The organism is Paenisporosarcina sp. TG-14 (assembly GCF_000297555.1).
GTDB classification, from domain to species: domain Bacteria; phylum Bacillota; class Bacilli; order Bacillales_A; family Planococcaceae; genus Paenisporosarcina; species Paenisporosarcina antarctica.
In genome coordinates this window covers 1-115,343 of the sequence record NZ_AMGD01000039.1, presented here as the reverse complement: position 1 = coordinate 115,343, position 115,343 = coordinate 1, and the positions used below count along the sequence as shown (strand labels likewise).

The following is a 115,343-nucleotide window of genomic DNA, read 5'->3' as shown; positions in this document are numbered from 1 at the left end:
AATTTAAAAGCAAAATTTACAGTTTTAAATTGATCAGTTGGACGAATATGTAAATGAATGCCTGGTTGTAACTTTATAGATTGAAACATTGAAATCCCTCCTATATCTCTTTAATATGCCGATTCCTTTCTTTTACTATACATGGAGCTCATAAATGATTGCAATTAAACACTATAAAAAAAGACTAAGCAAATGCTTAGTCCATAAAAAACATGATTATCTTTTGCCTTTAATATACGAAGTACCTAAAGCTTTTGGCGCATGTGCTTTCCCTATGAACCCAGCTAAAGCAAGAATTGTTAAGACATACGGCAAAATCAATAAGAATACGTTAGGCACATCTTCAATAATCGGTATTGAACCCCCGACAATACTTAGCGCCTGTGCAAATCCGAAGAATAATGCCGCCCCCATCGCTCCTAGTGGATGCCATTTCCCGAAAATCAAAGCAGCAAGAGCCATGAATCCTTGTCCATTAATAGTTGAGTGACTAAAGTCTAGTGAAATTGATTGAGAATAAATTGCACCACCAATACCTGCTAAACCACCTGAAATCATCACGGCAATATAGCGCATACGTGTGACATTTATCCCCATCGTATCTGCTGCCATTGGGTGTTCACCCACTGCACGCAGACGTAATCCGAAAGGCGTGAAATATAGTACTACCCATGCAAGAATGGCAATTGCAATTGCTAAAACCGAAGTCGCATAGACATTTTGGAAAAACATCGGTCCTAAAATTGGAATGTTCTTTAAAAATGGAATGTCGTCACGTAAGAAACGTTCTTGTATAAAATCCGTTTGTCCTTTTCCATAAATCATTTTAACAAGGTACAAGCAAAGAGCTATAGCTAATAAGTTAATGGCTACACCCGAAACAACATGATCTGCTCTAAACGTTATAGAAGCAACTGCATGTAATAAAGAAAATAATGCAGCAACTATCATGGCAGCTAAGAGTGCCATCCATGGTGTACCTGCACCAAAAATATGAACAAATGATAAGTTAAACAAGATTCCAATAAAAGCCCCCATTACCATGAGTCCTTCTAAGCCGATGTTAACAACACCCGAACGTTCAGAAAACACACCACCAATGGCGGTTACAATTAGAGGCGCCGCATAAAAGATTGCAGCAGGAACAAGGAAATATAATACTTCTAATAAACTCATTACTTCGCCTCCTTATTCTTACTGAAGCGTTGTACAAGTAATCGGATAACATAACCTGATGCTACGAAGAAAATGATAATCGCTATTACTATCGATACGATTTCCTCTGGAATACCTGCTTCATTTGGCATATTGGTTGCTCCATATTTTAATGACCCAAACAATGTTGCACCAAATATAATACCAAGAGGTGTATTCGCACCAAGTAATGCTACAGCGATACCGTCAAATCCAATCCCTGTAAAACCACCTTTAACTGAAGCAAACCCAAATGTACCTAGTGCTTCCATTGCCCCACCTAAACCAGCAAATGCGCCTGAAATGACCATTGCTAGAATAATATTTTTATTGACATTCATCCCCGCATATTCGGATGCATGTTGATTTAATCCAACTGCTTTTAATTCAAATCCAAGTGTTGTTTTCTCTAAAATAATATACATTACCAAAACCATTACAAGTGCAATAATTATCCCATAATGTAAACGAGAGAAATCTGTCATATTTGCTAAAAAATCTGAGCGAAGTGAAGCATTCGGATTAATTGGACCGGTATTGTCTCCCCCATCTGAGATAGCACGTACTAATGCGTTTGTCGTGTGAAGAGCAACGTAGTTCATCATGATGGTGACAATTACTTCATGAACCTTAAAACGAGCTTTTAAAAGGCCTGGGATGAATCCCCATAATGCACCTGCTGCTGCGGCTGCGAGAATTGCGAGTGGCAAGTGAATCATTTTCGGTAAATCAAAAGCTACTCCAACATAAGCGGCTGCAAACCAACCCACAATTAATTGACCTTCAACACCAATGTTAAATAGCCCAGTACGGAAAGCAAATGCTACAGCTAAACCAGCTAGAATATAAGGCGTAATTTGGCGTATCGTTTCACCCATTGTGTAGACGTCTCCAAAAATTCCGTTCCATAAGGCGGAATACCCTGCAACTGGATCGTATCCACTAACTAGCATGACGATAGCTCCTACAAGTAAACCTAAAATAACAGAGATTACAGGAACTAGAATGTTAACAATACGATTAGACATGCGAGTCGCCCCCCTCTTTTACTTGATGAGAATGAGCTACCTTGTTTGTTTGACCTGCCATTAATAAACCAAGTTCCTGTTCATTCGTTTCAAGAGGATCTAACGTATCTACAATTTGACCTTCATAGATAACAGCAATACGGTCAGAGACGTTCATTACTTCATCTAATTCAAATGAAATTAATAACACAGCTTTCCCTTTATCTCGTTGTTCAATTAAACTGTGATGAATAAACTCAATTGCACCTACGTCTAAACCACGTGTAGGAAGTGCAGCAATGAGTAAATCAGGATTTCGATCAATTTCTCGACCGATGATAGCTTTTTGTTGATTACCACCTGATAAAGCTCGCGCAGGCTCATGATCGCCTTGTGTTCGAACATCATATTTCTGAATGATTTCATTTGCTTTTTTCGAAATGAATGAATAATTTATAAACCCGCTTTTAGAAATAGGTTCTGTATAATACGTTTGCAATGCAATATTGTGTCCGATTGAAAAATCGAGAATTAGACCATGTTTATGACGATCTTGAGGGATATGTCCAACACCAGATTCAGTTATTTTACGTGGGCTCTTCCCAGTAATTTCCTTACCTTTTATAAAGACATGGCCACTTTTCACTTTACGCAATCCTGTAATTGCTTCAATTAGTTCCGATTGTCCATTGCCATCAATTCCTGCAATTCCTACGATTTCACCTTTTCGAACATTTAAGTTAAGACCTCTTACCTTTTCAATTCCACGGTAATCAGTGACAAACAAATCTTTAATATTTAATACATCCGTTGTTGGGTTCGCCAAACCTTTTATCGTTTTAAATTCTACTTGACGTCCAACCATTAGGGAGGCGAGTTCATTTGGGTTCGTCTCTGCAGTTACTACAGTACCAATGCCTTTACCCTTACGAATAATGGTCACACGATCAGAAACTTCCATAATTTCTTTTAGCTTATGAGTTATTAAAATAATAGATTTTCCTTCTTCAATCAAACGACGCATAATCTGAATTAACTCCGTAATTTCTTGAGGAGTTAGAGATGAAGTTGGTTCATCAAAGATTAATATCTCCGCTCCTCGATAGAGCGTTTTCAAAATCTCTACACGTTGCTGCATACCTACTGAAATATCCTTAATTTTTGCATATGGGTCTACATCTAGACCATACAGCTCTGACAATTCTTGCACCTTTTTAGCGGCAGATTTTGCGTTAATCATTCCCATTTTCGTAGGTTCACTACCGAGAATTATATTTTCTGTAACTGAAAACTCTTCAACTAACATGAAATGCTGATGAACCATCCCTATGCCAAGACTATTGGCGACATTTGGATCCGTAATCTTTACAACATTTCCATGAACACGGATTTCTCCACCTTCAGGTTGATATAGACCAAAGAGTACATTCATCAAAGTTGATTTTCCTGCACCATTCTCGCCAAGTAGTGCATGAATTTCACCTTTATTAAGTTGAAGGGTTATATTGTCATTAGCTACGAAATTCCCGAATTCTTTACGGATATTTAGCATTTCAATAACGGGTTCCACTATATTCACTCCTTCGGTACTGTCAAAATAAAATAAATTAATACAGGAAAGGTTTCCAATGTAAAACCTTTCCTGTATTAATTTAGAAAGGGTAACAAAAACATCATAAAGACTGAATAAACAGTCTTTATGATGACATATTTAAGTTAATTATTACTTTACAGTATCAGAAACTTCGATTTCGCCATCTGCAATTTTCTTCGAATACTCATCAATTTGTGCTAATACATCATCAGGAATTGCTCCACGAGAATCTGCTAGACCAACGCCTTCTTCAGTTAAACCATAAACAGTTGTTTCCCCACCTGGGAATTCGCCATCCATAGCCATTTTAGAAAGGTTTTTAACAGCCACGTCAACACGTTTTAACATCGATGTTAACGTAATGTTCGTGTCGCCAACAGTACCTTCTTCATATTGGTCAGAGTCTACACCGATTACCCAAACATAAGCATCTGGATTTTTCGTTTTTAATTCTTTTGCTTCAGCGAATACCCCGTTACCAGTACCACCTGCAGCGTGGAAAATTATATCTACACCCGAAGAATACATACGGTTAGCTGTTGTTTTACCAAGCTCAGCTTTGTCAAATGCTCCAGTGTACTGAACATCAACTTCGATGTCAGGGTCTACTGCAGCAACGCCTTCTAAGAAACCAGCTTCAAAACGCTCGATTACAGGAATTTCCATACCTCCAACAAAACCGATTTTTTTCGATTTAGTCATCAACGCAGCAGCAACCCCAGCGAGGTAAGAACCTTCTTGCTCTTTAAATAATACGGATGCCACATTTGGCTGATCTACTACTGCATCAATAATCGCAAGATGTGCATCTGGTTGTTGACCAGCGATTTCATTTACAGCAGCTTCCATTAAGAATCCAATGCCGAAAACTAAGTCAAAATCACGACGTACTAATTTGTTTAAGTTTGTGTTGTAGTCAGCATCAGAAGTTGATTGTAGATAATCAAAGCCACCATCGCCTTTTTCAAGACCATTTTCTTCGCCAAATTCTTTGATTCCTGTCCAAGCTGATTGGTTGAATGATTTGTCGTCTACTCCACCGATGTCAGTAACCATTGCTACAGAGAAATCAGAAGTTTTTGATTCTGTCTCTCCGCCCTTTGTTTCCGTACTCTCATCTTTAGCAGTACCACAAGCACCTAAAATCGTACTAGCAGCTAATACCATCGATAAAGCCAAACCAAATTTACGCTTTGTCAATTTGAGACCCCCCAAAAATTGTTTTTTCATATTAGCAGGAAATTTACTGTTTTACACCCTTTTACGCACTACATGGAAACTGAATTTGTCAGCCCTAAAATAGTTTTTTGAATATAATACAACTTGCTCTTTGTCATTAAAATGTGATTGTTTAAGAACTAGTAACGCCGTTTCAGAATCACACTCCAAAATCGGTGACGCTACTTCGTGGAAACCTGTTGGATCAATAATAGCAACGGCATGAGTAACACGGATATGCCCGGACTCCTCAATTGCTGCAAAAATCGAACCTTCCTGCCTTTTAAAAAAATCAGCCGGCAAATATTTTGTAGGTACTTTGTCTACACAATAAACAACAGGTACACCATTTGCTGTTCTTACACGTTCAATTGTAATGACAGTCTCGTCTTTATTGCAATGTAAGCGTTTTATATCTTCATCAGACGGAAGTGACTCCGTTGAACTTAAATAAATAGTTCCGGGTTCCATTCCCGCAGTACGAATCATAGAAGATATACTTGTTAAATGTTCAATACCTGACGTAAAAACAGGTTTTGGATTAACAAATGTACCTACACCATGACGTCTAACGATGATATTTTCTTCTTCCAACAGTCTAAGCGCTTCACGAAGTGTTGCCCGACTGACTCCAAGTAATTTGGCCAGTTCAAATTCTGAAGGAAGTTTTTCCTTCTCTTTAAACACACCTTTTTCAATATCGCCTTTTAGGCGATCGATCACTTGGAGATACAAATGACGACTATCTGCTTTTATTGTCATACGAAACACCACCAAGAGTAGAGATCAGACATCTGATGTAAAACTTTCCTACTAATCAGACATACTATACCACTTTTATTTGTGTAAATAAATAGATTTTTGAGTAATTCTGAAAAGTTTCGTAAAAATTTTAATTTAATTGTAATCCTACTGTCATATTAATTTATTTCATCTTGCTTGGCTTGTAGTACTTGACGTGGTTTGCTACCTTCATAGCCACCGACTACGCCGCGCATTTCCATTTGATCAATAATACGTGCTGCTCTCGAATATCCAATACGGAATCTTCTTTGCAAAAGAGATACAGAAGCAGTTTGCATATCGGTCACTAGTTGAACAGCTTCATCATATATATCATCTGTTTGTTCATCTAATGGAACTTCTACGATTTCTGTTGGAATCATTTCTTCTTGATATTGAGCTTTTTGCTGTTCAATCGCAAAATCAACAATCTTTTCTACTTCTTGATCAGATAAATAAGCCCCTTGTACACGAACAGGTTTTGAAGCACCTGCTGCTAAAAACAGCATATCACCTCTACCAAGCAACTTCTCTGCTCCCCCCATATCTAATATGGTCCGTGAGTCAATGGATGAAGATACCGCAAATGCAATTCGAGAAGGTATATTGGCTTTAATTACACCCGTTATGACATCAACACTTGGTCGTTGTGTAGCAATAATTAAATGAATACCTGCTGCACGAGCCATTTGTGCTAAACGAGTAATAGAATCTTCCACATCATTAGATGCTACCATCATCAAGTCAGCTAATTCATCCACAATAACAACGATATATGGCAACTTCGGATGTTTCTCCTCATTCTCTTCATTCCATTTTAAAATATGATCATTGTATCCTTCAATATTTCGCATCCCTGTATGTGAAAATAAATCATAACGGCGTTCCATTTCTGAAACCACTTTTTTGAGTGCCTGAGAAGCTTTTCTCGGATCAGTCACGACAGGTGCTAATAAATGAGGAATGCCATTATAGACATTCAATTCGACCATTTTAGGATCAATCATCATCATTTTAACTTCGTGAGGTTTCGCTCGCATGATAATACTGACGATAATCCCATTGATACATACACTCTTCCCACTACCAGTTGACCCAGCAACAAGTAAATGAGGCATTTTATTTAATTCAGCAAGAACCGCTTGTCCCGTGATATCACGGCCAAGACCAATCAATAATTTTGCTTCAGCATTGTTGTTTTCTTTTGCTTCTAATACTTCACGTAAACTAACGATAGCCACTTCTTTATTTGGTACTTCAATACCAATCGCAGATTTCCCGGGAATCGGTGCTTCAATTCGAATATCACGTGCAGCAAGTGCTAAAGCTAGATCATCACTAAGACTAACAATTCTACTTACTTTAACTCCTGCATCAGGCAACACTTCGTATTTAGTAACCGCTGGTCCTAGATGCACTTGTGTCACACGTGCTTTAACACCAAAGCTATGAAAAGTCTTTTCTAATTTTTTTGCGTTTGCTTGAATTAGTGAATATTCCCCACTTTGATCACTATACGGTGGAGCATTTAATAAAGTGATAGACGGTAATTGATAGTCTTTATTTTCTAAAACTGTTTCAGATACAGTATCAAAAGCTTTTTCATTCAATTCTTCTGTTTTCTTAATTTCAGGCTGAGGTTTAATTTCTACTGTTCTTTCTGCACGTTCTGTGAATGCGGAAATAATGGGCGAAGCATGTTCAATTTCGGTTTCTTGATGAATTGTTGCCACTTCTTCCTTTTGTTGTGCAGAAGAAGGTACGTTTTGTAATTTTTTATTCTTGTCACTTCTTGTTTGTATTTTGGGTGAAGCAAGTGCTTTATCTTTTTTCTTTTGCGCTCTCATTGCCATCCAATTGTTTTTCCATTGTGGAATTTTACTTACTAAATATGGCACGAGTGCTATTCCTGAAAGTAAAATAAAACCAATTATTAATAATAACCAAGCCGCTATTGTGGCGCCTCCTGCATCAAATAATACGTGGAATGTGGCGAATAGAAACGCTCCTATCATACCCCCACCTAAAGACTGTTCACGACTTACAATACCATCACTTTCAATTAAGATTCTCCACGTTTCACGAAGAACGGAGTCGCTTACTAATGCGCCACCTTGAAATAGTTGTTCAAACAATACCAAGTGACTAAAAATTGTCATACTAGCTAATATACTTAAAAAGCCTGTAACGATTCGGTTATTCAATCCAGGTACCGCCTGTTTAATCATCATGATAAGTGCAACTACAATACATAAAAATGGTACTGCAATATGCCAATTCCCAAAGAAAAATCGGGCGATAGACGACAAACCAAATCCAACATAACCTAATTCAAAAAATGTAATAATACCAAGTCCAATTAACAATAAGCCTATAATTTCAAAAACAAGTGGAAATTTAGTGGTTGTGGGTTTCTTTTTTGTCATCACTTTCTTCTTTTTTACTGTGATACCTTTCACCTTCTTTCATTAGTAAAGAAAAAGGATTTCCTGCCGATATAAATGGCGAGGAAATCCTTCCGCTTTTTCACCTTAATATTCCATAATAATCGGGATGATCATAGGACGTCTTTTCGTTTGTTTATATAGATACGAATTTAAGGTGTCACGAATTTCTTGTTTGATATTTGTCCACTCAAATGTTTCTTTAATTACATATTTCTCAACAATTTTCTTCACGAGTTGTGCTGACTCATCCATCAATTGTTCTGACTCACGAACATATACAAATCCGCGTGATAAGATTTCCGGACCAGAGGCAATTTTCTTTTGTGCACGGTTTAAAGTGACTACAACGATCAAGATACCATCTTGTGATAGTAGTTTACGATCGCGCAACACGATGTTCCCTACATCCCCGATACCAATTCCATCGATTAAGATGTTACCAGCTTGTACACGTCCACTCATACGCATTTTCCCGCTCTTATACTCAACTACATCACCTTTATCAGCAATAAAGATTTGATTTTTCTCTAATCCAGTAGCTTGCGCAAGTTTCGAGTGAGCCATCAGCATGCGGTATTCACCTTGAATAGGGATAAAGAATTTTGGTTTCATTAAGTTTAACATCATTTTTAAATCTTCTTGACTACCATGCCCAGAAACATGAACTTTTTCACTAGCAGTCAACACTTTTGCACCTGCTTTAGCTATGTGGTTCATCGTTTTAAACATCGCTACTTCCATACCTGGAGATGGCGTGAATGTAATTAATACCGTATCTGTATCTTTTAATTTAACATCTTTATGATGTTTTCTAACCATTTTATCAAGAGCTTCTAATGGTTCCCCTTGATTACCTGAAACAATAATTATTACTTCATCGTCTGCGTAATTCCCAATATCTTTAATCGGAATAAGTGTTTCTTCATTTATCTCTAAGTACTCTAATCGCTTACCTACTTCAAATACGCTTTCCAACGTTTTACCCACTAATGCAACTTTACGACGGGATTCAATTGCATTGTCAAACACTTGTTGAATACGAATAAAGTTTGAAGAATATACAGAAACAATTATACGGCCTTTTGAACTATGGAAATTCTCAGATAAATGTTCTTCAATGACAGATTCAGAAGTTGTGTAGCCAGGTCGTTCTGCTTCAGTTGAGTCTGACATTAAAATAAATACGCCTTCTTCTCCAAGACCTGCCATTTTGGCGATGTCTGGACGATAGCTTCCTTTTGCAGATTGGTCGAATTTGAATTCACCAGTATGCACAATTGCTCCTTCAGAAGTGTGGAAGACAATTCCTAAAGAATCTGGAATACTATGCGTTGTATGGAAAAATGTTACGTGTGTTGATTTAAAGTTCATACGGCTTTTATTTGTTACTTCAAAGAATTTGACAGGTTGAGCTGCTGGTAATTCTTTCAAATGCTCTTTTGCTAAGGCGATAGTTAGACGAGAGCCGTATACTGGTGCTTGAATCTTATTTAGCAAATACGAAATGGAGCCAATTGCATCTTCATGTCCGTGCGTTAAAAAGATTCCTTTTATTCGCGCTTTATTTTCTTCTAAATACGTCACGTCTGGAATAACTATATCAATTCCAAGCATTTCATCTTCAGGAAACATTAGTCCACTATCTACTACAAATATTTCTTCATCAATCTCTACTACATACATAGCTTTTCCGATTTCCCCAACTCCACCGAGAGGGATAATTCGAATGTTTTCATTTATTGTTTTTGTCACGTGCTTTCCTCCTAAAAATTAACCCGATCAACTTCCACTAGTATTCATTATACGGGACGCATGACAACAGTACAAACAAAAAAAGGTCAGTGCATCACTGACCTTTTAAAATTTATCTAAAGCTCTGCTGTTTTTCCTTATATTGTGACCAAACTTGATCGAAATTTTGTTGTTCTTCGTCTATCATATCAACCAGTGGTAATCGAACTGAACCTACATCTAAACCCAATTTTCCCAATGCATATTTAACTGGAACTGGATTTGGTTTTGCAAAGAGCGCTCGAATTAGCGGTAATAATGCATGGTGAATTATAGCAGCATCTTGATGTCTTCCCTCTTCAAACGCACGTATTAATTTTTGCATATCTGCTCCAACCACGTGGGAAGCAACGGACACAACACCTGCACCTCCAATGGATAGTACAGGTAACGTTAACCCATCATCTCCACTGTAGACTGCAAAATCAGCATGACTACCAGCAATAATATCTGACATTTGTTCTAAGTTGCCACCAGCCTCTTTAATAGCTTGAATATTTGAGATTTTACTAAGCTTCAATACTGTCTCTGGTAACATATTGACAACAGAACGACCTGGAATATTATAAAGTAAAACGGGCAATTTAGTTTCATTTGCTATCGTTTTAAAATGTTCATACATACCACGTTGATCAGGTTTATTATAATACGGGGTAACAAGCATAATACCATTTACACCCGCTTCATCTGCTATTTTCGTCAAGTCAATCGAAGCTTTCGTGCTGTTACTTCCAGTACCCGCAATTACAGGAATACGATTATTTACCGAATCCACCGTAAAACGAATTAAGTCCGCTTTTTCATTATCAGTTAATGTAGGTGATTCCCCAGTCGTTCCACAAACCACAACCGAATCAGTCCCAGTAGCAATTAAATGTTCAATCAGTTTTGCGACCATTTCAAAATGAATGGACCCATCCGGTAAAAAGGGTGTGATCATCGCTGTAGAAACGCGACCTATATGCATAAGCAACTCTCCTTTTAAATAATACCGTCTTCAATCAATACTTCTGCAATTTGTATTGAGTTAAGTGCTGCACCTTTCAATAAATTGTCTGCGACAATCCATATATGAAATCCTTTATCATTTGATAAATCTTTTCGAATACGACCAACAAATACCTCGTCTTGCCCTTCCGCAAATAACGGCATTGGATATTCTTGTTTTGCAGGATTATCGAGAACTTTAATCCCTTTTGCTGATTCCAATACGGAACGGATATCAGATACACTGACTCCTGCTTTCTCTACCTCAATAAAAACAGATTCAGAGTGTCCTGAAACGACAGGTAGACGAACACATGTAGCAGCAACTGAAAGATTTGGCATATGCATTATTTTCTTTGTTTCATTGATCATTTTCATTTCTTCTAACGTATATCCATTGTCGTCAAAAGTATCGATTTGTGGAATGACATTAAACGCAATCGGATAATGTATTTCTGCGCCTTTAACTGGTAAAACTTGAGCTTCTGAAATTTTCGTTTTCCCAAACGTTAAACTCTGTGCTTCTAACTCATTTATTGCAACTACTCCAGCACCTGATACTGCTTGATAAGTAGATACGATGACATTGTTCAAACCAAATGCTTCTTTTATAGGTTGCAAGGCACACACCATCTGAATCGTTGAACAATTCGGGTTGGCAATAATACCAGTGTGTAATTTAAGATCTTGTCGATTCACTTCTGGAACAACAAGCACAATTTCTTTATCCATACGAAATGCACTCGTATTATCAATGACCACTGCACCGCGCTTTACAGCTTCTGGTGCAAGTTCTTTAGAAACTGAACCACCTGCACTAAATAGAGCAATATCAACACCATTAAAGGCTTCAGGCGTAGCTTCTTCAATGGTGTATGACTGCCCTTTGAATACAATAGATTTTCCTGCTGAACGTTTGGATGCTAAAAATTTTATATGTTCAATTGGGAACTTTCGTTTCTCTAGTTGTTCCATCATTTTTTCGCCTACTGCACCGGTTGCACCGACAACAGCGACTGTGTAACTTTTAGACATGACACTCACTCCCTCTAGCCAACTAATTGGTTATATTGTCGGTTATTGTATCATAATCTTGCGGTAATGTGCATGAAAATTAATCCGATTGTTTGTGTTGGATTAATAGGGGTTGAAGTTGTTGGTGTGCAATAGCTTGAACAATCGTAGGTACAATCAAGTTAAAGTCGGAGATAAGAGAGTTTGGTTTTTTATAGGGATCATCTTGACCAAATGGTATGAAATAAATGTGTTTAGCATTTAATAACCGCATCACGTTGACCCCGTTTAATCCAAGTGCATCGTTGGTTGAAATGCCAATGACGACGGGTCGCCCATTTCTAATCGTTGCTTTCGCGGCCATCAAAACAGGTGAATCCGTTGCTGCATTGGCAAAACGACTAATAGAATTCCCAGTCATCGGCGCTATCACCATGCAATCAACTGGCGCTTTTGGTCCCAGAGGCTCTGCTTCTGCAATTGTTGATATTACTTTTGCGCCAGCAGCTTCTTCGATTTTCCGTACCCATTCTTCTCCAGTGCCAAATCTTGTAGCAGCTACCAAAACTGAATGTGACACAATTGGCACAACTACTGCTCCTTGTTCTCTTAACACAGTGATTTTTGGCACCACTTCTTCATACGTACAATGTGATGCAGTTATTCCAAGTCCAATTCGTTTACCTTGTAACACACCGTTCCTCCTTCTAGATTTTTTGCTGACTCAGTCACACACTTAAAAAGTAACTTTGCAGCGTCCTCTTTTAAAAACTGCCCTGGCAAAGATGTATAAAGTTTATATTTATGTGAATAGTCCCCCTCCAAAGCTAAACAGCCTGGTGAGGACGCAATATCATAAAATCGTTGGCATGTTGTTAATAATGAATGATAGCCTTGCGTTAACCATTTAGCAGGTATTGTATTAATGAAAATTGACTGATCACATGTGATACCATGCTCTAATTTTCTCGTTTCATATCCCATCGCCTGTGCTTCTGCTAATTGAACCGAAGATCGGACAACAATTTGCGGATGAGCATCCATTCGCTTTAGCTGTGTTGCAAGCAATTTTGCGACGCGTCCGAAACCTGAAATCATAAATTGTTTACCAGCAACCATTTCATGTTCTTCTAAATAATATGCTGCAATAAAACCTTCTGCAGTTAGCTTTGCATTTAACCAAATAAATTGTTCATTCTCAAGATATGCTTCAACATCGAGCTCGCTCGCTTCAAAAAAGCGTGTCCATTCTGGTGATAGTTTTCCTATAAAACATTTTTTTACAGTTTTAAAAAATTCTAATCCAACCGAATCCGTTACAATTTCAAGTGGTTGAATGGGAAGCACCAAGATATCTGGTTGAAATGATAATAAATCTCGCTCTACTTGGTAACTCCAAGCTTTTGTTTTTAGAAATAACACATGAACATTTAATTGTTCCAATAAAATTGAGAGCTTCTCCATGCGAGGATCAGTTCCAATAATGCACCACTTAAGCACCGTCATAGTGATTTTTCCGAATGCAAGTGAGATGTTTTTGTAAAGAGAATACGATCTTCACCAATAAGTGTGATATCCTCCCAAGCGATATACATGTTTTGGTTTACTGATTTTGTTTTAAATGGTCTGTTTCCTAGTTCTTTTAGTATTAGAAATCCAATGATTTTACCGCTGATTGGTTCAAAAAGTAATTCAGTATCTGCAAGTAACCCAAATCGCTTGCCATCTTCAATTTGAATTAATTCTTTCACTGCTAATTCTGAAAGCAACATATGACTCCTCCTCCATGTTCATCTCCTTAAATATATGCAAAGAAAGAATCACATGTTCACAAGAAAAGTGAAGAAGAATAATTTAGATCAACTCCGATGTAAATAGAAAACTTATTTTTAAAATGAAGGGGGTGAGAAGGGGGTGCGTTCATCCCGTCAGTATTCCTGTTAAGAGTCCCCGTATTACGGATGCAAGAGATTCTACAGCCGGTACAGATATAAATAGTCAAGCTGATTTCAAATTAGCTTCTCTAAATTTTAATGGTATTGGTTTATTAATATAGGAGAATCTTATGAGATAGTTGAAAAGAAAAAGCTTTTATAAAATATAGTACACATGAACTGGCTGCTGGTATTGAAATTAATTTTTAATAGATTATCTGAAGGTATGCATCTGAATAAGTTCAAAAAAAGCAGCATATCAATCTTAGTCGATTGATATGCTGCTTTTTGAATTTCTTCTTTTCCCAACTTATCCCTTACAACTTTCTGTTTTTTTTAGTCTTGAATCGTTTGTTTTAGAGGAGCGACGATTGTAGTAACTATAATAACGTAGATAAGATTTAGCGACTACAGTATTCAAATCAAAAAAAAGACAATCACAGTGGATTGTCTTTTTTTGGCGTAATGATTGAAACTGCAGGTTTATTAGCAAATATTTCTGTCACTAACTTTTGTACTTGATGAATGTGCACTTCATCAATTGACTGCAACACTTCATCGTACGTTTTATGTTTTTTGAAAATTAATTCATTTTTGCCATTGCGACTCATTCGGGCATTTGTGCTTTCTAATCCGAGCATTAGATTGCCTTTTAATTGCTCTTTCGCATTGTTTACTTCTGTATCTGTTACACCTTCGTCCACCACTTTTTGAATGGTTTCAAAAATGGTATCTTGCAGTTTCTGTAATTGATTGTTCGATGTACCCCCATAAATTTCAACTGATCCAGAATCTTCAGAAGAAGAATGATACGAATATATTGAATAGGCTAATGCCTTTTCTTCACGTACTTCTTGGAATAAACGAGACGACATATTGCCGCCTAATATATTATTCATTACTACTAAATCATATATATGCTTATCTTTAACACTCAACCCTGGATAACCAAGACAAATATGACCTTGTTCTGTTTCACGTGACTTAAGTGATTCACCTGGACTGAAAATCGGAATAGACATAGAATCTCTCTCAGCTAGTTTAGAGCTTGATTTAAATTGTCCGAATAATGAATCAATGTAATCAATATAGCCTTCTTGAATATTTCCTGCAACAGAGATAACTATATGGTCAGGTCGATAGTGGTGATCCATAAATTGATGAATTGAATCTTTGTCAAACGTTTCAAGCGATGATTTTGTCCCTAAAATAGATGCACCTATTGATTGGTTAGGATACATTACATTCCATAATTGCTCATGGACATCATCGTCTGGCGTATCCTCAACCATTAATATTTCCTCTACCACGACTTGACGTTCTTTATCGATTTCAAGTTCATCAAACTCCGAGTGGAAAAACATATCTGCTAATACCGATATCGCATGCTTAGCGTGATGATCTAATACTTTTGCGTAATAACATGTTTGTTCTTTTGAGGTAAATGCGTTCACATAACCGCCAATGCGATCAAATTCTTCAGCAATTTGACGAGCTGTACGAGTCGCTGTACCTTTAAAAAGCATATGTTCAATAAAATGAGTTAAGCCATTTTCTTCAGGTTTTTCGTGTCTCGATCCAACGTCAACCCATACACCCACAGCGACTGATCGAACATGTGGAATATGTTCAAATACTATACGCACACCATTTTGACTTGTTCTTTTTTGTAGCACAGTAACTTAATCCCCCATACTCTCGAAAAAAAAGATTGCCATACATCAGTTGGCAACCTCTTTTCTTTATTTATAATTTATTACTTATTATTTCTATTTATTAGGCTTGTTCTAATTCAGCTGCTTCTTTTTCTTCTTTAACAACGATTTTACGTGATAAGTTCACTCTGCCTTGATTATCAATTTCGATAACCTTAACTTTTAATTCGTCATCAAGTTTCAGAACATCTTCAACTGATTTTGTACGTTCTTCTTGAATTTCAGAAATATGAAGAAGGCCATCTTTACCAGTGAAAATTTCTACAAAAGCACCAAATTTCTCAATGCGTTTCACTTTACCCATAAAGTATTCTCCAACTACAGCAACACGTACAATATTTTCAATAATTTCTTTTGCACGTGCAATCATCGCTTCATCAATTGAAGAAATATAAATTGATCCATCTTGCTCTGTATCAATTTTAACGCCTGTTTCATCAATAATTTTATTGATTTGTTTTCCGCCTGGTCCAATTACATCGCGAATCTTATCAGGATTGATTTTCACTTTGACAATCTTAGGAGCGTATTTAGATAGTTTCTCGCGTGGTTCGGAAATAGTTGCGATCATACTTTCTAGTATATGCATTCTACCAATTTTAGCTTGTGTTAATGCTTCTTCTAATATGCTACGTGATAATCCGTCGATTTTAATATCCATTTGAAGTGCAGTTACACCTTTTGCAGTTCCTGCTACTTTAAAGTCCATATCTCCTAAGTGATCTTCCATTCCTTGGATGTCTGAAAGAACTGAATAATCATTACCGCGTTTAATAAGACCCATAGCAATACCAGCTACTGGCGCTTTTATTGGTACACCTGCATCCATCATCGCTAGAGTTGATGCACAAATACTTGCTTGAGACGTAGAACCGTTAGATTCAAGAACTTCTGAAACTAAACGTATTGTATATGGAAATTCTTTTTCGTCAGGAAGTACTGCTTTTAACGCACGTTCTCCTAAAGCACCATGACCGATTTCACGACGGCCAGGTCCACGCATTGGACCTGTCTCCCCAACACTAAATTGTGGGAAGTTGTAATGATGCATAAAACGTTTTGACTCTTCAATTCCTAAACCATCAATAATTTGAACATCGCCTAATGCACCTAAAGTTGCAATACTTAGAGCTTGAGTTTGTCCACGTGTAAACAAACCAGATCCATGTGTGCGAGGTAAAATACCTGTTTCAGATGACAGTGGACGAATTTCGTCTAATTTACGACCATCTGGACGGATTTTATCTTCAGTTATTAAACGACGAACTTCTTCTTTTACCATTTTATCAAGAATTTCTCGAACTTGTTTAAGTTCTGCATTATCTACTTCACGTTCTACAAATATTGCGATTACTTCATCTTTAACTTCGTTGATTGCTTTTTCACGTGCATGTTTTTCTTGCACTTGAATTGCGTTAATCAGTTTTGATTCGCACATTGAGCTAATTTCAGCAGAAAGTTCAGCATCAAGTTCGTACAATTTAATATCTAATTTTTCTTTGCCTAAAAGAGCTGCAATTTCTTCTTGTAATTCAACCAATTTAATAACTTCTGCGTGACCGAACATAATGGCTTCTAACATAACTTCTTCTGGAATTTCTAAAGCACCAGCTTCCACCATGTTGACTGCATCTTTTGTTCCCGATACGATTAAATCAATTGTACTTTGTTCCATTTGAGCTTGAGTTGGATTAATCACGAATTTATCGTCAATTAAACCGACTTGAACACCAGCAATTGGTCCTCCAAAAGGAATATCAGAAATCATTAAAGCTAAAGATGAACCGAACATTGCAGCCATTTCTGATGTGCAATCTTGGTCAACTGACATGACAATTGAAATAACTTGGACTTCGTTACGGAAACCATCTGGGAATAATGGGCGTAGAGTTCTGTCAATCAAGCGACTTGTTAAGATCGCATTTTCTGATGGACGGCCTTCTCGTTTAATAAATCCACCTGGAATTTTTCCTGCAGCGTAAAGACGCTCTTCATAATTGCAAGTAAGTGGGAAGAAGTCAAGTGGTTTTGGATGTTTAGAAGCTGTTGCTGTTGCAAGAACGGTGGAATCACCATAACGTACCATCACAGCACCATTTGCTTGTTTAGCAAACTTGCCTATTTCTACTTGTAATGGACGACCTGCCCATTCGAAATTAAAAATTTGTTCTTTGTTCATTGATTGAACTCCTCCCACACTAAAAATATTGTAAAATTTAGTTGTATGTATCATTAGTAGTGTATCAAAAAAGCAATTATTATGCGAAATCTTTTATAGTAACAGTATGAGTGGCTATTTAATAGGGAGAATTTTTTAGAACATAAAGAAAAAGCGGGACGTATCCCGCTTTCAGTAAAGTACATTTTATCGACGTATACCAAGTTTAGCGATCAATGCGCGGTAACGTGATACTTCGTTTTCACGTAAGTATTTTAACAAGTTACGACGACGTCCAACCATTTTGAATAGACCGCGACGTGAGTGGTGGTCTTTCTTGTGTGTACGTAAATGACCATTCAAATTGTTAATGTCTTCTGTTAATACTGCGATCTGAATGTCTGCGGAACCAGTGTCGCTTTCATGAGTACGATACTCAGCGATTAGTTCATTTTTGCGTTCTTGTGTAACTGCCATTCTGGTTCACCTCCAATTCTCATAATATCCCCAATTACCGAGCAAACGTTGGTGATTCGTATTGCCGAGCAACGGTTTAGCATATCTCTATGCACCTATGAATATTATCACATTTCATGCAATTCTGCAACTCTTAGTTTAACTTTTGAAGAAACGAAATAGCCGTTTTTTTATCTTTATTAATTTGTTGTTTTAACGAATCAATTCCATCAAATTTACGTTCATTTCGAATATGATGATACCAATCAACATAGACCTCTTCGCCATAAATATTTCTATCAAAATTAAACAAATGTACTTCAATCGTTAATTTCTTTTCGTCAGGTGATTTAAAAGTAGGTTTATACCCCACATTGCAAACGCCATCAAACCATTCATCCTGCACTAGCATCCTAACAGAATATACCCCAGTTGCTGGAATGAAAGATCCTTCTTTTGCTTGAATATTCGCTGTTGGAAAACCTATTTGGCGACCTCTCTTGTCTCCATGAACGACTATACCTGGAATTTGAAAAGGTCTACCGAGCAATTCATGAACTTTTTCCATGTCCCCTGCAGTTAATGCATGTCGGATACGTGTTGAGCTGATTTTTATACTGTCATCTGACTTTTTCTCAACGACTGAAACATTAAATTGCTTTTTGGCTAATTGTTTCATCACGTTCATATCCCCACTTCCAAAAGCACCAAAAGTGAAATCAAATCCCGCCGTTACATGGGTAACATTCAATTGATGAATGAACGTTTCAACGAATTGTTCAGGCGTTAATTGCGCGAAATCAGACGTAAAGCGAACAACAAATGTTGTATCTACTCCCATGGATTCAAGCAATTCTAATTTTTGATCAAGTGGAGTAATATAAAACACTTTTTCGTTGCGTTTGCCAAGAACAATCGAAGGGTGTGGATCAAATGTCATGACTGCTAATTTCAATCCTTTTTCTAGAGCTTCTTTATTAGCATGATCAATAACTTCTCGATGACCTAAGTGAACTCCGTCAAAAAAGCCGATTGCTAAAGAAAAAGGACCAGAAATTATGGAATCACTTATATGATGTGGGTATGATAAGTGTACAATGTTCATTTGGCATCTCCTTCTTTATCTAATCGATTAAACATTTTTTCAGGCTTCATCCTTCCTTCTTTTGAAGGATGCTTAATATACACAGCAACTGCTTGAGAATCTTTCGTATAAACGATTCGCTGATGATCATTAAGTGCCTCAATCGCATCTAATACTTGTCCATTTTTTATGGCTTTTTCTAAATCACTAGGCACTTCAAATTTCGGCATATCTTGCAGTGCATAATCTAAATCATATAATTTATCAGTTAATAATTCGTTGTCAACGAGATCTTGAACTTGTTTTAATGTCAGACAATCGGTGGCTGTAAATGTTCCAGAATTCGTTCGCACTAAATTCGACATATGAGCAGGATACCCTAGTTTTTCACCAATCTGAACAGCAAGTGTTCGAATATATGTTCCTTTGCTACACGAGACGCGAATTCTAAAGGAAACATGTTTGCCTGAATATGAGGCTTCTTCACTTAAAAGTGTTAGTTCATAAATTTTCACTTGCCTTGTTGGTCTTTCAACCGAAACTCCAGCTCGTGCATATTCATAAAGTTTCTTCCCATTTACTTTAACAGCTGAGTACATAGGAGGAGTTTGTTCTATTGTTCCAGTCAAGGCTGTTAAAGCAGATAGAATATCCTGTGGAGTGAAATGTTTGTGCGAATCATTTGATTCTACTACATCTCCATCTGCATCTTCAGTTGTAGTAGATGCACCAATCGTCACTTCAGCTTCATAAATTTTACCTGCATTTGTAAGATACTCCGCTACTTTTGTAGATTCTCCTAAACAAATAGGTAGAACCCCTTCCACACTTGGATCAAGAGTTCCTGTATGGCCGATGCGTTTCATTTTTAAAATTTTACGTAGTTTAAAGACGCAATCGTGGGATGTCATCCCTTTTTCTTTCCATAGCGGAAGAATGCCATTTTGCATTCGTTCCAACTCCTTTAATGAGTATTATGTAGGTTGTAAATAGTAAAGAAGCCTGCTAAAACTAAGTTTCGCAGACTTCTTTTGGTTATTTAATTTCTTCAGTTTTGATTTCTTCAATCTCCACTAAATCAGTTTCGGTTTCTTCAACCTCAACTTCTTCAGTTTTGATTTGTTTAAGAAGGTTATCGATCTTATTTCCGTAATCGAAAGACTTGTCAAGTTCAAACATAAGTTCTGGTGTCTTACGTAATCTAATTCTTTGACCGATTTCGGTACGGATAAATCCTTTAGCTTGCACTAAACCTTTTAACGTTTCGCGACGTTTTTTATCGTCACCGAGAACGGTAATAAAGACAGTTGCTTGTTGTAAATCACCAGTAACTTCTACATCTGTTACTGTGACAAACCCAATACGGGGGTCTTTTAGTTTACGAGCGATTATTTCGCCTAATTCTTTTTTCATTTGTTCTGCTACTCGATTTGAGCGATTCGCCATGATGGCTTCACCTCTGTTCTATCTATAAATGTTCACGGATAGTTTCCGTTCTTTCCCACTCTGGATTAGACTCCAAGTAATTAATTGCGTGGGTGAGTTCACGGTCGCTTGCATCGCTTGAAGAAGCTACACAGACAATCGCAATACGCGTCCTTTGCCATTTATCTTGATGGTCTATTTCAGAAATCGATATGTTAAACTTTTGCTTCGTTCGAGTAAGCATGCGCTGCAGGACAGCGCGCTTCTCTTTTAACGAATGGGACGTCGGAATGATGAATTCACACTCCGCATACGAAATCATTTGCGTTTGATCTCTTCCATTACGAACGATTCAATAATGTCGCCTTCTTTGACATCATGATAGTTTTTCACAGTTATCCCACATTCATACCCTTTTGCAACTTCTTTTGCATCATCTTTGAAACGTTTAAGTGAATCTAATTCACCTTCAAATACGACAATGCTGTCACGAATGACACGTACGCCACTATCTCGGGCAATTTTACCTTCAATTACATAACTTCCAGCAATTGTTCCGATTTTCGTAACTTTAAATGTTTCACGTACTTCAGCTTGACCAATGATTTTTTCTCGGAACTCAGGATCAAGTAAGCCAGTCATTGCAGCTTCAATTTCTTCAATTACTTTATATATAATGCGGTGTAAACGAATGTCTACTCCTTCAGCTTCTGCTGCACGTTTTGCATTGATATCTGGTCGCACATTAAATCCAATAACAATTGCATTTGAAGCAGCTGCAAGTGAGATATCAGATTCTGTAATCGCACCAGCACCAGTGTGAATAATTCGTACATTTACGCCTTCAACTTCAAGTTTCATTAGAGAAGCAGCCATAGCTTCTACAGCACCTTGAACGTCAGCTTTAACAATAAGGTTTAACTCTTTCATTTCACCTTGTTTCATTTGGTCAAATAAGTTTTCAAGAGTTACACGAGTTTTTTCTGAACGTTGTGCTTGTATTGCGGTAGATGCACGTGATTCCCCTACTTGACGAGCCGTTTTCTCATCTGCAAAGACTACAAAACGATCTCCAGCTTGTGGTACATCATTTAAACCAGTAATTTCAACAGGTGTACTTGGACCTGCTTCTTTAACGCGACGTCCTAAATCGTTGACCATCGCACGTACTCGACCATAAGTATGACCAACTACAATTGGATCTCCAACTTTAAGTGTTCCGTCTTGTATTAGAAGTGTAGCAACTGAGCCACGTCCTTTATCAAGTTGAGCTTCAATCACTGTCCCTATTGCACGACGACTAGAGTCTGCTTTTAGCTCAGCTACTTCTGAAACTAATAGAATCATTTCTAACAAGTTATCAATACCGTCACCTTTTAGTGCTGAGATAGGAGCGAAAATTGTTTCTCCTCCCCATTCTTCAGAAACTAATCCGTGTTCAGTTAATTCCTGCATTACGCGTTCAGGATTAGCACCTTGCTTATCCATTTTATTCACTGCTACAATAATTGGCACTTCTGCGGCTTTTGCATGGTTAATCGCTTCAACTGTTTGAGGCATAACACCATCATCTGCTGCGACTACCAAAATCGTAATATCAGTTACTTTTGCTCCACGTGCACGCATTGTTGTAAATGCTGCGTGACCAGGTGTATCTAAGAACGTGATTTTCTTACCGTTTTCCACAACTTGGTAAGCTCCAATATGTTGTGTAATCCCGCCAGCTTCGCCAGCAGTTACTTTCGTATGACGAATAGAGTCTAGAAGAGTTGTTTTACCATGGTCAACGTGACCCATAATGGTTACAACAGGTGGACGTTCTTTTTGAACACCTTGTACTTCTTGTTCAGATTCGAAATATCCTTCTAAATCCGAAATATCAACACGAATTTCTTCTTCAACTTCAACACCATAGTCTGTACAAATTAATTCAATTGCATCTTTATCTAATTCTTGGTTAATTGTTGCCATAACACCAAGCAAGAATAATTTTTTAATAATTTCAGACGGTTCTCTACCTAATTTTTTCGCTAGTTCGCCAACTGATAATGATTCATAGAAAGTGATTTTCTCTGGTAATTCTTTTTCTTTTTTCGGTACTGGCGGTGCAACTGGTTGACGATTTTGTTTCCCTTTGTTTCTTCCACCAGCACGGTTACCAGTTCCTGGACGGTGATTTCCTCCACCACCTGGACGGAATGATGAACCCGGAGCACGATTTGGACCAAAGTTCTTTTCTTTCGTCTGTGCTCCTTGTTCTTGCTTGCGACCTTCACCAGAAGTTGTTGTCACAGGTTTTTGCTTATCACGTGATGGAGTACTAGTACTCGTTACACCACGACTTTGACCTACTGGTGGTTTTGGACCAGTTGTTTGCGGACGGTTGGCTTGAGAACTGCTACCTTGAGTACGGTTACCTTGATACCCACCGCCTTGTGGACGATCTCCTTGCGGCTTGTTACCTTGATACCCACTGCCTTGTGGACGATCTCCTTGTGGCTTGTTACCTTGGTAGCCACTGCCTTGCGGACGATCTCCTTGTGGTTTGTTACCTTGATAGCCAGTACCTTGCCCTTGAGGACGATTCCCCTGATACCCACTACCCTGTGGACGATCTCCTTGTGGCTTGTTACCTTGGTACCCAGGACGATCTCCTTGCGGTTTATTACCTTGATAGCCACTCCCTTGTGGACGAGTACCTTGTGGTTTGTTACCTTGATACCCAGTACTTTGCGGACGAGTACCTTGTGTAACATTGTTACCCTGAGTTGCCGGTTTTGGAGTTGAAGTCGTTGTTGTTTTTTTATAGACAGAGTCTAATTTAGAAACAGCGTCTCCTTCTAATGTCGACATATGATTTGTTACATTTACTTCTAGTTTAGTTAATTGATCAATAACTTCTTTACTTGTTTTATTAATTTGTTTTGCATATTCATGAACCCGTAATTTGGTCATTAGGTCACCCCCGGTTAAATTCGTTGAGAAGTTCAATCAGTTTTTTTGCGAAACCTTGGTCATTAATTGCGAGTACCACTCGTTCCGCTTTTCCTGTTGCATGTCCGAGATCTGAACGATCACCGAATACATGTAGCTCAACGTTGTAAGAATTGCATTTATCTTGAATTTTTTTCATTGTGTTATCTGAAGCATCTGTTGATATAATAACTAGTTTTGCACGGTTATTACGAATATCTTTGACCACTAGTTCTTCACCAGAAATCAACATTCTTGCACGCACAGCTAGTCCGAGAAGTTGTAAAATTTGTTGCTTTTGTTTCATTTCATTTTCTCTCTTTCAATCACAGTTAACAATTCATCAAAAATGCTCTCTGGTATTTTTGTTTCTAATTGGTTATCTAGGACTTTGCGTTTTTTCGCGATTTCAACAGCTTGTTTAGTTTTAGAAACATATGCACCACGACCAGACTTTTTACCAGATAAGTCGACCGAAACTTCGCCTTCTTTTGACCGCACAATTCGAATCATTTCTTTTTTAGGAAACATTTCACCTGTTGCAACGCATTTTCTTAAAGGTATTTTCTTTTGACTAGACATCAAAATTCACCTCTTCGTTTATTCTTCGTTTTTGTATAAATCAAAGTTATCTTCACTATTTTCTTCGTACTCTTCATCTATGTTATCTTCGTTTTCAGAGGAATAAGTTGAAGGATAAATACCAAGTTCACGAGCATCTGTTTCACTCTTAATATCAATTTTCCATCCAGTCAATTTAGCAGCTAAACGTGCATTTTGACCACGTTTACCAATTGCTAACGATAATTGATAATCTGGTACTACTACAGTCGTCGATTTTCCTTCTTCATTTACTTGCACATCCAACACTTTAGATGGGCTAAGCGCATTTGCAACAAAAATCGCAGGATCTTCAGACCACTCTACTATATCAATTTTTTCTCCATTTAACTCGTTTACGATTGTTTGCACACGTGAGCCTTTTGCACCTACACATGAACCTACTGGATCTACATCTTCATTATGAGCAACAACTGAAATCTTAGATCGATCGCCAGCTTCACGAGCTATTGATTTAATTTCCACGATGCCATCATAAATTTCAGGAACTTCCATTTCAAACAAACGACGAAGTAATCCTGGATGCGTGCGTGAAACAAATACTTGCGGCCCTCTTGTTGAGCGTTCTACTTTGGTAATAAACACTTTAATGCGTTCATGAGGATGGTATGTTTCAGTTAGAATTTGTTCATTGACGGGTAGCACCGCTTCAACTTTTCCAAGTCCCACATAAATATTACGAGCATCTAAACGTTCAACAATACCATTTACAATGTCTTCTTCACGGTCAACATATTCTTCATAAATCATACCCCGCTCTGCTTCGCGGACACGTTGTGTCACAACTTGTTTAGCAGTTTGTGCAGCGATACGGCCAAAGTTTCTAGGCGTTACTTCCTCCTCCACAATGTCACCAAGTTCAAACGCTGGATTTATTATTTTTGCTGCTTCCAATGAAATATGTAGACGTTCGTCTAATACATCTTCCACTACATCTTTGCGTGAAAATACTAGCATTGTTCCTTTGTCCATATTCAGATCCACACGGACATTTTGTGCTTGGTTAAAATTACGTTTATACGCTGTAACAAGCGCCGCTTCAATCGCTTCAATTAAGACATCTCGTGAAATTCCTTTTTGTTTTTCAAGAGCTATTAAAGCATCTAGCAACTCATTTGCATTTGCCTTTGACTTTGACTTAGCCTTTGCCTTTGCCATTTCATTTCACTCCTACATTCACATTATGCTGAGAAATTGATCGCTAAACGAGCGAAGGCAACTTTCTCTTTTGCAAGTTGAACTTTGATTTTTCTCGTTTTTATCCGAACATCTATTTCTAAACCTTGTTCGTTATAAGCAGTTAAGATTCCTTCAAATTCTTTTAAACCATTTACAGCCTCGTAAGTTTTCACATGAATATATTGACCAATTGCTCGTTGGTAATCACTCTCTTTTTTCAATGGGCGTTCAGCCCCTGGTGAGGAAACTTCTAAAAAGTAGTTTTGTTCGATTGGATCTTCTGCATCTAACATTTCACTTAGTCGTTCACTTACAAGTGCACAATGTTCAATGTCAATGCCACCTTGTTGTGTATCTACATAAATACGTAAAAACCAATTACGACCTTCTTTTACGAACTCTGTATCTACTAGTTCTAGATTTAGTTCTTCAACAATGGGCGTTACAAGCTTTTCAATTTCTTTTAATATAATGCTCATACATGCCTCCCGCCACAACTTATTTTCGACATAACAAACAGAAAAGAGTGGGAAATCCCACTCTTTGGCCATAAATCTATCAACAACTTGTTATAGAAATCATACCATACGAACACTCACAGTGCAAATTACATCTAGAACAGTGACAATTGATTTGCATCTGGCATTCCATCTAAACAACCGAGTAAATTCATGTACTCAAGTAACGTCTTAGAAACACGTCCTCGCTGTCCTAAATCTTCTTTAGAAAGAAACTCACCATTTTTACGAGCTTCAACAATTGTTTTCGCCACATTTGTTCCTAAGCCAGGAATAGCATTGAAAGGAGGTATTAATCCCTTACCTTCTATTACAAATTCCGTTGCTTTTGATTCATATAAGTCGACTTTTTTAAAGTGGTATCCGCGTTCACACATTTCAAGAGCAATTTCCATTACTGTAAGTAAGCTTTTTTCTTTTGGCGCGGCATCCAAACCTTTGGCATTAATTTCGTCTATTTTTGCACGAATTGATGCAGAACCTTTTGTCATAGCGTGCAAGTCAAAGTCCGCTGCGCGAACAGTAAAGTACGCTGCATAATACAGGATTGGAAAGTGAACTTTGAAGTATGCAATACGAACGGCCATTAATACATATGCTGCCGCATGGGCCTTTGGAAACATATATTTAATCTTTTTACATGCATCTATATACCATTCAGGTACTTCGTTTAAACGCATATCGGCTTCAAACTCAGGAGTTAAGCCTTTCCCTTTACGCACGGATTCCATGATTTTAAATGCGAGTGACGGTTCTAGACCTTGATAAATTAAATAGACCATAATATCATCTCGACAACCAATTACATCGGATAATTGACATGTACCATTTTGAATAAGTTCTTGTGCATTTCCTAGCCATACATCTGTCCCATGAGATAAACCTGAAATTTGAACAAGCTCAGAGAATGTTGACGGTTTCGTTTCTTCTAACATTTGACGAACGAAACGTGTACCAAACTCTGGAATCCCTAAAGTACCTGTCTTGCATCCAATCTGTTCTTGTGTGACCCCAAGTGATTCAGTTCCGCTATAAATTTTCATGACTTCAACATCATCTGTTGGAATCGTTTTTGGATCGATACCTGATAAATCTTGTAACATCCGAATGACTGTTGGATCATCATGTCCAAGAATATCTAGTTTCAATAAATTATCGTGAATAGAATGGAAATCAAAGTGTGTCGTTTTCCACTCAGAGTCTTGCGCATCCGCAGGGTATTGAATTGGCGAGAAATCGAAAATATCCATATAGTCTGGTACAACGATTATTCCACCCGGATGTTGACCAGTAGAGCGTTTGACCCCAGAACATCCTTGAACGAGCCGATCAATTTCTGCACCACGCATCGTTAAGTTATGATCGTCCGCGTAACCTCGAACATAACCATAAGCTGTCTTCTCAGCAACAGTACCAATCGTACCTGCCCTGTATACATTATCTTCACCAAAAAGAACTTTCGTATAGTTATGCGCAATAGACTGATATTCTCCACTAAAATTTAAATCAATATCGGGAACTTTGTCTCCTTTAAAACCAAGGAACGTCTCAAACGGAATATCCTGTCCATCTTTTTTGTATGGCGTTTCACATTTTGTACAGATTTTATTTGGTAGATCAAATCCCGAACTCACGGATCCATCATCAAAGAATTCAGCATGTTGACAAGATGGACAAATATAATGTGGAGGCAATGGGTTTACTTCTGTAATTTCCATAAGCGTTGCCACAAGTGAAGAACCTACAGAACCACGTGACCCTACTAAATATCCATCATTTAAAGATTTTTTAACTAATTTGTGAGAAATCAAATATATAACTGCAAATCCGTGCCCAATAATTGATGTTAGTTCTTTTTCAATTCGCGCTTCAACAATTTCAGGAAGAGTTTCTCCATAAATTTGTTTGGCCATATCATAGCTCATCAAGCGAACTTCTTCATCAGATCCTTCAATCTTAGGTGTATATAAATCGTCTTTAATCGGTTTTATTTCTTCAATTCTCTCTGATATTTTATGACTATTTTCCACTACGATTTGCTTCGCTGTTTCTTCTCCTAAAAAGGCAAATGCATCTAACATCTCATTCGTGGTTCGGAAATGGACTTTCGGTAACTTATGACGGTTTAGCGGATTGGCTCCACCTTGACCCCCAATTAAAATTTGTCTGAAAATCGCATCATTTTCATTTACATAATGAACGTTTCCAGTAGCCACAACAGGAAGTGCTAATTTTTTTCCGAGTTTAATCATTTTCCGAATAATATCTTCAAGATTCCATTCATCGCGCACAAGTTCGAGTTCAATTAAATGTGCATAAACTTCTTTTGGCTGAACTTCTAAATAATCATAGAACTTCGCAATTTCTTCAACTTCTTCTGGAGATTTTTGCATTAATCCCTGAAATACTTCTCCTTTTTCGCAACCAGATCCAATTAATAGCCCTTTACGGTGTTTAACTAAAACGGAACGGGGGATGCGTGGAATACGGAAAAATGTATTCATATGAGAAGAAGACACAAGTTTAAATAAGTTTTTTAAACCCGTCAAATCTGTCGCCAATAGCGTGCAGTGTATTGGACGAGCTCTCTTGTATGAATCTACATTGCCTGTTTGGTGATTAAATTCATCATGATAGTGAATGTTTTTTTCTTCGGCTTGTTTTAATAAATTTAAAAGTAAATACCCTGTTGCTTCAGCATCATAAATCGCTCGGTGATGCTGAGTAAGATCAATATTGAATTTTTTTGCCATCGTGTTTAAGCGGTGGTTTTTCATTTCTGGATGCAAAAAGCGAGACAATTCCAGTGTATCAATGACTGGGTGAATCGTTTTTTCTAGTCCACATTTTTTATATCCGACATACAAGAATCCCATATCAAATGAAGCATTGTGGGCGACCAAAATGCTGTCTCCAATCCAGTCATGGAATTGTTTAATCACTTCTTCAATGTCTGGTGCATTTCTTACCATATCATCCGTAATACCTGTTAAATTTATGGTTGTTGCAGATAACGCATGGTGTGGATTTACAAATCTTTCAAATCTGTCTATTTCTTGGCCATCTTTTATTTTCACAGCAGCTAGCTCGATGATGGTGTCATATACGGCAGACAGTCCTGTCGTTTCAACGTCAAAAACGACATAAGTTGCATCTGCTAATGCACGATGCTCTTCCTCATAAGCAATAGGTACACCATCATTCACCATATATATTTCTAAACCATAAATAATTTTAATTCCATACTTTTTCCCAGCTGCATATGCATCTGGAAAAGATTGTACAACTGCATGATCCGTAATGGCTACTGCAGGGTGCCCCCACTTTGCCGCTTGACTTACTAATGCATCAACTGAAGATACTGCATCCATTTGGCTCATCGGAGTATGTAAATGCAATTCAATTCGCTTTTCATCCTTTGGAGCTGTATCTTTTCTAGAATCCACTTTAATTTCCATGATATCTTGTGCCATGACAATCAAGTCACGTACAAACGTGTCATTTTGAACAGAACCGCGAACTTTTAACCATGTCCCTTTTTTAAGTAAGCCCATGAGCTCAGCATCCTCTTTATCTCGCGAGAACATTTTAACAAGAATCGAGTCAGTGTAATCTGTAACTTTGACCGTTAATAAAGAACGACCACTACGTAGTTCTCTGACTTCAACATCGAATACATAACCTTCAATAGTAATACGACGCTCTTCATCCTGGATTTGCTGAATTTCAATAACTGGTTCGTTTGCTTTAATTGGAGTTCCAAGTTGGAATGGTCCATTCAATGTTGCACCTGGATTTGCTTGACGCTCTTTTTCACGTTTTTGCATATCTGCTAACGCTTTTCTTCCAAGCTCATCTTCTTCTTTTTTCCGTTGCTCCATAAAAGCTTGTTGCTCTTCTACAAGCTCAGCCTTTTCCTCGATTAATTTAAAATCAATTGGAAAAACAGGAAACCCATATGAAGAGTAAACATCTGAAATTTTAGTAGCATATTTATTTTTTAATGTTTGGAATTCAATTTCATGTTCACATGTAAAGAGGATAGTTTGTCCATTAAATGATGGCATTTGTGATTGCAATCGATTTCTTAGTGGTGGTGACATGTCGGCAATTTCTTGTAAAATAAATGGCCAATAGGCTGCGATTGTTTCTGCATGGACTTGTGGATGGGCGCATGTAAGTGTTAATTTAATATCCGCAATGCCCGCGAATTTTTCTCGTAAGCGCATGTTAAACAACTGAAACATATTAAAGGGCAGGATTTTCTCAACTTGAATTGTAAAACGCCATACACGTTCTTTCTTATGTACAGTCAAACGATTTAAAGAAGCTTCTTCAAAATGAAGTTGCTGTTCATCAGTAGTAAGTTCTAACTGCTGTAACAATAATTGTAATCTGCTTTTGGCATCTTGCTCGTTACTCATAAGCTATGTCTCCTTTCAGAATTAAGAAAAAGAAAGGAAGACCCAATTTCAAGGTCTTCCTTTTGATTCAATTGTTTAGAGACGAAAAGAAAGTTTGTAGATGGTCAAGTATCTCTTCATTTTTCCATTCAAATGTTTCACCAGTTTTTCTGATTTTCACTTCGACTAAACCTTCTACTGCCTTTTTACCAACCGTAATTCGAATTGGTAATCCAATCAAATCTGAATCAGCAAATTTAACCCCCGCACGTTCGGGACGGTCATCATATAACACATCGAAGCGATTTGATTTTAATACTTTATATAAATCATCTGAAAGAGCTACTTGAGCATCATCTTTCATATTAACGGGTACTAAATGTACATCATAAGGCGCGACTACACTTGGCCAAATGAAACCTTTATCATCTTGGAACTGCTCTGCGACTGCAGCCATTACACGAGAAATACCAATACCATAACATCCCATAATATATGGCTGCGAGCGACCATTATTATCTAAGAACTTACCGTTCATTGGCTCTGAGTAAGTAGTCCCAAGTTTAAAGACGTGCCCCACTTCAATTCCTTTAGCAAAAAGAATTGTTCCTTTTCCGTCTGGAGAAGGATCCCCCTCCATGATAAAACGTAAGTCTTCATATTGATTTACCACAAAGTCACGTTCAGGATTAACATTCATTAAATGGAAACCAGCAACATTTGCTCCACATACTCCGTTACGAATTGCAGCAACTGCATGATCCGCAATTACTTTTACACCATCCGGAAGATTAACAGGTCCAAGTGAACCAACTTCGCATTTTAGTAAGGTTTGAATCTCTTCTTCAGTTGCAAACTCCACTACTTTTGCTTGTAATGCATTTTTCACTTTAATGTCATTGACTTCGTGATCACCACGTGACAATACCAACACTAATTCTTCATCTACTTTAAAGACTAGTGTTTTTATACATTGTTGTGCTTCAACATTTAAGAATGTAGCTACTTGCTCAATCGTTTTTTGATCTGGAGTCTCTACTTTTTGGACTTCTTTAACTTCTTCAGTTGGCGTTTCATAGGATACTTTCACTTCAGCCATTTCAATGTTAGCAGCATATTCGGATGCATCCGAATATGCAATGGTATCTTCACCTATCTCAGAAAGCACCATAAATTCATGAGTATCTTTCCCACCGATAGCTCCGGAATCTGCAATTACCGCACGGAAGTTTAAACCTAGACGCGAGAAAATATTTGTATATGCTCGAACCATATCTTCATATGTTTGATCTAAACTTTCTCGAGTTGCATGGAAAGAATAGGCATCTTTCATAAGAAATTCGCGGCCACGAAGTAAGCCAAAACGAGGTCGTTTTTCATCACGGAATTTTGTTTGAATTTGATACAAAGTTAAAGGTAGTTTTTTATAAGACTTGATTTCATCACGCAATAATGAAGTGATAACTTCTTCATGTGTTGCACCTAAAGCAAATTCACGATTATGTCTATCTCTTAATCGCATTAATTCAGGTCCGTAAGAATACCATCGTCCAGTTTCTTGCCACAGCTCTGCTTGTTGCATCGCAGGCATTAATACCTCGACACCGTTTATGGCATCCATCTCTTCTCTAACAATGGTTTCTACTTTATGTAGCACACGTTTTCCAAGAGGTAAAAATGAATAAATGCCGCTTGTATTTTGACGAATAAACCCTGCTCGAAGGAGCAGCTGATGAGACTTTACGTCTGCATCAGCAGGAGTTTCACGAAGTGTAGGGATGAATGTAAGACTTTGTTTCATAAGTAAGTATGCTCCTCAAACAAATACGTATTTTAGTTAAAAGAAAAACCGTTGTATATCATTCCAAGTAACTACGACCATTAGAACCATTAGTAACATAATTCCTACGAAATGGACCATACCTTCTTTTTGACGATCGATTGGTCTCCCTCTTATTGCTTCAAACAAGAAGAATAACAAGCGACCACCATCAAGAGCTGGTAATGGAAGTAAATTCATAATTCCTAAGTTAATACTTAAAATTGCTGCCCAATTCATTAAGTTAAAAATCCCATATTGAGCAACTTCTTCAGTTGCTTTATAAATCCCTACTGGTCCAGACAATGCATCTATCGTAAATTGACCAGTTATTAACATTCCAAGTAGTTCAAAAATCTTAACCATCCAAGTTACAGTTTGTTCTGCACCATAAGCAACTGCTTTCAATGGGTTTTTTTCTACTGGACTTTCATATGAAACACCAATCTGTCCAAAAGTCTCTCCATTTTGTTCGATGGCTTTTGGTGTGATAGATGACTGAATCACTTCACCATCTCGAACGAATTCAAATGTTAAAGGTTGCCCTGCACTTGCTTGTATTTTTGAAGCAAGATCTTGCCATGTAGCGATTTTTTCTTCACCGATTTTTGTTACTAAATCACCTTTTTGCATTCCTGCTTCAAGGGCAGGACTATCTTCATTCACGCCTGTAATAATAGGTTCATAAGTTGGAATTCCTTGTATTAAACCAATCGTTAAAAAGATGAAAAACGCTAATATAAAGTTAAACAATGGACCGGCAAAAATTGTCATTGCACGTTTTATAAGTGATTTCGAATTAAACTGACGATCATACGGAGCAATTAGTGTATCTTTGCCATTCTCAGTAATAACCGCTTTTCGAGAAACACTGTATCTTACTAATCGTTCTTCTTCATCATAGCCTTCAATCCAAAGTCCTTTTTCCAAATCAGCGCGTTCTGTTTCCAAAAACAACATATCTTGTTGTTGTTTATTTTGATTTAAAACGATTTTGATAACTTGTTCCTTTGAGTTTAAAACTAATCCTACTCGGAATCCGGGTTGCAATTCAACCGAATCCATATCTTCACCAGCCATTCGCACATAACCACCCAGTGGTAGTAAACGAAGCGTATAAAGAGTTTCGCCTTTTGTAATCGCTACTATTTTCGGTCCAAAGCCTACTGCAAATTCTCGAACCATAATTCCTGCTCTTTTGGCAAAAATAAAGTGACCAAGTTCATGAAAAAATACAAGTGAACCAAATATCAAGATAAAAGCAATGGTTGTATCCATATAGTCCCACCTTTTTTACAGCATATTGCTGTCATCAATCTTTTAATATTTTACCATGTTTTGAACAGCTTTTCTCGTATTAGCATCAACGTGTAAAATCATTTCTAAATCAGGCATGTTTATAACCGTATGTTTGTCCATTACACGCTCAATACAGTCTTCTATTTTCAAGAATGTTATATCCCCATTTAAAAATAAAGCAACCGCTGCTTCATTTGCAGCATTTAATACCGTTGTCATCGAACCACCTGCTCGACCTGCATCATAAGCAAGTTGCAATGCATGAAAACGTTTGAAGTCCATCTCTTCAAAATGAAGTTTGCCTATTTCAACAAGATTTAAACGTTTTGCCTGTTTTCTAGGCAGTCTATCAGGATAAGATAATGCATATTGAATGGGCACTCGCATATCGGGTGTTCCTAGTTGTGCCATTACACTCGTATCTTGGAATTCAACCATTGAGTGAATGATACTTTCTCTATGTAGCACTACATCAATATCATCGTAAGGCATATCAAATAATACTTGTGCTTCGATTACTTCTAATCCTTTGTTCATCATCGTTGCTGAGTCAATTGTAATTTTAGCTCCCATCGACCAGTTGGGATGGTTTAGAGCGTCTTGAATCGTTACGTTTTTAAGCTCACTTCTTGTACGATCTCGGAAGCTTCCACCAGAGGCAGTTAATATTAATCGACTAACTTGGCTTCTTTTTTCCCCATTCATTGATTGAAATAGTGCTGAATGCTCACTATCAACCGGCAAAATTATTGCATTGTATTTCTCCGCTGCAGCCATGACAAGATGTCCAGCAGTTACGAGTGTTTCTTTATTCGCTAGTGCAATCGTTTTTTGTTGTTTAATCGCCTCTAAAGTTGATTCTAATCCAATACTACCCAATACAGCATTGACTAGTACGGAAGCATCGGGGTGTGTAGCGACGTCAATCAACCCTTTGCTACCATATGCAAGTTCAATACTCGGAAATTCCTTTTTTAGGAGAATTGCATCATTTTCTTCTTGAACTGATACAAGTGTAGGTGCAAATTCCAGAATAATTTCCCTTGCTTTTTCTACATTGCGTCCCGCAGAAAAGGCCACTAGTTTAAATTCTTGTGGATGTTCTCTTATGATGTCAATTGTTTGAATACCAATCGACCCTGTTGCTCCTAATAAACTAATATTCTTTGTCATAATTAATAAAACCCCTTAACCAACAAAATGCAAGAAATGTAGAAGTGGTAACACAAATAATAAGCTATCAAATCTGTCTAAAACCCCACCATGTCCAGGCAACAAATTACCTGAGTCTTTTACATTGTAATGACGTTTAAGTGCTGACTCAACTAAATCACCAACTTGCCCAAAGACTGAAGCTAAAATCGTCACTACAATAAGAACGGTATACGATGAACTAATTGGTGAAATCCATTGGAAAATGACTGCAAAAATAATAGCTACAGCAATTCCTCCATAAAATCCTTCAATGGTTTTATTAGGAGAAATTTCAGGCCATAATTTATTTTTACCGAATTTTTTACCTGTAAAATATGCTCCTGAATCCGTCGTCCATATGATTAATAACGCAAAAATAACAAATTGAAGGCCATTTTCCACTAAACGAGTCTCTATGAAATAGAAAAATCCTATTCCAACATACAATGCCGCTAAAATGGAAAATGCAGCATCTTCAAATGTAAAACGGTTTTTTACAACTACAGTATACGTCAGTAATAAAAGTACAGCCATAAGTGCGAAATCTATTTTGGTATACCCCGTAGTTTCTACTAATAGAATGGACCATTTGCTTGGTATTAAAAAGATAAATAAGGCGAATAACGAGATAAATCCATGAACTGAAAAAATCGAAAGACCTTTCATTCGTAAGATTTCAAATAGTCCTACTGCTGCCATAGCATAAACGAGCAGTGTAAATGGAAGACCGCCTAGTACAACTATTGGAATGAATAGTCCGGCGGCGATCACTCCTGTAATCATACGTTGTTTCAATTTGTGTCTTCTCCCTTCAATCCTCCGTAACGACGATTTCGGTTTTGATAACTATCTATTGCATCTAGTAAGCAACTTTCATCAAAATCTGGCCATAAAGTTTCAGTAAACCAAAACTCTGTATACGCCAGTTGCCACAACATAAAGTTGCTAAGGCGGACTTCTCCACTGGTACGAATGAGTAAGTCCGGTTCTGGTAAATCACAAGTCATTAAATGTTGCGAGATTAATTCTTCATTTACATCACTATATGTAAGTGTTCCTTCTTGTACTTGTTGCGCAATTTGCTGCATGGCTTGCGTTATCTCTGCACGGCTTCCATAGTTTAAAGCAAAATTTAGTACTAATCCTGTGTTTTCTTTTGTTGCTTCCATTGCTTTGCGTATAGCATTTTGCGTGTATCGAGGCAGGGTATCATTTTCACCCATCATGATCACTTTGACATTTTGCTCAATTAGCTCTGGAAGATACGTACCTAAAAACTCCTCAGGTAAGCGCATAATGAAGTCCACTTCAAGCTTTGGCCGTTTCCAATTCTCAGTAGAAAATGCATACACAGTTAGGGCACGTACACCTAAGTCATTAGCAAGTCGTGTAATTTTACGAACCGTTTTCATCCCCTCATGATGACCAGCAACTCGAGGAAGAGCACGTTTTTTAGCCCATCTCCCGTTGCCATCCATGATAATGGCAATGTGAGATGGAATACACTCTTTTTTGGAACGCGAAATTCGTTCCACCAGTGATTGATTTTGTCGTTCGGCTTTTCTCCGAATGAGTTTATGTAACATGTTAAGTCCTCCACTTTACGCACTTATCGGAATGTTGTCTCTCTCATCATATCAAAAAATGACGAGATTTTCTTCATTCAAGTAAAAAAAGACGTTCCTATTGTATAGGAACGTCTTTATAGAAAAAAAGTTCAAACGTTTACACTTCTAAAATTTCTTTTTCTTTGTCTTTCGCAACTTGATCAATTAGTACAATATGATCATCTGTTAACTTTTGCACATTTTCAGAGAATCCACGTAAACCATCTTCTGTGATTTCATTTTTTTTCTCTAATTTTTTTAATTCATCATTTGCATCACGACGAATATTACGAATACCAACTTTTGCTTCTTCTGCTTCTTTTTTAACCAGTTTCACCAAGTCTTTACGACGTTCTTCTGTCAATGCAGGTATGGCAATACGTATAAGCGTACCATCATTCGTTGGTGAAATTCCAAGGTCTGATTTTTGTATCGCTTTTTCAATATCACCAAGAGCTGTCTTGTCATAAGGTTGAATCGTTAACATACGCGCTTCAGGTGTTGCAATCCCAGCAATTTGATTAATGGGCGTAGGTGAGCCATAATAATCGACAAATATTTTATCTAATAACGATGAACTTGCACGACCAGCACGAATCGTCGACAGTTCACGACTTAACGCTTGAATCGCTTTTGACATTCTTTCTTTTGTGTGATCAATTACTTGTTTTGACATTACTTATTCCTCCTAACAATTGTGCCAATTTTTTCACCTAATACAACACGTTTTATATTTCCTTTTTCCATAAGCGAGAATACTATGAGGGGAATATCATTGTCCATACATAGAGTCGATGCAGTAGAATCCATTACTTGTAAACCTTGTTGAATTACTTCCAAGAAGGATAATGTATCGTATTTTACAGCTTTACTATTTGTTTTAGGGTCGTCTGAATAAATACCATCCACATTATTTTTACCCATTAAAATAATATCTGCTTCAATCTCTGCTGCACGAAGAGCCGCTGTTGTATCTGTAGAAAAGTATGGATTTCCAGTACCAGCCGCAAAAATAACAACTCTTTTTTTCTCCAAATGTCGAATCGCTTTTCTACGAATATATGGTTCTGCCACTTGTCTCATCTCAATTGATGACTGAACGCGGGTTTGAACGCCAGACTTTTCAAGCGAATCTTGTAACGCTAAAGAATTCATAACAGTAGCTAGCATGCCCATATAGTCCGCAGTAGCTCGGTCCATACCCATTTCACTACCTACTTTACCACGCCAGATGTTTCCGCCGCCAACGACAACAGCAACTTCTACACCTAACTCGACAACTTCTTTAACTTGTTCAGCAACAGATTTAATAATTTCTGGGGAAAGACCAAATCCTTGTTCTCCAGCTAAAGCTTCTCCACTTAATTTTAAAACGACTCTTTTGTATTGTGGTGCACTCATAGGTAGCCTCCATTACACTTTTTTCTTGAAAAATAGAGAACACGAGTTCGTGCTCCCTAGAGTTAATCAGTTATTTAATTCAGTTTCATTAGTTGCCTTTGTTAACTTGGCTCATTACTTCTTCTGCAAAGTTATCTTGGCGTTTTTCAATTCCTTCACCAACACTATAACGTTCAAAATCAGTAACTGTTCCACCCGTTGATTTCACAAAATCTTTAACTTTTTGATCTGAATTCTTAACGAATGATTGATCAAGTAAACAAATGTCTTCGAAATATTTACCAAGACGGCCTTCTACCATTTTAGCTACGATATTTTCTGGTTTACCTTCGTTTAAAGCTTGCTCAGTTAACACTTTACGTTCGCGGTCAACTTCATCTTCAGAAACTTCGGCACGAGAAATATATTTTGGATTTAAAGCTGCAATGTGCATTGCTACATCTTTAGCTGCTTGAGCATCAGTAGAACCTTCAAGTGTTACAAGAACACCAATACGCCCACCCATATGTAGATATGGACCAAAAGCATCGTTGTCTGTTTTTGTATGAACTACAAAACGACGTAATGTGATTTTTTCACCGATTTTTGCAATTGCATTTGAAATGTAATCAGCAACATTTAAACCGTTAGACATTGTAGAAGCAGTAGCCTCTTCAACTGACGCAGGTTTAGTAGCTAATAAATGTTCAGATAATTCTTTTACTAATGTTTGGAATCCTTGGTTTTTTGATACGAAATCCGTTTCAGCATTCACTTCAAGTAAAACAGCTTCATTGCCATTTACTAAAATTGAAGTTGTACCTTCTGCTGCAATACGGTCAGCTTTTTTAGCTGCGCTAGAAAGACCTTTTTCTCTTAGGAAATCAATTGCCGCTTCGATATCACCGTTTGTTTCAACTAACGCTTTTTTACAATCCATCATACCTACGCCTGTTTTTTGACGTAATTCTTTTACCATTTGTGCTGTAACTGCCATTTTTATTTCCTCCTATCAAATTTCAATTAATATCTTTTTCTCGAAAAAAGGCGATAAGGGGTTTAGCCGCTTATCACCTTTTAAATACGTGAAATTACTCAGCAGCTTCAGCTGGAGAATCTTCTTCACCTTGTCTAGACTCAAGTAACGCATCAGCCATTTTACCAGTTAATAATTTAACGGCACGGATAGCATCGTCGTTTGCAGGAATAATATAGTCAATTTCATCTGGATCACAGTTAGTATCAACAATTCCAACTATTGGAATGTTTAATTTAATAGCTTCAGCAACAGCAATACGCTCTTTACGTGGGTCTACGATGAACATTACGTCCGGTACACCTTTCATATCGCGAATACCGCCTAAGAATTTAACTAGACGTTCGTGTTGTTTTTTAAGTTTAACAACTTCTTTTTTAGGAAGTACTTCGAAAGTACCGTCTGCTTCCATTTTTTCGATAGCTTTTAAACGATTAACACGTTTTTGAATTGTACCAAAGTTAGTTAACGTACCACCCAACCAACGTTGGTTAACATAGTACATACCTGAGCGTTCTGCTTCGTCTTTGATTGCTTCTTGTGCTTGTTTTTTCGTACCAACGAAAAGAACTTTACCACCATCAGCACCAACTTGACGCATGAATGCATAAGCTTCTTCTAACTTTTTAACCGTTTTTTGAAGATCGATAATGTAGATTCCGTTACGTTCAACAAAAATGAATTTTTTCATTTTCGGGTTCCAACGGCGTGTTTGGTGACCGAAATGGACACCTGCTTCGAGTAATTGTTTCATAGATATTACTGACATGTTTTGTTTCCTCCTGATATGGTTTTTTTCCTCCGCATTCTTCAACTAGCGCTCAAGACCAAAATACTATTAAGGACCACTTGTCGCTATCCAAATGCGTGTGTGATGACACCATTCGATAATATACCATAATTAAATTAACCTCGCAAGTGTTTACTCGAAAATTTTATTAATTATATAAACTCATAGCTTTATTAGAAGAAAAGGTTCGAATTATAAGCTGATGCTGAGTCAAATCCTGTGTGCATTCGCTGACGCAACAAAGTTCCAAACTTATTCATACGCATCCTTTGATGCACCTTGATTTAGAGAATAAAGAAGGTTGCGCTTTGTGACTTCGCCCAACCCTCTTTTCTTAGATCATCCTGTAGCTGGTGTGCATCCTTCGCTACCTTATTACCTGGACGTACAGAAGAATGATGGTTTGGTCAACTAAAGAATCGATGGTCCCTTTAAGTAGATATTCGAACGAAGATGCAATTTCGGCCTCTTTATGCTTTTTTATTTTCACCAAAAGTGACATATACTATACATAAAAATATACGCGGCAGACGCAACCATAAATGTTCTCCCATTTAATGACTGCGCCTAAAACTAGAGCGTAAGATGTGATGAGCGAAAATGCTTCAGATTGAGCGATAACCCCCTCAGTTTGAGTCATAAGTTTTGTACAATCGATAGATAGGGACTCTTTAAATTCTTCTCATTAGCCAAGTTGACTAGCAGATACTAGCACTCTCAACCTAGTAATCAAAACATGCATTTGTACTAAATCCCTGAACACCCTGCCATTAGTAGTTCTAATACAAAAAACAACCACAAAGACCAAGGTCTTTGTGGTTGTTTTAGCTTGTACTTATTTAAGTTTAAGTTGAGCTAATTCGTTTAAGAATTTATTGTTTAATACTTTGATGTATGTTCCCTTCATTCCTAAAGAACGAGATTCAATAACACCAGCACTTTCTAATTTACGTAAAGCGTTAACGATTACTGACCGTGTAATTCCAACGCGGTCAGCAATTTTAGAAGCTACAAGCAAGCCTTCGTTACCGTCAAGTTCTTCGAAAATGTGTTCAATTGCTTCAAGTTCACTGTAAGACAATGAGTTAATAGCCATTTGAACAATAGCTTTGGTACGAGCTTCAACTTCAATTTGTTCTGATTTCTCACGTAAAATTTCCATACCAACAACAGTACCGCCATATTCACCAAGGATTAGATCATCGTCATGGAATTCATTTTTTAAACGTCCAAGAATTAAAGTTCCTAAACGATCCCCACCACCAATAATTGGAACAATCGTTGTTAAACCGTCTTCGAATAATTCGCGATTTTCTACTGGAAATACAGAGTGTTGATTGAAAACATCTAAGTTAGAAGATGTTTCATTTACGTTGAAAAGGTTTTTTGTATATTCTTCAGGGAATTGACGTTCTTCCATCATTTTAATCATACGTTCGTTTTCAATTTGTTGATTGATTTCAAATCCTAATAATTTACCTTTACGGCTAAGGATAAACACGTTACATTCGATAACACTGCTAAGTGTTGTTGCCATTTCTTTAAAGTTAACTTGCTTACCTGCTGATGCTTGAAGCATCGAATTAATCTTTCTTGTTTTTCCTAATAAATTCATGAATGTTTCCTCCTAATAATGTTCGAAGCTATTTATTAAATATTCTAAAGGTTTTTAATTGTTTTGCATATAGATAAAATTCAATTTATAAGATAAATTGTGACAAATCTTTGTTTTTTACGATATTTAAGAGTTTTTTGTCGACATATGTCGAAGTAATGTCAATATGCGCGGGTGAAATTTCAGAAGCTTCAAAAGAAAGCTCTTCTAATAATTTCTCTAAAATCGTATGCAGACGTCGTGCGCCAATGTTATCGGTTTCTTGATTTACTTCCGTTGCAATTTCAGCAATTCGCTCAATTGCTCCATCGGTAAAATCGAGTGTAACTCCTTCGGTTTCAAGTAAAGCTTTATACTGACGAATTAATGAATGATCTGGTTCTTTTAAAATACGAACAAAATCATGCCTCGTTAATTTTTCAAGTTCCACACGAACAGGGAAACGTCCTTGTAGTTCAGGAATTAAATCAGACGGTTTTGCAGAGTGGAATGCTCCTGCAGCAACAAAAAGCATATAATCTGTCTTCACAGCACCATATTTCGTTTGCACTGTAGATCCTTCTACAATCGGTAATATATCACGTTGCACACCTTCACGCGAGACATCTGCAGAAGAACCACTTCCACCTTTACTTGCAATCTTATCTATTTCATCAATAAATATAATGCCTGTTTGTTCTGCACGTTCAACTGATTTTAGAGCCACTTCATCTGAGTCAATCAATTTATTCGCTTCTTCTATCGTTAAGATTCGACGAGCGTCTTTGACTTGTAAGCGACGTTTCTTCTTTTTCTTTGGCATTAAGTTTGCTAATGCATCTTGCATATTTTGCCCCATATTCTCCATACCTGAACCTTGGAATGCATCAAACATAGATGGGGACTGTTCAGTAACTTCGACATTTACCCATTCGTCTTCTAACTTTCCATCTCTTAAATCTTCAGTTATTTGAGAGCGTTTTAAACGAATATCCGTGTCATCAGTTGCTGGTTCATCTTGTTCTGCCTTTTGTCCAAATAGCATTTCAAATGGGTTTTGATTATTATTATGTTTCTTTTTTAGGGAAGGAACCAGTAGTCGAACGATTGCATCATTTGCTAAACGCTCCGCTTGACCTTTTACTCCTTCAGTCATTTCTTCCTTAACAATTCGCACGGCAGCTTCTGTTAAGTCGCGAACCATGGATTCCACGTCACGACCTACATACCCTACTTCTGTAAACTTAGTTGCTTCTACTTTAATAAATGGTGCGTTAGTTAACTTAGCAATTCTTCTCGCAATTTCCGTTTTTCCCACACCAGTAGGACCAATCATAAGAATGTTTTTAGGTATAACTTCATCTTTCATCTCTGCAGATAATAAACTTCTACGGTAGCGATTACGTAAAGCTACAGCGACAGATTTTTTAGCTTCTTTTTGCCCGACGATAAAACGATCTAAATGTTCAGTTATTTGTTTTGGTGTCAATTGTTGTTTAGTCATTCGTTTAACGCCTCCACAATAATTTGATGATTTGTAAATACACAAATATCTGCTGCAGTAGTAAGTGCTGCTTTTGCAATTTCTTTTGCATTCATTGTTTCACCAGCATATTGTTTTAACGCACGTCCAGCTGCTAAAGCAAAATTCCCACCTGATCCAATAGCTAAAATGCCATCGTCAGGTTCAATCACTTCACCTGTACCAGAAACTAATAAAAGTGCCTCTTCATTCATAACTAGCAACATCGCTTCAAGTCTACGTAACATTTTGTCACCTCGCCATTGTTGGGCAAGTTCGACAGCAGCTCTTTGTAAGTTGCCATCATACTCCATCAATTTCGCTTCAAACATTTCAAATAGAGTAAAAGCATCAGCAACGGAACCTGCAAATCCTGCAAGTACCTGACCGTTGTAAATACGTCTCACTTTTTTTGCTGTATGTTTCATGACGACTTGATTGCCTAACGTAACTTGACCATCTCCAGCCATCGCAGATTTCCCTTTATGCTGAACTGCAAATATCGTGGTTGCATGTATTTCTCCCAAGATGTTCACCCCTCTTTAACTCATCCCTTTATTATGCTCTAGGATGGGCATTCATATAAGTTTTTCGTAAATGTTCTTTCGTTACATGTGTATAAACTTGAGTTGAAGATAAATGACTGTGCCCGAGCAACTCTTGCACTGTTCGCAAGTCTGCTCCATTGTTTAGCAAATGTGTAGCAAATGTATGTCTCAACATATGCGGATAGATTTTTGTATGCAATGACGCTTTCTTTACCAAGTCGCTCAGTATATATCTTACACCGCGCGGCGTCAATGGTTGACCACGCATATTCGTAAAAACAAAGTTGTGTTTAGATTGTTTCATTAACTTAGGACGTGCCTCGTCCATAAAGTGTTCCAATGCATCTTGAGCAAATTGACCAAACGGTATATATCTCTCTTTACGACCTTTGCCCATCACACGTAATATGCCAAGACGCTTATCAATATCGAATTCTTCTAACGACGTTAGTTCACTCACTCGAATCCCCGTTGCATACAACAGTTCCAGAATCGCTCGGTTTCGAAGTGACATATGATCTTCGCCTTCGGTTGCCTGAAATATTTGTTGTAATTCTTCTTCATAAAAAAAATGAGGAAGTCGTTCCTCTTTTTTTGGATGATATAACGAACGAAAGGCTTCTTCTTTTAAACCGAATTCTCGGTTACCAAACTTAAAGAAAGAGCGAATAGCAGAAATTTTTCTTGAAATAGACGTACGCGAAAGAGATTCATCGTACAGCTTTGTGACATAAAGTCTTGCGTGGATGTATTCGACGTCATGTAGATTATTTATTCCTTCAGATTGTAAAAAACTGAAAAAGTAGAGAAGATCTGATTCATATTCACGAACAGTGTGTTCTGAATAATTTTTTTCAAGTTGGATGTAGCTTTTAAATTGTGCTAATGCTTCTGACGGAGACATTTGTGTTTTCACTCCCCTGTATTTAAGTGTAAAGCACCATTCAGCCTATTATATGACACTAAAAAGCGTAGAAGTCATAGATATACTGATTCAGACGTTGGAATATCTGTTATCAACGGTTTCTATAGCAGAGCTGGATACTGACTTAAACAGCTTGTTAGGAAAACACTATAAAAAATGAATCGTGTAAATTTAAATTAGAGACAAAATAAAAAGCCTCTAAATTATAACAACAATTAGAGGCTTTCAGCAATTATATCGAATGTGAATTCATAAAATTCCGAATTGTCGCGAGTGCTCGATCACTTTGTTTTTGCCCTCGCTTTTCTTTCGTTTTATAGCGATGTGGTAAATTAGGAAATAAACCAAAGTTGACATTCATTGGTTGAAAGTTCCTTGGATCTGCTTCAGTAATGTATCTAGCCATACTACCTAGTGCTGTTTCTTCTGGGAACACTAATAACTCTTCCCCAAGTGCTAATTTCGCAGCGTTAATGCCTGCTAGCAAGCCACTTCCAGCTGATTCAACATATCCTTCTACACCTGTCATTTGTCCCGCAAAGAACACTTGATCATTATTTTTTAATTGATACGTTGATTTTAATACTCTTGGTGAATTAATAAATGTGTTGCGATGCATTACACCGTATCGGACAATTTCCACATTTTCTAAACCAGGAATTAACTGCACTACTTCCTTTTGAGGACCCCATTTTAAATGTGTCTGAAAACCAACAATGTTATACAACGTACCCGCAGCATCATCTTGACGAAGCTGTACTACGGCATATGGGATTTTCCCAGTCTTTGGATCTTCAAGACCTACTGGCTTCATTGGTCCAAATAATAACGTCTTTTTCCCACGTTCAGCCATTACTTCAAATGGCATACATCCTTCGAAATAAATTTCTTTTTCAAACTCTTTTAACGGCACGACTTCGGCAGAAATAAGAGCATCATAGAAACGGTCAAATTGCTGTTCTGTCATTGGACAATTAATGTAAGCTGCTTCTCCTTTATCATAGCGAGATTTCACATACACTTTATCCATATCGATGCTGTCTTTTTCAACGATTGGAGCTGCAGCATCATAAAAGTATAAATATTCTTGACCTGTAAGTTGTTGAATTTTCTCTGCTAAAGATGGAGTAGTTAATGGTCCCGTGGCAATAATTGTGATGCCTTCAGGAATTTCAGTAACTTCTTCATTAAACACTTCAACCAGCGGATGATTTTTTACATGTTCAGTTACATAGCCCGCAAACTCGTGACGGTCAACAGCGAGAGCTCCTCCTGCTGGAACAGCACATTGATCCGCTGCTTTCATAATTACTGAATCTAACATTCTCATTTCTTCTTTAATTACGCCGACTGCATTAGTTAATGTGTTCGCACGTAAAGAATTTGAGCAAACAAGCTCAGCGAACTTGTCCGTATGGTGAGCTGGTGTTTGTTTGATTGGTCTCATTTCGAATAATCGAACTCGAACACCTTTTTTTGCGATTTGCCACGCGGCTTCACTTCCAGCAAGGCCTGCTCCAATTACATTGACGACTGTCAATTTTTACACCAACCTTCTATTTATCAAACCTGTGTATCTTCTTTATAATCACATTTTGTACATTGAATCTGAATGCCTTTTTTCAATTTCTTTTCTACTAATAATTCGCTACATTTTGGACAAGGTCGACTAATTGGTTTGTCCCATGACACGAATTCACATGTAGGATAGCGGTCACAACCATAAAAAATACGTTTTGTTTTACTCTTCCGTTCTACAACTTCGCCTTCTTTACATGTTTGACACTTCACGCCTATATTTTTCACAATTGCTTTTGTGTTCCGACATTCTGGGAAGTTGCTACATGCCATGAATTTTCCGTAACGTCCTAATTTAAAGACCATTGGAGAATTACATTTTTCGCAATCTTCTCCAGCTGGTTCATCTTTAATAATGACTTTTTCCATTTCTTTGTCTGCATATGTCACATTTTTTTCAAAGTCCAGATAGAATTTATCGATAATATGAACCCATTTTTCTTGACCTTCTTCAACACTATCTAGGTCTTTTTCCATCTGGGCAGTAAACTCAATGTCTATAATTTTAGGGAAAAATTCTAAAACAAGCTGGTGTACAATTCCACCAAGTTCTGTTGGAATAAAGCGTTTCGCTTCCATTGTTACATAACCACGTTTTTGAATTGTATCAAGTGTTGGCGCATAAGTTGACGGTCGACCTATACCTAACTCTTCCAATATTTTAACGAGTCTGGCCTCGGAAAAACGTGGAGGTGGTTGGGTAAAGTGTTGTTTTGGATCGATATCAAGCTTCTTGACGAAATCGCCTTTTTCCATTTCAGGTAAAATGCGATCTTTCTCTTCGGTTTGATCATCATTACCTTCAACATATAATTTCATGAAACCAGGAAATTTTACTTGAGAACCATTTGCACGGAAAACTACATTTTCATTTGTTAAATCAACTGTGACTGTGTCGAGTATAGCAGAAGACATTTGACTTGCTAAGAAACGTTCCCAAATCAGCTTATATAAACGTAATAAGTCTTTTGAAAGAATCGTTTTAAGTTGATTAGGTGATCGTAATGCACTTGTAGGACGAATCGCTTCATGTGCATCCTGAGATTTCTTAGACTGCTTAATTACTACTGTGGAAGTGTTTACATATTCTTTCCCGTATTCACCTTCTATATAAGACTGAGCATCTTTTTTCGCAGTATCGGATATACGAGTAGAATCCGTACGCATATACGTAATTAAACCGACAATTCCTTCTTTTCCTATATTTAATCCTTCATAGAGTTGCTGAGCGAGCATCATTGTTTTTCTGGCGCGGAAGTTTAACTTCCTTGCTGCTTCTTGTTGAAGAGACGAAGTTGTAAAGGGCAGTGCTGGATTACGTTTACGTTCTTTTTTAATAACACTTGTAACTTCAAACTTGTCTCCTTTTAGTTTTGTTAAGATTTCTTTTACTTGGTCTTCATTTGTAAGCTTTATTTTTTCAGCACCATTACCGAAATATAGAGCGTCAAAGGATTTTTTTCCTTTTTCGAAATTCCCTTCAATTGTCCAATATTCTTCGGGCTGGAAATTTTTTATTTCATTTTCACGATCAATAACTAATCGCAAGGCAACTGATTGAACTCGACCAGCTGAAAGACCTTTTTTGACTTTTTTCCATAAAATCGGGCTAATATTGTATCCAACAAGTCTGTCCAAAATTCGTCGAGCTTGTTGAGCATCAACTAGGTCCATATCTATAGGACGAGGATTTTTAAACGATTCTTTAATCGCTTCTTTAGTTATTTCATTAAAAACTACACGACAATCTGATTCGATATCAATATTCAATGAGTTCGCGAGATGCCAAGCAATTGCTTCACCTTCGCGATCTGGATCGGCTGCGAGATATATTTTCTTCGCTTTTTTAGCTGCTGATTTTAATTCCTGTAAAACTGGGCCTTTACCACGAATCGTGATGTACTTCGGTGTATAATCATTTTCAACATCTACACCCATTTGACTACGTGGTAAATCACGAACATGGCCAAGTGATGCTTTCACTTTATATTTTTTGCCAAGGTAACGTTCAATCGTTTTCGCTTTGGCTGGCGATTCCACAATCACTAAAAAATCCGACATGTATGTGCCTCCTTATAGAGGTTCCTTATATATTAATAAAAGAAATACCTGTTGCAAAATGTATAACAGTTTCTATAATATTGCAACCATTTTTCATTTCAAAGTCATTTTTGAAATAATCTACTTTGTAATTCTTCTACAATTTGAAAGCCATTCCAAACGGGTTTAGCACCTTCTAAAAGAGACTGATTGGGTCCTAGAGATAACATAGATGTAATGGGTCCTGGTACACAATAGACATCTTTCCCATTATCTAAAGCATGTTGAAGTGTAATAACTGTACCACTTTTTTCTTTCGCTTCCGTAACGACGACTGCTTGAGAGAGTCCACTTATTAGGCGATTTCTCATAGGAAAATACCACTTTTGAGAAGTAACATAAGGTGGGTATTCCGATAGAGTTAAATGATGCTTTTCCATAATATCGTAAAGTAGTAGATTTTCTTTAGGATAACGGTGAAAATGACCATGTCCTAATACTCCAATGGTTTTCCCACCGAGTTCATGAGTTAACTGATGAGCCATTGCATCTGCACCTTTTGCTAGTCCACTAACAATAACCATATCATGCTTAACTAGAGGTGGCAGTATGTATGCCATAGCATCTTTAGAGTAATCTGTTGCATCTCTTGCACCGATAACTGCAACAAAGTAATCCATTAATAAGTAATCTAAACGGCCTTTCGCATAAAGAATTGTTGGCGGATCATACAGTGTACTTAATTGTTTTGGGTAATTGGGATGATTAAATGGGAGTGGTGTAATGTTGTTCGTCTTGTACGCTTGAATAAGGGGGGTTCCAAGCGCTTTTGCATATGCCACTTTAAACTTTTGGGCACGATCATAGGTCAGTTTCAATAGCTGAGATAGTTGATGGATGTTCATACGTTCACATTTTACTAAATCAGGATCAACTTGAAGTAGGGGCTTCAAGCGATTAAGTGGAATTGGCATTACGTAATGAAGCGCCAGTAACCGTTGGTGAAATGATTGATTATCCATACCTTTCCTCCTTTATATTAGAAAAGCGCAAAATGCCACTTTAAATCGCCTCTGACTCCGATGCAGGAGAAAGGTTACTTATACAACGAGTAATACCCGTTGTGAAACGGAGGTGCGAGATGGCATTTGGAGCTAGTTGGAACCTTACAATAAGTTTCCTTAATATTATGAATTCTCATTTCTTTAAAAAAGAAGCGACACATCGGTAAATGTGCCGCTTCTTTCTATTTTAATGTGTTTTACATGCATCGTACAAGCCTTTTTCTTTAATCACTTTGATTAAAGTTTCACCAATAACAGATGGAGTAGCTGCAACTTGCATTCCTGCAGCGTTCATTGCTTTGATTTTATCAGCTGCTGTACCTTTACCGCCAGAAATAATCGCACCGGCATGGCCCATACGCTTACCTTCTGGAGCAGTTTGTCCACCAATAAATCCTACTACTGGCTTCGTCATATTAGCTTGAATCCACTCTGCAGCTTCTTCTTCAGCAGTTCCGCCGATTTCACCAATCATAACTACTGCATATGTGTCTGCATCATCATTGAATGCCATTAATACATCTATGAAATTCGTTCCGTTAACTGGGTCTCCACCGATACCTACAGCTGTACTTTGTCCAATACCTTCTTCAGAAAGTTGGTGTACCGCTTCATAAGTAAGTGTTCCAGAACGTGAAACAACGCCTACATGACCTTTTTTGTGAATGTATCCTGGCATGATACCAATTTTACATTCGTCAGGTGTAATAACACCTGGGCAGTTTGGTCCGACTAAACGCGTTTTCTTGCCCTCCATATAGCGTTTTACATTTACCATATCAAGAACAGGAATATGTTCAGTGATACAAATCGCCATATCTAAATCAGCATCTACTGCTTCAAGAATAGCATCTGCAGCGAATGGAGCTGGAACATAAATAACGGACACGTTAGCGCCAGTTGCTTTCACAGCTTCTTCTACTGTATTAAAAACGGGTACACCCTCAACTTCAGTACCGCCTTTGCCTGGTGTAACACCAGCCACGATTTTCGTGCCATACTCTAGCATTTGCTTTGTATGGAAAAGAGCAGTTGATCCCGTGATACCTTGTACAAGTACTTTTGTATCTTTATTAATATACACGCTCATCTTTTGTCCCTGCCTTTCTTAGCCTACAAGTTCAACAATTTTTTGCGCGCCATCAGCCATAGAGCCAGCCGCAATAATGTTTAAGCCAGATTCATTTAATAATTTCTTACCAAGATCAACATTTGTTCCTTCTAAACGAACAACTAAAGGTACTTGTAATCCAACTTCTTTAGCAGCAGTGATAACGCCTTCAGCAATAACATCACATTTCATAATTCCACCAAAGATGTTAACGAAAATACCTTTAACATTTTTATCTGAAAGAATAATTTTGAATGCTTCCGTTACTTTTTCAGCTGTCGCGCCGCCCCCAACGTCAAGGAAGTTAGCGGGTGAACCGCCGTAGTAGCTAATCGTATCCATTGTAGCCATAGCTAGTCCAGCACCGTTAACCATACATCCGATGTTGCCGTCTAAAGAAATATAGCTTAAATCATATTTAGACGCTTCGATTTCTTTTGCATCTTCTTCATCGTAGTCACGTAATTCTAAGATGTCTTTATGACGGTATAAAGCATTTGCATCGAAGTTAAACTTCGCGTCAAGTGCCATAACATCTCCGCCACCAGTTACAACTAGGGGATTAATCTCTACGATTGCTGCATCTTTTTCGACAAACACTTTGTATAAACCAAGCATGAATTTCACAGCTTTGTTTACTAATTTCGCAGGGATATTCATTTTGAATGCCATACGACGAGCTTGGAAGCTTGTTAATCCAACAACTGGATCAATTAGTTCTTTAAAGATTTTTTCAGGAGTTGCATCAGCAACTTCTTCGATATCTACTCCACCTTCTTCAGAACCCATAAGAGTTACACGAGAAGTTGAACTGTCAAGTACTAAACCTAAGTAGTACTCTTTCTTAATGTCGCATCCTTCTTCAACAAGAAGACGCTTAATTTCTTTTCCTTCTGGACCAGTCTGATGTGTAACCAGGACTTTGCCTAGAAGTTCTTTCGCATACGCTCGTACTTCATCTAAATTCTTAGCGATTTTAACACCGCCAGCTTTACCACGACCACCTGCGTGAATTTGAGCTTTCACCACGACAATGTCTGTGCCTAATTCTTTTGCAGCTTTTACTGCTTCTTCAGGAGAAAAAGCAACTGTTCCAGTTGACACAGAAACACCATATTGTCTGAGGAGTTGTTTACCTTGATATTCATGGATATTCATCTAAAATCCTCCAATCAAACTTCAGTCAAGTAATTTACTACCTTAACCATTGTATTAAACCTATCACCCATTGTCCACATAAGACTATCAGTTTATAATAAACAACAAATATTCGAAATTCTTATCGAATCATGGTTTTAATTGGTTCGAATGTTTTTCGATGAATAATTGTTGCTCCATATTGTTTTAAAGCAACTAAGTGGTCTGACGTCCCGTATCCAGCATTTTTCGCAAAGTTATATTCAGGATAGATTTTGTCGAATTCAATCATTATGTTATCACGTGTCGTTTTGGCTAATATCGATGCAGCAGCAATTGCTAAACTTTGTGTATCCCCCTTAATAATAGAATGTTGGGTAATTAGGAGTGGAAGTGTCATTGCATCAACTAATAGCACATTAGGTTCTAACGATAGACTTTTGACAGCTTGCGTCATTGAGGCTTTGGTCGCTTGATATATATTATGTTCATCAATCTGTTCAACTGGTTGAATATGTATTGAATAAGAGAGTGCATATTTCTTTATTATCTCTGCGTAATTATTTCTCTTTAAACGCGACAATTGTTTGGAATCATTAATTCCAGTGAGTTCAATTGGATACTCTCTAAATATGACCGCTGCTGTTACTACGGGTCCAGCAAGAGGTCCTCTCCCTGCTTCATCAATCCCTGCAACTAAATCCATTTTATTATTCTTATAACTCTCATCAAAATGGATTTTTTCTAAATGATTCAATTGAAGTTGTTTTCCCTGTTCTATTCGTTTTTCCCAAGACGTGACTAACTTTTGTACACCTGCGCGACTGTCATTTGTTAGTTTATTCGTCCATTCATTGTGATTTGAAGTTTGTTTAAGCTTTTCTCCTATTACTTTTATTGTTTCCATACTTTTCACCTCTTTTATTATTTCATGAAAAAACCTTTTTTACCCGAAGGCAAAAAAGGCTATTGTTTTAAGAGATTAGCTACTAGTCGCTTTTTCAAGTATCCATATAGATGGCACTTTGCCTTTTTTTAAGAGGTTGAAACCAGCTCTTCAACAATATCAAAAGTTAATTTCCCAAGATGTTGACCCCGGATATCACGCACTATAAGTTCAGCTACTTTTTCGTAATCGATTTCCCCGCCACCCGAAAAAACACGTCTAAGTTTTCCAATGTGATCAAAGGTTTTCACTAATTCTTCATCTACTTCAGTTATTTTATAGCGTTCTTCCAATCGTTTCGGATAGTTTTCCGCCAAAAAATGCAAGCCGTATACTGCCAAATCTTCCATGTTAATAATTGTATCTTTAATTGCACCTGTTAACGCTAATTTATAGCCTACTGATTGATCTTCAAACTTAGGCCACAATATACCAGGTGTATCTAAAAGATCAAGTTCTTTCTCTACTTTAATCCACTGTTGTGCTTTGGTTATTCCGGGAGTATTCCCTGTTTTCGCCAGATTTTTCTTAGCCAAACGATTGATTAATGTAGATTTTCCAACGTTTGGAATTCCAACGATCATCGCACGTATTGCACGAGGTTTAATTCCACGAGAACGCATACGCTCCCATTTTTCAGCTAACAGTTCTTTTGCTGCGTTTGTTACTTGCTGTAACCCTCTACCTTCAAATGAGTTAATAGCTACTGCACGATGGCCCTGGTCTTCAAAATAGCGTATCCACTTCTTCGTTTCAAAATCATCTGCCATATCAGCTTTATTTAATATTAATAACCTTGTCTTTTGCCCAATTACTTCATCAATCATTGGGTTTCTTGAGGAAAGCGGCAATCTTGCATCTATTAATTCAAAAATAATATCAACTAACTTTAATTTTTCCGTAACTTCTCTGCGGGCTTTCGCCATATGACCCGGAAACCATTGTATGGTCATGTCTTATCTCCTCCTGTGTTACTTAACAAGTCCCATTTCATTTGGTGGCCAAAAAATAAGGCTAGTACTGCCTATTATTTCCTCCATTGAAATCACACCAATAAGTCTACTGTCTTTACTATATCTTCGATTATCACCCATGACAAACACGTATCCATCAGGAATTACTGACATTTCAGTACGTTCTTCAAGTGTAAAGTCTTCTGTTAAAGTACCTTCATTAATCTTACTTTTATAAGTCTCTAAATAAGGCTCAGGTTGTGGTTTCCCATTTATATATAATTGATCATCTTCATAGGCAACATGATCTCCTGGTAATCCAATTATCCGTTTTATATAATCTTTTTGCTCGGGTGCATGAAAGACGACAATATCATAGCGATCAGGTTCTCCAACTTCATAGCCAATTTTATTTACAATCATGCGGTTTCCATTTTCAAGAGTTGGCATCATTGATTCACCATCTACTACAATTGGTGTGAATAAAAAATACCGGATGAAAAAGGCAAGTCCAAATGCGATGAGCAATGCTTTTGTCCATTCCCAAAATTCATTCTTCTCTTTTTTGGTTTGTTCCATCTTGTTGCCTCCTAGCTTCAATTACACTTATTGTACAAGCATTTTTAAAGACAAGCAAAAAGAAAGAGGGCTTGATATCCAAGCCCCCTTTCTGATTTTAAAAATATTATCTAATTTCTTTAATACGAGCTGCTTTACCACGTAGTTCACGAAGGTAATACAATTTCGCACGACGTACTTTACCACGACGAAGAACTTCTAGTTGAGCAATTTTTGGTGTGTGTACAGGGAATGTACGTTCAACACCTACTCCATAAGAAATTTTACGAACTGTGAAAGTCGAGCTAATTCCGCCTCCACGACGTTTAATAACAACACCTTCATACAATTGGACACGTTCACGAGTTCCCTCAACGACCTTTACGTGTACACGCACAGTGTCACCAGGACGGAATTCAGGAAGATCCGTACGAAGTTGATCTTTAGTAATTTCAGAAATAATGTTTTGCATAGTTTTCTCTCCTTAGACAGATGCTCTTGCCAGCGACTATGGCTGCAGCGGAACACCGTAATTCGGCACTTCACATAGAAGTACAGTGTAAATTGTATCATATTTCTCTAAATCAAGCAAGGCAATTTAGATGTTAGTTTCTTTTTCCCATTGAGCAATCAACTTTTGTTCAGTAGGCGTTAGTTCGGTATTTAGTAACAACTCGGGACGTCTACACCAGGTTCGGTATAAAGATTGTTGTCTACGCCACTGTTCAATATGCGCATGATTTCCAGAAAGCAATACACTGGGAACTTTCAGTCCTCTAAATTCTGCTGGCCTTGTATACTGAGGATGTTCAAGTAATCCTGTCGAAAATGAATCTTGCACAGGTGACTCACCGTTTCCAAGGACTCCAGGTAGTAATCTAACAACACTATCGATTACTGTCATTGCTCCTAGTTCTCCACCAGTTAAAACAAAATCGCCAATTGAAATTTCATCCGTCACCAAATGTTCTCTCACTCTTTCATCATAACCTTCGTAGTGTCCACACAAAAAAATCAGTTCTTCTTCTTGAGCTAGTTCTTCTGCTTTTGCTTGTGTATATCTCTCACCTTGTGGACACATTAGAATAATTCTAGGTTTAGTAGATGTTTTGGTTAATGCCTCTACGGCTCGGAATAAGGGCTCCGCCTTTAATAACATGCCTGCACCCCCACCATAAGGATAATCATCAACCTGATGGTGCTTATTGCCCGAATACGCACGGAAATCAGTTACTGAAAGTGAAACTGCTTGCTTTTCTTGTGCTTTTTTTAAAATCGATGATCCGAAAACACCATTAAACATCTCCGGAAACAACGACAACACATGAATGTTTATCATAACAATAAACCGTCCATTACCTCAATAACTATTTTCTTTTTATCAATATCGATTTCTTTTACTACATCTTCAATATAAGGAATGTAGTGAGCTTTTCCTTTTGCTGGAGTAACAGTCCAAACATCGTTTGCCCCAGTTTGCAAAATATCGGTCACAACACCAATTTCTTGACCAACTAGGTCATAAACAGTGCAATCCATAATTTCATGGAAATAATATTCGTCGCCTTCTAAATCAGACAATTGATATTCAGTAACCTTTAAGATTCCATTGCGAAAACCTTGTACCATTTCAATCGTCAAAAATCCTTCAAACTTCAATAGATCAAAGTTTTTGTGCTGACGATGACTTGTTACTGTTAACACAAGAGGTGTTTTAGTATCTCCTAAAAATAAAGATAGCTTGTTACCAATAGCATAGCGTTCTTCCGGGAAATCTGTAGTCGAAATGACACGAACTTCTCCAAGAATTCCGTGTGTGTTTACAATCTTACCCACATTATACCAATTCAATAAAATCACTCCTTTAATAGAAAAGCGTTAAGCAACACTCTAGTCCGACTCCGACGGTGGACGGAAGTCTAGTTACCGACATCGTGTCGGAAAGCCACTAGACTGTTCTAGTGTCCGAAGCCATTATGCCTTAATGGCTTCATGACCATCCGAGATGCTCAAAGCGGAATATCTATCTTATTTTATTGTACAAAAAAGGAAGGAACCATGAGCTCCCTCCTTTTCATCTTAATCTTGTATATCAATATACGTCTTCTTTTTTTGGTGGCTGCTTGCTGCTGAATAAACAATAGTACGAATTGCTTTCGCAACTCGTCCTTGCTTACCAATTACTTTCCCCATATCTTCAGCATTGACAGATAGTTTGTAGACAATACGGTTTGCATTTTCGTCGAGTTCAACTCGAACTTCTTCCGGATAATCAACTAATGGTTTAACAATTGTTTCAATCAGCTGCTTCATCATGCTGCCCCCGATTACTTACTGTTTTTTGCGTTATGGTATTTCTCCATAATTCCTTGTTGAGAGAACAAGTTACGCACTGTATCAGATGGTTTTGCACCATTTGACATCCATTTCAACACTAATTCTTCGTTGATTTTAACTTCTGCTGGATTTGTTAATGGGTTGTAAGTACCCACTGTTTCGATTTGACGGCCGTCACGTGGAGCACGAGCGTCAGCTACAACAATACGATAAAAAGGAGATTTATTAGCTCCCATACGTTTTAAGCGAATTTTAACTGCCATTTTAAATAGCACCTCCGAATAGTTTCACACAAGATAATATATTATCAAGGATTTAATTGTTTGTAAAGTGTTTTTTCTTAACACCTCTAAATTTAATTAGAAAATCATTTAAAAAGAGAATCCAAACCTGGCATTTTCATCTTTTTCTTACCTTTTTGCCCCTGCTGCATGTTCGTCATTTGTTTCATCATTTTCTTCATATCTTCAAATTGCTTAAGCAATCTGTTCACATCTTGAATAGATGTACCAGAGCCTTTTGAAATGCGTTTTTTACGACTTGAGTTTATGATACTAGGCGTCGTTTTCTCTTGAGGAGTCATTGCATAAATAATAGCTTCCATGCGCCCCATCTGTTTTTCATCAACTTTAGCATTTTCTAACCCTTTGATTTTACCTGCACCTGGTAGCATTTTAATAATGTCCTCTAAAGGACCCATTTTTTTCACTTGGTTCAGTTGATCAATAAAATCATCAAACGTAAAGCTTTGTGTTCTGAATTTCTCTTCAAGTTCTTTTGCTTTTTCTTCATCAACATTTTCTTGCGCTTTTTCAATCAGCGACAACATGTCACCCATCCCAAGTATTCGAGATGCCATGCGTTCTGGGTGGAATGCTTCAAGTGCATCCATTTTTTCGCCCATCCCAACAAATTTAATTGGTTTTTGAGCAACTGAACGGATGGATAAAGCGGCACCACCACGTGTATCACCATCAAGTTTTGTTAAAATAACGCCCGTAATGCCGACTGTTTCATTGAAATTTTGTGCGACATTAACAGCATCTTGTCCTGTCATTGAATCTACGACTAAAAATACTTCATCAGGCTCTTTTAATGCGCGAATATCTTTCAATTCTTGCATGAGTGCTTCATCGATGTGCAAACGCCCAGCTGTATCAATAATCACAACATCATTATGATCTTCTTTTGCCTTTTCAAGTGCTTGACGGACAATTTCCACTGGGGATACATCTGTCCCTAGCGAGAAAACAGGGAATGATAATTGTTTTCCGATAGTTTGTAGTTGTTGAATGGCAGCTGGACGATAAATATCAGCAGCCACTAATAAAGGATTCCGATTATATTTTTTGCGTAAAATATTTGCTAATTTTCCAGTAGTGGTCGTTTTACCAGCACCTTGTAAGCCGACCATCATAATAACAGTTGGTGGTTTGTTGGCAAATTGAATTGAACTTTGATCGCCACCCATTAATTCTGTTAGCTCTTCTTTTACGATTTTGATAACTTGTTGACCAGGTGTCAAACTTTTCATAACATCTGAGCCAACAGCACGTTCACTTACTTTTTTGACGAATTCTTTGACAACTTTCAAGTTAACGTCTGCTTCGATTAAAGCAAAACGAACTTCTCTCATCATTTCTTTTACGTCTGCTTCAGAAACTTTACCTTTACCTTTAATGCGTTGGATCGTTCCTTGCAGCCGCTCGGCTAATCCTTCAAATGCCATACGTGCAGCCCCCTAATCCGATTCTTTTAACATCATAATCAGTTCATATGCTCGCTCTTTAATGACTGGTTCGGCATAAATCACTTGTTGCAATTGATTCATTACAACTTGACGTTGCTGAAATTTTTCTAATAATCGTAGTTTATCTTCATACTCTTCTAACATAGCTTCAGTACGGCGAATATTATCATAGACAGCTTGTCTAGAAATGCCATATTCGTTAGCTATTTCACCAAGGGAGTGATCATCTAAATAATAAAGATGCATATAACTTCGTTGTTTATCTGTCAGTAAAGACTGATAAAAATCAAAAAGAAAATTCATACGTGTCGTTTTTTCAAGTAACATTATGATTTCTCCCACCTAAAGTTCTCTACCTGTATCATATCGAGCATTCAATAATGCGTCAAGCATTTTTACTTGTCTAGTTAAATTAATTTTCTTCTTGTTCTATTCCATCTGCGAATAATCCATATACATATTTTTCAGTATCGAAAGGTTGCAAATCATCCATTTTCTCACCTAGCCCTACAAATTTCACAGGGATATGAAGTTTGTTGCGAATCGCCAAGACGATTCCACCTTTTGCTGTACCGTCAAGCTTTGTTAAGACAATACCTGTAACATCCGTAGCCTCTTTAAATGCTTTTGCTTGAACCAATGCATTTTGACCTGTTGTTGCATCTAGTGCTAGGAGCACTTCGTGAGGCGCACCCGGTACTTCTCGTTCAATTACTCTGTGAATTTTTTGTAATTCATTCATTAAGTTTACTTTATTTTGCAAGCGACCAGCAGTATCACAGATTAATACATCTACGCCACGACTTTTTGCAGAACGTACAGCATCATACATAACGGCAGCAGGGTCAGAACCTTCAGATTGCTTAATGACTTCGACACCTACACGGTCTCCCCATACTTGCAATTGCTCAATTGCACCTGCTCGGAATGTATCACCAGCTGCTAACATCACCGTTTTCCCTTGTTGTTTTAAGCGATGTGATAATTTCCCGATAGTTGTTGTCTTCCCAACCCCATTTACTCCTACGAATAAAATAACGGTTAATCCATTTTCTTGAATAAGAAGTTCGTTCGATTCCTCATCACCAGCTTCATAAATCTCGACTAACTTCTCAGAAATGACAGATTGAATACCTGCTGTGTCTTTCATATTTTTACGTTGCACTTCAAAACGCAGTGCATCCATTAATTCCATAACAGTTTCAACACCAACATCCGCTTGAAGTAATAAATCCTCTAACTCTTCAAAGAAGTCTTCATCAACTGTACGATATTTAGCGACTAAATCATTCACTTTCGAAGTAAATTGGTTACGTGTTTTTGCTAAACCATCTTTAAATTTCTCGGTAACAGAAACTGATTCATTCGTTATTGTAAATTTCTCTTTCATTTTTTTAAAAAAACTCAAGCTCTTTCGCTCCCTTGTGTGACCAATGTCGGTTCATCCTCTTGCATTTTTACAGATACTAGCTTTGAAATTCCAGATTCTTGCATTGTAATACCATATAACACATCCGCACCTTCCATTGTTCCTTTACGGTGAGTGATGACAATAAACTGTGTATCATGGCTAAACTTTTTCAAGTACTGACTATAGCGAACGACATTCGCTTCATCTAGTGATGCTTCTACTTCATCTAATATACAAAATGGTACTGGACGTATATTTAAAATGGCAAATAACAAGGCAATCGCTGTTAGTGCACGCTCTCCGCCCGAAAGTAAGCTTAAATTTTGTCGTTTCTTTCCTGGAGGTTGAGCGATTATTTCAATACCTGTCTCGAGCATTTCAGATGGATTTGTCAATACAAGATCTGCTTGACCACCACCAAATAATTCTCTGAAGACACGGTTAAATTGCGCACGAATTGCATGGAACGTATCACTAAAACGCGCTGTCATTTCTTCATCCATTTCTTTGATTGCTCCATACAAGGTTTCTTTCGCATCTATTAAATCTTGACGTTGCTCTGTTAAAAACGAGTGGCGTTGTGAAACACGTTCAAATTCTTCAATCGACGCTACATTTACAGGACCTAATTCTTCAATTGACTGTTTGAGCAATTTCACTTTTTTACGAGACAGGTCTTCTTCAAAAGTATCCATGTTCGGAAGTTCTATCTCTTCAATTGCTAAATGATAATTTTCATCAAGTTGCATAAGTAAGGTTGTTTTGTCAATATCCGATCGATTCAACTTCATTTCTGAAGCTCGCAAGGCATCCAATTGTTGTTTGTGTAAATGTTGATTTTTTTTCAACTGAAGTTCAACTTGTTGAAGTTGTATATGAATTTGTGCGCGCTTCTCTTTGCCATTTGCAATACGGTGTACAAATATTTCCTTCTTTTTCACCCATAGATTCAATTGATTCTCAATCTCTTCAGGCGTTGGTCCGAGTTGAGTATCACCAGATTCATACCAAAGCATTTCCTTATTGGCATGATCAAGTTTTCGTGAAAGTTTTTGCATTTTTTCTTGTAACTCTGCTACGGTTTGCTCTGCAACTTTCGTTTGTTCTGTTAATACGGCTTGTCTTAATCGAAGTTCAGCCATTTGTTCGGTTAATTGGTCACGTTCACTTAAATTTTTCGATTTAAGATTGGTTAATAGATTAATTGAATCATTGATATTATTTAACTCATCTTTTAATTCTAGTAATCGCTTCTGCGATTGAATCTTTTTCGATTCTGCTTGTTGGTGACGACTTGATACGTCTTTTGTTTCTGAATTAGAGATAATCACTCTTTCATTAAGACGTTTAAAAGTGGTTTCAAGTTCGCGTAAATTAGAGCTATATTGTAATTCTTGAACTCTTCTTTCTTCGCCTTCATTTCGCATACTTTCAAGTCGCTCAGATTGATTATCAATTGCATTTTTTAAAGTAGTTACTTGATCTTCAGCTGTTTGAATTGATTGATCCATTCCCTTTAACTTCATTGAAAGTTCATCTAATTCAGCTTTTCTTGAAAATACAGAAGACTGTTGCTTTGTAAAACCACCAGTCAATGAACCGCCAGCATTGACGATATCTCCGTCTAATGTCACTACTCGGAAACGATATTGAACTGATTTCGCAATTTCTGAAGCACCTTGTAAATCCTTTGCAACAATTACATTACCGAGTAAATTGTCTACAATTGATTTTGAAGAATTATCAAAAGTAACGAGTTCATCTGCCGTTTGGATAAATGAATGATGGCTCGCTATACTACGCAAAGAATCTGATTGAATTTTTCTGGATTTCATGACCGTTTTTGGTAAAAAAGTTGCTCGTCCAGACTGCTTATTTTTTAAAAAAGCAATAGCTTTTCGCGCATCTTGATCAGTCTCTGTCACAATGTGTTGCATCGAACCACCAAGAGCAGTTTCAAGAGCTTTTGCATACGTCGGCTTCACTTGAATAAGTTCAGCGACTGCACCTGTAATACCAGTTAGTTTGCCACTTCCCCGCGCAACCAATACTTCTTTAACACCTTGGAAGAAGCCTGAAAAGTCTGCTTCAAGCGCTTCTAATGATTCTTTTCTTGCCTTTAATTGCTGCTGAAGTTGATACGCTTGATATAACATCGACTGTTTAGATTCTACTATATCTTTTTCTTTGGAAAAATTTTGCTGAAGTTCTTTATATATAAATAGCTTTTCATCTATTTGACTTCGAATTTGTACTAACTGTTGTTTTAATTGTATCTTTTGCTTTTTAACTTTTGTTAAGTCAAATGTGATTTGTTCTAATTCATTCGTCATTTTATCTTTAAATTCATCTTGCTGGAGAAGCAGTTGTTCAACATGTTTCAAGTCATTTTTGACTGTAGCTTCTTCGTTCAACAAATCGATATAAGTCGATTTATAATCTTCTATTTCTATTTCAATTTCAGCACTTGATTGTTTCAGTAAATATTCTAATTGTTTAACTTCATTTTGAACATTTCGAAAATCAGTTCTAGTTTTAGTCTTCCCCAACTGCTTTTGTTCTAACTGGATAGTTAACTGAACCTTTTCTTCTTCGAGTTCAGAAATCGTTAATCTCAACTTATCAATTTGTTGGTCCATATTTTGACGTTTTTCAGCCATCAATTGTTTGCGACCATCCCAGCGTTCTACTTCCGAACTGGCTTCAACTAACGATTCTTGTGCGTCATCAATTAAACAATCATGTTCTATCAATTGACCTCTAACTGCCTGAAGATTAAGTTCCATTTTCCCGATGACGTTTTCAAGTTCTTTTTGTTGTTGTTCGTAAATATCAACTTCTTGTTTCACATCATGTAATCGCTTTTCAACACGATTTAAATCGAATGCAATTAACCCTACATCAACTTCTTTTAATTCTTCAGACATACGTAAATAATCGGTAGCAGAGGACGCTTGTATGTGAAGCGGCTCCATACGATCATCTAGTTCATGTAGAATATCCAAAACTCGGTGAAGATTATCATCTGTTTCAAACAGTTTGTGTTCCGCTTTCTTTTTACGCAATTTGTATTTAAGGACTCCAGCTGCCTCTTCAAAGATGGACCGACGATCTTCAGGACGACTATTTAAAACCTCATCGACACGTCCTTGAGAAATAATGGAAAAGGCTTCTTTACCTAATCCAGAATCCATAAATAAATCTGTAATATCTTTCAAACGGCATGATTGTTTATTTAATAAATACTCACTATCCCCTGAACGAAACACGCGTCTCGTGACACTAATTTCGTTGTAATCTAATGGTAAGCGTTGATCTGAATTATCTAGAATGAGTGTGACTTCTGCAAAATTAAGTGGTTTTCTGGACTCACTACCTGCAAAAATCACATCTTCCATTTTAGCTCCACGCAATGATTTTGCTGACTGTTCACCGAGAACCCATCGAATAGCGTCTGTAACATTACTTTTCCCACTACCATTTGGTCCAACTACAGCAGTAACTCCCTGGACAAAATCGATGCCAATTCGATCCGCAAACGATTTAAATCCAATGACTTCAAGTCGTTTTAGGAACACAATTAGCCCTCCTGTCTACTTTCAGCTTGGTTTTCTAAATGTATAATTGCCACTTGAGCTGCTTTTTGTTCAGCCTCTTTTTTAGACTTCCCTTTTCCTTCACCTAGCTCATTGCTTCCAAGTCGAACGCTCGAAACAAAAATTCGGTTATGGGCTGGCCCTTTTTCATCTACTATTTCATAGATTAATAACCCGTTATTCATTTTCTGGACTATTTCTTGCAATTGACTCTTATAATCCATCACATGCGAAAAAGCACCGTTTTCGACTTTTGGAAAGACCACTTGTTCTAAAAACTCCACAACAGGTTGTAAGCCTTGGTCTAAATAAAGTGCGCCAACAAAAGACTCAAATACATCCGCAAGAAGTGCTGGGCGTGTTCGACCTCCTGTAATCTCTTCTCCCTTACCTAAAAGTACATATTTACCAAAGTTCAAGTCATTTGCAAATAAAACGAGTGACGGTTCACATACGATTGCCGCACGTAATTTTGTCAATTCACCTTCGCTCATGGCAGTAAACTTTTGAAATAAATACTCAGAAATAGACAATTCTAGAACAGCGTCACCTAAAAATTCAAGTCTCTCATTGTCCGTGTAAAGTTTCCGTCGATGCTCATTCACATAAGATGAATGGGTAAATGCTTGATATAGAAGATTATGATCTACAAATTGAACTCCTAATTCTTGTTGTAAGATTTCAAATGATTGTTTAACTGTTTCGGAAAATGTTCCATTTTTTTGAGGTAACCCTCTACGTTTATCCATCATCTATATAATCTGCCCTTCTAAGTTTCTATGGTCTAGTTTACCCGTTTGTTTCCCTTTGTGCAAAAAGAAATAGAGACGCAGAAGACCATTCAAATTGAATGTCTTCCACGTCTCGCAACGGAATAATTGCTTATTCTTGTTTGCTTTCAATAAAAGTAACTGCACTTCCTACAGTACTGATTTGTTCAGCATCTTCATCTGAAATCTCCATATCAAACTCATCTTCTAATTCCATAACAAGTTCTACTACATCTAGAGAATCAGCACCTAAATCATCACGGAAAGAAGCTTCCATTTTTACTTCGCTCTCGTCTACACCTAAACGATCTATAATTACTTTTGTTACGCGCTCTATTACTGTTGCCACTAAAGTCACCTCCCCTCAATGATTATACAAAAAACCACTCCAACTTCATAGTGGAAATTACATTACCATACCGCCATCTACGTGAAGTGTTTGGCCCGTGATATAGTTCGAATCTTCAGATGCAAAAAATACCACAGCTTTTGCGACGTCTTGTGGATTTCCTAGTTTACCTAAAGGGATTTGAGTCAGCATTTGCGTTATCACTTCTTCAGGTAATTTCTCGGTCATTTCCGTTGTAATAAACCCTGGTGCTATCGCATTAACATTAATGTTACGACTTGCTAATTCTTTAGCTGTGGTCTTTGTTAAACCAATGACGCCTGCTTTTGCAGCTACATAGTTGGCTTGACCTGCATTCCCAGAAACGCCGACGATAGATGAGATATTTATGATCCTACCAGCACGTTGTTTCATCATTTGACGAGTGACAGCTTTTGTACACAAAAATACGCCTTTTAAATTCGTGTTAATCACATCATCCCACTCATTTTCTTTCATACGCATCAATAGATTGTCACGTGTAATTCCGGCATTATTTACTAAAATATCAATGCTTCCGAAACGGCTCATCGTTTCAGAAACCATGAATGATACACTATCTGCGTCACTCACACTTGCTTGAACGGCAAATGCTTCGCCACCGCTTTCGATAATTTCATTTACTACTTCTTCTGCTTTTGCTTGGCTACCACTATAGTTAACAGCAACCCTAGCGCCTTCTTTAGCTAAGTACTTTGCTATTTCTGCTCCAATTCCTCGTGAAGCTCCAGTGACGATTGCTGTTTTACCATTCAATTTCCCCATTACTACCACTCCTTTGATGCTGCAATCACTTGATCTATTGACTCTAAGTCATATGCTGCATAAATAACTGCAGTACGATCTATTTTTTTTACTAATCCACTCAAAACTTTACCTGGCCCACATTCGATAAATGTATTGACACCTAATTCCATCAATGCACGAATCGACTCTTCAAAACGTACAGGAGAATATAATTGTTGAACAAGCAATTCTTTCATTTCTTCTGATGTAATTACAGGACTTGCAGTAACGTTTGAAATAACAGGCACATCTGTATTATGCATATCCAATTGATCCAAAGCGTCTTGCAACTTCGAGGCTGCTGGACGCATTAGTTCCGAATGGAAAGGTCCACTTACCACAAGCTGGATTGCACGTTTAGCGCCCGCTTCTTTGGCTTGCAAAGATGCTTTCTCTACACCTTGTTTTGTTCCAGAAATAACAATTTGTCCTGGGCAATTCAAGTTAGCTAATTGAACCACATCTCCTTGTGATGTTACAAGGTCTGTAATTTCTTTCAACACTTCGGACTGCATACCTAATATCGCGGCCATAGCACCTTCGCCAGCTGGCACAGCTTCGTTCATGTACAAACCTCGCTCATGGACAATCTTAACGCCATCTTCAAAGGACATAACACCTGAAGCTACAAGCGCCGAGTATTCTCCCAAACTGTGACCAATTGTATAGTCAGGTTTTAATCCGGCAGCTTGAAGAATTTCGGATATCATTGTACTAGTTGTTAACAGTGCAGGTTGGGCATTGTATGTATAGGTTAATTCTTCTACAGGTCCTTCAATCATGAGTTTAGATAGGGCGAAACCTAATTGTTTATCCGCTTTATCATAAAACTCTTTATTTCCTTCATTCGCGTGAACTAGTTCACTTCCCATTCCAACAGCTTGTGAGCCTTGTCCCGGAAAAATAAATGCAATCTTGGTCATTGTGTTTTGCCTCCTGCTATTGTTGAATGGATGGTTCCGCATACGTCAAATTCAACCATTGTACGGGCTTGGCGGATGGCGTTCATTACTGCAGTTGCATTTGAAGAACCATGCGCTTTTATGACTGGTGCTTTTAAACCAAATAGAGCAGCTCCACCATATTCGGTATAATCCATTTTCTTTTTGAGGCCACGTAAATCATCTTTTACAAGATACGCTGAAATTTTCGACTTCGCGGAAGACGCGTACACTTCTTTTAACATGCTAAAGAAACTAGCTGCGGTTCCTTCGATTGTTTTTAAAACCATGTTGCCTGTAAAACCGTCTGTTACTACGACATCGGCTACTCCTGAAAGCAAATCACGCGATTCCACGTTACCTACAAAGTTAATTGGTGCTTCTTTTAGCTGATTAAAAGCCGTTTTTGTCAACTCATTGCCTTTTGTTTCTTCCGTTCCAATGTTAAGTAAGCCAACACGTGGCGAGTCAATACCGCGTACTTTCGCAGCGTATATACTCCCCATAATTCCGAATTGCACTAAATGTTCGGGCTTAGCATCCGAATTAGCCCCTAAATCCAACATCACAAAACCTTGTCCATCAATCGTTGGTAATGTTGGAGCAAGGGCAGGTCGATCGATTCCTTCAATTCGTCCCACAATGAAGAGCCCCGCCGCCATAAGTGCACCCGTATTCCCTGCAGAAACACACGCTTGTGCTTCGCCATTTTTCACAGCTTCAGCCATGCGCACCATAGAGGCATCTTTTTTTCGACGAATTGCTCTTACAGGTTCATCGTCCGATTCAATTTTTTGTTCTGTATGTATAACTGTTAACCTCGCATGTGGCTTTACAAAAGGTTTTACTTTTTCCTCATGTCCAAATAATAGAATGTGAATATCATCAAATTGTTCAAGTGCTAAAAAGATTCCTTCTACGATTTCTTTAGGAGCGTGATCTCCTCCCATAGCGTCTACAGCAATTTTCATTTCGTATCACCTTTACTTGGCTCATTCGTTCGATACATTTCAAATTGTCCTTCAAAAACAATCTCGTTTTCAACAGTTGAAATGACTTCGACAAATGTGCGATTTTTTTCTTGATCTTTTAGAGTAACAATTGCTTTCGCAATGACCCGATCTCCGAGTTTAACGGGTTTTACAAAAGATAAATTGGATTTTACCGTCAATGCCAATTCATCCTTAATGACCGCAACTGCTAAGGAGTTCGCTTGTGCGAATAAATGATGGCCACGTGCAATTTGATTTCGCTTAAAGATATGTTCTAATTTTACGTCAAATATGGAAATAGCACGTTTATCGAGTTCAATGTCTACCATTTCTCCAATCACTTCATGTATAGACAAAGATTGGAGCTCATCTTCAAATGACTTTGAAGCTACATGTTTGATCCGTTCACGCAACTCAGGTATTGAAAGTTCTAAACGGTCTAAACGGATTGTTTGAACACTGACTGAAAACTGGATTGATAGTTCTTCATCTGTAATAAACGGATTATTTTTTATGGTCTCAATTAATAGTTGTTGGCGTTCTTTTTTTGTACGTTTCATAGTTCACCATCCGATATTAGCACTTGGTACTAATATCAGTATATAAACACAAGAAAAAGAATGCAAGGATTGTCTGTAATTTCATAGTTAATAAGTGCATCAAAAGACCGTTTAATGGAGTCCATGTATCACCAACCGTTGTTACCGTATTTGCGAAGTTGTCTTAAAGTATCGGGCTTACAACAACGGATGCAATGACTTCTACTTCGCTCCTGCTGTTACTCGTCGCATAAGAAATTGCACATAGGACGCGAGCGATCTTTGCAGAAGCTTCATTCTTTCTAAAATACGAGTACAAAGCATAGACAATTGTTTTGAACGTCCTTTTTAATAATCTTGGTAGTCATGCACTCTTTTTAATCGATTCGTTCTCCATTTAATGCACCTGACTGCTCTAAGTAAGTACGTAAATACTTGGTCTCTTCACTTGTCCAAAATTCATCAGATGCAAGAAATTTTTCAGCATCTTGTCTAGCTGTTTCTAATGCTCGGTAGTCATGAACTAAGTCTGCCATTTTAAATTCTGGAACCCCACTTTGTTTGCGACCGAAAAAATCACCCGCACCTCGAAGCTCTAAATCTTTTTCAGCCAGCTTAAAACCATCATTCGTTTCAGTCATTGATAACATTCGTTCTTTACCATCTTCCGATTTTGGATCAGCTAGTAAAATACAATAGGACTGCTCTGAACCACGACCAACACGACCACGTAATTGATGAAGCTGGGCTAATCCAAATCGTTCGGCATCATAAATAACTATAAACGTAGCATTGGGTACATTAACTCCTACTTCTACAACAGTCGTGGACACGAGCACTTGAATTTGCCCTTCACTGAATGCTCGCATCACTTCATCTTTTTCAGTTGAATGTAAACGACCATGCATAAGGCCAACATTAAATTGCTGGTGGAAAATGGAAGATAATTGTTCATATACATCCACGGCGTTTTGAACATCGAGCTTTTCTGATTCTTCGATGAGTGGACAAATTACATATGCTTGGTTACCCGCTTTCAATTCTACAACCATGCGTTTAATAATTTGATCAAATAGTTCCTTTTTGACCCAATGGGTTTCGATTTCTTTTCGTCCAGCAGGCATTTCATCGATGATTGACACATCCATTTCGCCAAATGCTGTAATCGCAAGGGTGCGCGGAATTGGTGTGGCAGTCATAAATAATACATCTGGACTCATCCCTTTGTCTCGTAATACGCGTCGTTGTTCAACACCAAATCGATGTTGCTCATCAGTAATCACGAGACCAAGTTTTCGAAATTCTACATCTGGTTGAATTAAGGCATGCGTCCCAATTAGTAAGTCTATCTCACCATTTTGGAGTTGCTCATGTAGAGTTCTACGAGCTTTTGTTTTCGTAGAACCAGTTAACAACGCGATGCGAATGCCCATTGGTGATAACCAATCATGTAAGGACTCGGCATGTTGTTCTGCTAAAATTTCTGTTGGAGCCATTAATGCCCCTTGAAAACCGGCTGTGATAACTGCGTACAATGCTATTGCCGCTACAACCGTTTTCCCAGAACCAACATCGCCTTGAAGCAATCGATTCATGCGATGAGGTTCTTTTAAATCTTTACAAATTTCATTAACAACCCGTTTCTGAGCAGCTGTTAACTCATAAGGTAAAGTCGCTATCAAGTCTTTTATTTTATGGATATCGTAAGCAATTGCTATGCCTTTATTTTGTTCTTTACGCACTTTTTTAATCGCTTGCATCTTCAATTGAAACAACAGTAACTCTTCATAAACAAAACGTCTACGAGCTTGTTTAACATGGTCAGCATCTTTAGGGAAATGAACACCTTGAAGCGCTTCTTGCACAGGCAATAGTTTGTAGGAATGTCTTATATTATAAGGTAATAACTCTTGTAAATCCGATTCTACTTCTTGCAAAGCTTGATGCATAAATTTACGAAACGTTTTTTGATGGAGGGAGCCTTTTAAACTATACATAGGCTCAAAATCAACATTATCAGTTTTAGGACCTGCCGAGTAATGAGACACACTAATGGCTTGACGACCGCGATCCCATTTACCAGTAACCGTTATCGTTTGCCCGCTCACTATCTTATTTTTTAAATATGCTTGGTTAAAAAATACGACTTTTATTAAATGGGGTCCTACGAGTAGACGAATTTGTAATCTGGATTTATTTTTCCCTAAAAAAAGAATGGAAGGCTCGCTTTCGACCCTTCCTTCCACTGTAACACGTTCATTATGCGGTGTTTCTGCAATATTTTTTAATCTAAAATCTTCATGACGATATGGAAATGTCATGACTAAATCATGCAAGGTCAATATCCCCATATCGGCAAGTGTTTTTTCCGTTTCGCCACCAATGCCCTTTAAGCTACTAACGGACTGAAGTGTCTTATTAGACACCTTTTACAAAATCCGCACCAAAAATTCTTTCAGCTAGTGCTCTTCCTGTTGGTGTCGCCGCTAAGCCACCTTGCGCTGTTTCTTTTAAAGCAGTAGGCATCGTTTGACCAATCTTATACATAGCATCAATCACTTCATCACATGGAATTCGACTAGTTACTCCTGCTAGTGCCATATCAGCAGATACTAATGCATTTGCAGCACCCATTGCATTGCGTTTCACACACGGAACTTCAACTAAACCCGCAACAGGATCACAAACTAGTCCAAGCATGTTCTTCATTGAAATGGCAAAAGCCTCAGAACATTGCTGCGGAGTACCTCCAGACATTTCTACAATGGCAGCAGCAGCCATCGCAGCTGCTGAACCAACTTCTGCTTGACATCCACCTGCAGCACCCGAAATAGACGCGTTGTTTGCGACAACAAATCCAAAGGCACCTGAAGTAAATAAATAACGAATCATTTCTTCACGTGTAGGATTTAATTGATTTTGAACAGCAAATAAAGTACCTGGAACCACTCCTGCAGAACCTGCAGTAGGAGTTGCACAAATGGTTCCCATAGCTGCGTTCACTTCGTTTGTTGCCACAGCTTTACTCACAGCATCAATTAATAACGCCCCTGAAAGTGTTTTTCCTGTTTTCATATAGTTGTGAAGAAGTACCGCGTCTCCACCGGTTAATCCTGATGTCGAATGAACACCTTTTAAACCCTTTTCCACCGCTTGTTCCATGACAGTTAGATTGGTATCCATTTGTTTCATAATATCTTCACGACTTCTTCGGGTAACCAGCATTTCTTGTTCAATCATTAACTCAGAAATCAATTTATTTTCAGTTGTCGCTAATGCGACTAATTCTTTTACATTACGGAATAAAAATTTCATGTAATACCCCTCCTCAATCTGATATTTTCGTTACCTGAGTAATATACGGTAATAGCGCAATTTGTTGTAACACATGCTCGTCGATCGGCTCATCGACTTCAATAACCATTAACGCCATTTGTCCCTGATCTTTACGGGAAACTTCCATATGGCCAATGTTGATATTTTGTTCTGCTAAACAACTTGCTACTTTTGCAATACTTCCCGGCTTATCATCGTGTACGACTAAAATTGCTGAATGATTCCCCGATAATCGAAGAGGAAATCCATTTAATTCACTAATCTCGATTTTCCCTCCACCAATTGAAATACCAATGAGCTCCATTTCACCTGATTCGTCACCTATTACAAGACGTGCCGTATTCGGATGTTCAGTATGACCGCTTTCTGGAATAAATTCAAAACTTAGGTTAGCCTCTTTTGCAAGGTCGAATGATGTTTTAATGCGTTCATCAAACGTATCAAAACCTAGTAATCCACCAATAATCGCGATATCTGTACCGTGACCTTTGTAAGTTTCAGCAAACGAACCATATAAATAAATCTTTGCCCACTTCGGTTGTCTACCAAATAACTCGCGTGTCACAAGACCGATTCTTGCCGCACCGGCAGTATGTGAAGATGAAGGTCCAATCATCACTGGACCAATGATATCAAAAACTGAATTAAACTTCATTTTGAAGACTCCTTTTATATGAATTTCACATTTATTTCACAACACAAAATAGTATTAATAAAAGTATAACGTAAAAAGTGAATTCGCTTACATTTCTATTCGAACAGAGACCGAACGGGTTGGGTTTTACCGCTAGACATATTCCTAAAAAAACAGTGAACCTTTATCGATTCACTGTTGTCGTACCTATTCGACTGATATTATATAAGGATACAGTGGTTGTTTTCCGTTGTACACTTCTACATCTGCATGTGAATATTTTTCTTCTACAAATGCAGCCAATTCCTTGGCCTCTGTTTCTGTAACATCTTCTCCATATATAATTGTAATGATTTCTGCATCTTCATCTACTAAGTCATGGAATAATGATTTTGAAACATCAACTAGTGAAGGTGATGCAAGAATAATCTTCCCTTGCGATATAGCCATATAGTCATCTTTTTGAATTTCGACACCATCAATTGACGTGTCACGAACAGCAAAAGTAATTTGACCTGTTTTGACATGTGCATATGCCTCAGTCATTGTCGTTTTGTTATCTTCAACTGTAGCTTCTGGATTAAATGCTAAAATTGCTGCTAGACCTTCAGGTACTGACTTTGTTGGGACAACGGCTGCTTCAATTCCAATCACTTCAGCGGCTTGTTGGGCAGCCATTATGATATTTTTGTTATTTGGTAAAATAAGAACTTTTTCAGCTCCAATAGATTCAATCGCTTTAACGATATCTTCTGTTGATGGATTCATCGTCTGACCGCCAACTATTACTGCACTTGCACCTACACTTTTAAGAAGATCTGAAATTCCTTCGCCCATCGCAACCGTCACAATCGCATATGGATGTTTTTTTACAGGTACAGACGTTAATACGTCCTTTTTATAATCGTCTCCAACAATTTCAGAATGTTGTTGACGCATATTGTCAATTTTTATTTTAATTAGGTCACCGAACTTTTGTCCGTAACCCAAACAATTTCCAGGTTGTTCAGAGTGAATATGTACCTTTGCAATTTCATCATCAGAAATAACAAGCAGTGAATCACCAAACTGACTTAACCCTTCACGAAAATCGTGTTCATTAAAAGGATTTTCTGCCACTTTTTCTGGCATGAACTTCACCATAAACTCTGTGCAATAACCGAACTCAATATCGGCTGTATCCATAAAACCTTGAATCTTTTTATGGTGTTCTGCACTTACTAGATCATCCATAGAATAAGATGACGTTTTTTCAGGTAGTTTTTCACCTTTCATGGCAGCAATAAAACCTTCGTAAACGTATACGAGACCTTGTCCACCGGAATCCACAACCCCTACCTCTTTTAATACAGGTAATAAATCTGGTGTTCTCTCTAGTGATGCTTTTGCTTCTTTCAGTAATTCTTCCATTACCACTATTATATTATCTTCATGTTCAGCTACTTCTATCGCTTTTTTCGCTGAATCTTTTGCGACTGTTAATATAGTACCTTCAACTGGTTTCATGACTGCTTTATAAGCCATATCTACACCATGTTGGAAAGCATGAGCAAAGTCTTTTGCAGATAACGTCGATTTCGTTTCAACATCTTTCCCAAATCCACGGAAAAGTTGAGACAAAATAACGCCTGAGTTCCCACGAGCTCCCATTAATAATCCTTTTGAAAGTGCTTGAGCTGTTTTTCCAATATGAGCAACTGCATGTGCTTCTGTTTCTTTTGATCCAGAAGACATTGACAAGTTCATGTTCGTTCCCGTGTCACCATCGGGAACAGGAAAGACATTTAACGCATCCACATAATCTGCATTTTGGAATAAGTGATGGGCACCCATTTTTACCATTTCTGCAAATTGAATTCCGTCTAAAGACTTCATATCCTACTTCCTCCTCTTAAGGGTTCGTAACACGAACTCCTTGAACGTAAATATTTACTGATTTAACAGCTAGGCCTAATGTTTTATTTAGTGTGTATTTTACTTTCGATTGAACTTGATATGCTACTTCTGATACTTTTGTACCATAGCTGATAACAATGTACATATCTATGTGAAGATCTTCGCCATTCTGACGTACAAGTACACCTTTTGAGAAGTTTTCTTTACGTAAGATATCAGTTAAACCATCTCGAATTTGATGTTTTGTTGCCATTCCAACTATTCCATAACATTCAATCGCTGCTCCACCCGCAATCTGGCCAACGACATCATTTGAAATATCAATTTGTCCGAATTCGTTTTTCAATTCAATTGACATAGAGAATGCCTCCTTATAAGTCCTTTTTGACTACCCTTAATTGTACTACATAATGAGTTGTAATAAAAGTCAACGTTAACATTCTCCTAAAATTGTCTGCCAAGGTATTTCCCTTGAAAGAGAGCTGTAAAAGTTATTGCTACGAAAATTACTTTGTGATATAATCCTAAGGTATGTGAAATATATCGAACTGAAAAAATAATTTCAGCTTCTTTGTTGAGGAGGAAAAATAAATGCCTAAAGTATGTGTAATTTCAGGGCGTAAAGCTCGTGCTGGTAATGCTCGTTCTCACGCAATGAACAAAACAAAACGCACTTGGGGAGCTAATTTACAAAAAGTTCGTATTCTTGTAAACGGTACTCCAAAACGTGTATGGGTTTCTGCGAGAGCACTGAAATCTGGAAAAGTTGAGCGCGTTTAATCTTCGTGCTTATAAAAAAAAGCCAGACTGACAATTGTCAGTCTGGTTTTTTTTCATTTTTCTTCTTTTTAGGTTTGTCTTCTTTATCCATCCATCCCAAGCACATTCTTGCAAATCCACTAACTGCTTTCGGTAATCTAAAGGTATAAACACGCATGCCTTCACTCCTTCTCATTGATCTGAGCTTCGTATTAATAAACATATGCCAGATGAAAAGGAGATAGACCCATGTTCGTCCAATAGTTGATTACTTGTAAATCGTGAACTACCTATTTTTATGGTTTCATTGCTCACATTATATTTCATACCAGTTAATGTTATTTCTTCAACATTTTCATGAAAAGCAAAAAAAGACACAAATGGTAATTGGGGATTTGTAGTTAATTTTATGATACCAGGTGTTAACAAACGCATTTCATTCCATTTGTTACGTATGATAAATTGAATTCCAGGATTGTCCTTCTGAAATCGATACACGCTGTTGAGTACCGAAATAAAATGATCCAAACGCCCTCCTGTTACACCTACTAAGACAACTTGTTGCGGATCGAAATCTAGTGAGTGTATGAGTGCTAAATCTGTATCCGTTTCATTTTTATCCACAGATGCTACTTTTACTGAAGCCACTCGGTTGGTTAAATCCAAAAATTCTTCAGAAGATAGTGAATCAAAATCACCAACAGCTACAGTTGGAATGATGCCCTCGTTAAGTAAATACACCGAGCCCTTGTCCGCTCCAATAAAAACAACTTCATCAGATAATTTGTACGGCTCAAGGTTGGCCAATTCATCAATTGGCCCCCCAGCGCAAATCACAACCGTTTTCATGTAAGTATCGCTCGTTCGCCTGCTTCTTGAATGTCTTGAAGAGCTTTTGAACGGTCTTCTTTACTATAGATAGCTGAACCTGCAACAAAAATTGTTGCGCCTGCTTGTGCACAAGGAATAATAGTGTCTGCATTAATGCCACCATCAATTTCAATTTCGATATTCAAGCCTTTTTCTTTAATAATTGTCGAAAGTTTTTGTATTTTTGGTATAACTGAATGAATAAATTTTTGTCCGCCAAATCCAGGATTAACCGTCATAAACAGTACCATGTCAATGTCTTCAAGCACATGTTGAATGGATTCAATAGGTGTATGTGGGTTTAACACAACACCTGGCTTTACACCAAATGAACGAATTAGTTGAATTGTTCGATGCAAGTGAGGACATGCTTCTACATGAACTGTAATGTAATCAGCTCCCGCTTTTGCAAATGATTCAATAAAATTATCTGGGTTCTCGATCATTAAATGTACATCTAAAGGCAATTTTGTCACCGGTCTTAATGCTTCAACAACAATCGGACCCATTGTAATATTTGGTACAAAATGACCGTCCATAACATCAATGTGAATCAGTTGTGCACCAGCTTGTTCGACTTCTTTTACTTCTTCAGCCAATTTCGAAAAATTGGCAGCTAGAATTGATGGGGCTATTTTAATCATATTAATACCTCGGCTTTCGCTCATTTATTTCGTCTAAAAACTTAACATAATGTTTGTATCTGTATGCTTTGATTTCACCAGATTGAACCCCCGCAAGAACTGCGCATTTCGGTTCGCTAATGTGTAAACACTCTCTAAATTTACAACTATCAGACACTGCTCGGAATTCAGGAAAACAATAAGATAATTGTTCTTTATCTATTTCATCAAAATCAAATGAACTGAACCCTGGAGTATCAGCTAACAGTCCTTCACAAACCTCAACGAGTTCAACATGACGAGTGGTATGTTTCCCACGGCCAAGTGCTTGTGAAATGATACCTGTTTTCAAATTTAATGAGGGCAACACTGTATTTAGTAATGTCGATTTTCCCACACCAGACTGTCCAGCTAAAACACTAATTTTACCTTTTAAGACTGGTGCAATATTGGCAACTAAGTCTTCGTCATCTTTGAATGTTTCTATTATTTGATAACCAATTGCTCGGTAATCATTAATAAACGGTCGAATTTTTGCCATTTCAGATTCAGTAATTAAATCCGTTTTAGTTAAACAAATAATTGGTTCTACATTAAATGACTCTACGACGACAAGAAAGCGATCCAACAATAAAGGATTGAAGTCGGGTTCTGTTAACGAAAACACGAGTAAAGCTTGATCAATATTAGCGATTGGTGGACGTACAAGTGCATTCTTCCTTTCATGAACAACGGTAATTGTCCCGTCAGAACTACCTTCCACTTCATAATCTACATAGTCTCCAACGAGTGGATTCACTCCACGATTTCTGAAAACACCACGTCCTCGGCATTGTATAAACTGTTCTCCATCTTGAACATAATAAAACCCGCTAAGCGCTTTACGTATTTGCCCTTTTGGCATCGTATTCCTCCCTAATTGATACTGTTATACTCTATGATTTCATCCTCTATAACCTTTGAGTCTACCATAATTCGGTATGCTCCTTTTTGACCTTCTTCAATTTCTAATTTGATTTCGTGTAATTTTGTTTCTGTAAGCACAAACTCCTCAACAGGTTCTGTCAACGTATGATTTTGATCCTGAAGATAAATACGAACGAGTTGTTCAACATCTGTTTCTTCAGGTTCATAAGGAATTTCGACCATTTTCACAAAGGTTTTAATTTGCTTAGCTGATTGACCATTTGATAACACAATTTCGATTAAGCTACCCGGTTTAAGCATTGTTCCTGCGACTGGCGTTTGAGAAATGACAAATCCTTCAGGTACGTCCACAGAAAAATCTTCACTCACAATTCGAATGTTAAATCCAGATGATTTAGCATAGTCATTAAGTGTTTTTTCGTTATATGCTTTTGTTAAATCAATGACGCTAATTAGATTAGGACCTTTACTCACTGCGAAAACAAGTTCGGTTTCATCAGGAATAATATCACTATCTCCTGCTGGTTCTTGAGAAAGAATTCTACCTTCAGGTTCATCTGAAAATTCCGGTTTTGTTTCAATGGAGTCAAAGTTTTGTGATCCCAATAAATCCTTAACTTCATTAATATCACGTCCAACGTAATCAGCTAGATAAACTAATTCTTTCCCACTTGAGACTACAAAATCAATTTCAGTTCCTTCATCTCTTATTTTTCCAATTTGTGGAATCGTACGGATGACTTGACCTTCTTCAATGTCTTCAGAAGATTCTTGAGATTCATTTCCAGCAATCAAACCTACATCTTCCACCATATCAATTGCTTCGTTTAAAGGCAATTTTGCAACATTAGGTACTTCAACTTTATTTGGTCCAAAAAGTTGTGGGAATGCGAGTACTATAGCTAAACTTGCCAGAATAAGTAATGAAACTATCCCTAAAATCCAAGGCCATTTTTTCTTTTTCTTTTTTTCTTCAACCACTGGATTTGGTGATGAAGTGTTTTCTTTTGAGAGTTTCTTAGTATCGGCTAATTGATCGTAACTGCCATCTTTAATAATGGGCATTGCTTTAGTAGCACCATCATCAGTAGGAACAGCAAATGCCTTTTCATTTGCACGATCTTCAGATAATACGTTATTTAAATCGTATTCCATTTCTTCGACAGTTTGGTAACGATTTCGAGGATCTTTTGCTGTCGCTTTCATGACCACATTTTCCAGACTTTGAGGAATACTAGGTACAACAGCTCTTACTGAAGGTGTTTCAGTTTGTAGATGTTTTAATGCAATGGATACTGCTGATTCACCTAAAAAAGGAAGTTTTCCTGTAAGTAATTCGAACAACACTATACCTAGTGCATAAATATCTGATCTCTTAGTTGCCGTTCCACCACGTGCTTGTTCAGGAGATAAATAATGTACAGTTCCTAAAACTGAATTAGTTTGAGTAAATGATGTGGCACTTAAAGCCATTGCAATCCCAAAGTCTGTAATTTTGACATGATGAATTCCATCCATCAAAATATTTTGGGGTTTAATATCTCGATGAACAATTTGATTTTGATGAGCGTGGCCAATTGCTGAAGTTAATTGTTTCATGATGTTCACTGTCTCAACAGGTGAAAGTGGTGCAGCATCTACAATATAATGTTTTAATGTTTTACCTTCCACAAACTCCATCACCAAATATTGCAAGTCCTTATCTTCACCAACATCAAAAATATTAACAATATTAGGGTGAGTCAAACTAGTTGCGGCAAGTGCTTCTCGTTGAAATCTTCTATGCAAATCGTCTTCATTTGAAAAATCATATCGCAATACTTTGATGGCTACATCTCGATCAAGAATCATGTCGTGAGCGAGGTAAACATTGGACATGCCCCCTCCACCAATCATTTCGAGAACTTTATATCGTCCACTGATTCTTTTGCCTACGAGCATGTCTACAGCTCCTCTTTTGTATTGGTAATTAACACGAGAGAGATGTTATCTTCTCCACCTTTTTTATTTGCGAGATCTACTAGTTGAGTGCCTTTATCAAGGACGGATACATCTGTTGACATAATTTTAGTCATGTCATCAATCGATAATTTATTACTTAACCCATCTGAACATAATAGTAAGTAAGAATATGTAGGAAACATTAATGAAACAAAGTCAGGCTCAATCGTTTTTTCGGTTCCTAGTGATTTTGTAATTAAATTTTTCCTTGGATGACTTTCTGCTTCCTCTTCACTAATCTCTCCATTTTCAACTAAAATGTTTACATATGAATGATCTTTCGTTAATTGTTTCATTTTTCCTGAGTGCCATTCATAAGCGCGACTATCTCCAATATGACAAAGTACTTTTTGTTCGTCAGTTAATACCGCCGCTAAGAATGTGGTGCCCATACCTTGGCAATCTTCATGAGTTAAAGAATAATCAAAAATCAAGCTATTAATTTTTTTTACTGAGTTTGAAAACCAATGTTTAATAGTTTCTTCTGAAGAAAACTGTTCCGAGGTGGCACTATTAAAGTATTCACCAATTTTAGTGACAGCCATATTACTTGCGATATCACCTGCATTGTGTCCTCCCATCCCATCAGCAATAACTCCTAAACGGACAAAATCTGATCGTACGATAACTGCAGCACAATCCTCATTTACCGAGCGTTTTTGACCGATATCACTTAATACAGTGTATTTCATCAATTGTCACTCCGTTTCTTGTTGACGCTTCTCTCACGAAGTTGTCTGCAAGGCGCATCAATATCAGAGTCGTATTCACGACAGCTTGTTTCTCAAATCAGACAAGTCAATGTTGCTTCTCTTACAACATTGACTTAATAATTTCTTCTTTAGTTCACTTCGTTAGAGTGTTGCTCTTTTTTCGTAATGCAGCAACAAATGAGCCATCGCTGTTAAAATCCTGTGGGAAAACGTGAATCATGCCGTTTGTCGTTAAATGCTGGTATGCTTCAGGTAAAATATTTAATTCTTCCAACTCCATGTCTGAATGATTGGCAAGAAAGGCTTGAACAGTTCCGATATTTTCAACTTCATCAATCGTACAAGTACTATATACAATTAAACCACTTGGCTTCAATAACTTATAGGCTTCGTCAAGTAGGCTTAATTGAATTTTATTCAATGAAGCAAAATCTTCTTGTTTTTTAGTATACTTTATATCCGGTTTCCGACGAATAACACCTAACCCGCTACACGGTGCATCTACAAGAATACGATCAAATGAATGTTCATCATATTCATGTGTTAATTCACGACTATCCCATGTACGTGTTTCAACATTTTCAAAACCTAATCGAGTTGCTTGATCAGAGATAAGTTTAACTTTGTGAGGATGTAGATCAACAGAAACTAGAGAACCTTCCCCATTTAGTTTTTCTGCAATATGCATTGATTTACCACCTGGTGCAGCACACATGTCTAACACACGATGCCCTGGTTCAACTCGAAGTGCATAAGTTGGAATCATAGAACTTTCATCTTGTATGGAAACAACGCCATATTGATAAGCCTGAGTTTTAGCCACTTGACCTTTTTCAATATGAAGACATTCAGGAATTACTTCGCTTTGGCGTGCCACAATACCTTCATCTAATAACATATCAATTGCCTCTTGCACGGAAATGCGAGTCGTATTTACTCGCACAGTATGTGCAGGAGGGATATTATTTTCAAAAGCCATCGTTTCTGCTTTTTCAAAACCAAATTGTTTAACCCATCGTTCTATTAACCATAATGGATGACTTGCCGCTATTGATAATCGTTCAATAGGATCTACTATCTCATCAGTTGAACGAACTCCCTGACGTAAAATCCCTCTTAAAATCCCGTTCACTAAGCCTGCTGTGCCTTTATGGCTTCGTTTTTTGGCAATTTCTACTGCTTCATTTACAGCTGCATGATTTGGAATACGATCTAAATAATGGATTTGGTAAAGTGAAAGACGCAATAATTGTCGTACCCAATCATCGAGCTTCCCTTTTATAAAAGGTTGTAAATAATAATCGAGAGTCATCTTATGTTGAAGTGTCCCATAAGTAATTTCCGTTAAAAGTGCACGGTCTTTTAGTTCAATATCATATTTTTCAATTGTTTGATGAAGTAACAAATTGCTATATGCTTGATTTTTTTCAATAGACATTAATATTGACAATGCGGCATCACGTACATTTCCATTCCACATTCGGTATGATTTATTACTCATTGAAACTGATCCCCAATCTGTAATTTAGAACCAGTGCCTCGCAGAAAATCCTCGGCAGACATTTTTTTCTTGCCAGCTGGCTGTAATTCTGTAATTTCAAAGGCTTGTTCGTTGCCTGTTTGTACAACAATTCGATCCACCTGTAACTCAACCACCGTCCCAACAGGTTGACTATAGCTTTGTTGACTAGGCTGCCCCCACCAAACTTTTACTGCTTCTTGTTTTAATGTGGTATACGCAACCGGCCAAGGATTGAGACCACGTACTTTATTATAAATATCTTGTGAGGACTCATTCCAATTGATACGTTCTTGCTCTCTAGAGATGTTGCGAGCAAAAGTAACAAGACTTTCATCTTGCACAGTTCGTTCATTGGATTCGCTAAGAATCTTGGGCAATGTTGATTTTAGCAAGTCACAACCAACGATACTTAATTTTTCAAATAGAATTCCTGTTGTATCGCAAACTTCAATTGCGATTGCTTTTTGTGAAATGATATCACCAGCGTCCAATTTTTGAGCCATGTACATAATTGTAACACCCGTTTGAAGTTGGCCATCCATAATAGCTTGATGAATAGGTGCTCCTCCACGATAAGCAGGTAGCAAAGAAGCATGTACATTTAAACAGCCATATTTTGGTGAATCTAACAACACTTTCGGAAGTATCTGACCAAATGCAGCCGTTATAATGATATCCGGGTTTAAAGATAAAATTTCGTCCAATTGTTGTGAACCTTTCAGCTTTTCAGGTTGCAAGACAGGCAATCCAAGTCGTAAAGCTTCTTTTTTAACCGGAGTAGGCGTTAACAACTTCTTGCGTCCTACGGGTCGATCTGGCTGAGTCACAACTGCTAAAATGGAATATCCTTCTTCATATAGCATAGTCAAAATGGGTACGGAAAAGTCAGGGGTTCCCATAAACACTAGAGAAGTCATAGTAATTCCTCTTCTTGCGCTTCAAGCTCAGCAAGATCAACGACACGAAGAATTTTTGAATCAAATAAAATTCCATCTAAATGATCAATTTCGTGTAAAATAGCCCTTGCTTCATAATCCTCTGCTTCTAGTTCGTACCATCTACCGTCTCTTTCCTGTGCTTTCATTCGCACATAAAACGGACGTTCTACTTCACCATACAATTCAGGGAAGCTAAGGCAACCTTCTATCTCAATAACAGATCCTTCTGTTTCTAAAACTTCCGGGTTGATCATTTCAATAATGTCTTCACCTTCGCCAAGATCAACTATCGCTACGCGGATAGATTCACCCACTTGTGGAGCTGCTATTCCAATACCATCTGAATCAACCATTGTGTCGTGCATATCTTTTAATAAAGTAGCAAGATTTCGGTCAAATTTAATCACTTTTTTTGTCTTTGTAGTTAATATAGTACTTGGATGTTTTACGATTGTTCTAATAGTCAACTGTCATTCCTCATTTCGTTTATGCTCACATGATAGAAGAAGGATTCAGGTCAATTGACATCAAAATTCCTTTTTTCATCCAATCTGTTCGGTAAATACGTGTTAACTGCTGTAACACTTCCGGGAGCGTAGGTTCTTTTTTGTATTTTATCAAACATTGGTAACGATATCTATTTTGTACACGACTAATAGATGACGCCGTAGGACCAATAATCTCTGTCGAATTAGATAAGTTTTCTCTGAGCCAATTCGCTGTTTTATGTGCGTATTCTGCCGTCATCAAGACATCTTCATGCGTGATTTGAATAAATGCAACAAAGGTATAGGGTGGGTAGGCAAATTGTTTTCTATTCACCATTTCTTGATTATAAAAAGGGACAAAATCATGATGTTTTGCAAATTGTATCGCATAGTGTTCAGGGGTATAGGTTTGAACAATAACTTCCCCTTCTTTATCATGTCTTCCAGCTCGTCCACTAACTTGTGTCAATAATTGAAATGTCTTTTCAGCTGCTCGAAAATCTGCTAAGTGAAGAGTTGTATCCGCAGATAAAACACCAACTAACGTAATGTTCGGGAAATCAAGTCCCTTGGCAATCATTTGAGTACCAAGTAAAATGTCGGCTTTCCCATCTCCAAATAGCTTTAAAATATGTTCATGTGATCCTTTTTTACGTGTTGTATCTACATCCATACGAAGAACGCGAGCGGTTGGAAACAAACGTGCAATTTCTTCTTCTACTTTTTGCGTGCCTGTGCCAAAAAATCGGATGTGATCACTTTTACACTCAGGGCATATGTTTGGCACTTGTGATTCTTCTCCACAGTAATGACACTTTATCCGTTCTTGATGTCTATGATAGGTCATGGAAATATCACAATTTGGGCATTCTACCACCGTGCCACAATCACGACATAAGACAAAAGACGAATGTCCACGTCGATTTAAGAACAATACCATCTGCTCTTGCTTATCCAACCGGCGACGAATAGATTCTGCTAATTCCAAAGAAAACATGGAGCGGTTGCCGTTTTTTAGTTGTTCGCGCATATCTATGACTGACACTTCAGGTAAAGCCTGATCCCTAGGTCTTTTAGTCAAAGTTAATAAACTATAATTCCCTTTTTTAGCACGAGCATAAGATTCAAGGGACGGAGTAGCACTTCCTAAAATGACTGGACAATGGTGATATTCGCTTCTCCATATCGCTACATCTCTTGCATGATAGCGTGGAGAATCGTCTTGCTTATAGGTACCTTCATGTTCCTCATCTAAAATAATCAAGCCAATATTTTGAAAAGGCGCAAAGACCGCTGAACGGGCACCTACTACCACTTTCACTTCACCACGTTTAATCTTTCGCCATTCATCATATTTCTCTCCAGTCGATAAACCACTATGCAGTACAGCAACTAGGGAGCCAAACCGTTCTTTAAAACGATTGGTCATTTGGGGGGTAAGTGAGATTTCCGGGACCAAAACGATGGCTTCTTTTTGATCCTGTAACGCGCGTTCAATTGCTTGTAAGTATACTTCTGTCTTACCACTACCTGTTATGCCATGCAGAAGAAACGTTTTTGCTTCATGTTTATCATATGAAAAAATGATTTCACTTAATGCGAGGTGTTGTTCATTTGTTAAAGAGTGCTTTGCCGAAACATTAATTGTTCTATCTGCATATGGATCTCGGTATATTTCTTCTAATTCTAAAGTGGCTGCGCCTTTTTCCATTACCGCCTGTAACACAGCATTTGAGGTATTAAGTCGTTTTAACAAATCAGTGGAGACGATGCGTGTTCCGGCATAGTCCATCATCCATTTGACAACATCTTTTTGTTTCTTTGCTTTGTTTGATATATTTAAGTGAATCTCTTGTAATATTTTTACATCTGATTCAATTAAAATCATTCTCACTTTTTTTACTGCGGTCTTTTGTTTGACTACCGTTTCCAATGCTAGAATATTTTCTTTTATTAATTTCTTAATAGTCGTTAGCAATTCCTTTGACTCATCGACCTTTAACTCAACACGGTCTTTTTGTTGAAACATTGCTTGAATACTTTGAGGAAGTTCAAAATTGTGATCCACAATTTCAAGAATTTTTTCGTATTTGGCACGTAAAGCAGATGGTAACATGACCTGAAGAGCATCAATTTCATAACATAATGTGTGCCGTCTCAACCACTTTGTCATTTCGAGCATTTCTTGAGTCAACACTGGTTCGATATCTAAAAGTTCACCAATCGGTTTTTGTTTTTCCACTGGAACATCGGTTTCGCTTTTAATGGCTGTTACAAACCCCAAGACATGCCGATTTCCAAAAGGTACTTTCACTCGACTACCACTTTCAATTATCGTTTGAAACTTCTCAGGTACTGCATAATCAAAAGGTCGATCAATTGGATAAGCCGCAACGTCAACAATGACCTCAGCGAACATGTTGTACTTCCTTTTCATGAGACAATATCGTTTCAAACAATTGTATAGCTAACTGTTTTTTCGTCATATTATCAAAATACTGTACATAATTTTCTTTACCAATTAACACGACTGTATTTGTATCTGTCCCAAAACCGCTATCAGCTTGCGTGACGTCATTGGCAACAATATAGTCCGCATTTTTCTTAGACAATTTATCTTTTGCATACACTTCTATGTTGTTTGTTTCTGCAGCAAAACCTACCACTAGTTGCTTTGTTTTCCTTTGACCAAGAGTCATTAAAATATCAATTGTTCGTTCGAGTTCGAGTGTTGCATCGCCTGCTTGTTTCTTCATTTTCTGATCATGAATAGTTTTTGGACGGTAGTCTGCTACTGCAGCTGTCTTGACCACAATATCTGCATGATCATAATGATATAACACCGCTTGCAACATTTGTTCTGCACTTTCCACATGTTCAACTTTAACACCATGTGGAATCGGTAAAGAAACCGGACCTGATACAAGAATCGTTTCTGCACCCATTTTCACAGCTGCTTCAGCAAGTGCATAGCCCATTTTCCCAGAAGAAAAATTGGTCAGATATCTTACAGGATCGATTCGTTCACGAGTTGGTCCTGCAGTAATAACTACTTTCTTTCCTTTTAACGGCAATTCAGTTGGTAGGAAGAAGGATTCAACTAATCCCACGATTTTTTCTGGTTCTTCTAATCTTCCTTTTCCTACATACCCACAGGCTAGAAAACCTTCTGAAGGTTCAATAAATTCATAGCCATCTTCTGCAAGTGTCGCAATGTTACGCTTCACTGCTGGGTGATCGTACATATGTACATTCATAGCTGGCGCTATCCATACCTTGGCTGTTGTCGCTAGAAGTGTTGTTGTCACCATATCGTCACCAACTCCATTGGCAATCTTGCCAATGACATTTGCAGTTGCAGGAGCCACAATGACTAGATCTGCCCAATCTGCCAAGTTAATATGAGCGATGACCCCAGAATTTTTTTCATCAAAAGTATCTGTATAAACATCATTTCGAGACATCACTTGAAAGCTCAGCGGCTGCACAAACTTTGTCGCAGATTCCGTCATTATGACTTTGACATCCGCTCCCGATTGCGACAATTTACTAACGAGGGCAACTGCTTTATAAACTGCAATACCACCAGATACGCATAATAAGATTTTCTTGTTTGCTAGCATGAACATTCTTCCTTTCTCAAACAACAAACTCCCAAAGCATCTATCTGTCTTAGGGAGTTTTCTTTAGTTAATAATCAGTATTAAATTTCGTCTTCGTAAATGGTAGCTGCATCTTGTTCTTCTTTCGTCAATGCACCACAAGCCACTTCTTCTAAAGCTTTTCCAACATATTTTAAAGATTGGTAAGAAGCTAATCGTTCTCCGCCCTCTTCTTGCAATTGGCGCGCACGTTTTGATGCTAAACTTACTAAAGTGTATTTTGAATCTATTTTACTTTTAAGTGAATCGACTGATGGATATAACATTAATATTCCCCTTTCAACATGGACAGATATCTTTTTTCAACACGTTCTCTTCGGCAATGTTCAGCAGTAACAATCGCATTTACACGATCGCATGCTAATTGTACCTCGTCATTTTCAACGACAAAATCGTACAAGTTCATCATTTCAAGTTCATCTCTTGCTGCCAAACAACGTGATGCAATCACATCATTCGTTTCGGTTCCTCGACCTACTAAACGCTGCTCTAATTCTGAAAGACTTGGTGGCGCTAAGAAAATAAATAAGCCGTCAGGTACTTTGTCACGTACTTGTGATGCACCTTGAACTTCAATTTCTAAAAATACATCTCTACCTGCATCGAGCGTGGCGTTCACGTAATCTAATGGAGTTCCATAATAGTTCCCAACATAAGATGCGTATTCTAATAAACGACCTTCTCCGATTAATTGTTCAAATTCCTCATGGGATTTAAAAAAATAATCGACACCATCGACTTCGCCTTCACGGGGCTTTCTTGTCGTCATTGAAATCGAATATTCATAATTCGTGTCAGGTTGCGAAAATAATTCTTTTCGTACTGTACCTTTCCCAACACCAGATGGTCCTGAAAGGACGATTAATAATCCACGTTCTTTTCGCATGCAATCCCTCTTTTTATCTATTCGGCTTGTTCTATCACACGTGTCACAATAGTTTCAGCATTAACTGCAGATAGAACCACATGCTCACTATCCATAACAAATATAACACGAGTTTTTTTACCATAAGTTGCGTCAATTAGAAATCCTTTTTCTCTTGCTTCTTGAACGAGACGCTTAATTGGCGCCGATTCAGGTTGCAAAATGGAGATGATTCGTTCAACTGCTACCACACTACCGTTTCCAATATTAATAAACTTTAGATTTGGCACAGTCTTTCCTCCTATTAGATCTTCAACTTTCTTTGTTACACACTTAGCTAATTATATCACAACCCCCTAATAAAATGATAAGATAGAGCAAAACGTTTTGAAAGAGGAATTACTTATGGCATTTGATGGTTTATTTACAAAAGCAATGACTCACGAACTTCAACATTTAGTATCTGGACGTATATCAAAAATACATCAACCAAACTCACAAGAAATTGTGTTGCAAATTCGTGCTGGCGGTAAAAATAGCCGATTGCTTATTTCTATTCAACCTTCCTACTCACGTATACATGTTACAAATGAAACAATTGATAACCCTTCAGAACCACCCATGTTTTGTATGCTACTTCGAAAACATCTAGAAGGTGGGTATATTTCTGCTATTTCTCAACTTGATATGGACCGTATAATCATTCTCCATGTAGAGAGTAAAAATGAAATTGGTGACGATATGGTTCGAGAATTACATATTGAGATTATGGGAAGACATAGTAATGTAATTTTAATAGACCCTGTCAGAAATCTTATTTTAGATAGTTTAAAACATTTATCGCCATCTGTTAATAGTTATAGAACTATATTACCTGGTCAACCGCATATCGCACCTCCTAAACAAGATAAAGTAAATCCATATAATGTGGATGAAGCATCGTTTCAGTCATTATTAAATTCTGAAGATCTATCCCGCGAATTTCTATCGCAACTTGCTGGGTTTTCACCTTTACACGCAAAAGAACTCGCTCACCTTGTTGAAAATAGAGGTGGACAGTCTAGCTACGATGTATTCAAAAAGTTCCTAGATGAATTTAACAAAAAAAATCCAACGGGTATGTATTTAGAAAGCGGCAACAAGGCCATTTTTTCAAGCGTAGATTTGGCACATTTAGAAGGAAACAAAACACCTTTCAACTCCCTTGGAGAATTACTAGATAAAGTATACTTTGCACGAGCTGAACGTGACCGAGTGAAACAACAAGCCGGTGATTTAGAACGCTGGTTACAAAATGAAATTGACAAATTAAAATTAAAAATGAAGAAACTTGCAAAAGATAAAGCAAACGCTGAAAAACTGGAAACATTCCAACTTCATGGTGAACTTTTAATGGCAAATTTGTACTTGCTTGAAAAAGGGATGAAAGAGACTGAAGTGGTAAATTACTATGACGAAAATAATGCTGTTGTAAAAATCACATTAAGTCCAAGAAAAACACCCGTTGAGAATGCACAAAGTTTTTACACGAAATACAATAAAGCAAAAACAGCATTATTAAAAACACAACAACAGCTTGATAAAACAAAAGATGACATTGATTATATTGAAATGTTGCAACAACAAGTCATGCAATCTTCACCTCAAGACATTAACGAAATTCGTGAGGAACTTGCTGAACAAGGTTGGATGAAGGCAAAATTTTCTAAGAAGAAGAAAAAAATAGTTAAACCAACACCAGAATCTTTCGTGTCTTCTACAGGATTGCCAATTTCTGTCGGAAAAAACAATAAACAAAATGATTATTTAACATTTAAAATTGCAAACAAGTCACAAACTTGGTTCCATACGAAAGATATTCCAGGTTCACATGTCGTAATTCATGAAAATGAACCCGATGAAGAGTCAATTTTAGAAGCTGCAATGTTAGCAGCATACTTCAGTAAAGCGCGTGATTCATCTTCTGTGCCCGTCGACTATACGGAAGTTCGTCATGTGAAAAAACCCAACGGTGCAAAACCAGGGTTCGTGATTTATTTTGAACAAAAGACCGTCTTTGTCACTCCGAGCGAGGATATTGTAAGAAAACTTCGTAAATGATACAAACAAAAGCCATCCAGCTAATGCGGATGGCTTTTGTGTTGAATTTTTATGTTCTAAACAGGGATATTTGTACATTTACGATTGTTTATATGACCGCAAATAATGTCCAAAATCAAAATATTGTTGGATTTGTTCTAGTAAGAATCGTGGTTTCCATTTGGTACCGAGTCTGCCTTTCTCTAACAAGTACAACGATAGTTTCTGTAGTTAATGAGTTTTCTATACATTGTCTATTTCCATTTTCAGGTTTCTTTGGATTGCACTTTTCGGCCAAGTTAAACGTGAATTGTTATTTAATAGTTTACATAATAATATTATTTACTTGTATATTTTTACTATTACAACGTGAACCCCTAATTTTACAACGTCACCTTCCATAATTACAACGTGACAGCTAATATTTACAACTGAGCAAATGCTCACTCTAGAGCCATAGCGATTATGATATAGGGGTGCCACGATCCGTAATCCTAGTCGATACAATATTAAAGTAAATCGGTCACTTCCATCTTCTCTCTCGTTATTATTCTTAACATATTTATCAACCGTAAAAATAGGATACCTGTGCGCTTTAGCACACGGGTATCCTATTTTGAGTCACTTCTGTAAGACAAAATCGTCTTACTATGAAGTCCTTTTATTTATAATTGTCCGTGCTTAAGTTTTTGATGCCATTCGATTAGTTGAGGTTTGTCTTCATCGCTTATTTGCTTTGCGACAGTTGCCTCTTCGATCAAAGCATCAAAGTTGGTCAAACTGACGTATGGAATTCCTGCTTTTTCAAACAATTCATCCGCACGTTTTAAATGATAGGTAAAAATACAGACAACGCCCAGTACTTCACAACCTTGTTTTTCAAGAGCATTTACTGCATCAATGCTGCTACCACCAGTGGAAATCAGATCTTCCACAACAATTACCTTTTGACCAGCTTCGATTTTCCCTTCAATTTGATTGCCTCGACCATGCTCTTTTGCTTTCGATCTAACATACACCATAGGTAAATTAAGTACATCACTGACCCAAGCGGCGTGTGGAATCCCAGCAGTTGCTGTCCCTGCGACAACATTTGTTTCCGGGAAAAACTCTCGAATATTTGTCGCTAATGCTTCGGCAATTTGCTTTCGAACAGTTGGACTTGACATCGTTAAGCGATTGTCACAATAAATAGGTGATTTGATTCCAGATGTCCATGTAAATGGACTTTTAGGACGGAATTCCACAGCCCCAATGGATAATAATGCTGCTGCTATTTCATGCTGTTGACTTTTCATTCATTAGCCTCCCATTGTTGTTTCACTATTTTATAAGTTTCTACTGGGTTTTTAGATTGTGTAATAGCTCTTCCTACAACTATATAGGACGAACCTTCTAATCTCGCTACTTTTGGTGTAGCAATGCGAATTTGATCATGTCCTTGTCCTTCGTGTAAGCGAATCCCTGGTGTTACACGAAGGAAGTTTTGACCGCATTGATTCTTTATGTCTGATGCTTCTAAAACGGAACAAACGACTCCATCTAGGCCAGCTTGCTTACAAAGAGATGCATAATGAAGAACTGAATCATGCAAAGTGGCATTTATTTGTTGCTCTTCTTTCATTTGTTGCTCACTTGTTGATGTTAATTGTGTCACACCGATAATTAAAGGTCGAGATTGCCCGGTGCGTGTACCCGCTTCTAATCCCTCTAGTGCACTTTCCATCATATGTAGGCCACCTGAGGCATGAACATTAACCAAATCAGCTCCTAGGCTTGCAAGCCCACGCATCGCCGACTTCACGGTATTAGGAATATCGTGCAATTTTAAATCCAAAAACACATCATGTCCTTGGTCTTTTAACGCGTTGACAATCGTAGGTCCTTCTTGAAAATAAAGTTCCATACCCACTTTGACAAATAAGTTTTCATTAAAGGGCTGTAAAAATTGGAATACCTCAGCTTTAGTTGCAAAGTCAAGCGCAATAATTGGATTGTGGTTGTTCATCGGTGACTCCTCCCTATTAGCTCAGAGATATGATTTAAACCTAACCAATCCAACTTTTCAGGCAATTGTTCGATAATAGTAGGACAAACAAACGGATCTACGAAGTTTGCTGTTCCTACTGCTACAGCACTTGCTCCTGCAGACATAAAATCAATGACATCATCAACTGTCGTAATCCCACCCATTCCAATAATGGGAATGGATACTTGCTTACTCACTTCATAAACCATTCTTAGTGCAACAGGCTTAATGGCAGGTCCTGATAACCCACCTGTGCCATTCGCAATAACAGGTTTACCCGTTCTCGTGTCTAATCGCATGCCTACAAGTGTATTAATCATCGTAATACCATCCGCTCCAGCCGCTTCTACAGCTCGAGCAATTTCTCCTATATCTGTTACGTTTGGAGACAATTTCACATAGACAGGCACTTCAGATACTGCTTTTACAGCTGCTGTAAGTTCCGCTGCTATCGTTGCGTCCGTGCCAAATGTTATTCCACCACATTTAACGTTAGGACAAGAAATATTTAATTCAAGCGCATGGACATTTTTTGATTTAGAAATATGTTTGGCAACTTCAACATAATCTTCAGTTAAGGTACCAGCAACATTTGCAATAATTGGGACATCATATTGCTCGAGCCATTTAAGTTCATTAGAAATCACTTTTTCCAAACCTGGATTTTGAAGACCAATGGCGTTTAACATTCCAGATGATGTTTCAGCTACCCGAGGAGTCGGATTTCCCATGCGTGTTTCAAGTGTAGTTGCTTTAATCATAATGGCACCTAATTTTGATAGGTCATAAAGCTGTGCATATTCCTTACCAAAACCGAAGCAACCTGAAGCAGGCATTATGGGATTTTTTAGTGATAATCCTGGCAACTCTATTGTTAATCTACTCATATTTGCACCACCCCAGCAGGAAATACCGGTCCATCACTACAAACTTTTACGTAATCGACAGCTGTTTGATCCGTTGTTTTACATACGCATGCGAAACATGCGCCAAGTCCACAGCCCATACGTTCTTCAAACGATAAAAACCCTTTTTTATCAGGATACATGTTTTCTATAGCAACAAGCATTGCCGTGGGACCACATGTAAAATACGTTGTAAAGTCTGGTTTTAAATCAGCTAACACAGTTGTCACAAACCCTTTATGACCGCTTGTCCCATCGACTGTGACAATATGTGTTTCGCCAAGTTCACGAAAGGCTTCTTCATAAAAAACAACGTCTTTTGTTTGAAATCCTAGTACGTGAATGGGCTTAACGCCTTTTTCAACGAGTTTCTTAGAAAGTTCATATAATGGAGGAACGCCAATTCCCCCTCCGACTAATACCACAGTTTCACCAGGAGAGGCTTCATGGACAGGAAAACCGTTACCAAGTGGACCAAGAACATCCACTTCTCCTCCGATACTTCTTTGGGAAAGAATTGTAGTACCTCGTCCTTCTGCACGATAGATAATAGTGAATTGCAATATATCGCGGTCGATAGAAGCAATGCTTATCGGTCGTCGGAGTAATGGCTCATAACTATCTGAAACGCGTATGTGGACAAATTGACCTGGATTTTTCATATCGTTCACAAGCTGCCCTATTAACGTCATTTCGAAAATGTTATGGGCAATTTCTTTATGTTTTACGACACGCATACGCTCTTGTCGAATCATTCAAAAACCCCCTGTTTCGGCATTTCCAGTGCTTGGAAGGTCATCGACTCAATAACGCGTAACATTGCTTCTGCCGTATCAAGTGAAGTCAAGCAAGGGATTCCGTTTTCAACAGATTCTCTTCGAATACGGAAACCATCACGCTCAGGTTTCTTGCCTTTCGTCAGTGTATTAATAACAAACTGGGCTTGTCCTTGTCTAATCACATCTAGCAGTGTTTGCCCTTGTTCCCCTATTTTATTAACTATGCTTACTGAAATGCCTGCATTTTGTAGGGCCTCAGCCGTTCCACCCGTAGCTAATATGCTATATCCAATAGAAGTGAATCTTTTAGCTAGTGCAACAGCTTCATCTTTATCTTTATCCGCTACCGTCATTAAAATTGAACCATGGTCTTTAATTTCCATTCCAGCTGCAACTAAACCTTTATATAGCGCTTTTTCTAACGTACTGTCTTTCCCCATGACTTCTCCAGTAGACTTCATTTCTGGTCCTAGAGTAATATCAACACGACGTAGTTTCGCAAAACTAAACACTGGGACTTTGACAAACACGCCTTTCGGACATGGTGCGAGGCCATTTTTAATGCCTTGTTCAGGAAGCGATTGCCCTAAAATTGCCTTTGTTGCTATTTTTGCCATCGGTATATTTGTGATTTTGCTTAAAAATGGAACTGTTCGACTCGACCTTGGATTTACTTCAATAACCAAGACTTCTCCTTTTGAAATAACATATTGAATGTTCAACAAACCAATAATATTTAATCCTTTAGCTAGTCGTGTTGTGTAATCAATCAAAGTATCGATATGCTCTTGCGTTAAGTTTTGTGGTGGATAGACAGCTATGGAATCTCCTGAATGCACACCAGCTCGTTCAATATGCTCCATAATCCCAGGAATACATACATTGACACCATCAGAAATGGCATCTACTTCAATTTCCACACCTGTTAAATATCGGTCTACAAGTACAGGATGTTCAGGACTCGCTTGAACAGCGTTCTCCATGTAGTATCCAAGTTCTTCTTGGTTGTAGACAATTTCCATAGCACGTCCACCTAAAACATACGAAGGTCTAACGAGTACAGGATACCCTATTTCGTTACCTATTTTTATTGCTTCTTCTGGTGAAATGGCCGTTTTCCCCATCGGTTGTGGAATATCCATTTCATGAAGAGCGCGTTCAAATTTATCGCGATTTTCTGCTCGATCTAAATCTTCTAAAGATGTACCAAGTATTTGAACACCACGCTCTTGTAATTTATCCGCTAAGTTAATCGCCGTTTGACCACCAAATTGAACGACTACTCCTTTTGGTTGCTCTAAATCAACAATATGCATTACATCTTCAATCGTTAACGGTTCAAAGTAAAGCTTGTCCGATATCGAGAAATCAGTGGATACAGTTTCTGGGTTGCTATTAATAATAATCGCTTCATAACCCGCTTCTTTAATTGCCCAAACTGAATGGACCGTTGCGTAATCAAATTCTACACCTTGACCGATACGGATGGGGCCAGATCCAAGTACAATGACACTTTCCTTGTCTGTTTTTACTGACTCATTCTCATCTTCATATGTGCCATAAAAGTAAGGTGTTTCTGACTCAAATTCAGCAGCACATGTATCAACCATTTTATAAACTGGAATTAAGTTATGTTCCTTTCTCCAATTGTATATTACCAGTTCATCGGTGTTCCATAACTTCGCGATCGTGAAATCCGCAAATCCCATACGTTTTGCTTTTTTCGTAACATCGTAATCAAAAGGATGCTCAGCAACATCTTTCTCGTAACTCACTATATTTTGAAGTTTATTTAAGAAAAATAAATCAATTTGACTCCAGTCATGTATGGTCTCAATTGTCACACCACGTCTTAAAGCCTCTCCTACAAAGAATAACCGTTCATCACCTGGACGACGAATACGTTTTTCAATCCACTCATCGCTCATTGATTCTGCGTTTTTTAATTCTAAGTGGAATTGACCTGTCTCAAGAGAACGAATAGCTTTTAAAATCGCCTCTTCAAACGTCCGTCCTATTGCCATAACTTCGCCCGTTGCTTTCATTTGAGTACCTAAGTTTCGTTTAGCAGACTCAAATTTATCAAACGGCCAGCGAGGGATTTTTGCTACGACATAGTCTAGTGCTGGTTCAAAACATGCGTATGTTTTGCCAGTTACTGGGTTCATCATTTCATCTAATGTTAAACCAATAGCAATTTTAGCCGCTAATTTTGCAATCGGATATCCTGTCGCTTTTGAAGCTAAAGCAGACGAACGGCTAACCCGTGGATTTACTTCAATTATGAAGTAGTTAAAGCTGTAGGGATCAAGAGCTAACTGAACATTACAGCCACCTTCAATTTTCAATGCACGGATAATTTTTAATGACACATTACGAAGCATTTGATATTCGCGATCTGAAAGTGTTTGACTAGGTGCAACAACGATTGAATCACCTGTATGAATACCTACTGGATCGACATTTTCCATGTTACACACAACAATGGCATTATCCTTTGAATCTCTCATTACTTCATATTCAATTTCTTTGTACCCTGCAATTGATTTTTCTAATAAGCATTGCGTAACTGGGCTATATTTAAGTCCACTTGTCACAGTGTCCTCAAGTTCTTCATCATTGTGACAAATTCCTCCGCCTGTTCCACCTAGCGTAAACGCTGGGCGAACAATAACTGGATATCCAATACGATTTACAAAAGTATAGGCTTCTTCTAAATTATGGATAATGTCACTCTCAGGAACAGGCTCATTTAATTCATTCATTAATGTTCGGAATAAATCTCGGTCTTCTGCTTTGTGAATCGCTTCTAATTTTGTACCTAATATTTCAATGTTCAATTCATCCAAAATACCTGACTGATCTAATTCAATAGCCATATTCAACCCAGTTTGTCCACCTAGAGTGGGAAGCAATGCATCTGGACGTTCTTTTCTAAGGATACGACTTACAAATTCAAGAGTTATGGGTTCGATATATACTTTCTCTGCAATTTCTGTATCTGTCATAATTGTTGCCGGGTTGGAGTTAATCAAAATTACCCGATAACCTTCTTCTTTTAAAGCAAGACACGCTTGTGTTCCTGCATAGTCAAATTCAGCGGCTTGTCCAATGACAATTGGACCTGACCCGATTACTAATATAGTTTTAATATCTTGGCGTTTAGGCATGTTGTTTTTCCCCCTTCACGTTCGTGTGCATTAACTCAATAAAGCGGTCAAATAAGTGATTTGAATCTTCAGGTCCCGGTGAGGCTTCTGGATGGTATTGCACAGTAAAAGCAGGTACATCTAGATGTTTTAATCCTTCAACAGTTCCATCGTTTAATGCAATATGGGTTACTTTTAGACGCGTACCTTTTAAGGACTCAGGATCTACTGAGTAGCCATGGTTTTGTGAAGTTATATCCGTTCGACCCGTTTCTAAATCTTTGACTGGGTGATTAGAGCCTCGATGGCCAAATTTTAATTTAAATGTGTCTCCACCACTAGCAAGAGCAAATAGTTGATGGCCCAGACAAATTCCGAAAATCGGAATTTTGCCAATTAAGTTTTGTAGCATTGTAATGGCTTCTGGCACATCTTTTGGATTTCCAGGCCCGTTCGATAACATAATTCCATCAGGATAGATGGCCATAATTTGTTCTGCGGTTGTGTTATAAGGAACCACTATGACATCACAGTCCCGTTTATTTAGTTCACGTAAAATACCATGTTTCATACCAAAATCAACTAGCACCACGCGTTTTCCTCGTCCTGGACTTGGATAAGGGCTTTTCGTTGATACTTGATCGACTTGATCTGTGCGGAAGGTCGTATTCTTTAACTTAGCCACTACTTCCTCCACATTTACTTCATCACCTGCAGCACTTAAGAGACCTTTTACGGAACCTAATTCGCGGATGATTCGCGTTAATTTTCGGGTATCAATTCCTTCAATTCCAGGAATATCTTTCAAAACAAACAATTCATTTAATGTTGCATCACATCTAAAGTTAGATGGCGTATTAGCAAGTTCACGTACGACCATTCCTTTTATTGCTGGTTCAATTGATTCAAAATCATCTCGGTTAATTCCGTAGTTTCCAATTAGCGGGTAAGTCATTGTGACAATTTGGCCGCAGTATGATGGATCAGATAATGTTTCTTGGTAGCCAGTCATACCAGTTGTAAATACAACTTCACCTTCACTTGCTTTCGTGCTACCGAAAGCTGTTCCATTAAATACATCGCCAGTTTCTAAAATGAGGCTTCTTTTCATCATTATTTCTCCTCCTGCCAAATTACGTTTCCTTCAAACATCGTCATTACCGGCCATCCTGTGCATGTCCAATCTTGGAACGGTGTGTTTTTACCTTTTGAAACAAATTGTCCGGTGTCTATGTTTTGTTCTTTCGTAAAATCGATAAATACTAGGTCTGCTGACTCGCCCATATTTAAACGGCCATATGGTAAACCAAAGACATCTGCAGGCTTTTGAGTCAGCCAATCAATTAATTGAGTTAAAGTCCATTTACCTGTCTTGACAAAATGTGTATACAAAAGAGGGAAAGCCGTTTCTAAGCCGACAATTCCAAAAGGAGCTTGTTCCATGCCACTACCTTTTTCTTCAGCTGTATGAGGGGCATGATCCGTTGCAATAAAATCAAGTGTACCATCTTCTAATCCTTCGATTAACGCTTGTAGATCTTCTTTCGCTCGAAGAGGAGGATTCATTTTCCAGTTCGCATCGTTTCCAGGAATATCGTCTTCACAAAGTAGTAAATGATGTGGACTTACTTCAGCAGTTACTCGAATTCCCGCTTTTTTTGCGTCTCTTATAACGCGGACTGATTCTTTTGTACTTACGTGACAAACATGATAATGTGCGCCAGCTGCTTCGGCAAGTAGTACATCTCTAGCTATATGAACGGACTCTGCTATTGCTGGAATCCCTTTTAAACCAAGTTCTTTATTTTTCGCACCTTCATGCATCACTCCAGCGTAAATGAGTGTATTGTCCTCACAATGGGCAACAACTGGCATATTCAGTTTTGCTGCATCTTTCATCGCCTCAAACATCATGCCTGCTTGCTGAACACCTACACCATCGTCTGTAAAAGCGAATGCACCGTGTTCTTTTAAAGCAGCTAAATCTGTTCTCTCTTTTCCAGCTTCACGTATTGTAATTGATGCATAGGGAAGTACACGAATCTTAGCGTTTTCTTTTATAAGTTGATTAACATGGTTCAAGTTTTCTACTGTATCTGGTACAGGTCTCGTATTCGGCATAGCGCAAATTGTCGTATATCCACCTTTTGCTGCTGCATCTGTTCCTGTTTTAATCGTCTCTTTTTGTTCGCCACCTGGCTCTCTTAAGTGCACATGTACGTCAATAAATCCTGCAGAGACAAAATACCCTTGACCGTCGATAATTTCATCTACTTGAGGTATTGTTTTCGAATTCACTTCGATAATACGTCCATTTTCAATTAATATGGAACCCTCTTTTAATTCATTTTTATCATTTAGCAATTGTATGTTTTGAATAAATTTCTTCATTATATTCTCTCCTTTAATACAGATTCTAGTATCGCCATACGGACAAAGACGCCGTTTTGTATTTGCTTAAAAATACGTGATTTATCGCTTTCAACTAATTCACTTGCAATTTCTACATCTCGATTAACTGGTGCAGGATGCATGACAATCGTTGTTGGCTTTAACTCTGCATAACGCCCAATAGTTAATCCGTATTCCTTATGATAAAGTTCTTTTAAAAAATCATTTTCTGTCCCATGCCGTTCGTGTTGAACACGTAGTAACATGACTACATCCGCAGTGGGCAAAACTTCTTCCCAAGTTGAAGTGGCATCAAAATCTCCTTGCCACTCTGGAGGACAGATGAATGTGACATGAGCTCCTAGTTTCTTTAGTGCTAGTGCATTTGATTTTGCCACACGGCTATGCGCAATATCTCCAACGATTGTCACATGGATGCCTTCGAACTTTCCAAATTCTTGTTTAATCGTATATAGATCTAGTAAGCATTGAGATGGGTGTTGACCTGACCCATCTCCAGCATTAATAATGGCTAAGTTTAAACCTGACATCAATTCTTCATAAAACTGATCTTGTTCATGTCGAATGACTACAGCATCTACACCAATTGCTTCCAATGTTCTGACTGTATCATACATAGTCTCCCCTTTTAAGGTACTTGATGTACCCGCTTCAAAAGGTAATACATGAAGTCCTAGCTTTCGTTCGGCCATTTCAAAACTCATTTTTGTTCGTGTACTCGGTTCAAAGAACAAATTCACCACAGTAAATTGTTTATTAAATTCGTGAGATGGATTTTGCTGAAATTCTAAAGCTCGATTTAAAATAGTGTCAATTTCATTAATTTCTAACTCATTCATGTTTAATAGATGCTTCACTTTATAGCCTCCCTAGTTTGTAAAAGATCGTGTTCAAAAAGGAACCTATTCTTAGCGGACTATTTGAACACCTTCTAAAGAAAACCTCTCAACAATGTTGAGAGGTTTAAGGGGTAACCTAAGTAAAGATCCATTTTATAATGGAAATTTAACAGTTGGCTTCCCTTTACCTGCCTCTCTGGACTAGGTATTAAAAGGATTTATTTTCAATTTATTGTGTACTACCTTCTTCGATTTCTACTACTTCTTGAGGTCGGCCTGGCAATACAAGATTTAATATGACACCTACGATTGCAGCTAAAGCCATACCTTCGAGTTCAAACGTATCCGAAAAGTGAAGTTTAGCCCCACCAATTCCGATAACTAATATGATTGAAGATATTACCAAGTTTCGTTTATCTCCAAAGTCTATTTTGTTATCAACTAACATACGAAGACCTGAAGACGCAATGATCCCAAACAGCAAGATGGAAATCCCACCAAGTACAGCTGTAGGAATAGTAGCAATCAATGCCATGATCTTGCCGAAGAATGAGAATATTATGGCTAAAACAGCTGCGCCTGCAATTACGTATACACTATATACTCTCGTAATTGCAAGAACTCCGATGTTTTCTCCATACGTTGTTTTTGGTGGTCCACCTATAAGTCCACTTATGAAAGTTCCTAATCCATCACCTAGTAATGAACGATGCAAGCCGGGTTCCTTTATGTAATTTCGATTAACAATTTTCCCTAACACAAGTTGATGACCGATGTGTTCAGAAATGGTCACAATGGCAATAGGTACCATAAGACCAAGTAATGTTGGTGTAACGATAAATTCATAATCAATTCCTGGAAGTAAGAAATCCGGTGCGCTAATCCATTTTGCAGTTAATACCGTTGAAAAATCCACAATGCCGATGAATAAAGAATATATATACCCAACAATGATTCCGATAAGAATTGGCATTAAACTTAGCATACCTTTAAAGAATAATGTAGTTATAACAGCTGCCGCTAATGTGACAAGTGCCGCAGAAAAGTGCAACATGCTGTATTCTTTTACCCCATCTCCATTAAGGTCAAAGTTCATGGCAAGGTCGATTGCAACTGGTGACAACGCTAAACCTATGACAATAATGACTGGTGCTACAACAATTGGTGGTAATAATTTCATAATCCACTTATAACCTGTTTTCCAAATAACAAGTGACACGATGAAATACACAAGAGCAACAAACAAACTTCCTATCATTGCACTACCAATACCAGATATTTCAGTTATTGCAAGTATCGGTACAATAAATGCAAATGATGAGCCCAAGTAAGCTGGCACTTGAAATTTTGTTACAAACATGAAAATTAAAGTAGCTATTCCGCTTGTTAAAAGTGCGATAGCTGGACTTAAACCAACTAACTGTGGAACCAAGATAGTTGCACCGAACATGGCGAACATATGTTGAATACTTAATGTGGTTAGTTTTCCTGCTGATGGTTTATCGTGTATGTCTAAAACCGTTTGAGAATTCGTCATGTTGTTTTCCCCACTATCTACTATCTATTCTTGTATCGTTACACTATCTTCATGATCAGTTTCGAATAATCGTACGACTATTCGTTCAAGACTTGCAGTAGGAATGTTTTTCCCTACATAGTCTGCACGAATCGGCAGTTCTCTATGACCTCTATCAATTAAAACAGCTAATTGTATTTGGGCTGGTCGACCTAAGTCCATTACTGCGTCCATAGCCGCTCTTACTGTACGTCCTGTAAAGAGAACATCATCAATTAATATAACTTTTTGATCGGTTAGCACATGTTGAATATCAACTTGTTGAACTAGAGGTTCTTTATTATTGTTTTTCATTGATAAGTCATCTCTATAAAGTGTGATATCAAGTTCACCTGATTTAATTGACTTGCCTTCGATTTTTTCTATCTTTTCAGCTAAGCGCTTTGCTAAAAACGCTCCACGTGTTTTAATTCCAACTAAAATACAAGATTCAATTCCTTTATTACGTTCAATAATTTCATGTGCGATTCTCGTAAGCGCTCGATTTATGGCTTTTTCATCAAGAATATTTGCTTTTTCAACCATAATAGATTCTCCTTTTCCCCAAAATAAAAACCCTCTCGTCCAAAGTGGATGAGAGGGTGTGAATGTAGAAAATTAAGTCGTATTAAACCACACAGCATGTGCTTTTATACGTTTCACTTGTACCTTCTCAGCCTCTCTGGACTGTTTTTAAAGGTGTTCTATTAAATTTAGCTATATCAAGAAAACTAGTTCCAAGCATGAGATGCGCTCTTCACTTTTTATAAGTATAGATTTACTTTTCTTTGCTGTCAACGGTCGTTTTCATTTCCTCTAGCAAAGTCGTGAATTCTTCAGGTAGTGGAGCTTCGAATTCCAAGTACTCTTCAGTGCGCGGATGTATGAATCCAACAACACCAGCATGAAGTGCTTGTCCGTTAAATTCGATCGTTTTCTTCGGTCCGTATTTAGGGTCTCCAGCTAATGGGAAGCCAATGTATTTCATATGAACACGAATTTGATGAGTACGACCTGTTTCTAAACGACATTCAACTAACGTAAAGTTGCCAAAGCGTTCGATTACACGAAAATGAGTAATTGCATGTTTTCCTTTATCAATTACTGCCATACTCTGACGATCACGAGAATCGCGACCAATTGGTGCATCAATCGTTCCTTTATCGTGAGGAATATGACCATGAACTAAAGCTGTATATTTTCGAGTAACAGTCCTTTTCACCAGTTGATCCACTAATGAAACATGGGCTTTATCATTTTTCGCAACCATTAATAAGCCTGATGTATCTTTATCAATACGATGGACAATTCCTGGACGCAACACGCCATTGATGCCAGATAAATCTGTAACCTGATGCATTAAACCATTAACAAGCGTACCTGATGTATGACCAGGTGCAGGATGTACGACCATACCACGAGGTTTATTCACAACAAGGACATCTTCATCTTCATAAACGATCTCAAGATTTAAATCCTCTGCTTCAATATCTAATGGTTCAACGTCAGGAATAGTAACAGTTATAACATCATTTAGTTTTACTTTATAGTTTGGTTTTGCGGTTTCCCCATTGACTAAAACAGCACCATCTTTTAACCAAATTTGAATTTGGCTACGAGACCAATCTGCTTCAAGTGTAACGAGGGCTTTATCGATACGTTCACCTTTTTGTTCTTCTGAAATTGTATACGTAAAATCTTCCATTTATTCACCTTTTCTCTTTGCAGCTTTTTCTGCTTTTTCTTCTAAAAACAAACCGACCATGAGCATGACGACGCCAATGCTTAATGCTGCATCTGCTACGTTAAAAATCGGGAAATCATAGTTAATAACAGGGATGAGAACATCTATAAAGTCGACAACTTCACCGCGGAATAAACGATCCATAAAGTTCCCTATAGCGCCTCCAAGTAATACCATTAAACTAAGTTGAAATAATGGCTTTCCTTTTGCTTCTTTATGAAAGTAATACAAAATACCAATGATTACGATCACTGTGACGATTGTAAACAACCAAATTTGACCTTCCAACATTCCCCATGCTGCTCCACGATTACGATGTGATAGTAACGCAAATGTTGGCTCAGCTAATACAATTCGTTCACCTAGTTCCATATTTTTTACAACTAACCATTTTGTCCACTGATCAATTGCCACAATGACAATTGCAACTAAATAAAAAATATACACGCATGTTCCTCCATTACGCAAGCATCATAACTAGTTTACCACATAGTTCAAGCAATCAGAAAGAGCTGACCAAGAGGGCAGCTCCATTTATTATACGTAATACTTTTCAACCACGTCTGCACAGCGCGGACATAAAGTTGAATGTTTTTCATTTTCGCCTACTTTAGTTGAAAATGACCAGCATCTTTCACATTTTTCACCTTCAGCTTTTGTTACAACAACAGAAGCTACATGAAGATTTAACGCATCTGCAGGTGCATCTTCTTTTAGTCCTGCAAGCGAAAAGTCGGAAACAATAAAGAACTGTGCAAAATCAACTTTATTGGTATCAAAAGCATCTAATAATTCTTTTTTCACGTAAACCGTAACTTTAGCTTCCAGTGATTTACCGATTACTTTTGCATTTCGCGCTTCTTCTAATGCTTTTAAAACATCATCGCGTACGAGCATCAATTGTTGATACTTCGTACGAAGAGCTTCAAACGATTCATGAATTGTAGCTTCAGGGAAGTCAGTTAATTGAATGCTTTCTTCTGTTTCATGTGTCAAGAAGACCCAAAGTTCATCAGTCGTATGTGGCAAAATTGGTGTCATTACTTTTAATAATGAAATCAGCGTATCATACATCACAGTTTGCATAGCACGACGATGTAAATGATCATGTCCTTCAATATAGACAACATCTTTCGCAATATCTAGATAGAATGAACTTAAATCAGAAGAAACGAAATTATTGACTGCGTTATAAACACTAGCAAAGTCATATTTATCGTAAGATTTACGAACCGTTTCAATTAATTCTTGAAGTTTCATGTACATATATTGATCCACTTCACGTAAGTCTTCAAAGGCTACGCGATCTGTCTGAGGATTAAAATCTGATACTGTACCATGTAAGAAACGGCATGTATTACGGATTTTACGATACACTTCAGCAACTTGCTTAAAATTCGAGTCGGAAACACGTACATCAGCTGTATAGTCAACAGAAGCTACCCATAGACGAAGGATGTCTGCACCTAATTGATTCATAACTTTTGCAGGATCAATGACGTTGCCTATTGATTTACTCATCTTGCGTCCTTCACCATCTAGCGCAAATCCATGGCTTAGAAGTCCTTTATAAGGAGAGTGTCCATTAATTGCTACACTTGTTGTTAAAGATGAGTTAAACCACCCACGATATTGATCAGACCCTTCTAAGTAAAGATCTGCTGGGTACTCTAAATCTTCACGTTCATCTAGCACGGCTTGATGGGACGAACCTGAATCAAACCAAACATCCATAATATCCGTTTCTTTTGAGAAACGGCCATTTGGACTTCCTACATGTGTAAAACCTTCTGGTAACAAATCTTTTGCTTGTCGTTCAAACCAAACAGTTGACCCATGTTCACGGAACAGCTTGGATACATGAGCAATTGTTTCTTCCGTTAAGATTGGCTCTCCATCTTCTGCATAGAAAACAGGGATTGGAACACCCCATGCACGTTGTCGAGAGATACACCAATCTCCTCTATCACGTACCATATTAAAGAGACGTGTTTCGCCCCAGGCTGGTGTAAATGATGTATCTTTAATTGCTTGTAATAACTGGTCACGAAAGGCTTCGATTGATGCGAACCATTGAGCAGTAGCACGGAAAATGACCGGCTTTTTCGTACGCCAATCATGTGGTGCGGAGTGAGTGAAAAACGTTAATTTTACTAATGCTCCAGCTGCTTCTAATGCCTCTGTAATGACTTTATTCGCTTTATCATAGAATAACCCTTCAAACCCTGGTGCTTCAGCCGTCAATACGCCACGGTCATCCACTGGTGATAGTACTTCAAGACCATATGTTTTACCTACTTGGAAATCGTCTTCACCGTGTCCGGGAGCTGTATGAACGCATCCTGTACCACCCTCATTTGTCACATGTTCTCCTAACATCACTAGAGAATCACGATCATATAAAGGATGTTTTGCAACCATTCGATCCATTTGCTCGCCTTTGACAGTCTGAACAATTTCATAAGATTCCCATTCAAGCGTTGTCGCAACATTTTCTAGTAATCCCTTGGATACAAGGTAGCGAGTGCCGCTTACCTCAACGATTACATAATCAAATTCTGGATGTACGGAAATGCCTAAGTTAGCAGGAATTGTCCAAGGTGTAGTCGTCCAAATGATAATTTTTGTTCCTTCTGCAATTATCCCTTTACCATTTGTAACATCAAAGGTTACGTATATTGAAGGTGATTTCTTGTCTTGATATTCGATTTCAGCTTCAGCTAAAGCTGATTCACTTGAAGGAGACCAATACACTGGTTTTAAACCTTTGTAAATATAGCCTTTACGAGCCATCTCACCGAACACTTCAATTTGACGAGATTCATATGCAGGTTTTAACGTAATATAAGGATTCTCCCAATCCCCACGTACACCGAGTCTCTTGAATTGCTTGCGTTGACGATCAATTTGCTCATAAGCATACGTTTCACATAAGTTACGGAACTCCGCTATCGTCATTTCTTTACGATTAACACCCTTGTTTGCTAACGCTTGCTCGATTGGCAAACCATGTGTATCCCAACCTGGAACAAATGGTGCGTAGAATCCAGTCATCGACTTGTGACGTACAACCATATCTTTTAGTACTTTGTTTAATGCGTGACCCATGTGTAAGTCTCCGTTAGCATATGGAGGACCATCATGTAAAGTAAAACTTGGACGGCCTTTTGTACGGTCTAATACTTTTTTATATAAATTCATTTCATTCCATCGTTCTTGCATAACTGGTTCTCGTGTAGGTAACCCCCCACGCATTGGAAAATCTGTTTTAGGCATTAATAATGTATCTTTGTATTCCAACTAAAAAACCTCCTCAATTAATGGTTAAAGCCGAATTGCATGGCTATCTAAATTTTGTCGCAAAATTTACGGCTTAAAAATTTTTCGATACCTTCATTACCTAACTGAAATTGTCATTTGTGAAATTTAAACGATCATAACTCAAAAAAACTCCTCATCCCAATAAAGGGACGAGAAGTTTAGACTCGCTGTACCACCCTAATGGCAACATTTTTTGGTTGCCAGCTTAGATCACATTAACGGTGCGAAACCGAAATCACCTACAAAACCTAGTTCAGTGATTTAACTCAAGAGTGATTTTCTTTTGTTTGCAAAGTGTTCGAGCTTTCACCATCCTCGAATCGCTAAACTATGCCTACAAAATACTGTCTCTTTCAGCGTTTTATCAAATATTATTGCAATATGTAAATATTATAGGGAATGATTCCGAAATCGTCAAGTCATGCTTAATCCTCTTGTTTTGAATTCAATCCTTCTAATTCAGTAGTATCTATTTCATATTGCATCAAATGGTCCCAATCATCCGTGTTTATTAAATCAAGTTGTGCTTCCACCAACATTTTAAAACGGTTACGGAATACTTTTGATTGTTTTTTCAAGTCTTCAATTTCAAGCGCAATTCGACGTGCTTTCGTCAAAGATTCATTGACAATACGGTCAGCATTTTTCTCTGCTTCTTTAACTATTAATTTTGCTTCTTTTTGAGAGTTTCTGCGTAATTCTTCCGCAGCTTCTTGAGCAATAACAATTGACTTTTGTAGCGTCATTTCGATAGTAGTGAAATGGCCTATACGCTCAGTTGATGTTTTCAGTTTCTCTTCTAAATCTTGTTTATCTTTGATCAAAAGTTCGAAATCTTTTGTCACTTGTTCCAAAAACTCGTTAACCTCGTCTTCGCTGTAACCTCGGAATCCACGACCAAACTCTTTGTTATATATATCTAGTGGTGAAAGTGGCATTGTAAAAAATCTCTCCTTTATTACTTACATCGTTTCCAACTATTATACCTTTCATTGTCATCGTTTACAGCAATAATTCGAATTTCTTGAATTATTTTCACGATTTTGGCTCGATTCGACTAATTTGAAGTCGAATTTTGTCTTTTTTCGTGCGTCCTTCAATTAAACCAATTTTAATTCGTCCATATCCTCTAATAGATAATAGATCTGATTCATGTAGCTCAAATGCTGGTTGTTCGCGGACGGACCAATTCACTTTTACTTTCCCACTATGAATAAGCATCGAGGCTTTTTGTCTAGAGACATTAAATAATGAAGCTATTATGGTATCAATCCTCATCGAACTCACAGTATGAGATTCTTCTACCCACACATCACTATTTTCTATATATGGATGATCGAGCGGCAATTCTTCCACTTTTACTTTAGATTTACCAATCGAAGTAATATGCATGCTAACAAAATCCGCTACTTCTGATGCTACAGCAAATTCAATCCTATCATCATTTACACGAATATCACCAAATTTTGAACGATCAAGTCCTAGTGACATGAGTGTACCTAATACATCTGGATGCTCTAGTTTAATGAATTTTGATGGGTATTTAATTGAAAAAATAGTTATGCCATAGTCTTCGTTAGTTGCAACAAAGTAAGATGGTGATATAAGCATACGTTTTCGTTCAGCTTCAGAAAATTCGCCAAAAGCGGAAGTTAACACCTCGTCATTTTGTCCAATTAAAGAGTTGGCAATATATTGTTGTCTTGGATCTAAAAAATCTGTCAATTTCGGTGCATAGCGATCTTGGGTTTCTCGAACCCACCCACTAACTTGCTCAATAAATGGTTGTTCATCTTTGCGAAAATGTTGGAATACTTGTTCCATCTGTTGTTCTTCCTTTCAATGTTAAAAAAAGTCCCACAAATGTGAGACTAGATTTTATATATAAGATGTTAGTGAAAGCAATCCTGACTGGGCTAACCTTAAAACCAGTATACCCACAAGTGGTGATAAATCAATCATGCCAAGTGGTGGAATAAAGCGTCTAAATGGTTCTAAATATGGTTCGCAAATTTTTTCAAAAAGGCTACCAATACTCGATTCTTTTATACTCGGTACCCAGGACATAAAAATGTAGATAATGAGTAAAATCGAATATAGTCCAATTGCTTGATAAATAATGTTGATTATAAGATCCATATGAATTAGTTACACCTCAATTATTGTATATCATCATAAAAATAATCCGAAATCGCTCCATCTACTTCAACAGTATCAGGTGCACATAAGAAAATATCCGTACCAATACGTTGAATATCTCCGCCTAAAGCATACACGGTTCCACTTAAAAAATCCACAATACGGATTCCTTGATCTTTTTCTATACGTTGTAAATTTACAACAACAGCCCGCTTGTTTTTTAAATGCTCTGAAATATCTTGTGCTTCTGCATAAACACGTGGTTCAACTAATATTACTTTTGAAGATTTTTGTAGGTTTTGTAGACTTACTAGATTTGATGAATTTGAAGTTGAATTTGATTCTATTTGAAATCCTCTTCTTTCTTTTACAGTTTTACGAACTGTGGGTTGAGACGTTTGTTGAAATTCGTTTTTGTGGTTATTTGTTTTTGGAGCTTCATTTTCATCTTCTTCTTCCAAGTAAAAAAAGTTTTTAAATTTATTTTTCATACTCATATAACATCCTCACTTTCGTCTCCGACTAGTGCTGTACCAATTCGCACATATGTTGCACCTTCTTCTATTGCGATTTCAAAATCACTTGACATACCCATAGACAATTCTGTACACGGAGCATACGGATAATTGTTGCTAGCAATTTTTAACTGCATGTCTTTTAATGATTTAAACAAAGAACGAATGACTTCGTCTTTTGCAGTGTGCGGTGCCATTGTCATTAAGCCGATAACTCGTATTCGATTATGTTCATTTAATGATTCAATAAATGATTGTACATCTTTTAAATCTATGCCATGTTTCGCTTCTTCTCTTGAAACATTTACTTGAACGAAGCAATCAATTGTGTGATCCGCTCTTTTTTGAATCTCGTCAGCTAAACTAAGTCGGTCAAGTGAGTGCAATACAGATATCCTATTAATAACTTGTTTCACTTTTCTTGTTTGTAAAGAACCGATATAATGCCAACGTGCAGCTGTTGTAATTACAGCTTGTTTAGTTAGTAAGCCTTCTGGTCGATTTTCACCAAGATGATTTAGACCAGCTTGTAATACTTCTTCAGTACGTTCAATTGATACAGACTTTGTAACTGCTACAATATGAATATCCGAAATAGAACGATTGACACGTGTGCATGCTTGGTAAATTTGATTTTGTATTTGTTGAAGTTTATGATCAATTCGCATTTTTAAGAGTTCCTAACTTTTAAGTATCGGTTGTCTCTATATTGTACCAATCAAGCGTTAAATATTCAATTTTTATCCGGTTCTGAGCCTCGAGATTGCACGATAACTACATCTTTTCCTATGACTTTAATATCTGATAATCTGATTACAGTAGTTGGACGATTTCCAGAAAATAATTCCAACATTTTTTTAGGCTCTGCTAGGAAAAAAGATTCTATTACTCCTTTTTCTTTTGATATTCGTGCATCGTTAACATAACCGAGCATTTTTCCATCACTCGCTTCAATAAATTCTTTTTGTTGGATATCGGTAAATTTCAATTATTATTCTCCTTTTATACAGTTTATGTTTCATAAATGAAAAAAAGCTTTTATTCTTAAAAGGAATAAAAGCTTTTTTTCGTATTATTTTTTGCTAGCTACATATTCGCACTAAGAGAGGTGCTTCTCTTAACGTGAATCAATATTGTATTGTTCTTGAATGACACGAATAGCATGCTTCTCAAGTCTAGAAATTTGTGCTTGTGAAATACCTAATTCTTTAGCAATTTCAGTTTGAGTCTCTCCGTAATAATAACGCTTAGCCAATATTTTTTGTTCACGAATGTCTAACTTACTTATACTTTCTTTAATAAAAACATAACTCGACCAGTTTTCTTCGGATACTTGCTCATCTCGTAACTGATCAAGCATGAACACTGGATCTCCACCGTCATGGTATATTGGTTCTTGCAATGAGATAGGCTCTTGAATTGCATCTAAGGCAAATAAGATATCTTCACGAGGTATTTCGGTTAACGCTGAAAGTTGTTGTAAAGTTGGTTCATGTAAATTTTCTGTAATAAACTGTTCTTTTGCTCTCATCGACTTATAGGCAATATCACGCAACGATCTCGATACACGAACTGGATGATGATCACGTAAATGTCTTTTGATTTCCCCGATAATCATCGGGACTGCATACGTGGAAAACCTTACATTGTGTTTTAAATCAAAGTTTTCAATTGATTTTATTAAGCCTATACATCCTACCTGAAACAAGTCGTCTGCTTGTTCTCCTCTATAAGCAAATCGTTGAACTAAACTAAGGACTAATCGTAAATTCCCCATTACTAGTTCATCTTTTGCAAATTCATCACCACTTTGCAATCGTATAAAGGTTTGTGTCATCACTTCGTTTGATAAAACAGGTAGCTTTGATGTATCCACACCACATAATTCTACTTTTGTTCGTATCATACCTTTTCCTCCGAACTGTTCTACACTGTGATACTTTTAAGTGTGTCCGGCTCGAAGGAAAGTATGCGTAGTTTTATAACTCCAATTTCATCCATTATGAAGTCGGTTGGTTCAGCTCTAATCGTAAGTCATGTATTATTTTCTTTTCTAAACGAGATATATACGATTGTGAAATACCAAGCATATCTGCTACTTCTTTTTGAGTCATTTCTTCTTGGCCGTTTAAACCAAAACGACACTCCATAATGTATTTTTCACGTTTTTCTAATAAATTAATAGCCGAAAACATAAATTGTCGTTCGATTTTTTTCTCTACATCCTCTGTAATTATATGTTCATCTGTACCTAAAATATCAGACAGTAGTAATTCATTACCATCAGCATCTGAATTCAATGGTTCATCAAAAGATACCTCTGATTTCAATCGGCTCGTTTTTCGAAGATGCATCAAAATTTCATTTTCAATACAGCGTGAAGCATACGTAGCGAGTTTAATCTTTTTCTCTGGGTTAAAGGTTTCAATCGCTTTGATTAAACCAATTGAACCAATACTTATTAAATCTTCAATATTTGTGCCAGTGTTATCAAAACGTCTAGCAATATATACAACTAACCTCAAATTACGTTCTATCAATGTATCGCGAGCAATTAAATTTCCATTCATAAATGCTTCAATCGTTTTTGCTTCTTCTTCACGATTCATCGGATGTGGTAATGATTCACTACCACCAATATAATATGTTCCTTTGCTGCGCCATTTACTCCAAAATCCAATAAGTTTGTGCCAAATTCTGATTAACAAAACAATCGCCTCCCTGATTAGCTGAATAATGTTGAAGCATGCAAAATTACGTCTGATTGGTGTGGAAAATGTGTGCTGTTTTTTGTAAGAACAACATAACAAGGCCCCAAGGATTGCTCAGTAGTTGTTTTTAACCGAATATGATCCACTTTAATACCAATCGCCCAAGTTGACTGTTTCTGGACAGTTTGAAGTCTTATTAAGCGTAATTGAGACCGAAATGGCAATGGAATATCTTGAAACTCTTCAGTTGAATTTCCTTCGAACGAATGTAAATAATTCCATAATTCTAAAGGGATGAAAGATTTCATTTTTTCAGCAGATATAAAGTGAACAGGTTTACCGGATAATGGTTCAATACAAAGGTTTCCAGTGTCCGAGTATGAGGTAAGTTGAAATTCTTTTTGAAATAAGCTAATCGTCACCTGACCCATATAAGAATCTTTAATTGCGGTTAAATTAATACGAAACCAATTCTTTTTAACCCCTGATAAACTAAAAACTAAAACACTTCCGGCAATCACTACGAATACATACCAACTGGCATTTGCTAAGAGCGGTTGAATTACTGTTAATAGACCACCAGCAAACAAAGCACCAATCAATATGTTTGCGGCTGCAAGTAACCAATTTGACCGATTCAACCCAAATGCAATTGTTGTCATAAAAATAAATGTAACCACAATTGAAAAGAAATTCCCTCCAAACAAGACAATACTTACTCCACCTAAAAAAGCACTGATCCATAAACGCCAAGATTTTTGATGAAATGAACCCATTTTGTTTGAAAAAGAAAGCAATGAAAAATTAATCAAAGTATTAATCGAAATCAAAACTTCAGCATACATTTTCTCACCTCCTATAATTACGGTAACACTTATCCATTGCAAAACCTGTCATTTCTTGTATCATTATTGAAAAAATCTACGACAAAAAAGCCCATCTCTAGAAGCGTTTCAGCTACTAGAAATGGGCTTATTAATACAATCCACGTTCACTTTCCAGTGTTAGAGCCGAGCTAAAATCGTCTACTACACTGTGTTATGAACTAGTTCCTTTTTTGACGGTTACGTAAGAACGTAGGGATGTCTAATGTTTCCTCATGCTGTGGAGTTTGTTGCTCTCTTCGAGTTGGTTCTTGTTGTTGATATGAAGGAGCTTCTTCACGTCTTGGTTCACGAGTTGGTGCTTGTTGTTGTTGCTGTGGAGCCGCTTGTTGAGAACGACCTGCACCAAATCCGCTACTTCGAGTAGGACGTGGTGTGGGTACAACATCGTTGAAACCGGTGGCAATTACTGTCACAATAATTTCATCTTTTAAATTATCATTTATTACAGAACCAAAAATCATGTTTACATCTTCATCAGATGCTGAAGCAACAATGTCAGCAGCTTCTTGAACTTCAAATAAACTTAAGTTTGACCCACCAGTGATATTCATTAAGACCCCTTTTGCCCCGTCAATTGACGTTTCAAGAAGTGGACTTGAAATAGCTTTTTTCGCAGCTTCAGCAGCTCGGTTTTCACCAGTTGAAATACCAATACCCATAAGTGCTGACCCTTTGTTTGACATGATTGTTTTCACATCAGCAAAGTCTAAGTTAATTAGTCCAGGTACTGCAATTAAATCTGAAATACCTTGAACACCTTGACGAAGTACATTATCCGCTTCGCGGAATGCTTCTAACATAGGCGTATTTTTATCGACAATTTCAAGTAATCGATCATTTGGAATGACGATTAATGTATCAATTGCTTCTTTCATAGCTGTAATACCAGTCATTGCTTGGGTCGAGCGTTTACGACCTTCAAAAGTGAATGGACGAGTAACTACACCAACTGTTAAAGCTCCAATCTCACGTGCGATTTGAGCGATTACAGGTGCAGCGCCAGTTCCAGTTCCGCCACCCATACCAGCAGTTACGAATACCATGTCAGCCCCGCGTAAAGCTTCTTCAATTTGTTCTTTACTTTCTTCAGCTGCTTTTTTACCAACCTCGGGATTTGCTCCAGCTCCAAGTCCACGTGTTAATTTTGCACCTATTTGTAACTTCACTGGTGATTTTGATAAATTCAATGCTTGTGCATCTGTATTTACTGCAATAAATTCTACACCTTTTACGCCGTGTTCAATCATACGGTTCACAGCGTTATTTCCGCCACCACCAACACCAATTACTTTGATAACGGCAAGTTGATCTAAACTTGTATCAAACTCTAACATCGCATTTCCTCCTTAAATCACAAATAGTCATTACATGTATTATTCAAAAAACTTATCGAGGAACTTTCGAGCTTTCCCCATTACACTTTCTTTGTCTTCATCTTTTGGATTACTTTGCTTTTGTTTTTTAGGTGTTGCTGTACTTTGTTCAGCTTTTTTTGATTGACCTAGCGCATTCCCACCTAAGCGGTTAAAGAATTGATCTTCCTTATGAGCGTAACGTATTAAGCCAACCGCTGTCGCGTATCCAGGCTCACGTACACCTATATACTCCGGAGTGTAAAGTCTCACACGAGTTTGTAAAATATGGCGAGCTAATTGTGAAAGTCCCTCTAACTTTGCAACTCCACCAGTAATAACTACTCCACCAGGTAAATCTTGAATACCCATACGATAGAATTCTTCTAATACTAATTCAAACAACTCTTCTAAACGAACACCTATAATTTCAGATATATATCTCTGACTATACTGTTCTTTTATATCTGCACCAATTACAGGAACTTCAAACAATTCATCGTCAGATGCATCGTCGTAAAAGGCGTGTCCATATTGATGTTTAATTTTTTCAGCTTGCTCTGTTGGTGTTTTCAAGACAATAGATAAGTCTTTTGTCAAATGATCTCCGCCGACAGGCAACACGGAAATATTTGTTAAATGACCGTCTTGGAAAATACCAATTGTTGTTGAACCTCCACCAATATCAATAAATGCAGTACCATGATTTTTTTCATCTTCTGATAAGGCAAAATATCCAGAAGCTAGAGGTTGCATATAAATTTCACGAATTTGAAGACCTGCCCGCTCAACACAACGCAAAACATTATGTAAGATTGTTTTTGATGTCGTCAACATCGTTCCATCCATTTCTAAGCGGATACCAATCATGCCACGTGGATCTTTAATTTCATCTAAATGATCCACAATAAATTGTTTTGGCACCAGATTAACTAATTCTCTTTCGGGTGGGATTGACATTACTTGAGCTGAATCTATTACTCTTTCTAAATCTTCATCGGTAATTTCACGATTCTCACTATTTACTGCCACCACGCCTTTTACATGTTGCAACATGGCTTGATTAGCAGGTATTCCTAATACTACTTCGTTTATAGACATTCCGATCATTCGTTCAGCTTGATCAATAGCTTTTTTTATTGACTGCACGGTTGCATCTATATCAACAATTGCACCTTTACGAATCCCATTTGACTTTACATTTCCTACGCCAATCACATTTAAAGTTCCGTTCGCCATTTCTCCGATAAGGACTTTAACTGATGAAGAACCAATATCAAGAGAAACATATAATTCTGTCTGATTCAATCCGAGGCACCTCCTTCAACAACTCTTTAATCATCATTCTATTGCATTCTATCAAGCTTGTCTAAGTAAAATCATTAAAAGTTGTAAATTTTCCTTCTATTCGACTGTTTTTTAGTCAATAGTCCCTTTTCTTTCCGTCCATTTTGTTAACAAGATCCGTCTAATAACTGCTATATTTTGGAATAGACGTACACCGAATGCAAAAATTGCGGCTAAATACAAGTCAACGCCTAAGTGAACACCCAGAAAAGCTAGTCCTGCTGCAAGTGCTATATTAAAGAAAAATCCCGAAACAAATACTTTATCGTCATAAACATGTTGTAGTTGAGCGCGTATCCCTCCAAACAAAGTGTCTAGTGCTGCTAGGACCGCAATAGATAAATAGTTTTCATACACAGAAGGGATTTGAATATCAGTTAGTAATCCAAGTGATATCCCCAAGATTAAGCCAAGTAATGGTAGCCACATAAATTAGTCCCCTTCCAATGTATTTTTTAAGTAATTATTTTTAAAATTTTGATCGAATGCAGGAATTTTAATTTGATTTTGTGGTTCACCTATCGTTAAGTATAAATTATCAATAAAAAAGTCATCCATAATCATAGAAGATTGCAAATAATTGTAAAGCTTCTCTGCGTCTTCTGAGTTGTCTGTTCCGATTAGAATCTTAAAAGGTGGCGTTCGCACGTTAATACTATTGACAGTTGTTTGTCCATTGATATCTCGAATGGGCGAAGACTGGATAATTCGTTTGCCGTCAATTGAAACATAGTGTCCATTGAAGCGATTAATTTCATTTAATAAACGAACAAGTAAATCTGGTGAAATACTCGTTACACTTTGACCAAATGCGACTGCTTCTAACGATGGTTCAATGATTAACTCTAACCCCGGACCAGTTACTTCGGTTAACCCAGCTTTTTCTCTTAACGTTGCCAGTGTATCATTTAATGCTCGTGCAGGACTCTCAGATTGTAAGTTGTCGTATTTCGTAATCGTTACGTTGATGTCACGAATTTTAGACAGCAACTCGGAGTGCAACTTTTTTTCAGTTGAAAGTTCTTGTCTGATTTCCCAAATATCACGAGTATCTCGTGATTCGGGTTTTTGTACAGTGTTGTACTGAACAGCAATCATAAAGCCAACAATTAATAAGATAAACGTGAAGCGGGCATAAACACCTAGTTTCATTGAGCCGCTCCTTCCTTCCAAGTGCCAACTATGTAACTGCCATGGAATATGTCTAGTTCCAAGCGCCAGCTCAACCCTAAGC

Annotated in this window: 109 protein-coding genes and 1 other annotated feature (1 of these 110 running past the window's edge); of the genes, 2 read left to right on the top strand and 107 right to left on the bottom strand. The window is 37.6% G+C overall.

Translation table 11 applies throughout. The features are described from left to right. The 67 genes from yfmF to C406_RS0111730 all read right to left on the bottom strand — a co-directional run. Positions 1-89, bottom strand: partial view of an EF-P 5-aminopentanol modification-associated protein YfmF gene (gene yfmF, locus C406_RS0112060; protein ID WP_017380888.1) — the beginning only. It extends 1,204 nt beyond the left edge of the window; 89 of the gene's 1,293 nt are visible here — the first part of the coding sequence; its start codon is at positions 87-89; its stop codon lies beyond the left edge, outside the window. A 127-nt stretch (positions 90-216) separates the two neighbouring features. Beyond that, positions 217-1,176, bottom strand: coding sequence for an ABC transporter permease (locus C406_RS0112055; RefSeq protein WP_017380887.1), 960 nt, complete (start codon positions 1,174-1,176; stop codon positions 217-219). Further along, on the bottom strand, positions 1,176-2,222 hold the full coding sequence (locus C406_RS0112050) for an ABC transporter permease (RefSeq protein ID WP_017380886.1): 1,047 nt from the start codon (positions 2,220-2,222) through the stop codon (positions 1,176-1,178). Before C406_RS0112050 ends, C406_RS0112055 begins: the two co-directional genes overlap by 1 nt. Beyond that, a complete protein-coding gene (locus C406_RS0112045) occupies positions 2,215-3,771 on the bottom strand; it encodes an ABC transporter ATP-binding protein (protein WP_017380885.1) in 1,557 nt (518 codons plus the stop codon). Before C406_RS0112045 ends, C406_RS0112050 begins: the two co-directional genes overlap by 8 nt. Before the next feature lie 153 nt (positions 3,772-3,924). Beyond that, the gene (locus tag C406_RS0112040) at positions 3,925-4,995 is read right to left on the bottom strand and encodes a BMP family lipoprotein (RefSeq protein WP_017380884.1); all 1,071 of its coding nucleotides are present in this window, start codon (positions 4,993-4,995) and stop codon (positions 3,925-3,927) included. Between the two features lie 51 nt (positions 4,996-5,046). Further along, positions 5,047-5,775: a GntR family transcriptional regulator gene (locus tag C406_RS0112035; RefSeq protein ID WP_017380883.1), complete on the bottom strand. Its 729-nt coding sequence runs from the start codon at positions 5,773-5,775 to the stop codon at positions 5,047-5,049. Positions 5,776-5,933: 158 nt separating this feature from the next. Continuing rightward, a complete protein-coding gene (locus tag C406_RS0112030) occupies positions 5,934-8,222 on the bottom strand; it encodes a DNA translocase FtsK (RefSeq protein WP_017380882.1) in 2,289 nt (762 codons plus the stop codon). Positions 8,223-8,327: 105 nt separating this feature from the next. Next, positions 8,328-9,995, bottom strand: a complete 1,668-nt coding sequence (locus C406_RS0112025) for a ribonuclease J (RefSeq protein ID WP_017380881.1) — start codon at positions 9,993-9,995, stop codon at positions 8,328-8,330. A gap of 112 nt (positions 9,996-10,107) precedes the next feature. Continuing rightward, positions 10,108-11,001: a 4-hydroxy-tetrahydrodipicolinate synthase gene (gene dapA, locus C406_RS0112020; RefSeq protein WP_017380880.1), complete on the bottom strand. Its 894-nt coding sequence runs from the start codon at positions 10,999-11,001 to the stop codon at positions 10,108-10,110. 14 nt (positions 11,002-11,015) lie between these two features. Beyond that, a complete protein-coding gene (locus C406_RS0112015; protein WP_017380879.1) occupies positions 11,016-12,056 on the bottom strand; it encodes an aspartate-semialdehyde dehydrogenase in 1,041 nt (346 codons plus the stop codon). A gap of 79 nt (positions 12,057-12,135) precedes the next feature. Further along, a complete protein-coding gene (locus C406_RS0112010; protein ID WP_017380878.1) occupies positions 12,136-12,729 on the bottom strand; it encodes a dipicolinate synthase subunit B in 594 nt (197 codons plus the stop codon). After that, complete coding sequence (locus tag C406_RS0112005; protein WP_017380877.1) at positions 12,696-13,541, bottom strand: hypothetical protein; 846 nt, start codon at positions 13,539-13,541, stop codon at positions 12,696-12,698. Before C406_RS0112005 ends, C406_RS0112010 begins: the two co-directional genes overlap by 34 nt. Further along, a complete protein-coding gene (locus C406_RS0112000; protein ID WP_017380876.1) occupies positions 13,538-13,807 on the bottom strand; it encodes a YlmC/YmxH family sporulation protein in 270 nt (89 codons plus the stop codon). The genes C406_RS0112005 and C406_RS0112000 overlap by 4 nt, the downstream gene beginning before the upstream one ends. Positions 13,808-14,406: 599 nt before the next feature. Beyond that, positions 14,407-15,645: a M16 family metallopeptidase gene (locus C406_RS0111995; protein ID WP_017380875.1), complete on the bottom strand. Its 1,239-nt coding sequence runs from the start codon at positions 15,643-15,645 to the stop codon at positions 14,407-14,409. 100 nt (positions 15,646-15,745) lie between these two features. Continuing rightward, on the bottom strand, positions 15,746-17,863 hold the full coding sequence (gene pnp / locus C406_RS0111990) for a polyribonucleotide nucleotidyltransferase (protein WP_017380874.1): 2,118 nt from the start codon (positions 17,861-17,863) through the stop codon (positions 15,746-15,748). 186 nt (positions 17,864-18,049) lie between these two features. Continuing rightward, positions 18,050-18,319 (bottom strand): 30S ribosomal protein S15, encoded by a 270-nt coding sequence (gene rpsO / locus C406_RS0111985; protein WP_017380873.1) that lies wholly within the window; start codon positions 18,317-18,319, stop codon positions 18,050-18,052. 133 nt (positions 18,320-18,452) lie between these two features. Continuing rightward, entirely contained in the window at positions 18,453-19,403 is a 951-nt protein-coding gene (gene ribF / locus C406_RS0111980) for a riboflavin biosynthesis protein RibF (protein WP_017380872.1), read from the bottom strand. Beyond that, positions 19,400-20,332 (bottom strand): tRNA pseudouridine(55) synthase TruB, encoded by a 933-nt coding sequence (gene truB, locus C406_RS0111975; protein WP_017380871.1) that lies wholly within the window; start codon positions 20,330-20,332, stop codon positions 19,400-19,402. The genes ribF and truB overlap by 4 nt, the downstream gene beginning before the upstream one ends. Before the next feature lie 85 nt (positions 20,333-20,417). Next, positions 20,418-20,828, bottom strand: a complete 411-nt coding sequence (gene rbfA / locus C406_RS0111970; protein WP_017380870.1) for a 30S ribosome-binding factor RbfA — start codon at positions 20,826-20,828, stop codon at positions 20,418-20,420. Positions 20,829-20,850: 22 nt separating this feature from the next. Continuing rightward, positions 20,851-21,129: a DUF503 domain-containing protein gene (locus tag C406_RS0111965; RefSeq protein WP_017380869.1), complete on the bottom strand. Its 279-nt coding sequence runs from the start codon at positions 21,127-21,129 to the stop codon at positions 20,851-20,853. Next, positions 21,126-23,762 carry a translation initiation factor IF-2 gene (gene infB / locus C406_RS0111960; protein ID WP_017380868.1) on the bottom strand — a complete coding sequence of 879 codons (2,637 nt, stop codon included), beginning with the start codon at positions 23,760-23,762 and terminating at the stop codon, positions 21,126-21,128. The genes C406_RS0111965 and infB overlap by 4 nt, the downstream gene beginning before the upstream one ends. 4 nt (positions 23,763-23,766) lie before the next feature. Beyond that, positions 23,767-24,087 carry a YlxQ family RNA-binding protein gene (locus tag C406_RS0111955; protein WP_017380867.1) on the bottom strand — a complete coding sequence of 107 codons (321 nt, stop codon included), beginning with the start codon at positions 24,085-24,087 and terminating at the stop codon, positions 23,767-23,769. Further along, positions 24,084-24,362 carry an RNase P modulator RnpM gene (gene rnpM, locus C406_RS0111950; RefSeq protein WP_017380866.1) on the bottom strand — a complete coding sequence of 93 codons (279 nt, stop codon included), beginning with the start codon at positions 24,360-24,362 and terminating at the stop codon, positions 24,084-24,086. Before rnpM ends, C406_RS0111955 begins: the two co-directional genes overlap by 4 nt. 18 nt (positions 24,363-24,380) lie before the next feature. Beyond that, positions 24,381-25,559: a transcription termination factor NusA gene (gene nusA / locus C406_RS0111945; protein WP_017380865.1), complete on the bottom strand. Its 1,179-nt coding sequence runs from the start codon at positions 25,557-25,559 to the stop codon at positions 24,381-24,383. Between the two features lie 23 nt (positions 25,560-25,582). Continuing rightward, positions 25,583-26,059, bottom strand: coding sequence for a ribosome maturation factor RimP (gene rimP, locus C406_RS0111940; protein ID WP_017380864.1), 477 nt, complete (start codon positions 26,057-26,059; stop codon positions 25,583-25,585). A 134-nt stretch (positions 26,060-26,193) separates the two neighbouring features. Continuing rightward, entirely contained in the window at positions 26,194-30,522 is a 4,329-nt protein-coding gene (locus C406_RS0111935) for a PolC-type DNA polymerase III (protein ID WP_017380863.1), read from the bottom strand. 67 nt (positions 30,523-30,589) lie between these two features. Continuing rightward, on the bottom strand, positions 30,590-32,302 hold the full coding sequence (locus C406_RS0111930) for a proline--tRNA ligase (RefSeq protein ID WP_017380862.1): 1,713 nt from the start codon (positions 32,300-32,302) through the stop codon (positions 30,590-30,592). A 36-nt stretch (positions 32,303-32,338) separates the two neighbouring features. Beyond that, positions 32,339-33,598 (bottom strand): RIP metalloprotease RseP, encoded by a 1,260-nt coding sequence (rseP, locus tag C406_RS0111925; RefSeq protein WP_017380861.1) that lies wholly within the window; start codon positions 33,596-33,598, stop codon positions 32,339-32,341. 42 nt (positions 33,599-33,640) lie between these two features. Further along, positions 33,641-34,792 (bottom strand): 1-deoxy-D-xylulose-5-phosphate reductoisomerase, encoded by a 1,152-nt coding sequence (gene dxr / locus C406_RS0111920; protein ID WP_017380860.1) that lies wholly within the window; start codon positions 34,790-34,792, stop codon positions 33,641-33,643. Positions 34,793-34,807: 15 nt separating this feature from the next. Further along, on the bottom strand, positions 34,808-35,608 hold the full coding sequence (locus tag C406_RS0111915; RefSeq protein ID WP_017380859.1) for a phosphatidate cytidylyltransferase: 801 nt from the start codon (positions 35,606-35,608) through the stop codon (positions 34,808-34,810). After that, complete coding sequence (locus tag C406_RS0111910; RefSeq protein ID WP_017380858.1) at positions 35,605-36,399, bottom strand: isoprenyl transferase; 795 nt, start codon at positions 36,397-36,399, stop codon at positions 35,605-35,607. The genes C406_RS0111915 and C406_RS0111910 overlap by 4 nt, the downstream gene beginning before the upstream one ends. 139 nt (positions 36,400-36,538) lie before the next feature. After that, complete coding sequence (gene frr / locus C406_RS0111905; RefSeq protein WP_017380857.1) at positions 36,539-37,096, bottom strand: ribosome recycling factor; 558 nt, start codon at positions 37,094-37,096, stop codon at positions 36,539-36,541. Beyond that, positions 37,096-37,821 (bottom strand): UMP kinase, encoded by a 726-nt coding sequence (gene pyrH / locus C406_RS0111900; protein ID WP_017380856.1) that lies wholly within the window; start codon positions 37,819-37,821, stop codon positions 37,096-37,098. The genes frr and pyrH overlap by 1 nt, the downstream gene beginning before the upstream one ends. 88 nt (positions 37,822-37,909) lie before the next feature. Further along, complete coding sequence (gene tsf / locus C406_RS0111895; protein ID WP_017380855.1) at positions 37,910-38,797, bottom strand: translation elongation factor Ts; 888 nt, start codon at positions 38,795-38,797, stop codon at positions 37,910-37,912. Between the two features lie 94 nt (positions 38,798-38,891). Continuing rightward, complete coding sequence (rpsB, locus tag C406_RS0111890; RefSeq protein WP_017380854.1) at positions 38,892-39,605, bottom strand: 30S ribosomal protein S2; 714 nt, start codon at positions 39,603-39,605, stop codon at positions 38,892-38,894. 856 nt (positions 39,606-40,461) lie between these two features. Beyond that, positions 40,462-41,241: a GTP-sensing pleiotropic transcriptional regulator CodY gene (gene codY / locus C406_RS0111885; RefSeq protein WP_017380853.1), complete on the bottom strand. Its 780-nt coding sequence runs from the start codon at positions 41,239-41,241 to the stop codon at positions 40,462-40,464. An 85-nt stretch (positions 41,242-41,326) separates the two neighbouring features. Next, positions 41,327-42,724: an ATP-dependent protease ATPase subunit HslU gene (hslU, locus tag C406_RS0111880; RefSeq protein WP_017380852.1), complete on the bottom strand. Its 1,398-nt coding sequence runs from the start codon at positions 42,722-42,724 to the stop codon at positions 41,327-41,329. Next, complete coding sequence (gene hslV, locus C406_RS0111875; RefSeq protein ID WP_017380851.1) at positions 42,721-43,269, bottom strand: ATP-dependent protease subunit HslV; 549 nt, start codon at positions 43,267-43,269, stop codon at positions 42,721-42,723. The genes hslU and hslV overlap by 4 nt, the downstream gene beginning before the upstream one ends. Positions 43,270-43,300: 31 nt before the next feature. Next, complete coding sequence (gene xerC, locus C406_RS0111870; protein WP_017380850.1) at positions 43,301-44,194, bottom strand: tyrosine recombinase XerC; 894 nt, start codon at positions 44,192-44,194, stop codon at positions 43,301-43,303. 253 nt (positions 44,195-44,447) lie between these two features. Beyond that, positions 44,448-45,755, bottom strand: coding sequence for an FADH(2)-oxidizing methylenetetrahydrofolate--tRNA-(uracil(54)-C(5))-methyltransferase TrmFO (gene trmFO, locus C406_RS0111865; protein ID WP_017380849.1), 1,308 nt, complete (start codon positions 45,753-45,755; stop codon positions 44,448-44,450). 23 nt (positions 45,756-45,778) lie between these two features. Further along, on the bottom strand, positions 45,779-47,854 hold the full coding sequence (topA, locus tag C406_RS0111860; RefSeq protein ID WP_017380848.1) for a type I DNA topoisomerase: 2,076 nt from the start codon (positions 47,852-47,854) through the stop codon (positions 45,779-45,781). Between the two features lie 104 nt (positions 47,855-47,958). Beyond that, complete coding sequence (gene dprA / locus C406_RS0111855) at positions 47,959-48,855, bottom strand: DNA-processing protein DprA (protein ID WP_017380847.1); 897 nt, start codon at positions 48,853-48,855, stop codon at positions 47,959-47,961. 229 nt (positions 48,856-49,084) lie between these two features. Beyond that, positions 49,085-49,987 carry a succinate--CoA ligase subunit alpha gene (gene sucD, locus C406_RS0111850; protein ID WP_017380846.1) on the bottom strand — a complete coding sequence of 301 codons (903 nt, stop codon included), beginning with the start codon at positions 49,985-49,987 and terminating at the stop codon, positions 49,085-49,087. Positions 49,988-50,005: 18 nt separating this feature from the next. After that, the gene (gene sucC / locus C406_RS0111845) at positions 50,006-51,166 is read right to left on the bottom strand and encodes an ADP-forming succinate--CoA ligase subunit beta (protein ID WP_017380845.1); all 1,161 of its coding nucleotides are present in this window, start codon (positions 51,164-51,166) and stop codon (positions 50,006-50,008) included. Positions 51,167-51,287: 121 nt separating this feature from the next. Further along, positions 51,288-52,052, bottom strand: coding sequence for a ribonuclease HII (locus tag C406_RS0111840; protein WP_017380844.1), 765 nt, complete (start codon positions 52,050-52,052; stop codon positions 51,288-51,290). Between the two features lie 128 nt (positions 52,053-52,180). Further along, complete coding sequence (gene ylqF, locus C406_RS0111835) at positions 52,181-53,044, bottom strand: ribosome biogenesis GTPase YlqF (protein WP_017380843.1); 864 nt, start codon at positions 53,042-53,044, stop codon at positions 52,181-52,183. Positions 53,045-53,062: 18 nt separating this feature from the next. Continuing rightward, complete coding sequence (lepB, locus tag C406_RS0111830) at positions 53,063-53,623, bottom strand: signal peptidase I (protein WP_017380842.1); 561 nt, start codon at positions 53,621-53,623, stop codon at positions 53,063-53,065. A gap of 106 nt (positions 53,624-53,729) precedes the next feature. Continuing rightward, positions 53,730-54,074, bottom strand: coding sequence for a 50S ribosomal protein L19 (gene rplS, locus C406_RS0111825; protein WP_017380841.1), 345 nt, complete (start codon positions 54,072-54,074; stop codon positions 53,730-53,732). Between the two features lie 126 nt (positions 54,075-54,200). Continuing rightward, complete coding sequence (trmD, locus tag C406_RS0111820) at positions 54,201-54,941, bottom strand: tRNA (guanosine(37)-N1)-methyltransferase TrmD (RefSeq protein ID WP_017380840.1); 741 nt, start codon at positions 54,939-54,941, stop codon at positions 54,201-54,203. Next, positions 54,938-55,453, bottom strand: a complete 516-nt coding sequence (gene rimM / locus C406_RS0111815) for a ribosome maturation factor RimM (RefSeq protein ID WP_017380839.1) — start codon at positions 55,451-55,453, stop codon at positions 54,938-54,940. The genes trmD and rimM overlap by 4 nt, the downstream gene beginning before the upstream one ends. Before the next feature lie 228 nt (positions 55,454-55,681). Continuing rightward, positions 55,682-55,915, bottom strand: a complete 234-nt coding sequence (locus tag C406_RS0111810) for a KH domain-containing protein (protein ID WP_017380838.1) — start codon at positions 55,913-55,915, stop codon at positions 55,682-55,684. Positions 55,916-55,929: 14 nt separating this feature from the next. Continuing rightward, complete coding sequence (gene rpsP, locus C406_RS0111805) at positions 55,930-56,202, bottom strand: 30S ribosomal protein S16 (RefSeq protein WP_017380837.1); 273 nt, start codon at positions 56,200-56,202, stop codon at positions 55,930-55,932. 104 nt (positions 56,203-56,306) lie between these two features. After that, positions 56,307-57,668: a signal recognition particle protein gene (gene ffh / locus C406_RS0111800; protein ID WP_017380836.1), complete on the bottom strand. Its 1,362-nt coding sequence runs from the start codon at positions 57,666-57,668 to the stop codon at positions 56,307-56,309. A gap of 12 nt (positions 57,669-57,680) precedes the next feature. Then, positions 57,681-58,016, bottom strand: a complete 336-nt coding sequence (locus tag C406_RS0111795) for a putative DNA-binding protein (RefSeq protein ID WP_017380835.1) — start codon at positions 58,014-58,016, stop codon at positions 57,681-57,683. 85 nt (positions 58,017-58,101) lie between these two features. Beyond that, positions 58,102-59,097: a signal recognition particle-docking protein FtsY gene (gene ftsY / locus C406_RS0111790; RefSeq protein ID WP_017380834.1), complete on the bottom strand. Its 996-nt coding sequence runs from the start codon at positions 59,095-59,097 to the stop codon at positions 58,102-58,104. Next, positions 59,094-62,678 carry a chromosome segregation protein SMC gene (gene smc / locus C406_RS0111785; protein ID WP_017380833.1) on the bottom strand — a complete coding sequence of 1,195 codons (3,585 nt, stop codon included), beginning with the start codon at positions 62,676-62,678 and terminating at the stop codon, positions 59,094-59,096. Before smc ends, ftsY begins: the two co-directional genes overlap by 4 nt. 2 nt (positions 62,679-62,680) lie before the next feature. Then, a complete protein-coding gene (gene rnc / locus C406_RS0111780; RefSeq protein WP_017380832.1) occupies positions 62,681-63,448 on the bottom strand; it encodes a ribonuclease III in 768 nt (255 codons plus the stop codon). 130 nt (positions 63,449-63,578) lie between these two features. Then, positions 63,579-63,815 (bottom strand): acyl carrier protein, encoded by a 237-nt coding sequence (gene acpP / locus C406_RS0111775; RefSeq protein ID WP_017380831.1) that lies wholly within the window; start codon positions 63,813-63,815, stop codon positions 63,579-63,581. A gap of 57 nt (positions 63,816-63,872) precedes the next feature. Further along, positions 63,873-64,619: a 3-oxoacyl-[acyl-carrier-protein] reductase gene (gene fabG, locus C406_RS0111770; protein WP_017380830.1), complete on the bottom strand. Its 747-nt coding sequence runs from the start codon at positions 64,617-64,619 to the stop codon at positions 63,873-63,875. 2 nt (positions 64,620-64,621) lie between these two features. Further along, positions 64,622-65,563 (bottom strand): ACP S-malonyltransferase, encoded by a 942-nt coding sequence (gene fabD, locus C406_RS0111765; protein WP_017380829.1) that lies wholly within the window; start codon positions 65,561-65,563, stop codon positions 64,622-64,624. After that, on the bottom strand, positions 65,560-66,552 hold the full coding sequence (gene plsX / locus C406_RS0111760) for a phosphate acyltransferase PlsX (protein WP_017380828.1): 993 nt from the start codon (positions 66,550-66,552) through the stop codon (positions 65,560-65,562). The genes fabD and plsX overlap by 4 nt, the downstream gene beginning before the upstream one ends. Further along, positions 66,549-67,133, bottom strand: a complete 585-nt coding sequence (fapR, locus tag C406_RS0111755) for a transcription factor FapR (RefSeq protein WP_017380827.1) — start codon at positions 67,131-67,133, stop codon at positions 66,549-66,551. Before fapR ends, plsX begins: the two co-directional genes overlap by 4 nt. A gap of 356 nt (positions 67,134-67,489) precedes the next feature. Continuing rightward, the gene (gene recG / locus C406_RS0111750) at positions 67,490-69,538 is read right to left on the bottom strand and encodes an ATP-dependent DNA helicase RecG (RefSeq protein WP_017380826.1); all 2,049 of its coding nucleotides are present in this window, start codon (positions 69,536-69,538) and stop codon (positions 67,490-67,492) included. Continuing rightward, entirely contained in the window at positions 69,531-70,427 is an 897-nt protein-coding gene (gene sdaAA, locus C406_RS0111745) for an L-serine ammonia-lyase, iron-sulfur-dependent, subunit alpha (RefSeq protein ID WP_017380825.1), read from the bottom strand. Before sdaAA ends, recG begins: the two co-directional genes overlap by 8 nt. Positions 70,428-70,440: 13 nt before the next feature. After that, entirely contained in the window at positions 70,441-71,103 is a 663-nt protein-coding gene (gene sdaAB, locus C406_RS0111740; protein WP_017380824.1) for an L-serine ammonia-lyase, iron-sulfur-dependent subunit beta, read from the bottom strand. A 186-nt stretch (positions 71,104-71,289) separates the two neighbouring features. Further along, positions 71,290-72,957 carry a DAK2 domain-containing protein gene (locus C406_RS0111735; protein WP_017380823.1) on the bottom strand — a complete coding sequence of 556 codons (1,668 nt, stop codon included), beginning with the start codon at positions 72,955-72,957 and terminating at the stop codon, positions 71,290-71,292. Between the two features lie 16 nt (positions 72,958-72,973). Beyond that, entirely contained in the window at positions 72,974-73,336 is a 363-nt protein-coding gene (locus tag C406_RS0111730) for an Asp23/Gls24 family envelope stress response protein (protein WP_017380822.1), read from the bottom strand. A 233-nt stretch (positions 73,337-73,569) separates the two neighbouring features. On the opposite strand from C406_RS0111730, the gene rpmB reads away from it, so the two are divergent. Continuing rightward, complete coding sequence (gene rpmB, locus C406_RS0111725) at positions 73,570-73,758, top strand: 50S ribosomal protein L28 (protein ID WP_017380821.1); 189 nt, start codon at positions 73,570-73,572, stop codon at positions 73,756-73,758. Positions 73,759-73,795: 37 nt separating this feature from the next. On the opposite strand, the gene spoVM is transcribed toward rpmB, so the two are convergent. From spoVM to C406_RS0111655, 14 genes are all read right to left on the bottom strand, one after another. Beyond that, positions 73,796-73,915 (bottom strand): stage V sporulation protein SpoVM, encoded by a 120-nt coding sequence (spoVM, locus tag C406_RS20215; RefSeq protein ID WP_017380820.1) that lies wholly within the window; start codon positions 73,913-73,915, stop codon positions 73,796-73,798. A 14-nt stretch (positions 73,916-73,929) separates the two neighbouring features. Continuing rightward, positions 73,930-74,586, bottom strand: coding sequence for a thiamine diphosphokinase (locus tag C406_RS0111715; protein WP_017380819.1), 657 nt, complete (start codon positions 74,584-74,586; stop codon positions 73,930-73,932). After that, positions 74,583-75,251, bottom strand: a complete 669-nt coding sequence (rpe, locus tag C406_RS0111710; protein WP_017380818.1) for a ribulose-phosphate 3-epimerase — start codon at positions 75,249-75,251, stop codon at positions 74,583-74,585. Before rpe ends, C406_RS0111715 begins: the two co-directional genes overlap by 4 nt. Before the next feature lies 1 nt (position 75,252). After that, positions 75,253-76,134, bottom strand: a complete 882-nt coding sequence (gene rsgA / locus C406_RS0111705) for a ribosome small subunit-dependent GTPase A (RefSeq protein WP_017380817.1) — start codon at positions 76,132-76,134, stop codon at positions 75,253-75,255. Positions 76,135-76,145: 11 nt separating this feature from the next. Beyond that, positions 76,146-78,098, bottom strand: coding sequence for a Stk1 family PASTA domain-containing Ser/Thr kinase (gene pknB, locus C406_RS0111700; RefSeq protein WP_017380816.1), 1,953 nt, complete (start codon positions 78,096-78,098; stop codon positions 76,146-76,148). Positions 78,099-78,100: 2 nt separating this feature from the next. Then, positions 78,101-78,850: a Stp1/IreP family PP2C-type Ser/Thr phosphatase gene (locus C406_RS0111695; RefSeq protein WP_017380815.1), complete on the bottom strand. Its 750-nt coding sequence runs from the start codon at positions 78,848-78,850 to the stop codon at positions 78,101-78,103. 154 nt (positions 78,851-79,004) lie between these two features. Then, a complete protein-coding gene (rsmB, locus tag C406_RS0111690) occupies positions 79,005-80,372 on the bottom strand; it encodes a 16S rRNA (cytosine(967)-C(5))-methyltransferase RsmB (protein ID WP_017380814.1) in 1,368 nt (455 codons plus the stop codon). Next, entirely contained in the window at positions 80,369-81,310 is a 942-nt protein-coding gene (fmt, locus tag C406_RS0111685; protein ID WP_017380813.1) for a methionyl-tRNA formyltransferase, read from the bottom strand. Before fmt ends, rsmB begins: the two co-directional genes overlap by 4 nt. Continuing rightward, positions 81,307-81,798, bottom strand: a complete 492-nt coding sequence (def, locus tag C406_RS0111680; protein WP_017380812.1) for a peptide deformylase — start codon at positions 81,796-81,798, stop codon at positions 81,307-81,309. The genes fmt and def overlap by 4 nt, the downstream gene beginning before the upstream one ends. Before the next feature lie 25 nt (positions 81,799-81,823). Next, the gene (gene priA, locus C406_RS0111675) at positions 81,824-84,238 is read right to left on the bottom strand and encodes a primosomal protein N' (protein WP_017380811.1); all 2,415 of its coding nucleotides are present in this window, start codon (positions 84,236-84,238) and stop codon (positions 81,824-81,826) included. Then, positions 84,228-85,442 carry a bifunctional phosphopantothenoylcysteine decarboxylase/phosphopantothenate--cysteine ligase CoaBC gene (gene coaBC / locus C406_RS0111670; protein ID WP_017380810.1) on the bottom strand — a complete coding sequence of 405 codons (1,215 nt, stop codon included), beginning with the start codon at positions 85,440-85,442 and terminating at the stop codon, positions 84,228-84,230. The genes priA and coaBC overlap by 11 nt, the downstream gene beginning before the upstream one ends. Before the next feature lie 80 nt (positions 85,443-85,522). Then, the gene (gene rpoZ / locus C406_RS0111665) at positions 85,523-85,747 is read right to left on the bottom strand and encodes a DNA-directed RNA polymerase subunit omega (RefSeq protein WP_017380809.1); all 225 of its coding nucleotides are present in this window, start codon (positions 85,745-85,747) and stop codon (positions 85,523-85,525) included. Continuing rightward, the gene (gene gmk, locus C406_RS0111660) at positions 85,747-86,367 is read right to left on the bottom strand and encodes a guanylate kinase (protein WP_017380808.1); all 621 of its coding nucleotides are present in this window, start codon (positions 86,365-86,367) and stop codon (positions 85,747-85,749) included. Before gmk ends, rpoZ begins: the two co-directional genes overlap by 1 nt. Before the next feature lie 17 nt (positions 86,368-86,384). Then, the gene (locus C406_RS0111655; RefSeq protein WP_017380807.1) at positions 86,385-86,636 is read right to left on the bottom strand and encodes an extracellular matrix/biofilm biosynthesis regulator RemA family protein; all 252 of its coding nucleotides are present in this window, start codon (positions 86,634-86,636) and stop codon (positions 86,385-86,387) included. Between the two features lie 115 nt (positions 86,637-86,751). Here C406_RS0111655 and C406_RS0111650 point away from each other — a divergent pair, with 115 nt between their 5' ends. Further along, on the top strand, positions 86,752-88,446 hold the full coding sequence (locus C406_RS0111650) for an Rqc2 family fibronectin-binding protein (protein ID WP_017380806.1): 1,695 nt from the start codon (positions 86,752-86,754) through the stop codon (positions 88,444-88,446). A 644-nt stretch (positions 88,447-89,090) separates the two neighbouring features. Here C406_RS0111650 and pyrE read toward each other — a convergent pair. The 26 genes from pyrE to C406_RS0111520 all read right to left on the bottom strand — a co-directional run. Further along, entirely contained in the window at positions 89,091-89,723 is a 633-nt protein-coding gene (gene pyrE, locus C406_RS0111645) for an orotate phosphoribosyltransferase (RefSeq protein WP_017380805.1), read from the bottom strand. Continuing rightward, the gene (gene pyrF / locus C406_RS0111640; protein WP_017380804.1) at positions 89,720-90,433 is read right to left on the bottom strand and encodes an orotidine-5'-phosphate decarboxylase; all 714 of its coding nucleotides are present in this window, start codon (positions 90,431-90,433) and stop codon (positions 89,720-89,722) included. Before pyrF ends, pyrE begins: the two co-directional genes overlap by 4 nt. Next, positions 90,430-91,341 (bottom strand): dihydroorotate dehydrogenase, encoded by a 912-nt coding sequence (locus C406_RS0111635; protein WP_017380803.1) that lies wholly within the window; start codon positions 91,339-91,341, stop codon positions 90,430-90,432. The genes pyrF and C406_RS0111635 overlap by 4 nt, the downstream gene beginning before the upstream one ends. Further along, positions 91,338-92,114 (bottom strand): dihydroorotate dehydrogenase electron transfer subunit, encoded by a 777-nt coding sequence (locus C406_RS0111630; RefSeq protein ID WP_017380802.1) that lies wholly within the window; start codon positions 92,112-92,114, stop codon positions 91,338-91,340. The genes C406_RS0111635 and C406_RS0111630 overlap by 4 nt, the downstream gene beginning before the upstream one ends. After that, positions 92,111-95,308, bottom strand: a complete 3,198-nt coding sequence (gene carB / locus C406_RS0111625) for a carbamoyl-phosphate synthase large subunit (protein ID WP_017380801.1) — start codon at positions 95,306-95,308, stop codon at positions 92,111-92,113. The genes C406_RS0111630 and carB overlap by 4 nt, the downstream gene beginning before the upstream one ends. Next, positions 95,301-96,401, bottom strand: coding sequence for a carbamoyl phosphate synthase small subunit (locus C406_RS0111620; protein WP_017380800.1), 1,101 nt, complete (start codon positions 96,399-96,401; stop codon positions 95,301-95,303). The genes carB and C406_RS0111620 overlap by 8 nt, the downstream gene beginning before the upstream one ends. Beyond that, entirely contained in the window at positions 96,401-97,678 is a 1,278-nt protein-coding gene (locus C406_RS0111615; protein WP_017380799.1) for a dihydroorotase, read from the bottom strand. The genes C406_RS0111620 and C406_RS0111615 overlap by 1 nt, the downstream gene beginning before the upstream one ends. Further along, positions 97,678-98,556 (bottom strand): aspartate carbamoyltransferase catalytic subunit, encoded by an 879-nt coding sequence (locus C406_RS0111610; RefSeq protein WP_017380798.1) that lies wholly within the window; start codon positions 98,554-98,556, stop codon positions 97,678-97,680. Before C406_RS0111610 ends, C406_RS0111615 begins: the two co-directional genes overlap by 1 nt. Positions 98,557-98,767: 211 nt before the next feature. Further along, positions 98,768-100,075: a solute carrier family 23 protein gene (locus C406_RS0111605; protein ID WP_017380797.1), complete on the bottom strand. Its 1,308-nt coding sequence runs from the start codon at positions 100,073-100,075 to the stop codon at positions 98,768-98,770. Positions 100,076-100,099: 24 nt separating this feature from the next. Continuing rightward, entirely contained in the window at positions 100,100-100,639 is a 540-nt protein-coding gene (gene pyrR, locus C406_RS0111600) for a bifunctional pyr operon transcriptional regulator/uracil phosphoribosyltransferase PyrR (protein ID WP_017380796.1), read from the bottom strand. A gap of 232 nt (positions 100,640-100,871) precedes the next feature. Continuing rightward, positions 100,872-101,798 carry an RluA family pseudouridine synthase gene (locus C406_RS0111595; RefSeq protein WP_017380795.1) on the bottom strand — a complete coding sequence of 309 codons (927 nt, stop codon included), beginning with the start codon at positions 101,796-101,798 and terminating at the stop codon, positions 100,872-100,874. Next, positions 101,799-102,284: a signal peptidase II gene (lspA, locus tag C406_RS0111590; RefSeq protein WP_017380794.1), complete on the bottom strand. Its 486-nt coding sequence runs from the start codon at positions 102,282-102,284 to the stop codon at positions 101,799-101,801. It abuts the gene before it with no gap. Between the two features lie 90 nt (positions 102,285-102,374). Then, entirely contained in the window at positions 102,375-105,137 is a 2,763-nt protein-coding gene (gene ileS, locus C406_RS0111585; RefSeq protein WP_017380793.1) for an isoleucine--tRNA ligase, read from the bottom strand. Between the two features lie 163 nt (positions 105,138-105,300). After that, positions 105,301-105,524 (bottom strand) — a binding site (T-box leader). Between the two features lie 59 nt (positions 105,525-105,583). Then, positions 105,584-106,096 carry a DivIVA domain-containing protein gene (locus C406_RS0111580; RefSeq protein ID WP_017380792.1) on the bottom strand — a complete coding sequence of 171 codons (513 nt, stop codon included), beginning with the start codon at positions 106,094-106,096 and terminating at the stop codon, positions 105,584-105,586. Between the two features lie 97 nt (positions 106,097-106,193). Next, entirely contained in the window at positions 106,194-106,982 is a 789-nt protein-coding gene (locus C406_RS0111575) for a YlmH family RNA-binding protein (RefSeq protein ID WP_017380791.1), read from the bottom strand. 54 nt (positions 106,983-107,036) lie between these two features. After that, on the bottom strand, positions 107,037-107,297 hold the full coding sequence (locus C406_RS0111570; protein WP_017380790.1) for a YggT family protein: 261 nt from the start codon (positions 107,295-107,297) through the stop codon (positions 107,037-107,039). A 20-nt stretch (positions 107,298-107,317) separates the two neighbouring features. Further along, positions 107,318-107,794: a cell division protein SepF gene (locus C406_RS0111565; protein WP_017380789.1), complete on the bottom strand. Its 477-nt coding sequence runs from the start codon at positions 107,792-107,794 to the stop codon at positions 107,318-107,320. Beyond that, positions 107,791-108,480, bottom strand: coding sequence for a YggS family pyridoxal phosphate-dependent enzyme (locus tag C406_RS0111560; protein ID WP_017380788.1), 690 nt, complete (start codon positions 108,478-108,480; stop codon positions 107,791-107,793). Before C406_RS0111560 ends, C406_RS0111565 begins: the two co-directional genes overlap by 4 nt. 65 nt (positions 108,481-108,545) lie before the next feature. Continuing rightward, positions 108,546-108,800, bottom strand: coding sequence for a PRC-barrel domain-containing protein (locus tag C406_RS0111555; RefSeq protein WP_017380787.1), 255 nt, complete (start codon positions 108,798-108,800; stop codon positions 108,546-108,548). 129 nt (positions 108,801-108,929) lie between these two features. Next, the gene (gene sigG, locus C406_RS0111550) at positions 108,930-109,718 is read right to left on the bottom strand and encodes an RNA polymerase sporulation sigma factor SigG (RefSeq protein WP_017380786.1); all 789 of its coding nucleotides are present in this window, start codon (positions 109,716-109,718) and stop codon (positions 108,930-108,932) included. Between the two features lie 94 nt (positions 109,719-109,812). After that, positions 109,813-110,520, bottom strand: a complete 708-nt coding sequence (sigE, locus tag C406_RS0111545; RefSeq protein ID WP_017380785.1) for an RNA polymerase sporulation sigma factor SigE — start codon at positions 110,518-110,520, stop codon at positions 109,813-109,815. Positions 110,521-110,537: 17 nt separating this feature from the next. Next, a complete protein-coding gene (locus C406_RS0111540; protein ID WP_017380784.1) occupies positions 110,538-111,368 on the bottom strand; it encodes a sigma-E processing peptidase SpoIIGA in 831 nt (276 codons plus the stop codon). Positions 111,369-111,568: 200 nt separating this feature from the next. Further along, the gene (ftsZ, locus tag C406_RS0111535) at positions 111,569-112,744 is read right to left on the bottom strand and encodes a cell division protein FtsZ (protein ID WP_017380783.1); all 1,176 of its coding nucleotides are present in this window, start codon (positions 112,742-112,744) and stop codon (positions 111,569-111,571) included. 39 nt (positions 112,745-112,783) lie between these two features. Further along, positions 112,784-114,070, bottom strand: coding sequence for a cell division protein FtsA (ftsA, locus tag C406_RS0111530; protein ID WP_017380782.1), 1,287 nt, complete (start codon positions 114,068-114,070; stop codon positions 112,784-112,786). 111 nt (positions 114,071-114,181) lie between these two features. Continuing rightward, the gene (locus C406_RS0111525) at positions 114,182-114,538 is read right to left on the bottom strand and encodes a small basic family protein (protein ID WP_017380781.1); all 357 of its coding nucleotides are present in this window, start codon (positions 114,536-114,538) and stop codon (positions 114,182-114,184) included. Between the two features lie 3 nt (positions 114,539-114,541). After that, positions 114,542-115,343, bottom strand: an 802-nt coding sequence (locus tag C406_RS0111520; protein ID WP_337471432.1) for a DUF881 domain-containing protein, incomplete at its 5' end; no start/stop codon positions are given.

Bases quoted from the DNA above. Each gene is read 5' to 3' on its own strand.
- C406_RS0112055 (WP_017380887.1), bottom strand. From the start codon at position 1,176: ATGAGTTTATTAGAAGTATTATATTTCCTTGTTCCTGCTGCAATCTTT.
- C406_RS0112050 (WP_017380886.1), bottom strand. From the start codon at position 2,222: ATGTCTAATCGTATTGTTAACATTCTAGTTCCTGTAATCTCTGTTATT.
- C406_RS0112035 (WP_017380883.1), bottom strand. From the start codon at position 5,775: ATGACAATAAAAGCAGATAGTCGTCATTTGTATCTCCAAGTGATCGAT.
- C406_RS0112030 (WP_017380882.1), bottom strand. From the start codon at position 8,222: ATGACAAAAAAGAAACCCACAACCACTAAATTTCCACTTGTTTTTGAA.
- dapA (WP_017380880.1), bottom strand. From the start codon at position 11,001: ATGCATATAGGTCGCGTTTCTACAGCGATGATCACACCCTTTTTACCG.
- C406_RS0112015 (WP_017380879.1), bottom strand. From the start codon at position 12,056: ATGTCTAAAAGTTACACAGTCGCTGTTGTCGGTGCAACCGGTGCAGTA.
- C406_RS0112005 (WP_017380877.1), bottom strand. From the start codon at position 13,541: ATGACGGTGCTTAAGTGGTGCATTATTGGAACTGATCCTCGCATGGAG.
- C406_RS0112000 (WP_017380876.1), bottom strand. From the start codon at position 13,807: ATGTTGCTTTCAGAATTAGCAGTGAAAGAATTAATTCAAATTGAAGAT.
- pnp (WP_017380874.1), bottom strand. From the start codon at position 17,863: ATGAACAAAGAACAAATTTTTAATTTCGAATGGGCAGGTCGTCCATTA.
- rpsO (WP_017380873.1), bottom strand. From the start codon at position 18,319: ATGGCAGTTACACAAGAACGCAAAAATGAACTAATCGCTGAGTATCGT.
- ribF (WP_017380872.1), bottom strand. From the start codon at position 19,403: ATGAACATTGTACACTTATCATACCCACATCATATAAGTGATTCCATA.
- truB (WP_017380871.1), bottom strand. From the start codon at position 20,332: ATGCAAAATGGCATTCTTCCGCTATGGAAAGAAAAAGGGATGACATCC.
- rbfA (WP_017380870.1), bottom strand. From the start codon at position 20,828: ATGGCGAATCGCTCAAATCGAGTAGCAGAACAAATGAAAAAAGAATTA.
- C406_RS0111965 (WP_017380869.1), bottom strand. From the start codon at position 21,129: ATGATTTCGTATGCGGAGTGTGAATTCATCATTCCGACGTCCCATTCG.
- infB (WP_017380868.1), bottom strand. From the start codon at position 23,762: ATGACCAAATTACGGGTTCATGAATATGCAAAACAAATTAATAAAACA.
- C406_RS0111955 (WP_017380867.1), bottom strand. From the start codon at position 24,087: ATGAAACAAAAGCAACAAATTTTACAACTTCTCGGACTAGCTGTGCGT.
- rnpM (WP_017380866.1), bottom strand. From the start codon at position 24,362: ATGTCTAGTCAAAAGAAAATACCTTTAAGAAAATGCGTTGCAACAGGT.
- nusA (WP_017380865.1), bottom strand. From the start codon at position 25,559: ATGGCAAAGGCAAAGGCTAAGTCAAAGTCAAAGGCAAATGCAAATGAG.
- rimP (WP_017380864.1), bottom strand. From the start codon at position 26,059: ATGAGCATTATATTAAAAGAAATTGAAAAGCTTGTAACGCCCATTGTT.
- C406_RS0111935 (WP_017380863.1), bottom strand. From the start codon at position 30,522: ATGAGTAACGAGCAAGATGCCAAAAGCAGATTACAATTATTGTTACAG.
- C406_RS0111930 (WP_017380862.1), bottom strand. From the start codon at position 32,302: ATGAAACAAAGTCTTACATTCATCCCTACACTTCGTGAAACTCCTGCT.
- rseP (WP_017380861.1), bottom strand. From the start codon at position 33,598: ATGGATACAACCATTGCTTTTATCTTGATATTTGGTTCACTTGTATTT.
- dxr (WP_017380860.1), bottom strand. From the start codon at position 34,792: ATGACAAAGAATATTAGTTTATTAGGAGCAACAGGGTCGATTGGTATT.
- C406_RS0111910 (WP_017380858.1), bottom strand. From the start codon at position 36,399: ATGTTACATAAACTCATTCGGAGAAAAGCCGAACGACAAAATCAATCA.
- frr (WP_017380857.1), bottom strand. From the start codon at position 37,096: ATGTCAAAACAAGTAATTGATCACACAAAAGAAAGAATGTCAAAAGCG.
- pyrH (WP_017380856.1), bottom strand. From the start codon at position 37,821: ATGAGTGCACCACAATACAAAAGAGTCGTTTTAAAATTAAGTGGAGAA.
- tsf (WP_017380855.1), bottom strand. From the start codon at position 38,797: ATGGCAGTTACAGCACAAATGGTAAAAGAATTACGTCAAAAAACAGGC.
- rpsB (WP_017380854.1), bottom strand. From the start codon at position 39,605: ATGTCAGTAATATCTATGAAACAATTACTCGAAGCAGGTGTCCATTTC.
- codY (WP_017380853.1), bottom strand. From the start codon at position 41,241: ATGAATTTATTAGGAAAAACAAGAAAGATTAATTCGATGCTTCAAGCA.
- hslU (WP_017380852.1), bottom strand. From the start codon at position 42,724: ATGACTAAACAACAATTGACACCAAAACAAATAACTGAACATTTAGAT.
- xerC (WP_017380850.1), bottom strand. From the start codon at position 44,194: ATGTCTCCGTCAGAAGCATTAGCACAATTTAAAAGCTACATCCAACTT.
- topA (WP_017380848.1), bottom strand. From the start codon at position 47,854: ATGTCGGATTTTTTAGTGATTGTGGAATCGCCAGCCAAAGCGAAAACG.
- dprA (WP_017380847.1), bottom strand. From the start codon at position 48,855: ATGGATAATCAATCATTTCACCAACGGTTACTGGCGCTTCATTACGTA.
- sucD (WP_017380846.1), bottom strand. From the start codon at position 49,987: ATGAGCGTGTATATTAATAAAGATACAAAAGTACTTGTACAAGGTATC.
- sucC (WP_017380845.1), bottom strand. From the start codon at position 51,166: ATGAATATCCATGAATATCAAGGTAAACAACTCCTCAGACAATATGGT.
- C406_RS0111840 (WP_017380844.1), bottom strand. From the start codon at position 52,052: ATGGAAACAATAAAAGTAATAGGAGAAAAGCTTAAACAAACTTCAAAT.
- ylqF (WP_017380843.1), bottom strand. From the start codon at position 53,044: ATGACCATACAATGGTTTCCGGGTCATATGGCGAAAGCCCGCAGAGAA.
- lepB (WP_017380842.1), bottom strand. From the start codon at position 53,623: ATGGAACAAACCAAAAAAGAGAAGAATGAATTTTGGGAATGGACAAAA.
- rplS (WP_017380841.1), bottom strand. From the start codon at position 54,074: ATGCAAAACATTATTTCTGAAATTACTAAAGATCAACTTCGTACGGAT.
- trmD (WP_017380840.1), bottom strand. From the start codon at position 54,941: ATGATAAACATTCATGTGTTGTCGTTGTTTCCGGAGATGTTTAATGGT.
- C406_RS0111810 (WP_017380838.1), bottom strand. From the start codon at position 55,915: ATGAAGCAGCTGATTGAAACAATTGTTAAACCATTAGTTGATTATCCG.
- rpsP (WP_017380837.1), bottom strand. From the start codon at position 56,202: ATGGCAGTTAAAATTCGCTTAAAACGTATGGGAGCTAATAAATCTCCT.
- ffh (WP_017380836.1), bottom strand. From the start codon at position 57,668: ATGGCATTTGAAGGATTAGCCGAGCGGCTGCAAGGAACGATCCAACGC.
- C406_RS0111795 (WP_017380835.1), bottom strand. From the start codon at position 58,016: ATGTTACTTGAAAAAACGACACGTATGAATTTTCTTTTTGATTTTTAT.
- rnc (WP_017380832.1), bottom strand. From the start codon at position 63,448: ATGATGGATAAACGTAGAGGGTTACCTCAAAAAAATGGAACATTTTCC.
- fabG (WP_017380830.1), bottom strand. From the start codon at position 64,619: ATGGGGAAATTGAATGGTAAAACAGCAATCGTCACTGGAGCTTCACGA.
- fabD (WP_017380829.1), bottom strand. From the start codon at position 65,563: ATGACCAAGATTGCATTTATTTTTCCGGGACAAGGCTCACAAGCTGTT.
- plsX (WP_017380828.1), bottom strand. From the start codon at position 66,552: ATGAAAATTGCTGTAGACGCTATGGGAGGAGATCACGCTCCTAAAGAA.
- fapR (WP_017380827.1), bottom strand. From the start codon at position 67,133: ATGAAACGTACAAAAAAAGAACGCCAACAACTATTAATTGAGACCATA.
- sdaAA (WP_017380825.1), bottom strand. From the start codon at position 70,427: ATGAAATTTTTATTCCGTAATGTAAAAGAATTAGTCGCATTAGCGACA.
- sdaAB (WP_017380824.1), bottom strand. From the start codon at position 71,103: ATGAAGTTTAATTCAGTTTTTGATATCATTGGTCCAGTGATGATTGGA.
- C406_RS0111735 (WP_017380823.1), bottom strand. From the start codon at position 72,957: ATGAAGTCTTTAGACGGAATTCAATTTGCAGAAATGGTAAAAATGGGT.
- C406_RS0111730 (WP_017380822.1), bottom strand. From the start codon at position 73,336: ATGTCAATTGAATTGAAAAACGAATTCGGACAAATTGATATTTCAAAT.
- rpmB (WP_017380821.1), top strand. From the start codon at position 73,570: ATGCCTAAAGTATGTGTAATTTCAGGGCGTAAAGCTCGTGCTGGTAAT.
- spoVM (WP_017380820.1), bottom strand. From the start codon at position 73,915: ATGCGTGTTTATACCTTTAGATTACCGAAAGCAGTTAGTGGATTTGCA.
- C406_RS0111715 (WP_017380819.1), bottom strand. From the start codon at position 74,586: ATGAAAACGGTTGTGATTTGCGCTGGGGGGCCAATTGATGAATTGGCC.
- rpe (WP_017380818.1), bottom strand. From the start codon at position 75,251: ATGATTAAAATAGCCCCATCAATTCTAGCTGCCAATTTTTCGAAATTG.
- rsgA (WP_017380817.1), bottom strand. From the start codon at position 76,134: ATGCCAAAAGGGCAAATACGTAAAGCGCTTAGCGGGTTTTATTATGTT.
- pknB (WP_017380816.1), bottom strand. From the start codon at position 78,098: ATGCTCGTAGGCAAAAGAATCAGTGGACGATATAAAGTTCTCGAAATG.
- C406_RS0111695 (WP_017380815.1), bottom strand. From the start codon at position 78,850: ATGAAATACACTGTATTAAGTGATATCGGTCAAAAACGCTCGGTAAAT.
- rsmB (WP_017380814.1), bottom strand. From the start codon at position 80,372: ATGAGTAATAAATCATACCGAATGTGGAATGGAAATGTACGTGATGCC.
- fmt (WP_017380813.1), bottom strand. From the start codon at position 81,310: ATGACTTCTCTAGTGTTTATGGGAACCCCTGACTTTTCCGTACCCATT.
- priA (WP_017380811.1), bottom strand. From the start codon at position 84,238: ATGTTCGCTGAGGTCATTGTTGACGTTGCGGCTTATCCAATTGATCGA.
- coaBC (WP_017380810.1), bottom strand. From the start codon at position 85,442: ATGCTAGCAAACAAGAAAATCTTATTATGCGTATCTGGTGGTATTGCA.
- rpoZ (WP_017380809.1), bottom strand. From the start codon at position 85,747: ATGTTATATCCATCAGTCGATTCACTTAAAAGTAAAATAGATTCAAAA.
- gmk (WP_017380808.1), bottom strand. From the start codon at position 86,367: ATGCGAAAAGAACGTGGATTATTAATCGTCCTTTCAGGACCATCTGGT.
- C406_RS0111650 (WP_017380806.1), top strand. From the start codon at position 86,752: ATGGCATTTGATGGTTTATTTACAAAAGCAATGACTCACGAACTTCAA.
- pyrE (WP_017380805.1), bottom strand. From the start codon at position 89,723: ATGAAAAGTCAACAGCATGAAATAGCAGCAGCATTATTATCCATTGGG.
- pyrF (WP_017380804.1), bottom strand. From the start codon at position 90,433: ATGAACAACCACAATCCAATTATTGCGCTTGACTTTGCAACTAAAGCT.
- C406_RS0111635 (WP_017380803.1), bottom strand. From the start codon at position 91,341: ATGAGTAGATTAACAATAGAGTTGCCAGGATTATCACTAAAAAATCCC.
- C406_RS0111630 (WP_017380802.1), bottom strand. From the start codon at position 92,114: ATGATTCGACAAGAGCGTATGCGTGTCGTAAAACATAAAGAAATTGCC.
- carB (WP_017380801.1), bottom strand. From the start codon at position 95,308: ATGCCTAAACGCCAAGATATTAAAACTATATTAGTAATCGGGTCAGGT.
- C406_RS0111620 (WP_017380800.1), bottom strand. From the start codon at position 96,401: ATGATGAAAAGAAGCCTCATTTTAGAAACTGGCGATGTATTTAATGGA.
- C406_RS0111615 (WP_017380799.1), bottom strand. From the start codon at position 97,678: ATGAAGAAATTTATTCAAAACATACAATTGCTAAATGATAAAAATGAA.
- C406_RS0111605 (WP_017380797.1), bottom strand. From the start codon at position 100,075: ATGACGAATTCTCAAACGGTTTTAGACATACACGATAAACCATCAGCA.
- pyrR (WP_017380796.1), bottom strand. From the start codon at position 100,639: ATGGTTGAAAAAGCAAATATTCTTGATGAAAAAGCCATAAATCGAGCG.
- C406_RS0111595 (WP_017380795.1), bottom strand. From the start codon at position 101,798: ATGGAAGATTTTACGTATACAATTTCAGAAGAACAAAAAGGTGAACGT.
- C406_RS0111580 (WP_017380792.1), bottom strand. From the start codon at position 106,096: ATGCCACTTTCACCACTAGATATATATAACAAAGAGTTTGGTCGTGGA.
- C406_RS0111575 (WP_017380791.1), bottom strand. From the start codon at position 106,982: ATGGAACAAGTATTCCAACATTTTCGCAAAGATGAACAACCATTTATT.
- C406_RS0111570 (WP_017380790.1), bottom strand. From the start codon at position 107,297: ATGGATCTTATAATCAACATTATTTATCAAGCAATTGGACTATATTCG.
- C406_RS0111565 (WP_017380789.1), bottom strand. From the start codon at position 107,794: ATGAGTATGAAAAATAAATTTAAAAACTTTTTTTACTTGGAAGAAGAA.
- C406_RS0111560 (WP_017380788.1), bottom strand. From the start codon at position 108,480: ATGCGAATTGATCATAAACTTCAACAAATACAAAATCAAATTTACCAA.
- sigG (WP_017380786.1), bottom strand. From the start codon at position 109,718: ATGATACGAACAAAAGTAGAATTATGTGGTGTGGATACATCAAAGCTA.
- C406_RS0111540 (WP_017380784.1), bottom strand. From the start codon at position 111,368: ATGTATGCTGAAGTTTTGATTTCGATTAATACTTTGATTAATTTTTCA.
- ftsZ (WP_017380783.1), bottom strand. From the start codon at position 112,744: ATGTTAGAGTTTGATACAAGTTTAGATCAACTTGCCGTTATCAAAGTA.
- C406_RS0111525 (WP_017380781.1), bottom strand. From the start codon at position 114,538: ATGTGGCTACCATTACTTGGCTTAATCTTGGGGATATCACTTGGATTA.